This is a genomic window from Neorhizobium sp. JUb45 (genome assembly GCF_004343585.1).
Taxonomy (GTDB): domain Bacteria; phylum Pseudomonadota; class Alphaproteobacteria; order Rhizobiales; family Rhizobiaceae; genus Neorhizobium.
In genome coordinates, this window is sequence record NZ_SLYW01000003.1 from 403,700 (window position 1) to 519,042 (window position 115,343).

Consider the following 115,343-nt stretch of genomic DNA (forward strand, 5'->3'; position numbering starts at 1 on the left):
CTGGCTTCGGCGCTGTGCGGCAAGGATCAGGTGTTCCGCCGCACCTCCTGCGAGATCGGCTACAAGGACCTGCCGCTGACCGAAGCTGCCGCCACCGACAAGCTGGCCCGCGACCTGGTCGAAAACGTCCACATGTTCGTCTGGCACAATGACGAGGTGAAGGCGCAGCATCCGGACATGACGGTGCTGGCTTATTCCGACGACTGCCCGAACCAGATCTGGCGTTACAAGGACGAGGATATCTGGGGCATTCAGGGCCATCCAGAAGTCACCAAGGCGCAGGCCGTGATCTGGTTCGACGAAAACCGCGAGCGGATGGAAAAGGACGGCGCCAATATCGACGACCTGAAGGCGCAGGCGCATGAGGCGGCGGAAGCCAAGACCATGCTGACGCGCTTTGCCGAACTCGTCCAGAACGGCTGATCCTCAAGGAAAATGACAATGGTAAAAACTGCCTACTGGTTCGAACGCGAAGAATTTCTCGAGCGCCTTGCCCGTGTCCAAAAGACGCTGCGGGAAAAGCAGCTGGATGGCCTGATCGCCTTCCTGCCGGAAACCGTGACCTGGCTGACCGGTTATTTCACCCGCGCCTATGGCACGCTGCAATTCGCCATCATTCCGGCCGAGGGCGAACCGACCCTGTTCTGCCGCGATGTCGAGGAATATTATCTCGACAGCACCTGCGTGTTTTCAGACCGGGTGATGTGGAGCGACAGCGACGACCGCATGAAGGTGGCAGCCGACGCCATTGCCAGCCGCATCGGCAAAACCGCGAAGCTCGGTATCGAACTTTCCGCTTGGCCGCTGTCTGCGGGTCGTTACGAATATCTGAAATCGGCGCTTCCCGGCATCGAATGGCAGGATGAAAGCCTGATGACGCCGCGCATGCGGTTGATCAAGTCACCCGCGGAAATCGCCTATCAGCGCCGCGCCGCCAAGGCGGCCGAAGCCGGCATGCAGGCGGCGATCGACAGCGCCGCCGTCGGTGTCAGCGAACGCGAAATGGCCGCCGAAGTGTGTGCCGCGATGATCCGCGCCGGCAGCGACCTGCCCGGCCCCGGCGTGATGTCTTCCGGCGAGCGCGCCTTTCATCTGCATGGCGGTTATTCCGACCGGATTCTAGAAGCCGGCGATATCGTGCAGATCGAAACGACGCCGAATGTCCGGCATTATCACGCCCGTTTCATGCGGCCGATCCGCGTCGGCCCCGTCCAGGACGACGACCACAAGGTTGTCGAGCAGCTCATCGCCATTCAGGATGCCGCCATGCGCGAGGTGAAGCCGGGTGTTTCCGCCGGCATTCCCGACGCGATCTATCGCGACGGCGTGCTGTCTGCGGGCCTGCGCGAAACCTATACCAACAAGACCTTCTATTCCGTTGGCCTGCTGCTGCAGCCCAATGGTGGCGAACCACTGGAAGCGGCGGCCGGATGCGACTGGGTTTTCGAGCCGGGCCAGACATTCCACACCTACGTTCTGGCGCGCGGATTCGGCATGTCGGAAACCATCGCCATTACCGAAACAGGCTATGAAAAGCTCACCCACTTTCCGCGTCAGCTGTTCGTGAAATAGCAAACACTTCCCGAGAATTAGCGGCGCATTGGCAAGCAAAAAATGACCGATGCGCCGCTGATGGCATGAATGCCGAAAATGAGACTGCCGAACCGCTGCACGTGATCGCAACACACTTGCAAGGGCGGACGGCAGACCGCATGGTACGCGCTTTGAATTCTTGTTCTGGAACTGCCGTTTTCCGGCCGTGCCGGGAAGAACGGAGACGGAGCGGTGGAACTCAAATGGTTGGAAGATTTCCTCAGCCTCTCGCATTTCATGAATTTTACGCTGGCTGCCAATGACCGCAACATCACCCAATCGGCACTCAGCCGCCGAATCCGCCAGCTGGAAGAATGGGCCGGTCTGCCGCTGATCGACCGCTCCACCTATCCGGTCCGGCTGACCGAAGCGGGTCAGAGCTTTCTGCCACGGGCGAGACGGGCCGTGGATTCCATCGTCGCGCTGCGTGAGGAAACCCGCCAGCGGCATGAGGCTTCCGACGAAATACTGTCTTTCGCCACGATGAGCACGCTGGTTCTGACGTTCTTTCCGGTCTGGATGGAAAGGATAGAGGCGAATGGCGCACCATTCCGCACACGGTTTGCTGAGGCCTATTCGTCCTTTTCCGGCAATGTTTCGAAACTGTTTCGCAACGAATGCGATTTCCTGCTGACCTATGCGCATGACTGCGTGCCGGCGATCCGCGATCTGGCCGATTACCCCTGCCTGACGCTCGGTTCGGAACGGGTGATCGCCATCTCCGCACCTGACAACAACGGTGAACCGCTGCACCGGCTGACGCTCGACGGTGAGCCGGTGAATTATCTGAGTTATCGCGACAGCTCGTTTTTCGCGCAGGCATTGCCGAAGGCGATTTTCGAAAAGGCGCCCTTCCGGCTCAACACTGTTTATGAAAACGCCATGTCCGCCGCCCTGAAAGCCATGGCGATGGCCGGTCATGGCCTTGCCTGGATACCGGAAAGCCTTGCCGTCAACGAGATCCGGAGCGGCCAGCTGGTGCGGGCTGCGGAACCGGAGCACGACATTACGGTCGAAATCCGCCTCTACAGATCCTATCGCCTGCGTTGCAAGAGTGCCGGCCATTTCTGGAAACGGGCGGAAGAGGTCGGCATTCTGACCGACCGTGTTTCGCTTCCGTAATTCACGTCAAGCCGCAACCGACTGGTTGTCAAACAACGTGCCGAGGAAACGCAGATCCTTCTGGTTTTCGAGGGACTGCAGACGTGAATGTATCGTCTCGGCGCCGGCCACATCGTTCAGGCAATCGAAAAATTTCGTGCGCTGATCGGCTTGCGAAAACGGATTGGCGATGCCGCCGCGTGCTGCCGCGCGTTGGGTTTCGAGAATCGTGCCATCCATCAGCGTGATCTTCAGCGTGTGGGGAAGATAGCTCATCGCCTCGGCCTCTTCCGCAGCGCTGTAATGTGTCATGGAAATTTTCGGCAGCAACGCGTCCTTTGCAAAAATCTCCACGGCATCAGGTGTGAAATCCGACAATGAAAGCGTTTTTCTGCGCAGCGCCAGAGCAAGGCAATATTGCATGGAAAAACGTGCCTGCATTTCATCCTTCGGCTCGGAATAGGCAAGATTGCGGTAATTGGCGATGCCGACATGGCATTCGGCGGAAACGATCGCATCCGGATCGATATCCGTGTCCTTCATCAGGTCGAGCACCGCATCGACGATGAGATGCGTGGAGCCGCAGCAGGGATGCAGCTTTGGCATGACGCCGACCGTTTCCACCGTGTGATCGCGCGTCGCGGCAATCTCGGCGATATCATAGCCTTTAGGGTTTTCACCGCCGAACATCTCCAGAAACCCCTGTTCGCCTTCGAGAATATCGAGACGACCGCGCAGACCTTCCGCCGCCAGCAGCGCGGCTTCCACGGCATTGCGCGCCGCCATGCCGGCGTGGAACGGCTTCACCGGCGTGCCGAACTGGCCCTTGGTGCCGGAGGCCATGCTGGCGCCAAGCGAGAGTGCTCGGGCAATGCCGGCAGCATCGAGACCGATGAGTTTTGCGACACCGGCCGCCGTGCCGATGCTGCCGACCGTGGAAGTGCCGTGCCAGCCGGCCGTGTAATGCGAGCCGGCGACGCCGCTGCCGACAAAGGCCTGTGCCTGCAAGGCCACAAGATATGCATCGACCAGCGCCTTGCCGCTGGTATTGACGCGATCCGCCACCGCCAGCAGTGCCGGCACGATGACGGCGGAGGCGTGGCTCATGCCGGGACGAAAATTATCGTCGTAATCGAGCGCATGCGCCGCCGTGCCGTTGATCAGGGCCGCGACGGAGGGCGATTGCCGGCCACCGGTGACAAGCGCCGCCTCACCTGCCAGCTGCCAGCCGAACGCGCGGGAAACCGCCAGCGTGCTCATATCGTTGCGGCCGGCGTAAAGGCAGGCGATCGTATCGCTGATCGCTTCGCGGGCAAGGCGACGGGCCGTTTCGCTGGTGGCAGGTGGTGCGGCGCACCAGGCTGCGATGGTTTCGATGACGGTCATTGCGAAAACTCTTTCTGGAAAAATGGACATGCACCATCCCGGCCGCGCCGGGAGCACGGTTCATGGGAAACAAATGTTTGCAGGCAGCCGCACTCAGGACGTATCGTCGAGCGCTGCCAGAAGATGGCGCAACAGCTTTCCGACGCCGAAGCGTGTGACATACCGTCCTTCCTTTTCGGTATCGACGCGGTGGATGACGACCATGTCCAGCGCCGGCATCACGAGGCAATAATGCCCGCCGGCACCGTTGGCGGCATAACTGCCTTTCGGCGTGATGACGCCCGGCAGAAACACGCCCTCACGCTCCAGCCACCACATATAGCCATAACCACCAAGAGCGCCGGCATGCGAATAAGGCAGCACACATTCCTGGGCCCAGCCGGCAGGCAGAACGGCTGAGCCGTTCCAAACACCGTTTTGCAGGTAGAGCTGACCGAAACGGGCGAGATCGCGGCTCGACATGCGGAAGGGGTAGGCGCGATGTTCGCTGATCTGAAAACTCTCGTGCCAGCCATCCGGCTTTTCGCCGTCGATGGTGAAATCCTGCATGCCGATCGGCCCGGCGATGCGGCGGAGGAAGGATTGATGCACCGATTCGCCGGTCAGCTTTTCGAAGATCGTGCCAAGCGCGTTGAAATCCCAGTTGTTGTAACACCAGAAAGTGCCCGGCGCGTGCGAATGGCGCCTCTCCTTGATCATGCGCATCCATGGCGTTTCATAACCGGCCGGATGGTAGATGCCGGAACGGGCCGTCAGCAGATCATAGATGGTTGCCTGTCGCTCGACCGCGCTTAAACGCTGGCGATCGTCGATATCCAGACTTTCCAGCGTGGCCGATAGATCGATCCGCCCCTCCTCCACCTCGAAACCGATCAGAGCCGCCAGAAAGCTCTTGCGCATCGAATGGCAGAGAAACTTTTGTCCCGCATCACAGATCGACAGGACCACCTTGCCGTGGCGGATGACGAGCAGCATGTCGGTGGCCTGCGATGCCGCCACAGCGCGCACCGCTTCCAGTTTCTTCTCGCTGAACCCTGCGGCAGCGGGATTTTCGTAGGCTTGCCAGTCGGCACCCGGATTGGTTATCGACGTCTCGGCAGAGGATGGCACCCTGCTCATGCCGCCACCTCCGGGCTGCGCTCCACGGCCTCGACACTCGCCTGCAGAAACTCCCGCGTGTAATCCTCTTTTGCTTCGGACTTGCGGATCTGCTGCGACGTCAGTTCTTCGATGATACGCCCCTTGTACATCATGCCGGCGCGCTCGCAGATATGGGCGATGACCGCCAGATCATGGCTGACCATGAGATAGGTGAGGTTTCGCTCCACCCGCAGGCGTTTCAGGAGATTGAGGATTTCCGCCTGTACCGAGACGTCGAGCGCCGAGGTGGGCTCGTCGAGCAGCAGGATCTCTGGCTCGATGATCAGCGCACGGGCAATCGCCACACGCTGGCGCTGGCCGCCGGAGAGTTCGTGCGGATACCGATAGCGGAACGAGGCGCCAAGACCGACGGCATCCAGCGTTTCGGCGATACGTTCCGAATGGCGATCGAAGCCGTGAATGCGCAGCGGCTCGGAAAGGACCTTTTCGACGATCTTGCGGGGATGCAGGGAACCGTATGGATCCTGAAACACCATCTGGGCGCGGCGGAAGAAATCCTTTTCGCGCTTTTTCGGCAGTTCGCGATCATTGAGGGTGAGCGCACCGTCATAATCATCGTTGAGGCCGGACAAGGCCCGCAGGATCGTCGACTTTCCGCAGCCGGATTCGCCGATCAGGCCGTAGGCCTCGCCCTTGCCGATGCGGAAGGACACGTCATCCACGACGCGGTTGCGGGCATGTTGCGGACCAAAGCTGATGGAGAGGCCAATCGCCTCGATAAGCGGTCTTGTCTGTTTCATGGCCGGTGTCATGCCAAAACTCCATTGCGATAGACGGGACCATCAAGCCATGCCGGATCACGCACAGGCACTTTCAGTTCCTCGGTTTCGCTGTCGAGGCGCGGCAGGCTCTGCAACAGTGCCTGCGTATAGGGATGCTGCGCCTTGTGCAGGTCCTTGGCCGGCAGATCTTCCATGATGCGGCCGGCATACATGACGAGCACCCGGTCGCAGAAACCGGCGACGAGATTGAGGTCATGGCTGATGAACATCAGCCCGGTCCCGCGCCGCGTTACCAGTTCATCCAAAATGGTCAGAACCTGACGGCGTACCGTCACATCCAATGCCGAGGTGGGTTCGTCGGCGATGATCAGATCCGGCTCGGGGATCAGCATCATGGCGATCATGATGCGCTGGCCCATGCCGCCGGACACTTCGTGCGGAAAGAGGGTGAACACCCGCTCGGGATCGCGGATCTGCACCGATTCCAGCATGGCGAGCGCCTTTTCCCGCGCCTCTGCCTTCGGTGACTTGTGGTGCAGGCGATAGGCTTCGACAATCTGCTGGCCGATCCGCATCAGCGGATTGAGCGAATATTTCGGGTCCTGCAGGATCATCGAGATGTGATTGCCGCGGATCTTGCGCATGTCCTTTTCGCTTGCGGCGAGAAGGTCGGTATCCTTGAAGCGCATGTGGGCGGCGCTGATGGTCGCCACTTTTGGCGTCAGCTTCAGGAGCGCGCGGCCAGTCTGGGATTTGCCCGAGCCGCTTTCGCCGACAATGCCGACCTTTTCCCGGCCAATGGTGAAGGACACGCCGCGCACGGCATCAAACGTGCGCTGCGGTGTCTCGAAGCGGATCGTCAGATCCTTGACGTCGATAAGGGGTGCAACCTCGGGCTTATCCATGGCGGGGATCCAGTACGTCGCGCAGGCCATCGCCCAACAGATTGAAGGCAAGGCTGGTGATGAGGATGGCGGTTCCGGGAATGGCGGCGATCCACCAGCTGGTCATCACGAATTCACGGCCCGACGACAGCATCGTGCCCCATTCCGGGCTTGGCGGCTGGGCGCCGAGACCGAGAAAACCGAGGCCGGCGGCGGTGAGGATGATGGCCGCCATGTTGAGCGTGACGCGCACCACGACCGAGGGAATGCACATCGGCATGATATGGCCGAAGATGATGCGCAGGCTGGACGCCCCCTGCAAGCGCACGGCGGCAATGTAATCCGACTTGCGGATGGTCAGCGTTTCGGCGCGGGCAAGGCGGGCGATCGGCGGCCATGAGGCGAGCGAAATGGCGATGATGGCATTCTCGATGCCAGGCCCAAGCGCCGCGACGAAGGCAAGCGCGAGGATGAGGTTGGGGAAAGCCAGAAACACGTCGACGATGCGCATCAGCACCGTATCGACCCAGCCGCCGAGATAACCGGCCGTGGTGCCGACGATCAGGCCGATCGGCGCGACGATGACGGTGGTCAGAAGCGCGATGTAAAGCGTGATACGGGCGCCGAACAGGAGGCGGCTATAGACATCGCGCCCGAGTTCATCCGTGCCGAGCCAATGCTCCATCGATGGCGCCAGCAGGCGTGTGGCAAGGTTCTGCTCGAAAATGTCATGCGTGGCGAGCAGCGGCGCGAAGGTGGCCGCGATCAGCAGAATGACGATAACGCACAATCCGAACAGCGCGGAACCGTTGGCGCGCAACCGCCGCCATTGCAGCCAGAGTTGCTGCATGCGGGCATGCGAGGGCGAGGTCGGAACCGGCGCGCGCAGCCAGGCCGCAAGCCCGGTATGGGCAGCGGCGGCAACGGCCGGCGAAGTTATGGCTTTGTCAGTCATGGCGGCCTCAGCGGGTTCTGGGGTCGAAGACGCGATAAAGAAGATCGCAGATGAGATTGAGGGTGACAAAAATGACGCCGACGAGGAGCGAGCAGCCCACGACCGCATTCATGTCACCGACAAGAAGCGCATTGGTGAGGTAGCGGCCGAAACCGGGCCAGGCAAACACCGTCTCGGTCAGCACCGCGCCTTCGAGAAGGAAGGCATAGGAGAGCGCCACGACGGTCATCACCTGCACCGCCACATTGCGAAAGGCGTGGATCCAGACCGTGCGTGCCCAGGACAGGCCTTTGACACGGGCGGTGACGATATATTCCTGGCTCAACTGCTCGATCATGAAGGAGCGCGTCATGCGGCTGATATAGGCAAGCGCGCCAAAACCGAGGATCGAGGCCGGCAGGATGATGTGGCCGAAAACGTTGCGGAACACTTCCCAGTTGCCCACCAATGCGGTGTCGATCAGGTAGAAGCCGGTGATCGGTTCGATATCGAATTCATAGATGAAATCGATGCGCCCCGGCCCGCCGATCCAGCCGAGCGTGGCGTAAAACAGGACAAGCCCCATCAGGCCGAGCCAGAAGTTTGGCGCCGAATAACCGATCAGGCCGGTGAAACGGATGGCATTGTCCAGCCAGGAATTGCGGTACATGGCCGACAGCACGCCGGCCGGAATGCCGAAACCGGTGCCGATGATGATCGACAGCGTGGCAAGCTCGATGGTGGCTGGAAAGACACGGGCGATGTCGTCGATAACGGGCTTGCCCGTCGTCAGCGCATCACCGAAATCGAGCGACAGGATGCCCTTCACATAGACGCCGAACTGATACCAGAGCGGCTTGTCCATGCCGAGCGCCGCCGACATCTTTTCATAAGCCTCCTGGGTGGCGTTATCGCCGAGGATGGAGGCAACCGGATCGATCGGCAGCATTCTGCCGATGAAAAATGTCAGGGCCGCGAGGCCGAACAGGGTGACGAAGACCGGCAGCAGCGTCTTGCCGAGAATGCTCAGCACGACGAGAACCGGGTTTGGCTTCGTCCCGTTCCCCGCATTGCTGCGGGGAATCGAGTGAGTGAGGTCCGCCATGATCGGGCCGCTTACTTGGAGGCCAGGTCGTAATAAACGCGGAAGCCGTTCCAGGTCCAATTCTGAACCTTATCGCTCATGCCCAGGATGTTATACATCTGGAACATGATGGCCATAGGGCCCTTTTCCATGACGTCCTTCTGAAGCTGGTAATAGATCTGGTTGCGCTTTTCCGGATCGCCTTCGAGAAGTGCTGCCTTGACCTGTGTGTTAAACGCCTCATTCTGGAAGGCCGACCGCCACGAAGGCATCTGCGTCAGCTTTGCTTCCGGCCGGTTGTCCGGGTTGTAAACCAGACGAGAGGCGTTGCCGTGCGCATCCGGCACACTGGTCTGCCAGGCAAGCATGCCGGTCTGGAATTCGCGACCCCGGATGCGGGCAAACAGCTGGGCATTGGCCATGCGCTCGAGGTTGAGCTTGACGCCGACCTTGGAGGCATTCTGCTGAATGCTCTGGGCGATCGGGGCGGAATGCGGCAGCGTGCCGATCAGCACGTTTGCTTCAAAGCCGTTGGGATAACCGGCTTCGGTCAGCAGTGCCTTGGCCTTTTCGATATCGAGCTTGAAGGGCTGGCCCTGTTCGGCATCGAGAGCACCGGTGGCGCCGAGCTGGGCAAAGCTTGCGCGCGGCACGCCGAGATATTTCATCACCGACTTGCCGAGACCATCATAATCGATCAGGTAACGCATCGCGAGGCGCACCTTCTCGTCCTTGAAGACCGGATCGAGCGCGTTGAAGGTCCAGAAGAACAGCTGCGGCTTCAACACGCGCTCGACCTTCAGGCCGGGCTTGCCATCGAGATCGGCCAGATCGTCCGGCGACAGGTCACGGGCGATATCGACGTCACCCTGCTGGAGAAGCAGGCGCTGCGTGCCCGGCTCAGCAACGTGGCGGATGAGCACGCGCTTCAACTTGGGTGCCTTGCCATAATAATCGTCATTGGCCTGCAGAACGATGGACTCGCCGGCATTCCACTGCACCAGCTTGTAAGGGCCGACGCAGGCGGTGTTGGTGGCCAGATACTTGTTGCCAAGATCGCCGTTGATTTCATTCTTGGTCAGCGTCGCCTGGTCCAGCAGCGCCGAAACGCGGTTGGCGCCGACGGCCTGAAGAATGAGGTTGGTCGGATACGGATTGTCGAGTGTCAGGACCAGCGTGTTGTCATCCTTGGCAACGATGCGATCCTTCACATTGTCCTTGCTGAATCCGTATTCGGTCAGCGTCGCGGCATTGCCGTAACCCAGCGTGACGACGCGCTGCATCGACCATGCGAGTTCCTTGGCGGTTGCCGGTGCACCACCCGGAAATTTCAGGCCTTCATTGAGATGGAAGGTGATCTGCTTGCGATCTTCCGAGACATCCCAGCTCTTGGCGAGCAGAGGCACGACCTTGGATTCGTCCTTGGGATCGAAATCCACCAGTGAATCGCAGGTGTTCTGCAACAGTTCGTTGGTCACGACCTCGCCGACCTGGGCCGGATCGAACGTGCTGATGGCATCGATGTTCCACGCCATGACCAGCGCCGAAGCCGGCGTTGCGGCCTGCGCCGGCAGGGCGATGGAGGAGAGAAGCGCTGCGGCAGCAGCGGCGGCGATGGCCTTTTTGTGCTTGGAAAAATGTTTCGTCATCATGCTTTCAGTTCCCCTTGTTTTCGAATCTTGAACGCTGATTTTTGAGCCGGGGGCTTTTTCCCGCCCCCGGCACTGCGGATGTCAGGCGGCCTCCTTCGGGCGCGGCTGCAGCGGCGGCTGCACGTCGGCCGGGATCGGGCAGACGTAAGCGGTCTTACCGACACGCGCCTGATGATCCGCCTTGGCGGCGGCGAGCAGGTCTGCGTCTTCCAGAAGGTCGATTGCCGTGCCGGCCATCATCTTGGCGGCATGGGTCATGCCCTTGTGGGCGGCCGGCGTCTTGCCCTGTGCCGTCACCTGCCAGGAATGACCCGGCGTGCCGATGGCAATCGTTGCCGCATGCGCCTGCACGGTCGGCATCAGCCAGCTGACGTCACCAACATCCGTCGAGCCGATCATCGGTTCGCCATGCGTATCGAGCGACACGATGAAATCGCAAAGCGGCGTCTCTTCGCGACGCGGCACGCCGGTGCGAAGATAGGCGTTGTCGATATCCTCATCGCTCAGCGTCGCCTGGATTTTTGCGGCAAACGCCTTGTCCTCGGCATCGAAGGGCACAGGGCCGAGACGCTCGAGATTGCGCTGCATCGCTTCTTCCAGCGGGCGGTTGCCGAGAAGGTTGGAGACCGCGCTCATGATCGAGATATCGACCGTGGTGCCGGTCATCATCGCGGCGCCGAGTGCGACCTGCTTGACGCGATCATTGAGGTCCAGCATGCCCTTGAGGTCACGCGAACGGATGGCGTAACGCACGGCCGACTTGGCCTGCACGACGTTCGGCGCAATGCCGCCGGAATCGAGCATGGCGTAATGGATGCGGCTGGAATCCGGCACGTGTTCGCGCAGATAATTGACGCCGACATTCATCAGCTCGACGGCATCGAGCGCCGAGCGGCCGAGATGCGGGGCAGCGGCAGCGTGCGAGGAGCGGCCGGTGAACTTGAAGTCCATGCGGGTATTGGCGAGCGACTGCGCCTTGGCGACCTCGGTGAAGGCGCTCGGATGCCAGGTGATGGCGGCATCGACGCCGTCAAATGCGCCTTCGCGGGCCATGAAGGATTTGGCAGCGCCACCTTCTTCGGCCGGGCAGCCGTAATACCGCACACGGCCGGGCTTGCCGGTCTTTTCCAGCCAATCCTTGATGGCGGTTGCGGCCAGCATGGCGGCCGAACCGAGCAGATTGTGGCCGCAACCGTGACCGTGGCCTGTGCCGGGAATTGGCTTCGGTTCGGCAATGCCGGCTTCCTGGCTGAGACCCGGCAGCGCGTCATATTCGCCGAGGATGGCGATGATCGGGCCGCCCTCGCCTGCTTCACCCATGACGGCGGTCGGAATACCGGCGACGTTCTCGGTGACGGAAAAACCCTGCTCGCGCAGCATGGCGGCATGTTCGGCAACCGAGGCATATTCGGTATAGGCGATCTCGGGCATGCCCCAGACGCGGTCACTCAGGGCTTCGAATTCCGCCCTGTGTTCGTCGACCAGATCCCAGATCGGCTCACTGTTCTGCATTTCTCTCTCCAATAAGACTTGTGTTCAAAGGTGTTTTTCAAGGAAGCGGGCGAAGGTGGAAAACACGGTCAACCGGTTTTCCAGCCGGGCAAAACCGTGCCCCTCATGGTCGATCCGCAGGTATTCGCAGTCGTGCCCGAGGCCGCTCAGGCAGGAATAGACGTCTTCGCTCTGGCCCATCGGCACACGCGGATCACGGTTGGCATGGACGATCAGAAGCGGCGCCTTCATGCGGCCGATGCGGTTGATCGGCGAAAAGCGCTCGAGTTTTTCGCGCATAACTGCCGGATCACCATATTCGGCGACACGTTGCTGGCGGCCCCAGGGACCGGTGGCAAGAAGATGGGTGAGGAAATTGCCGACACCGTAAAAATCGATGCCGAGCGACCAGAGGTCGGGGTCTTCCGTCAGCGCCGAGAGGACCATGAAGCCGCCATAAGAACGGCCGAACACGCCGATACGGTTTGCGTTCACATTATCGCGGCTACCGATGGCGAGACGAATGGCGCGCAGGTCGGCGACGGAATCCATGCGGTTTTCGCGGTCGTCGAGTTGGTGGAACGTGCGGCCGTAACCGGTGCTGCCGCGGACATTGGGGGCGACCACCAGAACACCCTGGCTCAACAGGAACTGCACGTCAGCGCGAAAATCCGGCCGCCATTGCATTTCCGGTCCACCATGGACGATGAACAGAACGGGATAACCATCAACAGGTGCAGGCGATGACGGCGTGTAGACACAAGCCGGGATTTTTTGGCCGTCAAAACTCTCGAACCATTCGACGACCGGTTCGATGAAACCGGTCGTGTCGACACCATGCGTGTTTCCGGAGACAAGCTGCTCGAAACTGGCCGTGGAAAAATCAAGCTTCCAGATGCCGGACGGTTTTGAGGCGCTTTCCAGCGGAAACACCAGCGACTGGCCATCCGGCGCAAACGCAACCGAGGTGATGACACCGACCGGCTGGTTTTCGAATGTCGTCACATCGCTGCCATCACGGTTGGCGGTGGCGATACGGCTCCAGCCATCCTCATTGATCAGGAACGCAAAACGTGTCTGATCGGGCGACAGCGCCAGCGCCTCGGCATTGCGGTTGGGGAGCGTAACCACCGGCGCAGCACGGCCGCCTTCCGCACCAAACGGGCGGATTGCCATGAAATCATTGTCCTGATCGCAAACCGTCAGGCCACCGCTGCCATCCTTGAACAGGCGGGCGGCGAGATATCGCGCCTTGCCCTCATGCGGCATCAAAGGCGTCAACGACCCGGTTTCGATGTCGAGGCGATAGAGATCCTGATCATTGCCGGAGCGCAGGGACTCGCGCACCAGCAACGACTTGCCATCGGGGAAGAATGCCAGAACTTCGCGCATACCGCGGCCGATATGGACCGTCGCGACCTCGCGCGTGGCGATCTTCATGACATGCACATCCATGTCATAGGGCGAGCGGCCATTTGAAGCATAGGCGATACGCTGGCCATCCGGCGACCATGCGCCCCACATATGCACGACGGCCGGCGCCTGCGTCAGCGGCACGGGTGCTGCATTCACGTCCGGCAGCAACCACAACTGATGGCGCTCGTCCCCACCGCAATCCATGGTGAAAAAAATTTGCGAGCCTTTTGGATTGAAGGCGAAAGCCCCGACAGGTTCCGGCATATCGGTGACCTGCCTTGCCTCACCGCCGGCAAATGGCTGAACCCAGAGCTGGTGGAAACCGGTGGCATCCGACAGATAAGCCAGCCATTGGCCATCCGGCGACACCGCCGGCGATTTGACCGAGCGGATTTCGAGGAATGGTGTGATGGCAGCAGCGTCAAAAGCGTTTGTCATGCGCCGATACCTTTCATGCGAGCGACCGGCGCTGCGGCCAGCAATCTGTTGTGCAGCCGGCCGGTGGCGTTCTTCAACTCGTCGAACAACGGCCCCTTGGTCGACTGGTGATTGGCTTCCGTGACGATGACGAAGGCGGCTTCCGGCCATGCCTTGTGCAGACGCCATGCGGACGCCATCGGCGTCACCGTATCGTAACGGCCCTGTACGATCTCGCAGGGCAGATGACGAATGCGATCGATATCGCGCAGCAACTGGCCGGGCTCGAGAAAGGCGCCATGCATGCAGTAGTGGGTGAAGAGACGAGCCACGGCGAGCGCCGCCTTCGGCTCCAGAAGGGTCGCCACATGACCGGGATCGGGCAGAAATGTCTGTGTCTTGGCTGAAAATCCGCGCAGGCTCAGTGCGGCTGCGGCCTCTTCATGGGCATTGCCGCTCGTCAGTCTGCGATAATAGGCGCCCAGAAGATCGCCACGCTCGCCCTCGGGAATGAAACCGGCAAAATCCTCCCACTGATCCGGGAAGATTGCGCGCACGCCATTGAACCACCAGTCGATATCCTCGCGTCCGGCGAGAAAGATGCCGTGCAGGCGAAAACCCAGGCAATGCTGCGGATGCTTCTGGCCATAGGCAAGCGCCAGGCAGCTGCCCCAGGAACCACCGGCGACAATCCAGCGATCGATGCCGAGCTTTTCACGGATGGCCTCGATATCGGCAATCAGGGCATCCGTCGTGTTGTCGATGAGATCGGCCGAAGGCGTGGAGCGGCCGGCACCGCGCTGGTCGAAGATGACGATGCGGAAAATAGCGAGGTCAAAGGTTTCGATCTGCTTGCGCGACATGCCGGCGCCGGGACCACCATGCAGGATGACGACGGGAATGCCGTCGGGATGCCCGTGCTCCTCGACATGGAGCCGATGCCGCGCATCGACATCGAGGTAAAAACTGTCTCTTGCACCCTGCTCTTGCATTCCCGCAAACCGCCTCCGCCAAGACAAAAGGATATCGCAGTGCATATATTATGTGCACGCTGATATTTTGTGCATGATGGAACGATGTCGTCGCCGATGTCTAATGATAAAACGAAATGGGCCATTCCATTTTGGAATAGTTTTGGCTTTTGGCCTTTATGCAAAGGGCTTACCCATAGGCGCCCGCCTGACCTTATACACAGGCCAGGCTCGCCAACGCGATACCCTGTCCACTTGACAACGCCACACCTATGATCGAACCTAGATCAAAATAATGGCGTCTATTCCATTTTTATGGAAGCAGGAGGTAAGATGCCGGACATGCTGGTGAACCTGTATGGCTCGGAAGTTAGCGCGTTGGCAAAAAAGGCCAATGGCAATTTCGCCACCATTCGACCCGCCCTGCCGCCCGAGATGAATCTTGTCATCGAATGGGTGCGTGAAAACTTCAGCGACAATTGGGCAAGCGAGGTTTCCGTCGCCTTCTCCCGCCAGCCGATCGCCTGCCTGATTGCAGTGGAAAACGGCACATTGCTCGGTTTTGCCTGTTACGACACGACGGCGCGCGGCTTTTTCGGCCCGACCGGCGTGGCGGAAGAGGCGCGCGGTCGCGGCATCGGCCTGTCGCTGTTTTCCGATTGCCTGCAGACGATGAAGACGCTCGGGCACGCCTATGCCTTCATCGGCGATGCCGGGCCTGTCGATTTTTACAAAAGCGCCGTCGGCGCGATCGAAATTCCGGCCCGCGACAAGGGCATTTACGAGGGCATGCTGCGGCGCCCGAAAACACAATCCTGAATACGGAGACCATTTTCATGTCCTCGACACCGCTCGCACTGTTTGTCGGCCTGCCCAACCCGACCCTTTCCGACGATGAATTCAAGCTGTTTGCCGACACCAACCCGCTTGGCCTGTTTGTCGGCCGCCGCAATCTGCGCAATCCCGAACAGGCAAAAATCCTGATCGAGCGTTTTCGCGAGGCGGTCGGCCGTGCCGATGCCCCTGTTTTTACCGATCAGGAAGGCGGCCGTGTCCAGCATCTCGATGGCGGGCCATGGCCGCTGTTTCGCAGTTTTGGCGAGTTTGCCAAGCTTGCCCGCAAGGACTTCGAGGCTGGCCGCAAGGCGCTGCGGCTGTCTTCGCAGGCGATGGGTTCGATGATGTCGGAGCTTGGCCTTTCCAGCGGCTGTTCGCCGGTGCTCGATCTGGTTTTTGAGACGACCAGCGACGTCATCGGCGCGCGTTCCTTCGGTCCCGATCCGGAATTTATCGCCGCACTCGGTCGCGAAGTGGTGGATGGGCTGCTGGAAACCGGCAACCTGCCTGTCATGAAACACATTCCCGGCCATGGCCGCGCCACGCTGGATAGCCACAAGGAACGCCCGGTCGTGGACGCCTCCAAAGAAATCCTGACGATGACCGATTTTGCACCCTTCGTGGCATTGAAGGACACACCGTGGGCGATGGTCGCGCATGTGGTTTACTCCGAATACGACGCGGAACTGCCCGCCTCGATTTCGCCAACCATGCACGAGGTGATCCGAAACGATCTTGGTTATGACGGCGTGCTGATCTCCGACTGCATCTTTATGGAATCCCTGCAAGGCACGCTGCCCGAGCGCGTCAAACAGGTGCTCGATGCCGGCTCGGACATTGCGCTGCACAGCCATGGCGATCTGGCCGAGAGCGAAGCAGCCGCCAAGGCGGCACGCCCAGTGACGCAGAAAACGCTCGACCGCATCGCCGCCGGCAATGCCCGGCTCGGCACTCTCAAGATCGATTACCGCCGCGCTCAGGAGGAAATCGAAGCCATTTTTGCGGAAAAACTCGCTGCATAAAAACCTCGCCTGCCCATTATAAAAACCCATCATAAAAATCAAAAGGGGAACCGACATGAGGAATACCGTTTTCATTGCAACCGCGCTGGCCCTGCTTGCCGGCACGGCATCCGCCCAGACCGTGCTGACTGCCAATATCGAACCGGCCACGACCTGGGTGCGCAACTTCAACCCGTTCAACCAGACATCGGCGCGGCAATCGACGCTCGATTTCATGTATGAGCCGCTGATCGTCTTCAACCGTTTCGACAGCAACAAGCCGGTCTATCGTCTGGCCGAAAGCTACAAGCTTGCGGACGACCTGAAGAGCGTCGATTTCAAGCTGCGGGCGGGCCTCAAATGGTCGGACGGCAAGCCGCTGACGGCGGCGGACGTCAAATTCACTTATGACTATATCAAGAAATTCCCAGCGCTGGATTTCGTCAGCATCTGGACTTTCATCACCGGCGTCGAAGCTGTTGATGGCCAGACGGTGCGCTTCACGCTGAAGGAACCAAGCTCGATTGCCGCCGAGCAGCTGTCACAGCTGCCGATCGTGCCCGAGCACATCTGGAAGGACATTGCCGACCCGGTGACCTTTGCCAATGAAAAACCGGTGGCAAGCGGCGCCCTGACCGAAATTCCTCGCTTCACCGGCCAGACCTATGACCAGTGCCGCAACCCCAATTACTGGGATGCAGCGACGCTGAAGGTCGATTGCCTGCGCTTTCCGCAGCTGGCCGACAACAACCAGATCCTGACCGCCACCGCCGACGGCACGCTCGACTGGGGCGTTTCCTTCATTCCCGACATCGAGAATGTCTATGTCGCCAAGGACCCGGAACATTATCATTTCTGGTATTCGCCGAGCAGCATGGTGGCCTTCCTGTTCAATCTGGAAACCGCCAACGAGAACAACAAAAAGGCATTTACCGACCTGAAATTCCGTCAGGCGATGAGCATGGCGCTCGACCGTGCCACGATGATCGACATCGCCGGTTACGGTTATCCGACGCTCAACGAAGACCCCGGCCTGATGGGCGAGCTTTACAAGAGCTGGGCCGACGAGAAGGTCGCGGCCGACCTCGGAAAATTCGGCAAATTTGATGCCGAGGCCGCCAAGGCGCTGCTGGACGAAGCCGGTTATGCCGACAAGGATGGCGACGGTTTCCGCGAGAATCCGGATGGCACAAAACTGTCCTTCTCGATCGTCGTGCCAAGCTCGTGGACCGACTGGGTCGATACCGTCAACATCGCCATCGAGGGCATGCAGGCGGCCGGTGTCGATGCGAAGATCGAGACGCCGGAAGAAGCCGTGTGGACCTCCAGCCTGATCTCCGGCAAATTCGACGCGGCGATCAACAGCCTGCCGGCATCGGCTTCGCCTTATTACCCCTACAAGCGCGCCTTCAGCGCTGCCGACAAGGGCAAGACCCGCTTCACCGCGCAGCGCTGGTTCAACCCGGAACTGGAAGCCTTGGTGGTGGAATTCACCCACACGGCCGACCCGGCCAAGCAGAAGGAAGTGATGGCGAAGGCGCAGCGGATCGTGGCGGAAAACATGCCAATGATCCCGGTTTTCAACAATCCGAACTGGTACCAGTATAACACCAAGCGGTTTACCGGCTGGTCGACGGAGGAGAACCCGTTCGTGAACCCCTCGATCTCGCGCACCAACCCGGCGCGCATTCTGCACCTTCTGGCGCTGAAGCCAGCCGGCTGAGGTCATCAATCCGACGGCAGCAGTATCGACAGATGCTGCTGCCGGTTTGAGGGAGCCGAGCATGGCCTTTCTTCTACGCCGCCTGGGATTTTATCTCGCAGCCTTTCTGGCGGCCGCGACCATCAATTTTTTCCTGCCACGCCTGATGCCGGGAGATCCGATCCAGCTGATGTTTTCGAGCGCCGGTGCCGAACTGCCGCCGGAAAGCCTGGAATCGCTGAAGCTCACCTTCGGTTTCGTCGATGGGCCGCTGTGGAAGCAATATCTCACCTATATCGGCAGCATTTTCACCGGTGATCTCGGCCGTTCGATCAAATATTTCCCCCTGCCCGTCACCTCGGTTCTCGGCCACGCGCTGATCTGGACGCTGGTGCTGATGGGCACGGCGACGATCATCAGTTTCGTGCTCGGCACATGGCTCGGCGTCATGGCGGCGTGGAAGCGCGGCAGCCGATTTGATGTCATCGTGTCGGTGACATCGATTTTCGCGACCTCGGTGCCGGCAGTCGTCACCTCGCTGATCGTGCTCTTCGTGTTCGGCTTCACGCTGGACTGGTTCCCCAACGGTTATGCCGCCGATCCGTCGCTCGATCCGGCTTTCACGCTGCAATATATCTCAAGCGTCGCCTATCATGGCGTGCTGCCGATGCTGACGCTCTGCACCGTGCTGATCGGCGGATTTACCGTGACCATGCGCAACAACATGATCAATCTGCTGGGCGAGGATTATATCGTCATGGCGCGCGCCAAGGGGCTTTCCGACCGCCGCGTCATGCTGTGGTATGCGGCCCGCAACGCGCTGCTGCCGACCGTTTCGAGCCTCGCGATCGCCATCGGCACCATTCTCGGCGGCTCGCTGGTGACGGAAGTGGTGTTCAATTATCCCGGCCTCGGCAATGTGCTCTATCAGGCCATTCTGGCGCGCGATTACCCGGTCATTCAGGGCCAGTTGCTGATTATGACCGCTACCATGCTGGTCGCCAATTTTATCGTCGATGTCAGCTACGTCCTGCTCGACCCGCGACTGAAGGCGGCATGACATGAAGACATTGCTGAAAAACCGCAAGGCGCTTGTGGGACTGGCGATCATCGCCACCATCGCCATTCTGGCGATCGCCGCACCTTGGCTCACCGAATACAATCCCGCCACCCGCACCGGCCGCCCACATCAGGCGCCGTCCATGGATCACATCCTCGGCACGACGCGTATCGGTCAGGATGTTTTTGCCCGCGTTCTGTATGGCGCGCGCACCTCGCTGATGGTCGGGTTTGGCGCGGGTCTGCTGATCACCGTTGTCGGCACCGTGCTCGGTATTGTCTCAGGTTATCGCGGCGGCAAGACGGATGAAGTGATCAGCTTCTTCACCAACATGGTGCTTGTCGTGCCCAACCTGCCGCTGCTTCTGGTACTGGCCGCGTTCATCGGTCAGGCAAGCCCGGTGGTGATCGCGCTAATCCTCGGCGCCACCTCATGGGCATGGGGTGCGCGCGTGACGCGGGCGGAAACGCTCTCCGTCAAGCAGAAGGACTTTGTCAAATCCGCCGAGATGATGGGCGAGAAACAATGGCGCATCATGGCCTTCGAAATCTTTCCCAACGTCATCTCCATCGTCGGCATCAATTTCATCGGCAGCGTCATCTTTGCGATCATCACCCAGGCGACGCTGGAATTTCTCGGCCTTGGCGATCCGCGTGCAATCTCCTGGGGCAACATGCTGTTTGCCGCGCAGAAGGCTTCGGCGCTTTCGGTCGGTGCATGGTGGGAAATCCTGACGCCGTGTTTCGCGCTCGCCTTTCTCGGCATCGGCATGTCGCTCCTGAATTTCGCCGTCGATGAGATCGCCAATCCGCGCCTGCGCACCGGCAACCGGCTCGGGCGCTGGTCGCTTCTCGTGCGCAATGGGGAGGGTCGCCTGTGAGCCAGCCATTTTTATCCATCAAAAATCTGACGATCGACTATATCGGCGACGAAACCGATTTTCGCGCCGTTGATAACGTAAGCTTCGATGTCGCGCCCGGCGAGGTTTTCGGCCTCGCGGGAGAATCCGGCTGCGGCAAAAGCACGCTCGCCTTTGCCATCAGCCGCCTGCACCGCCCCCCGGCGCTGATCCGCAAGGGCAGCGAAATCCTGCTCGATGGTCGCGATGTGCTCGATCTCGACCCGAAGGCGCTGGCCGCCTTTCGCTGGCGCGAAGTGGCCATGGTGTTCCAAAGTGCCATGAACTCGCTCAACCCGGTTCTGCGCATCGAGGCGCAGTTTTACGACGTGCTGAAAGCCCATCTCGGCTTGACGAAGGCGCAGGCCCGCGAGCGGACCGCGGAGATGCTGAAGCTGGTCGATATCAACCCCGACCGCATGGGTGATTATCCGCACCAGTTCTCCGGCGGCATGCGTCAGCGCATCGTTATTGCCATCTGTTTGGCACTTGGCCCCAAGCTGGTGGTGATGGATGAGCCGACGACGGCGCTCGATGTCGTAGTTCAGCGGGAAATCCTGCAACGGATCAATGAGCTGCGTCGAAAGCTCGGATTTTCGGTCCTGTTCATCACTCACGATCTCGGCCTGATGGTGCAGTTCTGCGATCGTATTGGCATCATGCTTGGCGGCAAGCTGGTGGAGCAGAACACGGCCGAAGCGATCTATAAAACGCCGCAGCACGACTATACGAAAAAACTCTGGGCATCCTTCCCGTCGCTGCATGGAGGTGTGCTGGCATGAGCGAGATCATTCTGGCACTCGACGATGCCACCAAGACATTTGGCCATGGTGCGGCCACCGTGCACGCCGCCCGCAACATCTCGCTGACCCTCAAGTCCGGCCGGGCGCTGGCACTGGTGGGCGAATCCGGCAGTGGCAAGACCACATGCGCGCGCATGGCGATGCTGGAATATCTGCCCAATGCCGGCCGGGTTCTGTTCAAGGGCCAGCCGATGGAAAAGGCAGGCGCGAAGGACATCGCCGCCTATCGGCGTTCGGTGCAGATGATCTTTCAGGATCCGTTCGCCTCGCTCAACCCGGCCCAGACGATCGCCTATCACCTGAAACGTCCGCTGAAACTGCACAGGCCGGAACTTGGTAGCAGCGACATCGATGCCGCCATCCGTGAACTGCTGGAACGGGTAAAGCTGGACCCGGATCTCATTGCCCCCAAATACCCGCACGAGCTTTCCGGCGGCCAGCGCCAGCGTGTCAACATTGCGCGCGCGCTGGCGGTGAAGCCGGAAGTCATCGTCGCGGATGAACCGACCTCGATGCTCGACGTCTCCGTGCGGCTTGGCGTCTTGAACCTGCTGAACGATATGAAACGCGAGATGAACCTCGCCATGCTCTACATCACCCACGACATCGCCACCGCCCGTTTCGTGGCCGAGGATATTGCCGTGATGTATGCCGGGCAGATCGTCGAATGGGGCGCAACGGCCGAGGTGATCGACAATCCGCAGCATCCGTACACACGCTTGCTTTTGTCTGCCGTGCCGGACCCCGATATGCGCTTCGATAATACGGGCAGCCAGATGCAGCCCGAACACGTGGATGCTGTGCGCAATCTTTCCGCGAGGACGGATGGCGACCTGATTGAAGTGTCTCCCCGCCATTTCGCACGATTGACGGCAAAAGCCTGAACACGGCACAGCGTGACAAAAGTCAAACTTGATAAATCGGGTTGACTTTTGTTCTGTCTCGTAGAAAGCCACTCGCGAACGTGAGACGGGCCCTTGGCAAACCCGTTTCCTGTCGTTACGGGAGCGAGAATGGCAATGGCATCGAAGACCTCTTATCCATCAGCAACACCTGGCCGTCTCACCGCGTTCCTCGCCGGGTTGCTGACCGTGCTTACCATCACTGTGACGGCCTCTGCTGCCCGCGCGCAGGAGACAAAACCGCTGCGCATCGCGCTTGCCACCAGCATTTCAAACCAGGCGGCAGAGATTGCTGCCGAAGAGGCGGAAGTCGAGGGTCTGAAGGTCGAGCTGATCGAGTTCAACGACTGGAACACGCCGAACCGCGCCGTGGCGGATCGCGAGGCCGATGCCAATCTTTTCCAGCACGTGCCCTATCTGGAATTCACCAACGCCAATACCGGCAATGACCTCGTTGCCATCGCGCCCGCCTTCAGCACGCCTTTTGGCCTCTATTCAAAGAAGGTAAAAACGCTCGCCGAGCTGCCGGACAATGCGCAGATCGTTTTTTCTGGTGACGCCGTCAACACCGCCCGCTCGCTGCTTCTTCTGCAGCAGGCAAAGTTTGTGGAACTGAAGCCCGGCGTCGGCACCAAGGCGACGCTTGAAGACGTGGTGACATGGGTGAAGCCGCTGAAGATCACACAGCTCGACGGCCCGCAGATTGCCCGCGTTCTCGATGACGTGGATGCCGCCGCCACCTACCCGACTTTTGCCAAGCTCGCCGGTCTCGACGCCTCTTCCGGATTGATTTTCGAAAACGACCCGATCTATGCCTTCCAGTTCGTGACGCGGCCCGATATGCGTGACGACAAGAGGCTGCGACGTTTTGTGGAGATCTATCGGAACTCGCCAGCCGTTAAGGAAAAGCTGCGGTCGCTTTACGGATCGATGGTCTCGTTCCCCTGACGGAACGGTCGCAGGTGCATTTGAACAGGAAGAACGCCATGCATGGTGAATACAAGGTCCAGGGCGGCAAGCTCGTCGTGGTCGATTTCGACACGGCCGACGACCGGCTTTCCAACGTGCAGGTGTCCGGCGATTTCTTTCTCGAGCCGGCGGAAGCCCTGGGCGACATTTCCGGCGCGCTTGAAGGTCTGCCCGTCTCCGTCAAGGTCGAGGACATCACCGCCGCCATCCGTGCCAAGCTCCGCCTTGGCGCGGAAATGATCGGTTTCAGCCCGGAAGCGGTGGCGATTGCGGTGCGCCGTGCGCTCGGCGTCACCGGCACATGGCGTGATTACGAATGGCAGATCATCGAGGCGCCGCCGCAGCGTCCGGCCATGCATCTGGCGCTCGACGAAGTGCTGGCCCGCGAAGTGGCGGCCGGTCGTCGTGGCCCCTGCCTGCGTTTCTGGGAATGGGAACGCCCGGCCATCATCATCGGCGGCTTTCAGTCACTGCGCAACGAAGTGGATCTGGAAGCCGCCAACCAGTTCGGTGTCGAGACCGTGCGGCGTGTGACCGGCGGCGGAGCGATGTTCGTCGAACCGGGCAGCGCCGTGACCTATTCGCTCTATGCACCGGCCGAACTGGTGCGCGACATGAGCTTTGCCGATTCCTATGCCTTTCTCGACGACTGGGTTCTGAAGGCACTGAACGAACTCGGCATCGACGCCTTCTACAAGCCGCTCAACGACATTTCGAGTTCCAAGGGCAAGATCGGCGGCGCAGCGCAGAAGCGTTTTTCGTCAGGCGCGGTGCTGCACCATGTCACCATGTCCTATGACATGGATGCGCAAAAAATGGTGCAGGTTCTGCGCATCGGCCGTGAAAAGCTGTCCGACAAGGGCACGACCAGCGCCGTGAAGCGCGTCGACCCGCTGCGCAGCCAGACAGGCCTGCCGCGCGAGGAAATCATCCGCCGAATGAAGGAGACATTTGTCTCGCTGAACGGCGGCACCGCCGGCAGAATTTCGGACGAGGAATATGCAGCTGCGGAAAAGCTGGCCGCAGAAAAGTTTTCGACCGAGGAATGGTTGCGGCACATTCCGTGAGGGAAAAACGAGCGCAGAAGCTGTCGCCAAACTACCTGTGCGAAACAGGTGACGAAGGCTGCATACCTCTCCGTCGTCATCCTCGGCCTTGAGCCGAGGATCTGCTGCCGGTTAATTTCATTGACGTGATTAGATCCTCGGGACAGGCCCGAGGATGACGAAAACTTCCGTGGGAGCACGCATCAAACGAGCGAGGACACTACCCTCCCTCCACGCTTGCTCAATCAGGCTGGCTGCTTGGTCTTGCGCAGATACGGAAGCACCGTATCGAACGAACCAAACCGCTGGAGGGCATCTTCGTTCGACACTGCAGCGGTGATGATGACATCATCGCCCTGTTTCCAGTTGGCAGGCGTCGCCACCTGATGTTTTGCCGTCAGCTGGATCGAGTCGATCGCGCGCAAAATTTCATCGAAATTGCGCCCCGTCGTCATCGGGTAGGTGAGGACGAGCTTGATCTTCTTGTCCGGGCCGATGACGAAGACAGAGCGAACCGTGGCATTGTCGGCCGGCGTGCGGCCTTCCGAAGTCTCGCCGACACCCGCCGGCAGCATGTCGTAAAGCTTGGCGACCTTGAGATCCTTGTCGCCGATCAGCGGGTATTCGACATCGTAACCGGTGGCGGTGCGGATATCGCCCTTCCACTTGGCATGGCTTTCGACCGGATCGACGGAAATGCCGATGATCTTCACGCCACGTTTCTGAAACTCGCCTTCAAGGCCCGCCATCGTGCCAAGCTCTGTGGTGCAGACCGGCGTGAAATTTTTCGGATGCGAAAACAGCACAGCCCAGTTGTCGCCGATCCATTCATGGAACGAGATCGGACCCTGACTGGTCTCCGCCTGAAAATCCGGTGCGATATCGTTGATACGTAGGCTCATCTCGGTTCTCCTGTTTTGCGATCAAATAGATCGCAAAACCACTTTGAAAAGGAGTTCAGACGTTCTCAATTACATTGCCGCCGAGGAATAAAAGCGCGACAATCGGGACCGAACTGCGAGATATTTCTTTTTACCCGACAAGCGCCCAAACGGCCGAAAGCGCACCCGACAACACGGACGCGCCCTCACCGCAATACTGTAGGTTATCGTTGCCGTCAGCCCGTCGGAGCCAGCGTCGCATCGGCGAAATGCGCCTTGAAATTGTCGAGCAGCTTGTGACGCTCGAAATAATGCAGCAATTCGAGCTTGTGCGTGCGCGTGTTGTAATAGGCGGCGGCCATCGGGTTTTCCTCGCCCTTCTGCAGGAAGGTAACCGCTGGATTACCATGCAGCAGCCGCGTCGGTGCCGGATCCTCACCATACTGACGCAGGAACGGTATGGTCACCGAGCCCTTGTATTTCTGCGCCACACTGCCGGTAAAAATGTTCTTCTTGCCGACATAGCGGTTGAGAATGCCGATCTTGCCGTTCGGGCGGGTGGTGATCTGCTTGCCCGGCTCCAGAAACTCGGACAGCAACTCGCGTGCGCCCGGCATTCCCTGTATTTTATTGCCCTTGAAATAAACGTCCTCGCCGACAGTCAAAGTATAGACACGGCGGACGACCTGAAGATGGGCAGAGGTCAGAACCTTGACGCCCTTGATCTTCTGGGTTGGTGAAATCATCCCGAAGATGCTCTCGTCGGAGACTTCCTCGATGATCAGATTGTAGTCCGTCAATGCTACTTTATCGATATCTGGAATGCCCATGGGAAGCTTCCTTCAAAGTCTTAAGACCGGGATTGAGCGCGGGAAAGCGCCGGCGGAAAACCGCCGACGCCAGCTTCTGGCAAAAAGACTTAGGCAGCCTTGGTGGTCGCGAGATCGTAAGAAGCGATCATCGGCGACTGCGGGTTCTGCTGTTCGTCGAACGGGGTGTACTTCACTTCAAGCTTGGTGAAGTTGAGCTTGATGGTTTCGACCGGACGGTCACCGTTCGAGTCGATCGAATAGCTGGCGATCAGAGTATTGGTCAGCAGGTATTCGATATAGGTGTCGCCCGGGTTACCGGTCGTTACCAGGTGGATGGTGGCGCGCTTGCCGGTGCGACCCGAGCAGGCTTCCTGGAACAGCTTGGTCGACGACGAGTCGCTGACCTTGGTAAGGATGACTTCCGAAATGGTCGGCTCGGAAGCTTCGCGGTTTGCTGCCGAACCGGCAGAGGTGTTCAGGTTACGCGACACGTTCCAGTGAATGGCTTCAATGTCCATCCACTTGCGGTGCTGCTCGTGCGTTGCGTCACCCTGGATACCGTCGATCTGAAGATAAATCGGCATGCTTTCAGCTCCTGTTTAAAGGTCTTAGCCTTGTTGCGTCTAAGGCGTCGTCGCCTTTCGCGATCGTCCTGGGGCGCGTTTGCGTCCCCCGGCTTCTTCATCCGCCTGCCGACCCCGACCCCCGTCCGGCGCAGCGAATTCCTGTTGCGGCTTTGCGTCTTCGGCATCGATGCCAAAGTGCTGGCCGTCAAAATTGATTGTAATATGCTTGATCTTGCGAGCCTCGGTGATGACATCGAGGAAGAAGGTGGACAGAACCGGCAGAAGATCGCGGGCGATCATCACCTCGATGGCGCGTGCACCCATTTCGCTGCTTTTCGCACGCGAGATCAGCGCTTCGCGCGCCTCCTGCGAAAGCGTCAGCGCCGTGCCATATGTGCCGACGACACGCTGGCGGATGCGATCGATCTGGATATCGATGATGCCCGACAGCGTTTCCGCCGTCAGCGGCATGAACGGCAGAACCGTGGTGCGGCCGACAAAGGCCGGCTTGAAGTGTTTTTGCAGTTCCGGCAGCAGCAACTGCTCCAGCGCTTCGCCTTCCGGCATGGTATCGGGATCGGCGGCCAGCGAGGCCAGCAATTCCGAACCGGTATTGGCGGTCATGAAGATCGTGGTGTTCTTGAAATCGATGTCGCGGCCTTCGCCGTCGCGCAGCGTTCCCTTGTCGAACACCTGATAGAAGATTTCCTGCACACCCGGATGCGCCTTGTCGATCTCATCGAGCAGCAGCACGCCGTAAGGCCGGCGGCGAACGGCTTCGGTCAGCACGCCACCTTCGCCATAACCGACATAACCCGGAGGAGAGCCGAGAAGCATCGAAATCTTATGCTCCTCCTTGAACTCCGACATGTTGATCGTGGTCAGATGCTGGCTGCCGCCATAGAACATGTCGGCGAGCGTGAGTGCAGTCTCGGTCTTGCCGGTGCCGGACATGCCGACCAGCAGGAAAACGGCAGGCGGCCGGCGCGGATCGTTCAGGCCGGCGCGGGCAGCCCGCATGGCGGCGGCGATACGGTCAAGCGCGGCGTCCTGACCGAGCACGCGCTCTTTCAGGCGCGCATCCAGCGTTTTCACCGTCTCGACCTGATCGGTCAGCAGCTTGCCGACCGGGATACCGGTCCAGCGCGCGATGATGGTGGCAACCACATCACGATCGACGACGCGCGGAATGAGCGGCGCTTCGCCGGCAGCAGCTGCAAGGCTGCGCTCGGCCGAAACCAATGCGGCGCGCGCAGTTTCCGGCGTCATGGCCTGCGACGGGAACGGTGCGACATTGGCGGCGCCATCGGTCGCGGCATCATCTGCCGAGAGCGGAGCAACTGCATTGTCCTCGGAAAATGCTTCTTCGAGGCGGTCTGCCTCGCGAGCCAGCTGCATTTCCCGGTCATATTTTCCGGTCAGCGCCTCGATCTCGCGGGCGATATCCTCGCGCTCGGAACGGATTTCCGTCAGACGCGCTGAGGTTTCTTCCGTCTGCGGTTCAGCTTCCAGCCAGTTTGCTTCCGCCTCCAGCATGTCGCTTTCGCTTTTGAGATTTTTCAGCGCTTCCGGCACTGTCTGGCGTGCCAGGGCAACGGCAGCGGCAGCCGTGTCGAGAATGCTGATCGCCTTGTCAGGCAACTGCCGCGCCGGCAGGTAACGGGCAGAAAGCTGCACGGCGGCAACGATCGCCTCATCGCGAATGCGCACGCGGTGATGCAGTTTCAGATTGCCGGCAACACCACGCAGCATGCGTACCGCGGTCTTTTCATCCGGCTCGTTGACGAGAACCGTCTGGAAACGACGGGTAAGCGCCGCGTCTTTTTCGATATAACGCTTGTATTCGCTCCAGGTGGTGGCAGCGATCGTGCGCAGTTCACCACGAGCAAGGGCTGGTTTCAGGATATTGGCGGCATCGCCATTACCCGCCTGCCCGCCGGCACCGATCAGGCCATGCGCCTCATCGATGAACAGAATGATTGGCTTGTCGGACGCCTTGACGGCATCGACGACACCATGGAGGCGACGTTCGAACTCGCCCTTCACGCCGGCACCCGCTTGCAGAAGGCTGAGATCGAGCAGCAGAAGTTTAACTTCCTTCAGGCGCTCCGGCACGTTGCCGGCAACAATTTCCAACGCAAAGGCTTCCGCGACGGCGGTTTTACCCACACCGGCTTCACCCACTAGGATCGGATTGTTCTGGCGACGACGCATAAGGATGTCGACGACCTGGCGCAACTCGCCATCGCGGCCGATCACCGGGTCGATCTTGCCGGCGCGGGCATCCTCGGTCATGTCGCGGGTATAAAGCCGCAGGAATTCGTTGCCCTGAGACGCAGAAGCCGGCGCATTCAACGCCGGCTCCGACTGGCCGCCCGGTTCGCCTTGCGCCTTCTCCAGCAGGCTGTCGAGCTTCGCGCGGTTGAGCGAACGCAGCGACGGCGCAATGCCGCGAGCAACGACACGCAGCGACTGATCGGAATTCAGGGCAGAGAGAAGATCGCCCAGCACGACTGTCGAGCGGCCGGACTGCAACGATGCAGTAAGCCACGCTTCTCGCGCCAGAGCGAGCAGGTTCTGGGAAAGGGCAAGCGACGCGTCACCCTCACGCCGGATGTCGGCGATGGTGGCGTCCAGTTCAGTGCGCAATGCCTCCGACGGCACGTCAAGCTCTTCGAAAACGGCGGAAAGTGCCTGAATATCGAGGAGCGAGCGCAACCAGTGGGCAATATCTACGGCGGCATGCTGATGACGCGCGGCAAGTGATGCCGCTGTCTCAAGACCGACACGCAAGTTAGGCTCAAGCGTTCTGATCAGACGATTGAGATCGATATGCGACATCAGGCAAGTCCTGTTTGCTGTTGGCCGTACGGTGTTCTTCGAGATGTCCGGCGACAACTAGGGCGATCAAACCACCTTGTCCAGTCGTAAAAATCCCCTATTTTTCGAAAAAGTATCTCATACTACCGTCATAAAATTGACACCTCTTGTCTGAGGTTGACAAGACGTTATATGGGCCAACATTATAGGCTTAGTTACGAAATACCTTATATAAACGGAGATCATCCCCGCGTGAACGTGCGCCAGATCGTGGATCCACTTGATGAAACGCGCCCCTGCGGAGAAAACGTCAGGGAAAATACTTCTGCGCGCCCAATATACTATAGAATTAAGGACGCCCGTAACGCTGCAAGAGCTGCCGAACGAGGAATAACGCCGGGTGAGAATATTGGCTTGTCACCTATCTGGCAAGACGTAAGCAACCTTGGATTGCAGATTCTTACTTCAGAGAGTAAGGATATAGAAGTATTAGCCTGGGTTGCAGAAGCCCAGGTGCGACTGCGTGGCTTTGAAGGCCTGCGGGATGTCTACCTGTCCATCGTGTCGCTTTTAGAAAACTATTTTGACGATCTGCATTCCATTGGCGACGAGGATTTCGAGGAGCGCTTCAGTCCCTTCGCCGGGTTGAACGGTGTCGGCTCAGAAGGCACGATCATCCAGGCTATTCGTCTGAGTTCATTGATCCCGGGGGTAAAATTCGCACAGTTTTCGCTGTGGGATTTCCAGATCGGCCAGCGGCCCGGCGAAGACGCTCGTCGCGAAGACCTGCAGCATGCGGCGCTGGAAGCCGGTGTCGCGAATATGTCAGCGCATTTGCACGTTCTCATGGAGTGCATTGCCGCTTTTGACCGTATGGTAGAAATACTTGATGAACGCTGCGGCAGGCAGGCACCACCAAGTTCTAATACACGCAATGTGTTGCAAGAGGCCGCCTCCGCGATCCGCGTTCTGGCCGGCATCAGCGAGCCGGAACCGGCGCAAGCAGCTGAAAATGCGCAGGAATTCGAACCGTCGGAGACCGGTGTGACAGCGCCTGCGGAAGACCAGCCGCGCATCCGCGCCATAACGGCGGACAGCATCCGATCCCGCGAAGAGGCATTCGAGCTTCTGATGGCGGTGTCGCGCTATTTCCGCCGTACCGAGCCGCATTCCCCGGTTTCCATGTCGATCGAGACGCTGGTGCGTCGCGGACGCATGGATTTTTCCGAACTTCTTGCCGAGCTTTTGCCCGAACAGCACGCGCGACATGCGGTGCTGACGGCGGCCGGCATTCAACCCTCCACGGAAAACAGGGGAGGCTGAAGAGATTTTATTGCAATCGGGCCTTGTCCGATCGCGTTCCGCAACAATCTGAATTCGTATTTTGCCGATGGCATGAAGGAGAATCTTGATGGCAAGTGTACATGAAAAGCTGGAGCGGGTTCGCAAGCCTCGCGTCCACATCAAGTACGAAGTGGAAACCGAAGGCGCGATGGTGGTGAAGGAACTTCCCTTCGTCGTCGGCGTTCTCGGTGACTTTTCCGGTAACCCCACCCAGCCGCTGAAGCCGTTCGGCGAACGCAAGTTCGTGCAGATCGACCGCGACAATTTCGACGACGTGATGCGCCGCATGACGCCGGGTCTCACCATCTCGGTGGACAACACGCTGAAGGGTGACGGCACCCAGCTTCCGGTCGCGCTGAAGTTCGAAAGCATGGAAGATTTCGAGCCGGGTTCGGTGGTCAATCAGGTGCCTGCACTGAAGGCTCTGCTCGATGCCCGCAACGAATTGCGTGACCTGATGAGCAAGGCCGACCGTTCGGAAGAACTGGAACGCTTGCTCGAAGACATTTTGCAGAACAAGGCCGATCTCTCCCAGCTCGTCGCCCAGCTTGGCGGCGACAAGAAGGAAGAGAACAAGAGCCCCGCCAACTGAGTGCCGGCGGTGCGCGGCATCGGGCACAAGCCCGTCGCGCATCAGGAAATGCCCGTCTGTTTGTTTTGAGTATCGCCTGCCCCGGAACAGCTTTTCCGACGCGCTGCTCATAAAAAAGGATTTGAGACATGAGCGCTGACACGCAAGTGCAAAGGAAGGAAGAGGCCGGTTTCGCACAGGAACAGGATCTTCTCTCCCAGGTCGTCGCGGCGACCCGTCAGACCGAACCAAACCGTGCACAGGATCTTCTGCGCACCCTGACCGACCAGGCCCTCAAGGGCACGGTCACCTATGACCGCAACCTGACGATCACGCTGAACAACGCGATCGCCGAACTCGACAAGACGATTTCCACCCAGCTTGCCGCCATCATGCAGGCACCGGAATTCGTCAAGCTCGAGGGTACCTGGCGCGGTCTGAACTATCTGGTCAAGAATTCCGAAACCAGCGTCAACCTGAAGATCCGTGTGCTGAACGCTTCCAAGCGTGACATCAGCCGCGACCTTTCCAAGGCGGTGGAATTCGACCAGTCGCGCCTGTTCAAGTCGATCTACGAAGACGAATTCGGCACGCCGGGCGGCGAACCGATGGGCGCGATCATCGGCGATTACGAATTCGACAATTCGTTCGACGACGTGCAGACGCTTCAGGGCGTATCGATGATCGCGGCAGCAGCTTTCGCGCCGTTCATCTCGGCGGCCAGCCCGCGCATGTTCGGCTTCGACGATTACCGCGAGCTGTCCAAGCCGCGCGATCTCGAAAAGATTTTCGAAACCGTCGAATACGCCAAGTGGCGCGGCCTTCGCGACAGCGACGATTCCCGCTTCGTGACGCTGGCCATGCCGCGTGTTCTCTCGCGCATGCCCTACGGCCCGACGACCAACCCGGTCGACGAGTTCAACTATGACGAAACCGGCGGTTCGAAGACGGGTGAACTGCCGCACGAAAACTATTGCTGGATGAACGCGGCCTATGTGATGGGCACGCGCCTCACCGACGCATTCGCCAAGAGCGGCTGGTGCACGGCCATCCGTGGCGCGGAAAATGGCGGCAAGGTCGAAGGCCTGCCGATGCATGTCTTCGCCAGCGATGACGGCGATCTCGATCTGAAATGCCCGACCGAAGTCGGCATTACAGACCGTCGCGACGCCGAACTCGGCAAGCTCGGCTTTCTGCCGCTGTGCCACTACAAGAACACCGATTATGCCGTGTTCTTCGGTGCGCAGACGGCCCACAAGCCAAAGCTCTACGACCGTCCGGAAGCAACGGCCAACGCTGCCGTTTCGGCACGTCTGCCCTACATGATGGCCACTTCGCGTTTCGCCCACTACCTGAAGGTCATGGGTCGCGACAAGATCGGCTCCTTCATGGAAGCGGAAGATTGCCAGAACTGGCTGAACCGCTGGATCTCCAACTACGTCAACGCCAATGACGATGCCGGCGAAGAATCGCGCGCAAAATATCCGCTGCGCGATGCCAAGGTGACCGTGCAGGAAATTCCGGGCAAGCCGGGTTCCTACAATGCCGTCGCCTGGATGCGTCCGTGGTTGCAGATGGAAGAACTGACGACCTCGCTGCGCATGGTCGCCCGCATTCCGTCCAAGTCCTAAAATCTGACGATACGCGCGGCGACATTTCGCCGCGCGTACTTTCCTTTTTCAAGCGATATTTCGGCCAAATATAATGACCATGGGTTCCAGCACAGAATGGCGGCGCCGGGCAGACCAGTTGATCTCACTGATCGACGAGGCGCTGAACGGCCAAGTCAACGCTATCCTGCACCACCCTGATTTTCAGGCGATGGAGGCACGGTGGCGCGGCATTGCCATGCTCGTGCGTGAATCCACGCGTGGTGGCGACGTCAAGATCAAGCTGTTGAGCATGAGCTGGAAAGAACTGGCGCGCAGCATGGAGCGCGCCTCCGATTTCGACCAGAGCCACCTGTTCGAACTGATCTACAGCCGCGAATTCGGCATGCCCGGCGGCGAGCCTTACGGCTTGCTGGTCGGCGATTACCATTTTTCCCACGAGGAACCGGATGGCGGCGATCCCGTCAGCACGCTGACCCAGCTTGGCATGGTCGCTGCGGCGGCCTTTTGTCCCTTTGTGGCCGGCGCTTCCGCCGGTGCGGTCGGATTGGAAAGCTTTCAGGACCTCGGCCGCGTTCAGGATTTTTCCTGGCTGGCCAGCGATCCGGCCCGTATCCGCTGGAACAGCCTGCGTGCACGGGAAGATTCCCGCTTCCTCGGCCTTGTCGCGCCGCGCATTCTGATGCGCGCGCCGTTCGAGCCTTATGCCCGCCATCGCGACGATCGGTTTCCGTTTCGCGAGGAGATCGCCGAGGATGGCAGTTCGCTTCTGTGGGGCAATGCCGCCTTCGCCTTTGCCACCGTCGTCATCCGCAATTTCATCGACAGCGGCTGGTTTGCCGATATCCGTGGCGTCACGCAGGACGCCATCGATGGCGGCATGCTGAGCACGATGGAACTGGCGCCATACGATTTCGGCACCGAGAGCAACGGCCTGTCGGCGCAGGCACCGGTGGAGATCCGCCTGACCACGGGGCAGGAACAGCAGTTCTGCGATCTCGGCATCGTGCCTGTTGCCACCACCTATCTGTCGGCTTCGGCCATCTTCAATTCCAACCAGTCGATGCACGCGCCACAGCATTATTCCAACGAACATGCACGCCAGAACGCCCGCATCGCCGCCATGCTGCAATATGTGCTCTGCGCCTCGCGCTTCTCGCATTATCTCAAGGTGATCATGCGCGACGAGATCGGCCAGCTGTCCGACGCGCGCTCGATCGAACGCAAGCTGGAAGACTGGCTGACCGCCTATACGCTTGGCAATGACGATGCCGATCTGGCGCTGCGCACGCGTTTTCCGCTTCGTTCCGCCGGCATTACCGTCGCCGAGATCCCCGGCAAGCCCGGCACCTTCTCCTGTACCGTTCGTCTGCAGCCGCATTTCCAGCTCGACGACGTTTCCACCAGCTTCCACCTCATCGCCGAAACGATGACGGGAAGCCGCACCGCTTCCGCGAATGAAGGTTCGCTACCCAAAAGGATGTCCGCATGACGCTTTCCGAAAGCATCGCCCGCCTGCTCAGCGAAAACGCACTCGATGAGGCACTCGATGCAGCCAAGGCGCACCTGAAAGCCAAGCCGTCCGATCAGGAGGCCCGCAATCTCTATATCGACCTGCTGGTTCTGGCCGGCGATTACGAGCGCGCCGACAATCAGTGTGGCCTTGCCGTTACCTTTGCGCCGGATGCGACGATGGGCTTTGCGCTGTTGCGCAACGAGTTGCGCGGCATGGCCGCCCGCAATGCATGGTATGAGACCGGCGCCGTGCCGGAATTTCCGCAAGGCCCGAGCGAACTCGACAAGCTGGCCGTCAAGGTCGGCATCGCCCACCGTGAAGGCAATGGCGATGAAGCCACCGCCGAACTGCAGCGCCTTGAAGAACTGCGCGGCGAACGCGCCATCCTGCTGAACGGCAAGCGTATCGACGATTTCCGCGATCTCGACGACCGCACGCCGCATGCGCTGGAAGTGATCATGACCGGCGGCGCCTATCTGTGGATTGATTTTGCCAAGATCGCCGAATTGACCATCGAGCCGATCGCCCGTCCGCGCGATCTCGCCTTCCGCCGCGCCGAACTGTCGCTGATAGACGGTGCCGTTGCCCCGGTTCTGCTGCCGGCCATCTATCACGGCACCGGTACGGATGATCGCCTGCGGCTTGGCCGCGAAACGGAATGGGTGGAAGAGCCGACCGGCATCACCACCGGCCGCGGCCAGCGCTCGTTCCTGGCCGGAGATGATCTCGCGTCCTTCCATGATACGGAAAGCCTGGAAGCGGCAACGGCTGCCGCTGCCCGCGAGGTTGCGCATGGTTGACCCGCTGGAGCGTTATCGGCCGCGTGATCGCGTTCTCTCCCGGTCCATTCTGGACCGGTTGATCGACGACGCGCCCGATCGCGACTTCGACCCACCGGCAAGCGTGACCGATCAGACGCGCGAAATGCGCGAGTCGATCCGTCGTGACCTTGAGGCGCTGCTCAACACCCGTCGTTGCCCCTCGGCGCCGCCTTCGGAACTTTCCGAACTGAAGGATGCATTGGTGAGCTACGGCGTCGACGGCATGGTGTCGGCCAATCTGGTGACGGATGAGGCAAAACTTTCGCTCGCCCGCATGATCGAGCGCCGCATTACCATGTTCGAAACGCGGCTTTCGGAAGTGCGCGTGACGATCCTGAAAAGCCGGACGATGACCGAGCGGGCCTTACGAATGCGTATTCAGGCGACCTTCCGTCTGCATGAGGGCATGCCGCCGATCAGTTTCGAATCCACCATCGACCCGTCCACACAGCGTTTCCTCGTGGAGGCGGCGAATGGCTGACGGTTTTCTGCATCGTTACAACGAGGAACTGGGAGCGCTGCGCAAACGCGCCGCCCGGTTCGCCGACGCTTTTCCAAAGATCGCCGGCCGCCTGCGCATGACCGGCGATGTTGCCGATGATCCGCATGTCGAGCGCCTGATCCAGAGCTTTGCTTTCTCTGCCGCGCGCGTGCGCCAGAAACTGGATGATGAGTTTCCGGAACTGACCGACGGCCTGTTGGAGACGCTTTACCCGCATTATCTGGCACCCCTGCCATCGATGAGCATCGTGCGCTTCAACCCGAGCGACACGCTGGCATCGGTGCAGACCGTGCCGCGCCACACGGAAATCCTCGCTGAGCCGATCGGTGGCGAATCCTGCCGTTTCCGCACCACGCAGGACGTGGAAATGGCGCCGATCGAAATCACCGGCGCCACTCTTTCCGGCCAGCCGATCAACGCGCCGCTGTCGCCCTATCAAGGCGTCGCCGGTTGTCTGCGCCTGTCGGTTCGCACGCTGGATGCCCGCAAACCGTTCGGCGAACTCGGCATCGATCGTCTGCGCCTGCACATTCCCTCCGCCTGGAGCCAGGCCGTTTCGATCTACGAACTCCTGGCCAACCACACGCTCGGCATCGCACTTGCCCGCCATGGCGATGACCGCCAGCCGGTGTTTCTGCCGGCCCGCAATCTGAAACAGGTGGGTTTCGAAGAAAACGAGGCGATGCTGCCTTATCCGGCACCGAGTTTCATCGGTTACCGGCTGCTGACAGAGTTTTTCGCCCTGCCGCAAAAATACCTGTTCCTCGATATCGAGGGACTGAGCGCCTGGAAGGATCAGGCGCTGGAAATCTTCATCTATCTCAAGGAAACCGACGCCAAGCTTGAACGCACCGTGTCGGCCCGAGATTTTGCACTGAATGCGACCCCGGTCGTCAACCTGTTCCGGCAGACCTGCGAGCCGATTTCGGTCGATGGTACTCGTACCGAATATCGTCTTCTGCCGGACGCCCGTCGCCAGAAGACCCGCGAGATCTATGCGATCGAGCGGGTTCTTCTCACCGGCTCACGCGGGCAGGAAGAATATTGCCAGCCGTTTTTCGGCCGCAGCCAGCGTGCCGGCAACAGCACAGCCTATTGGCAGGCCTATCGTCGGTTCGACGAGGAAGACGGCACCAGCGACATGGAGATCGCCTTCGTCGATCGCGACCGCCGGTTTGCAGGGCCGATCGATGCGGTCGCCGGTGTGGATACCCTGTGCATCAACCGCGAACTGCCGGAGCAATTGCCCTTCGGCGGCGGCCACCCGTTCCTGCAGCTGGCGTCGGGCCATGAAGCGGTATCGGGCGTGGAAGCGTTGATGCCGCCGACGCCGTCCGTGCGCATGAACGATCAGGACGGCCGCAACTGGCGCCTCGTCTCGCATCTTCTGCTCAACCATCTGTCGCTGTTCGACAATGAGGGGGCGGCGCTGAAGGATGTGTTGTCGCTTTATGCCTTCCGCGACAGCCCGGAAACCAAGCAGCTTGTCGATGCGCTGATCCGCATCCGCGCCGAAAGCTCCACCGCGCGGCTGGGCAGCGGTGGCATGGTGCCGGGCACGGAAATCGCACTGGAATTCGATCCGGCAGCGATCGACCGCGCCTCGGCCTTCCTGTTCGGATCGGTGCTCGACCGTTTCTTCAGCCTCTACACATCCGTCAACAGTTTCACGCGGCTGACCATTTCGATGAAGGGCCAGTCCAAACCCATTGCCCACTGGCCGGCCCGCGCGGCCGAGCGCCCGTTGCTGTGAAGACAAGAAAGGACCGCGATCGCCCCATGGATCTCTCGACGCTTCGCCAGCCAGATGTCAAACGCGACACGCTCGTCGACCTGCTTGAACGCGACCCCGGCCGCTTCGAGCCGGTGACGGCGTTCCGCGTCGCGCAGACGGCTGCCGGCACGGGTGATGCCATCGGCGAGCTGGAGGTCGCATCGCATATGGGTGTTTCGCCGGCACCACTCGCCGTCAGCGGTTTCCGCCAGAAGGGAGCGCGCGCTTCGATCCGCAGCGCGCTGGCGGGGCTGACCGGCCCGCTCGGCTCGATGCCGGCCAACTATAATGAACTGATCATGCGCGAGGAGCGGAACAAGTCGAAGGGGCTGGCGGCCTTTTTCGACTTGTTCAGCGCGCGCGTTTCAGAGCTTTTTGCCGATGCCTCCGAAAAATACCGCATTGCGCGGCGCCTGCGCTGGGGTCAGCGCCGTGAGGATAACGGCTTTATCACCACGCTGTTTGCGCTGACCGGTTTCGGCACCCGCAAGCTGAAGGAAAACAGCGGCATCGATGAAGATGTCATTCTGCGTTTCTCCGGCTTTTTCGCATCACGCAACCGCAATGCCGCCAGCCTGCGCGCCATGCTGACCGAATTCAGCGGCCTGCCGGTGGAGATCGAGCTGTTTCGCCCCCGCTGGCTGACCATTCCCATGCAGGAGCGCAGCAAGATGGGAGCACCGCAGGGCGTGCAACTTGGCATAAACGCCACCGCCGGCACCGCCATTCACGATTTCAGTGGCGGCTTTCGCGTGATCGTCGGGCCACTCGCCTATCGCGATTACCTGTCGCTGACACCGGGCGGCCGCAACATCACCGAATTGCTTGCGCTGACACGGCTTTATGTCGGCTCGGCACTCGATTTCGACATTCAGGTCATTCTGAAAAAAGAAGACGTTCCGTTTTGCCAGCTTGGACAGGAAAGCGCTGATCAACCGAGGCTGGGCTGGAACAGCTGGGCACGGGTGGCACCAGCCGCGAAGGACAGCGACGATGCCGTCATCGTCGAACCCCGCCCCGCAGTGGCTTTAGGAGGCGAACATGCGGCTTGAACTCAAGGCAATCGCGGGCGCCAGCACCTTGCCGGCCAGCCGGACAAAATGGTTTTTCGAACAGGGCAAACGCACGCTTGGCCGCTCGCCCGATTGCGACTGGCAGGTTCCCGAAGACCAGCGCTCGGTTTCCAAGCTGCATTGCACGATCGAGCGCGATACGCGCGGTTTTATGCTGCGCGACCAGAGCGCCAACGGCTCGCGCGTCGATGGCATCGTCGTACACGAGGGTGAGACAGCAAGGCTTTCCGACCAGTCGCGGCTGGATGTCGGCAGCATGTCATTTTCCGTGGTCATCACCGGCGAGGCGCATCAGGATGTCGAGGACCCCGATGGCAGCTACGCCATGAGCGATGAGCCGCTGACCATTTCCTCCATCCTTGCCGATATCGCACCCGGCGGCCGCACCGCTACCGGCCTTCTCGGCAACAGGATGTCCGAAGACTGGCTGGAACCGATCGTCAAGAAGGATGGCCCCTCGCCGTCGCGCAATGTCGACATCGGCTGGAACGGCCCGCCGGAAATCCGCGCCGGGGGCAACCTCTTGCCGGACGACTGGAATATTGAGGACAAAAAAGCGGATCATTCCGACTACAGCAACTATCTCGAACATGGATCGGCGACGCATGTGACCATACCGGTTGCAAAGGCGCGCGTGGCAGAGGCACTGCCGACCGTCAACGACAATGCCCCGAAGCCGGATATCGAACCGGTCAAGGCGCCATTGCAGGCGGCAGCACCCGCTCGTTCCGCCGAGATGGAAACAAAACTCAACCCGCTCCTGCAGCGGATCGAAGACGCGCTGGAAGCGAGCTTTGCCGCCTTCGGGCTGGAGCTTCCAGCGCCGGAACATGAAGACGACTTTTTCAGCCGCGACCGGCAGGACACGCTGGTGACCCGGATCGAGGAACTGGCGACACGACAGGCCAAGCTGCAGGCCGCGCTGGAAAACCTCGTGCACCACGCCGGCCAGGAAATGGACCCGCGCATCATCGAATCCCGCATCGACGTGGCAGGATCGATGACATCCTTCGGTTTCCTGCGCGGCCGCGACTACTGGCAAGCTTACAAAAATCAATTCGAAAAGAACGACAGGACGCTGTCGGTTCAGGACGTTTTCCGCGACGCCATGATGCGAACGGAAGACGGGGACCGCATTGCGAACCTGGCGAAAGCAGAGAGAGAAGACCTCAACGATGAGAAATGAAAACCGGGTGGCCTGGAGCGAGGGCATGTTCCTTCGCGTTCAGCATTTCCAGCAGGCGGACCGATGGACGGAACGGCTGGTGCGCACCACGACGCGCGGCCTGACACCTTATCCATGGGGCGTTGCGGAAATCGGCATCGACCGCAGCGCGCTCGCCATCGGCCAGTTCGCGCTGTCCAACCTGCGCGGTATCCTGCCGGATGGCACGCCGTTCGAAGCGCCGCTCGATACCGATCTGCCGCCGGCCGTCGATCTCGATGAAAACGTCAAGAACGCCATCATCTACCTCGCTCTGCCGGCCCGCCAGCCGGGCAAGCCGGATGTGGCGCTGAATGGCGGCGCGCGCTTCAACAGCGTGCGCATGACCGCTTCCAACTACGAAGCCCCGGACGCCAATGTCGAAACCGATTTCATGGCGCCGATCGATGTCGGCCGGCTGAGCCTGCGTTACCTGAAGACCGGTGACGACCTTGCCGGTTACGAACTGATCGGCCTTGCCCGCGTCATCGAAGTTCGTTCCGACCGCGCCGTCATTCTCGATCCCGATTTCATCGCACCAAGCCTCAACTGCGCCGCCGAGCCAAGGCTTTCCGAACTGATGACGGAACTGCTCGGCATCGTGCGCCACCGCGCCGAGGCGATCGCCGAGCGCATCGGCGACCCGACCATTCGCGGCACGGCCGAGGTCGGCGACTATTTTCTCTTGCAGATCCTCAACCGCGCCGACCCGATGCTGAAGCATATTTCCGCAAACGCGACGCGCATCCATCCGATCGATTTCTACGAGACCTGCATCCAGCTGGCCGGCGAACTCGCCACCTTCACCACTGAGCGCAAGCGGGCGACGGATTTTCCGCCCTATCGCCATGACGACCTGAAGGCGACCTTTGCCGCCGTCTATGACGATCTGCGCGCCTCCCTGTCTTCGGTTCTCGAACAGGCTGCCGTTTCGATCGAGCTTGCGGAGCGCCGCCATGGCGTGCGCGTCGGCACGATCAACGACCGTTCGCTGCTCAAGGATGCCGGTTTCGTACTGGCCGTGCGCGCCGAAATGTCGGCGGAAGATGTTCGTCGCAAGCTGCCGGCACAGATCAAGGTCGGCCCGGTCGAGCGTATCGCCGAACTGGTCAACGTCGCGCTGCCGGGCATTCCGGTCAGACCGCTACCGGTTCTGCCGCGCCAGCTGCCGTACCGTTCCGGCACGATCTATTTCGAACTCGACACCAAAAATCCGCTCTGGAAGCAGCTTGAAACCTCGGGCGCCATCGCCCTGCATCTCGCAGGTGATTTCCCTGGTCTCGAAATGGAAATGTGGGCCCTGAGAGAATGACCAACGAACCCGCATCGAAATGGCAGAACCTGCCGACCGTCGTCGAACTGACCGAGGACGGCATCAAGAAAAAGCAATCGGCCGCCCGCATGGCCGAGATGCTGGACGACGTGCTCGACACGCCCGGCATTGACGACCTTGCGCCGAAACCGTTGCCGAAAGGCGGCTGGTCGGTGGAAACGCTGGTGCGCGACTTCCGCTTCGGCGGCGAGGAAGTGCCGACACTGGTGCGTTCCGCAGCCCCGTTGCTGAACCTCGCGCATACGCTTCGTTACACCGACGAGCAGCCGGATATCGAGCAGCTGCGCCGCGTGGCGGTGGAAGCCGTCGGCCGTTACGAGCGTGATCTCGCAGGCTCCCGTATCAGCCCGGAGCGCGCGCGTGCAGCCCATTACATCATCTGCGCCACCGTTGATGACGTGGTGCTGAGCAAGCCCTGGGGCGTACGCGCCGGCTGGGCGCGTTCGGGTCTGGTCTCGACCTTCCACATGGACGTCACCGGCGGCGACCGCGTTTTCGATCTGCTCGACCATTTCCATCAGAGCCCGGGTGCCAACAAGGACCTGCTGCTGCTGATCTACCTGTCGCTGTCGCTCGCCTTCGAGGGCCGCACGCGCGTCTCGCCACGCGGCAATCTCGAGCTCGGCCGTATCCGCGACAGTCTCTACAAGACGCTGCTCGGCCAATATGGCGTATTCGAACGCGAGCTTTCACCGCACTGGAAAGGTGTGGCCGCCAAGCACAAGCCGCTGCGCACAGCCGTGGCTTTGTGGACTCTGATGTCGCTGCTCGCGCTGGTTTTTGCGGTCGGTTACCTGTTCTTCACGCTGTCGCTCAACGGCGCATCGGACGGCACCTTCCAGCGGCTTGCACAATTGCCGCCGGGTGAAGCGCCAAGCCTTCTCGTCAATCCGCCACCGAAAGAGGCGCCGCCAGAAATCATCGCCAAGGCGCAGGAGCCTCCCGTCAAGCCGCAACTGATGCCGCGGCAGCCGACCAAGCTTGAGAACTTCATGAAGTTCCTCCAGCCGGAGGTCGAAAAGAAGCTGGTGTCGCTGTCGGAAAGCAACAACCGGGTTCTGGTGCGCATCAACAATGCCGGCCTGTTCGACGTCGGCAGCGCCGAGGTCAGCGAAGAATTCAAGCTGCTGATCGCCCGTATCGGTGGCGCACTGGCGCAGGAACAGTTCCGCGCCGTCGTTGTCGGTTACACCGACAATACGCCGATCAAGACGCTGCAGTTCCCCTCGAACTGGCATCTGTCGGAAGCACGCGCCAAGGCGGTTGGCGAGATCCTGATCTCCTTCACCGGGCCTGATGCCATTCTCACCGAAGGTCGCGCAGAAGCCGATCCGATCGCCGACAACGCGACACCGCAGGGGCGTGAAAAGAACCGGCGGACGGAAATTCTCGTGCTGGCCGATCCGGACGAAGCGTTGAGCGGCGCCGGGGTCAAATCTCCGCCTCTTGAAATGGATATTCGCAATATGCCGGCCAATCCGGCAGCAGGGGGCCTTTCGCCATGAACCCCATCGGCATGTTTTACACGCTCCGCTCCTATGTCGAGGCCTATGCGGGCCTGATCGGGAGGCGGTTCATCTCGGTCGTCTGGGTGGCGGCCATCTGCGTCGTCATCTGGTTCTACGGCTATCTTGCCGCCTATGGCGATTTCAAGCCACTGGCGAGCCCCACCAATCGTATCATCCTGATCGGCGTGATCATCGCCGCATGGCTTGGTTACCTGATCTATACGGTGGTTCGCGACCGCCGCCGCGACAAGCAGCTGGTTGAAGGCATCGAGCGCGATGCCGAGTCCGAAGCCGCTGCCAGCCAGCAGGCGGAAGTGACCGACATCCACAATCGCCTGAAGGAAGCGCTGCAGCTTCTGCGCCGCGTCAGCAAGAAGCGGTTCGGTTATATCTACGAGCTTCCCTGGTATGTGATTTTCGGCGCCCCCGGTTCCGGCAAGACGACGGCGCTCACCAATTCCGGCCTGAAATTTCCGCTCGGCGATGCCCTGGGTAGCAATTCCGTGCAGGGTATCGGCGGCACGCGTAACTGCAACTGGTGGTTCACCGATGAGGCGATCCTCATCGATACCGCCGGTCGTTACACCACGCAGGACGATCTCAACGGTTCGGCCAAGGCCGGCTGGGAAGGTTTTCTCGGTCTGCTGCGAAAGTATCGCCGCTCACAGCCGATCAACGGCGCGCTTGTCACGCTTTCGATCGGCGACCTTCTGACCCGAGATCCGGAAGCACAGCGCGAGGAAATCCGCGTCATCCGCCAGCGCCTGTCAGAACTGGACGAAAAGCTGCAGGCCCGCGTGCCGGTCTATCTGGTGCTGACCAAGGCCGATCTTCTGACCGGTTTCGTCGAGTTCTTCGATGGCTTCAACAAGTCCGACCGTGAGCAGGTCTGGGGCACGACATTCGGCCTCGATGAAAGCTACAAGACCATCGACCTTCCCGACCGGTTTACGGAAGAGTTCACGCTTTTGCAGGAACGCGTCGGCTCGATGCTGATCGAGCGTCTTCAGCAGGAGCCGAATGCCGAACTGCGCGGCCGCATCTTCCGCTTCCCCGCCGAACTGGCAGCGCTCAAGGAACGTCTGCACGACGTCATGACCGAGCTTTGCACCGGCTCGAGGCTTGTGGAGCCGCCGCTGCTGCGCGGCATCTATTTCGCCTCCGGCACGCAGGTAAACGAGACGGCGGTTTCGACATCCAGCCGCGCCCGCCGCAGCTATTTCCTGTCGCGGCTGTTCAAGGATGTCATCTTCGACGAGGCCTCGCTGGTTTCGCGGGATCGACGCCTGTCGGGCAGGCAGCTATTGCTGCGCCGTGCCGCCTATGGCGTCGCGTTTCTGGTTCTGGCCGTCGTGCTGACCAGTTGGACGGCCACCTACTTCCAGAACAAATCCGCTCTCGCCGCAGCCGAACAGCATATCGATGCCTATGAGAAACTGTCTCAAGGCATCAACGTGCGCGATGTCAGCGACGCCGACTTTTTGCGTGTCATGCCGGCACTCGACAATCTGGCCGCCGTCACCAACGATTTTTCCAAGGGTCGTGTCTGGCCGATCAGCTTTGGCCTCGATCAGGAAAACAAGGTTGCCGGCCGTCAGCGCGATGCCTATCAGCGCGCGCTGAATGCACTGCTTCTGCCGCGCATTCTCGTGCAGCTGCAAAAGGACATGGCCGACACATCCGACGTGGCGCGCACTTTCAATGCTTTGAAGCTGTACGGCATGCTGGGGGGGCTCGGTTCGATGGATCGGGAATTCGTCGAGCTTGAGACGCAGGACATGTTCAACGCGCTCTATCCCGGCGATGGCCGCGCCAACGCGCGCCTGTCGCTGACGGCGCATGCCGCAGCAATGGCAAAGGGCGTGCTTCCACCGATCGAACTCGATCCCTACCTGATCGCCAAGGCACGCGAAACCATCCGCTCGCAGAGCATTGCCAACCGTGCCTATGATATCCTTGCCGACTATCGCGCATCGCGCGCGCTGCCGGCATGGAATCCCGGCACGGCGCTTGGCCCGCTCGGCGACAAGGCATTCGAGCGCAGCTCCGGCGCGCCGCTTCGCGAAGGCATTCCCGGCCTGTTTTCCAGCAATGGTTACCGCAGCGTCGTGCTGCCGAAGGTTTCGGATGCCGCCCGCACGGCGATCGAAGAGACCTGGGTGCGTAACGAGGAAAACCCGGCCGGCAGCACGATCGATGCGATCACGCAGGCGACCATGCAGCTTTATTTCGACAATTTCGAAAAACGCTGGGCCACTGTTCTGACAGACATGCGGGTAAAACCCTCGCAGACCATCAATGATGCAGCCGAGACAACGAAGACGCTGGCTGCAAAACCGGTAACGCCGGTGGAAATGATCACCCGCTCGATTGTTGAAAACACCGATCTGCGCAATGCGGGCACCGAAATTGCGTCTGCTGCCGGTGACACCTCGGTTTCCTCCACGGCGCTGGCAGGTGTGGCCAATGCACCGGACCTCTATTCAGGTCTCCGTGAGGCGCTTGCCGCTCCAACGGATTCGGCGGTGACTGCGGTCACCGGCCAGTCCGCCGATGCGCCCAAGTCGCAGATCGGGCAGCTTCAGCCGGCCTTGCACAAGGTTGCAGAACAGCTGTTTCGCGCCACCACCTCGTCGGCGGAAATCGCCAAGGTGTTCGACGTGGACAGCCAGTTGACCGATGCCAACCAGGAACTGTTGCAGCAGGCGCGCCGCCTGCCCAATCCGGTCGATAGCTGGATGGCCGGCGTCGCTGCAGATGTCGGTTCGCTCGCGGTGAAATCGGCGCGTGGCCGTATCAACGATGCCTGGGCGGCTGAGGGGGCAAGCTATTGCTCCAGCGTCGTCACCGGCCGTTACCCGTTCGACCGGGAATCCTCGCGCGATGTGGCCATGAGCGATTTCGTGCGTCTGTTCGGTCCGAAGGGCCTGTTCAAAAGCTTCTTCGACGATCGGCTTTCCGCCTTCGTCGATACCAGCGCCTCGCCATGGGGCTGGAAAGGCACATTCGGTTCGGCCAGCATCCCGAGCGAGGCGATCGCCCAGTTCGAAAATGCCGACAAGATAAACCGCGCCTTCTTCCCAGCAGGCAGCGAAGGTCCGTCTATCGCCATCAACGTCAAGCCGGTGTCGCTGTCGGATGATGCCAACGCCGTCATGCTGGAAATCGAGGCGGAACGCCTCGTTTATTTCCATGGTCCGGTCCAGGCAAAATCGATTGCCTGGCCTTCGACGGATGCCAGCAATGTGTCACGCATCGCATTCCAGCCCGGCGGCTGGCAGCAGGCCATTACCGAAAATGGTGACTGGTCGCCGTTCCGCCTGTTCGATGGCGCCGACATCACCACCGAAGGCAACGACCTGTTCCGCGCCCGCTTCACCCAGGCCGGCAAAACGGCCGAGTTCGAGGTGCAGTTCGGCTCCGTGCTCAACCCGTTCCGGCTGGAAGCGCTCAATGCGTTCGCCTGCCCGACACAGTTTTGAGGACGCCGCTCATGCCCCCTCGCTCCGCTCTCGATCCGGTCTCCATGGAGGCCGACCGGATCGGCTTTTTCGGCAAGCTTCCAAGCCATGGTGATTTTGTCTCGACCGGCCTCAGCCGGACGGTACAGGACGCGCTCGATGCGTGGCTGCAATCCGGCATTGCAAAGGCCCATCATCATGCCGGCGAAAACTGGGAACAGATTTTTGCCAACATGCCGGCATGGCGTTTTGTTGCCGAACGCGGCATCTGGGGGCCGTTGACGGTGGCCGGCGTGATCGTGCCGAGCCGCGACCGTGTGGGCCGCAGCTTCCCTCTGGTGATCACCGCGCAACTGCACGAGTTTACCGGCGACACCAGAAAACTCTGCCTCGACGAAACCTGGTTCATCGCGCTGGAAGGCCTTGCCGAGACTGTGTCGCGCCGGGATTTCGATCTGGACACGTTTACCGCCAGCCTGAAACGGCTGCGGCACCTGCGGCCGTCCGACGAACATTTCGAACCGCGCGCAGGCAAAAGCCAGCGAGCTGATACATTGTGGTGGCGCTTCGACCCGATGGACCGCCAGAACAAGGGATTTCGCAGCGGCGGCGCACCGCAGCCGACGGATTTTCTGGAATTGCTGATGGCGGGCATGGAGGCTTCTGCACCGTCACCATCAGAACCCAAGCCGGCGCCTGAACCGGTGCCCGTGCCCGCGCCGGTGCAGCCACCACTTGCGGCAGCGAACCTCAATCAGTTCGAAGCCGAACCGGCCCCCTACCTCGCGCCTGCGCCGCTTGCAGAGGCCCGGAATTTTCGGCTACGGCATGACAAGGCCAGCCATGCCGGCACCCGCCTGAGCGTCAATGCCGACGCCTTTCTGGCGCAGCACACACCCTTCCTGTTTGCGGTTGCCGATGGTGTGGGCGATAGCGCCGATGCGGTCGAGGCGAGCCGTCAGACGATTGCCATGCTGGCGGATACGGCACCGCAGGACACGATCGAAAGTCTTGTTCAGGAGATGAAGGGAAAGCTTGGCCGCGCACATGGCCTGCTGCAATCGACACCCGGTTCCTGGGGGCGCAAGCCGCCTTTGGCGAGCCTCGTTTCGCTCGGCGTGGTGGAAGACCGGTTTGCGTTGGTCTGGGCAGGAGACGCGCGCGCCTATCTGCTGCGCGACGGCATGATGCGCTGCCTGACGAAAGACCATGTGTCGGTCGGCCTGCGCCGGTCGCTGTCACGGGCCATCGGCCTTGCGGGGCAGCTTTCACCCGAAGTGCTTTCGGACGAGTTGCAGGCGGGCGACCGTTTTCTGCTCTGCAGCCACCCGCTGTCCCGCGTGATACCGGAACGCAGCATCGCCGAAATATTGCTGTCCGGCGATATCGACGACATTGCCAATACGCTCATTCAGGAAGGCCTGATCGCCGATTGCCGCGAAAATCTCAGTGCCGTCGTGATCGACGTGAAGGATGGCAATGGCCGGTGAGCCGGGTTTCGCCGAGATAAAGAAGCGCTTTGCCGACCTCTGGCAAAGCCTTGTGCAGGATGGCAATGTCAGACGACCCGATGCTGAACGCCTGCTCCTGACCGACCGTGTACGCGCTGCGCTGGATCGCGGTGAGAGCCGGCTGCGCGATGCGCCTGTCGAGATCATCGCAAATTCGTTTGCCATCGAAGACAGGCTGCATGAAGCCGCGTTGACCGAGATTTTTCGCGTCCGTCATCGCGATCTCGGCACGCTTCACGCAATAAAGACGCTCCGTCCCGATCATGCCGACGATCCGGTGGCGCGGCGGATGATCCTGCAGGAGGCGGAAATCGGACTGCGTCTGCGCCATGGCAACATCATCGCGACACAGGCGCTGTTGCGGCTGGATGACGGCCGCCCGACCATCGTTCTCGAATGGTGCGACAGCAATCTTGGCGATCGGCTTGCCGAAACCCCCGCCTCGCCGGACGAGATCCGCACCATCATGACCCGCATGCTGGACGGTCTGTCGGCCATCCACGAACAGGGCATCGTGCATTGCGACCTTTCCCCCGCCAACATTCTGTTCGGCACCCAATCACTGGAAAGTCTGCGGATCGCCGATTTCGGGATTGCCTTGCAAGGCGCCGGCACGCACCGGCAACTAGACCTGCAGTTTGCAGGCCAGCCGGATTTTGCCGCGCCCGAGCAAAAGGCGGGCGGCATGATCGACCACCGCGCCGACCTGTTTTCCGCTGGCCGCATTCTGTCGTGGATGTTGCGCACCTGCGGTGATGCCGAAGCGATCGAGCTACACGCGCTTGCAGGCTACCTGTCGCAACCGCTGCCGCAGGATCGCCCGGAAACGGCAAAGGCCGCCTTGCTGATGCTTGGCGGCCTCTGAAAATCAATCGAAACTGACGTTGATCAGTTCGCGCCCGGCAGCGGTGCCGCGGCCGTTGCCACGCTCTTCTGGTAGATGGTGAAGAGTTTTGCGAAATCGACCATGCCGGCATTGGTGGCATAGAGCATGTCGCCATCAGCCATCTGGAAACGCTGCATCAGCGCCAGGTTGGAAATGTCCTTCATGTCGATGCGGTAAACGGCAGGCTTGTTCGAAACGCTGTAGGTGGTGGCCACCTTCTGGGCGACGGCGCCCGCCACCGGCTTGTAGACCGTTTCGTTGCGCAGCAGATAGACATTGCGGGCATTGGCACGGTCATCCAGCAGACCACCGGCGCGGCCAAAGGCCTGTGCCAGCGTCAGCTTGCCCGGTTCGAATTCGAACTCGCCGACGCTCTTGAAGGCCCCGAAGGCGGTGAAGGTCGGAGCGTCCTTGCCGACATAGATCTGGTCTTCCGGCAGAAGATAGACGTTCTGGGCAGTGTCGTTCATCAGGCGCTCGATCGGCGCTGTGGCACGCTGGCTGCCGCGGATGAGCGTGACCGAAGCGGCACCCGGCGCAGAGGCCGAGCCACCGGCAAGCGCGATGGCATCCAGCACACGTTCCTTGCGCGCCGTCAGCGGGAAACGGCCGGCTGTGCGGACATCGCCATTAACGGTGAAGCCGGTCGAGGGCTTGTCGACGACAGTGACGACGGCCTGCGGATTGACGGCAGACCCCTTCAAGCCGTTGACGATGCGCGACTGCAATGCTTCCGGCGAGGATTCCAGCACGCGCTGACGGCCGACGAAGGGCAACGTCACCGTACCGGCGGAATCGACCGTGAACTTGCCGAGATTGAGCGTCTTGCTCTGGGTGGAAGAGAACATGCCCTCCTCACCGGTATCAAGGATGGTCACCTCGATGACATCACCACGGCGCAGGCGCGTGTCGGCATAACCACCCGAGCGCATGCCGGCCAGACCGAGATCGGTCGGCGCGTAAGACATCGGCTGCGTGATCGGCGGCGCCATGGGTGCATCCGCCAGACGGGTCACAGGAACGCGCTCTTTCGTGTTCGGGTCGACGGTGTTGTAAAAAGCACCAGCGTCCGGGCCATCAGAAGGGCTGGCACATGCAGTCAAAAGGGCTAGAAGAACGAAGGGCGCAAGCTTCCGCATCACGTATCCTTGAATAAAAGAATCGGTTCAACGATAAGTATCAGCGAGACTTGACGCGGCAACACTTCAAGCGGGAAAAAACCAATTGTGACCGTTTCGCGGCTAGCGTTGTGACTTATCCGCAACGCGCGGCAGGATAAGCAGGGTAAAAGCCACAATAGTTTTACCCTGTTCCCGACGGACCATCCGTTTTCCGGAATGTTTTCAAGCAAGTACTGATGGAATGTCGATGCCTAGACGCGCGGCATCGCGACCCAGTTTTTCCCAGGCAACGTCACCCACCGGCACGCCTTTTTCCAGCGCGGCACGACGCTTGCGGGCAGCACTATCGCCCGGCATGCGCACCGGGCCATTGTTCCACGCTGCCGGCGGATTGCTGCGGCATGCCTCAGCCAGATGATCGGACTGCGTGGTGAAGGCATCGAGGCCCGCGAAAAAGGCGGGATCGATGACCTGAAGAAAGGCGCTTTGTGAAAACACACCGGCCGGCGCATTGGCGCGTCCCTTGCCGGACAGTCCCTGCCCCAGCAATTCGACGATCAGCGCAAGTCCAAACCCTTTGTGGCCCTTCAACTGTCCGCCAAGCGGCATCATCGTGCCGCCACGTTCCGTCACCTCGCGCGGATCATCGGTCGGTTCGCCTGAGGCGGTAAAGGCCCAGGCCTCGGGAAATTTCTGCCCGGCCTTGGCCAGTGTCTGCGTCATCGTGGTGGTGGTTATCGAGGCGGAAACGTCAATCAGGATCGGATCGGCGGATGTCGGGAAACCGGCCGCCATCGGGTTGGGCGTCAGAAGCGGTTTCGTGCCGCCATAGGGCGCGACACGACTGGCTGCCGGATGCGATACCGAGATCTGTACGATCAGCCCGCGTTCCGTCACCTGCCGCATGAAGGCCGAGAGCGCGCAGGTGTGATGACAGTTGCGGATCACGGCGGTGACGACGCCGTATTGACCGACACGCTCGCATGCCTGATCGAGCGCCTCCGACAGAAGCCACGCGCCCGGCAGCGATTTTCCGTCCCAGACGAAGGCGGCACCGCGATCGTTGACGACCTCATAACTGCCGGTTTTGGCGAGCGAGCCGTCTTCCAGCGCTTCGACATACCAGTGCAGAAGGCTGACACCATGCGTTTCATGGCCGATCATGTCGCCTTCGACAAGGATGGCGGCGGTGGCCTTTGCCTTATCCGTTTCCATCCCGGCGCGGGTCAGCATGTTTTGAGCAAAATCGGTCAGGGTTGCGCGTTCGATCAGCGGCATCGGTTTTTCCGTTCGTATTGATGGCTTTGACACAAGAAAGTCCCCCTCTGGCCTGCCGGCGTCCTTCGGACCCCACCACAAGGGGGGAGAAAATTCGCGGCAAACTTCTGCCTCGATTGGGCTTCGGCGGACCGGCTGGGTTAAGCCCCTCCCCCTTGTGGGGAGGGGTTGGGGCGGGGTCTTTTCCATATGCGACACCCCTCCCCTCGTGGGGAGGATATGCGGATTACTTGAAGCGGATCTGCGACAGCTGCAGTTCCGAGTTCGTGGCGATCGTCGGCTTGAAGTCGAGGCGCTTGGAAACGCGGGTAAAGCCGACCATGTGGAACATCGGGATATCGGCGATGATCTCGGTGTTGACCTTGGCGAACAGTTCCTTCCAGAGCTTTGCACGCTCATCGCCGGTGGCAGCCGTTGCCTTGGAGATCAGATCGTCGACGGCCGGATCGCGAACCATCGAATGCGAACCGCCGGAAGCGTATTTGACGAAGGCGGTGAAGACCGGGTCGCCGGTGGCATTGTCATGCTGCGACTGGGTGAGCGTCGGGCCGGAATCCTTGACGAACGGGGCGACGAAATAGCCGTTCCAGACGGACACGTCATACATGTCGAGCTTGACGTTGAGGCCGACCTCCTGAAGCATCGCCATGATGGCTTCCATCGTCTCGGTGGCATTCGGATATTGTCCGTTGCGGCCGATGATGCGGATTTCGCGATCGACCGGCACGCCGTCAGCTTTCGCCGCCTCGACCAGTTCCTTGGCCTTTTCCGGATCATAAGGCCAGGCGGGGATATCGGCGTTATAACCGATGGTGGTCGGCACCACGAGATGGGTGGCGATCTTGGCTTCTGCCGGGAACAGCGTCCCGAGCATGGCGGCACGGTCGATGGCAAGGTTCATCGCCTCGCGGATACGCCGGTCATTGGTCGGTGCCTCGCGTGTGTCGATACGCAGCGACGTCGTTTCCGAGTTCGGATAGGCGAAATCGGTTTCCTTGTTGGTGGCATCCTGCACGGCAACCGCCGGCACGATATCGGCCTCGCCCGCATCGACCATGGCGGCGGCAACGGCGCTGTCGGAGCGGAACAGATAGGTCGCCTGCTCCACCTGCGGCTGCTCGCCCCAATAATCTGGATTGCGCTTCAGCACGATATTCTGGCCGACCGTCCACTGGTCGAACGTGTAAGGCCCGGTGCCGACCGGCTTGCGGGTATATTCGTCCGCAGGGGTTGCTTCAGCGGATTCCATCGGGATGACGGTCATCAGCAGCGGCAGGATCGGCTGCGCCGGCTTGGTGGTGATGCGAATGGTGTTGGCATCCGGAGATTCAAACGAGAATTCGGTGCCGCCGAGATATTTGCCGCCGACTTCGCAAGTGATCTTCTTGTTCTTGTTGCGCTCCAGCGTGAACTGAACATCCTTGGCGGTGAACGGCTTGCCGTCATGCCATTTCACATTGGGCCGCAGCTTGAATTCCCAGGTATCGTCATCGACCTGTTTCCATTCGGTTGCCAGACGCGGTTTCAACGCGCTGTTGGCGTAATCGAACTCCACCAGCATCTCGTTGACGTTTTGCGAAATGACGCGGCCGACATCCTGACGGGCGGCCATGCAGGGCTCGACCACATCGACGGTCTCGGCCAGCACGACGGTGACATTCTTCTTGGCATCCTGTGCCATGGCCGGACTACAGGCCAGGGCGATGATTGCCGTGGACAGGCAGGCAGTTGCGATAGGCAGTTTCATGTCGGTCTCCTCCCATGCGCGTTAAGCGCGGTTTGCAGTGAATGCCATTTCCCTCTGTCAGCGGCCCGCCAGCGACTCCTCTTCGCCAGCGAACCCGATTGCCTCACATAAACACTAATGCATGAGTGACTGGTGAAAGGTGCCACTCAGGCAGTTTACTGGGCGGATAGATGAACCCGCCCGGCAACTCGAAAAACTCAGCTTGCGGAAGCAATCAGCTCGCGCATCATCTCGACCTCTTCCTCGGTCAGATCGACCAGCGGCGCACGCACCGGGCCGGCATCAAAACCGCGCAGACGCACGCCGGCCTTGATGGCGGAAACGGCATAACCGGCCTTGCGGTCACGAATGCGGGCAAATGGGTAATAGAAATCCCGCAGCAACTGCTCGCAGGTGGCATCGTCGCCGGCGGTGAAGGCGGCATGGAACTTCAGCGCGGTTTCCGGCACGAAATTGAAGACGGCAGACGAATAGGTGGGCATGCCGGCGCCACGATAGGCCTGTGCGAAAAGCTCATGCGTCGGCATGCCGCCGATGTAGGACAGGCGATCACCCAAAGCGACGGTGACGCGGCGCACGGTGTCGATATCGCCGGTGCCATCCTTGAAACCGATCAGGTTGGGACATTCGTCGGCCAATTGCGCCAGCTGTTCGGCGGAAACGCGCGCCTGGCCACGGTTATAAACGATGACGCCCATATTGGTGGATTTGCACACGGCGCGCACGCGAGCCGCAATGCCCTCTGCCGGCGCTTCGGTGAGATAATGCGGTAGAAGCAGAATGCCGTCGCCGCCGGCTTTTTCGATTTCCTTGGCCATATCGCAGGCGATGCGGGTGCCATAACCGCAGCCGGCGATGACAGGCGCATCACCGGAGACGGCGCGGGCGGTTTTCACCACATCCACGACTTCACCGGGGGTCAGCGAAAACAGTTCCCCGGTGCCGCCGGCCACGATCAGGCCGGCGACGGGGTAGGAGGAGAGCCATTCCAGATGCGCCGAGAACGGTTTTGCGGCAAACCTGTCTTCCGCGTCGAAAGGGGTGACGGGGAAGGACAACAGGCCGTTGCGGATAATTTCTCGCAGGTCGTTCGGTGCAATCATGAAGGGCTCCTCCTAAGCTTTATTTCAGTTGCGCAGATCTGCCGGCAGCAGGGCCTCCGGGAAGTTCTGGTAGGACACCGGACGCAGGAAACGGCGGATCGACATCGTACCGACGCTGGTGGCGCCAAAGTTGGTGGAGGCCGGATAAGGGCCGCCATGCACCATGGAATCCACCACTTCGACACCGGTCGGGAAACCGTTGACCAGCACGCGGCCAGCCTTGCGTTCCAGCACCGGCAGAAGTTCCTGCGCGAGACCGAGATCGCTGTCGTCCATATGCATGGTGGCCGTCAGCTGGCCGGCAAATTTTTCTGCCAGATCGACCATTTCGTCCGTGGAGCCGACGCGCACGACGAGGCCGAGCGGACCAAACACTTCCTCACCGAGCGAATGATCGGCAAGCCATGTCGCGCCCGTCGTTTCGAACAGATTCGGGCTTGCCTGACGGCCAGCGCTTTCGGAGTTCAGGACCGGCGACACGGCATTGCTGGAACGCATGCGCTCGACACCTTCGTGATAGGCGGAGGCTATGCCATCGGTGAGCATGGTCTGGGCTGCCACCTTTTCGAGACCGGCCTTGGCGGCGGCAACGAACTGGTCGGCTTCCGGGCCTGCAACGACAACGGCGATGCCGGGATTGGTGCAGAACTGGCCGGCACCCATGGTGAGCGAACCTGCCCAGCCGCTGCCGATGCTTTCTGCACGGGCAGCGGTTGCGGCCGGCAGAAGGAACATCGGGTTGACGCTACCGAGTTCGCCGAAGAACGGGATCGGTTCCGGGCGCTCGGCGCAAAGGTCAAACAGGGCGCGACCACCGGCAAGCGAGCCGGTGAACCCGACAGCCTTGATGGCCGGGTGCGTGACCAGCGCGGTGCCGACATCACGACGTCCGCCCTGAATGAGGCTGAACACGCCGGCCGGCATGCCGGTGCGCTCAACGGCGGCGGCAACGGCTTCGGCAATGATTTCGCCGGTGCCGGGATGGGCGGAATGGCCCTTGACGACGACCGGGCAACCGGCTGCGAGTGCGGCAGCCGTATCACCACCGGCTGTGGAGAAAGCGAGCGGGAAATTCGAGGCGCCGAACACGGCAACCGGGCCGATCGGACGCTGCACAAGACGGATTTCCGGACGGGCCGCCGGCTGGCGATCCGGCTGGGCGGCATCGAAACGGGCATCGAGATGGGCGCCCTTGCGGATATGGTCGGCGAACAGTTTCAGCTGGCCGGTGGTGCGGCCGCGCTCACCATTGAGGCGACCTTCCGGCAGACCGGTTTCCTGCGTGCCGATCAGCGTCACGGCTTCGCCGCGCTTGTCGATTTCTTCGGCAATGGTTTCGAGGAAGACGGCGCGTTCCTCACGCGATTTTGCCGAATAGGCGGCAAAAGCACTTTCTGCGGCGCGGCAGGCCTGATCGACGAGATCGACGGTGCCGACGGCAAAGTCGTGTGCCGGGCCGTGCGCCGGCTCCGATGTGAATGTCGAGGTGCCGGGCGTCCACTGGCCGGCGATCAAGTGTTTGCCCGAAGGGGTCCAGGTCATCAATGCTCTCCTTCCGGAGACTGCGCTCCGGTTTGCTGTGATATCTCTGCAGGAGAAGGCCTAACACGTGGACGTGTCCTCCTCCATGCCAGGAAACGCTGACAGCGTTCCCGTTTGTCTAAAAATCAGCCGCCAAAACTGCGGGTCTCGACCGTCCAGTCACGTGCCTGACCGGTGAGGCTGCAGCCGAGGCCGGGGCGACCCGGCACGATCATGCGGCCATCCTTGATTTCCAGCTCTTCATTGAAGAGCGGTGCCAGCCAGTCAAAGTGCTCGACCCATGGCTCGTGGGCGTAAGCCGCGGCCAGATGGACATGGATTTCCATGGCGAAATGCGGAGCAAGCCGCATACGCTTGGCTTCGGCCTGCGTGCAGATGCGCATGAACGGCGTGATGCCGCCGACACGCGGTGCATCCGGCTGGATGAAATCAACCGCATCGGCGCGGATCAACGCCATATGCTCTTCTGCGCTCGCCAGCATTTCGCCGGTGGCAATCGGTGTCGCCAGCTCACGCGCAAGTGCTGCGTGACCCTCGGCATCGTAAGCGTCGAGCGGTTCCTCGATCCATTCGAGATTAAGCGGCTCGACCAGACGACCGAAACGCAGCGCGGTGGTGCGATCCCATTGCTGGTTGGCATCGACCATCAGCGGCACGCGGCCATCGAGATGGGTGGTGATGGCATCGAGGCGGCGGATATCCACCATCGGATCAGGCTGGCCAACCTTGATCTTGATGCCGCCGATACCCGATGCCAGCGAATGATCGATGGCATCGCGGATTTCCTCGACGCTCGATGACAGAAAACCGCCCGACGTGTTGTAACAGGCAACGCTATCGCGATGCGCGCCAAGAAGTTTCGACAGCGGCAGACCGGCGCGCTTGGCCTTGAGATCCCACAGGCAGATATCAATGGCAGCGATCGCCTGCGTGGCAATGCCGGAGCGACCGACCGAAGCGCCGGCCCAGCAGAGCTTGTCCCAGATGCGCGCCGTGTCGTTCGGGTCCTCGCCGATCACATTGTCGGCGATCTCGCAGGCATGCGCATAAAGACCCGGGCCGCCGGCGCGCTTGGAATAGCTGAAACCGAGGCCGCTATGGCCGGCTTCCGTGGTGATCTCGCAGAACAGGAAAGCCACCTGTGTGAGCGGCTTCTGCCGGCCCGTCAGAACCTTTGCATCGCTGATAGGCCGCGCCAAGGGCAAATAGGCAAGCGAGAGTGTGACCGAGCGGATCGCATCCAGTTTGGACGGGCCGGCAGCAAAGCCAGCCTTGGGAGGCTGGGCAGGGATCAGACGTTTATCGGGATTGAACATGGCTTCCTCCTCCGCTGTTCGCCGGTTCGGACATCTGCCGCAAAGTTGCAACGACAGAAGACCGCCAGCACCCTTTTTTCAAACTAATATTTCAGTTAGACTCATATATCAATCGCAATTTTGCATTCTTGTGTATCAGCATCGCCGCCGGTAAGAATGCCGGAAAAGGATTTGCTCCATGAACTCGCAGCTTGCCGCGACCTTTGGCCTTCCAGCACCCGGTTTTCCCGTTGCCGTGGGCGGCACGGTGCAGCGCGTCTATGACGACCTGCGCAAGCGTATCATCACCATCCAGCTGCCGCCGGACACGACATTGTCACGCGGCGAACTGACCGAAACCTACGAAGTCAGCCAGACACCGATCCGTGAGGCGCTGCAACTCCTCAAGCAGGAGGGGCTGGTGCGCATCTATCCGCAATCGCGCACGGTCGTTACCCGCATCGACGTGCTGCAGATCTACGAAGCCCATTTTTTGCGCGTGGCGCTGGAAACCGAGGTCTGCCGCCGGCTTGCCGCCGATCCCGAGCTTGATCCCGCCATCATCACCCGCGCCCGCTCCATCATAAAAATGCAACGCGCTGTCGCCGACGATCCCGAACAGATCACCATCTTTCAGGAGCTGGACGAGCTTTTCCACCAGACCCTGTTTGCCGGCGTCAAGCGCAGCAACCTGCACCAGCTGGTGCGCGAACGTTCCGGCCATCTGGAGCGTATCCGCCGCCTGCATCTGCCGGAAACGGGCAAAATCGTCAGTATTCTGGATGGGCACCACGCGATCGTCGAGGCGATCGCCTCCCGCGATGAACGGGCGGCAGTCGATGCGATCCGCGAGCATCTGAGCCGTACGGTGGCCAAGGTGGAAGACATGCGGAAGGAATTTCCGCATTATTTTATCTGAGGTGAATTGGTCCTGCTTATGCCGCAGGCATTGGCATCTCATGTGAAGCAAGTCCCCCTCTGGCCTGCCGGCCATCTCCCCCACAAGGGGGGAGAAAATTTGTGGCCACCACTTGCCCCAATTCAGGCTTCGGCGGATCGGCCGGGTTAAGCCCTCCCCCTTGTGGGGAGGGTGGGGAGGGGTCTTTCTTTCCTACGCGATACCCCCCGATCAATTCACCGGCGTCAGCAGCGGCTTGCCTGCAAAAAACGCATCGAGATTGTCCACCGCAAGCTGCGCCATCCGTTCGCGTGTTTCTTCCGTACCGCTGGCATGGTGCGGATAAAGCACGACATTGTCGAGGCCAGCAAAACGTGGGTCGGGGTTCGGTTCGTTGAGATAGACATCAAGACCGGCAGAGGCGATGCGGCCCTCCTGTAGCGCCTTGATCAAGGCCGGCTCATCCACCACCGTACCACGCGCGATGTTGACGAAACTGCCGGAAGGTCCGAGCGCATCAAGAACCTCGGCCGAAATCAGACCCTCCGTCGAAGCACCGCCCGGCGTTGCCGCGATCAGAACATCCGCCCATTCGGCCAGTTTTACCGGATCGTCGAAATAGGCGTAGTCATTGCCGGTTTTTGGGCTGCGGGTGTGGTACCCAATTGTCAGCCCCACCGCCTCGCAACGTTTGGCGATGGCGAGACCGATCTGCCCCAGCCCGACAATGCCGGCCTTCTTGCCATATGTGGAGCTTGTGAGCGGCATCATGCCCTTTTTGCCCCACTCGCCCGAACGGACATAGGCATCCCCTTGCGGCAGACGCCGGCGGGCAGACAGCATCAAAAGCAGCGCCATGTCGGCGACATCGTCGAGCAGCACTTCCGATGTGTTGGTGAGCGTGATGCCGCGACGCGTCATCGCGTCGAGATCCATCTGGTCGTAACCGGCCGACGAGCAGGAGGCGAGCTTCAACGCCGGCAATTTCGCCAGAAAAGCTTCATCGACCGTGACATGGCCATTCACCACCATCGCCGTGCAGACAGGTCCGGCCTTTGCAAAAACCGCCTCACGCTCTTCTCCCTTGGCGAGGTCCAGACGGTGCAGCGTGTAACGCTCCGCCAGCATGTCCATCTGTTGGCTGCGGAGGGGGTAGGCGACAAGAACATCGGGTTTCATGCGGGAACTAATCCTTCATTGCGAATACGAGCACTGCGACGGGCGGCCTGAACCTCGGGGTCGGGATCGAGGCTCGCAGCCAGCAGCGCCTGTGTATAGGGATGGCGCGGCGCGTCGAAAATCTGCCGGACGGTGCCTTCCTCGACGATCTCGCCCGCCTTCATGACGATGACGCGATCGGCGAAGTCACGAACCACCGGCAGGTCGTGCGCGATGAAAAGATAGGACAGGCCGAACTCCCGGCGCAAGCCATCCAGCAGTGCAATCACCTGCGTCTGAATGGAAACATCGAGCGCCGAGACAGCTTCGTCGCAGACGATCAGTTTCGGTTCCATGGCAAGCGCGCGGGCAATGGCGATACGCTGGCGCTGGCCGCCGGAAAACTGATGCGGATAACGCTCCGCCATATCCGGTTTCAGCCCCACCTTGACCAGCAGGTCGGCCACCCGCTCCTTCCACTTTGCCTTGGGCAAAATGTCGGGGTGAATAACCCAGGCCTCGGAAATCAGCCGGAACACGCTCATGCGCGGATTGAGCGATTGCGTCGGGTCCTGAAACACCATCTGCAGATCACGGCGCAGCCCAAAGATCTCCCTGGGCGACATCGCCAGAAGATCGTTGCCGCGATAAAAAACCTGCCCCTCCTGCGGATCGTCAAGCCGTACGATGGCGCGTGCCAGCGTCGATTTTCCCGAGCCGCTTTCGCCGACCACGGCGACAGTTTCGCCGGGCATGATGGAAAAGTTGACGCCCTTCAGCGCGTGAAAAGCCCCATAAGTCTTTTTCAGCCCTACCGCCTTCAGAAGCGGTTCGCCCTGCCGTTCGCGCTCGGCCGGAATATCGCCCTTGCCGGGGGCGGCATCGATCAGCTTCTTCGTGTAGGGGTGCTGCGGATTGCGATAAACCTCGGCGGCATTGCCGGTCTCAACGATATGGCCGGAATTCATCACCACCACCCGGTCGGCGATTTCGGCAACGACGCCGAGATCGTGGGTGATGAGCAGAAGACCCATGCCTGTCTCGCGCTGCAGCTCTTCCAGCAGCGCCAGAACCTGTGCCTGCACGGTCACATCGAGTGCCGTCGTCGGTTCGTCGGCAATCAGAATGTCCGGCTTGCAGGCAATCGCCATGGCGATCATCAGGCGCTGCCGCTGGCCGCCGGAAAACTGAAACGGATATTTTTTCATCGCAGCTTCCGGCTCGGGAATGCCGACGCGTTTCAGAAGCTCCAGCGCCCGCGCGGCAGCATCGGCACCGGGTTTGCCATGCGCCGTCATCATCTCGGCAATCTGCCAGCCGACCGGATAGACCGGGTTGAGATGGGCGAGCGGATCCTGAAAGATCATGGCGATTTTTGCGCCATTGATCGCCCGCCTCTCCTCCGCTGTCATCTTCAGCATGTCGCGACCGTTGAAGAGAATGGTGCCGCTGGTGATCTTGCCGGGCGGCATGTCGATCAGGTTCATGATCGCCGAAGCCGACACGGATTTGCCGGATCCGCTTTCACCGAGAATGGCCAGTGTTTCGCCGCGATCCAGATACCAGCTGACATCCTGCACGGCCTTCACCGTGCCGGCCAGCGTGTGGAATTCGACCGAAAGGTCACGGACTTCCAACAGATGTTCAGTCGTGTGGTGTTCATGCATTTTTGCGACCTCCCATTTCAAGGCGCCAGCGTTGCGTCGGGTCGAGCGCGATGCGCAGCCAGTTGGACAGAAGATTGAGCGAGAGCGTGGTGAGAATGATCGCCAGACCCGGCCAGAAGGACAGCCACCAGGCATTGGCGAGATAAGGCCTGCCCTGCGCCACCATCAGACCCCAGGTGATTTCCGGCGCCTGAATGCCGATACCGAGGAAGGATAGCGAGGATTCCGCCAGCATGACGAAGGCGAAATCCAACGTGGCGATGGTGACCAAAGTCGGAAAGATCACCGGCAGGATATGACAGAAAACGATGCGCCAGTGTGACGCCCCCATCACCTTGGCGGCCTGCACGAACATGCGCTCGCGCACTTCCAGCACTTCCGCCCGCGCGGTGCGCAGATAGATCGGGATGCGGGTGATGGCCAGAACCAGCACGATATTGGCGACCGACGGTTCCAGCATGTAGAGCACGATCACCGCCAGAAGCAGCGACGGGAACGACATGATGACGTCGCCGAGACGCATGATCCACTGCGCGGCCGATGCCCGGCTGTAACCGGCGACAAGGCCAAGCGCCGTGCCGACCACCGAGGATGCCAGCACGGCTGCGGCCGCCACCAGCATGGTGTTTTGGGCGGCAACGACCACGCGGGCCAACAATGGCCGCCCGAGCGCGTCGGCACCGAGAACGTAAAGCCAGCCGCGGGTGATATCGAACGGTGGCGCGTTGCGACCGCGCAGGTTCTGTTTGGTCGCGATCGCATCCATCAGAAGCGGGCCGAACAGCGCACAGAGCAGGACGATCAGCAGGAACAGAGCGGCGAAAAAGGCGAACTTGTCGGCCCACAGCATGGCAAACCAGCGAGCAAACGGCCCGTTCGATTTTTTCGGCGCGGCGAGGATTTGGGTGTCTGTCATCGTCGTCATCGCTCAATACCGGATACGCGGATCGAGCAGTGCGTAAGCAAGGTCGATCAACAGGTTCATGATAAAAATCGCCAGTGCCGAGACCATGATGACCGCCAGCACGACGGCGAAATCGCGAAGAAGAATGGAATCGATCATCAGCTTGCCGATGCCGGGAAAACCGAAGACGGTTTCGACGACAACGGCACCGTTGAGGATGGCGGCGGCCTGATCACCGATGACGGTGATCACCGGCAGCATGGCATTGCGCAGGCCATGAACAAAAATGATCGAGCGGGACTGCACGCCCTTGGCGCGTGCAGTCTTCACATAGGCTGAGGAGAGCACGCTGATCATCGAACCGCGCACCACCTGCAAAATCAGGCCGAACGGGCGGATGAACAGCACGCCGACCGGTAGCACCCAGTGCCAGACACTGCCGGTGCCGGACGTCGGCAGCACATGCAGATTGACCGCAAAAATGACGATGGCGACGATCGCCACCCAGAAATCGGGGGCAGCCGCGCCGATCAGCGAAAAGAAGGTGGCGATGCGATCGAACACGCCGCCGACGCGGAATGCGGCGAGCGACCCGATGACTATGGCGGCGATGGTGACCAGCACCATGGTGATGACCGCCAGCCATAACGTCCACGTAAAGGCTTCCAGCACCACATCCATGGCGGGGCGGGCCTGCCGCAGCGAATTGCCGAACTTGCCCTGCACCAGATCCATCACGTAACGGCCGAACTGCACGATCAGGGGATCGTTGAACCCGTGCATCTGCCGGAACTGGTCACGCATCTCCTGCGTGGCGTCGATGGGCAGGTAAAGGTTGGTCGGGTCCCCCGTCAGTCGCGACAGGAAAAAAACGATAACGACGAGCACGACGAGGGATACACCACTGGCGATCGCTCGTTTGCCGATGAAACTCTTCATGCCACTCCTCCCGGGTGATTGCATGCGGGTTTTGACACCCCGTTTCTGTTTTCGCCGGCCAGCGGATCGGCCCGCCACCCTCCAGTGACAAACAGAACCGCGACAAGCCGGCGAAGGCTTAACTAAAATATTAGTGCATCTAGAATTTTTGTGAACTGTTTTTTCTGAAAATCGTCAGATGTCGTCGACAGGCGGCTTTTTGCGCCGCGCCGCACCGCCTGTGGCAATGACGGTTGCCCCGATGATCACGGCAGCACCGATCCATGTCTGGATCGCCGGAATTTCGGCAAAGACCAGAAATGCCATCAGCGCCACGATCGGCAGGCGCAGAAAATCGAGCGGTGCCAGAATGCTGGCATTTGCCATGGAGAATGCGCGGGTGATGATCGCCATATTGAAGGCGCCGAGCACGCCCTGCAAAGCCAGCAGGCCCAGTTGCGTCCATGTCGGCATGGACCAGACCGGCAACATGATGATCAGGCCGAGCGGCACCATGGTGATCAGGTTCCAGGCGACCAGACGGTCGGTCGTGTCACGTACCGCCATGCGGCGCAGCAGCAACTGGCTGGACGCCGTCAGCACTGCACCGGCGAGCGCAAACAGTAGCCACGGATCAAACCCCTGATCACCACTTGGACGGATGATGATCATGACGCCGATGAAGCCGGCGACAACGCCGGCAATGCTGCCGCCGCCAACCTTCTCGCCAAGGATGAGCCATGCGCCAAGCACCAGAAAGATGGGCATGGTAAAATTGATGGCTGTGGCATCCGCCAGCGGAGCATGCGCAAAGGCCACGAACAGACAGACCAGTGCCAGCAATTTCAGCCCGGCGCGTACGGCATGCAGGCTGCGGAAGGGAGAAGCCGACAGATTGACGCCCTTGATGATCCACGGCGTGACGGCAATCAGGCCGAAAAACGAACGGAAAAAACCGATCATCAACGGATGCACTTCGCCCGCGAGAAAACGGACGATGACGGCGTCCAGACTGTTCAGAAAAGCCGCTACAACCATGATGGCGACGGCAAGACCCGTGCGGTTGGCAATCATGCGCCAAAAACCCGGCAGGCATCATTCGCATCGACAAGGCATCGGGACCGGATGGTAAATGCAGACTGGGCAGGCATGTTCGTCTCCGAATCGCTTTGCAGAGGGCACGCGAGGAAGAAACGAAAAAGAAGACGCACACAAGCGCCGGCTCGGACTCCCCGTAGCGCGACTGCCGCCTGACTATGGCAAATGCCAAAACCAGCGTCCAGACTGAAATACAAGAATATCAGCTGAGAGGTCAGCGTGAGTTGCCCGGACGCCAGGGTGCGCGTCCGGGCCACAGTCTCGATCAGAGAAGATCGAAACGGTCGGCGTTCATCACCTTGTTCCAGGCGGACACGAAGTCGCGGACGAACTTTTCCTTCACATCGGACTGGCCGTAGACTTCGGCGATGGCGCGCAACTGCGAGTGCGAACCGAAGATCAGGTCGACGCGGGTGCCGGTCCATTTCAGCTCGTGGCTCGTCCGGTCGCGACCTTCATAGATGCCGCGGGCACCCGCCAGCGGGCTCCAGACCGTGCCCATGTCGAGCAGGTTGACGAAGAAGTCGTTCGTCAACGCCTCAGGCCGGTTGGTGAACACGCCATGTTTCGGCTGACCGACGGTGAGCACGCGCAGGCCACCGACGAGGACGGACATTTCCGGCGCCGTCAGGGTCAGCAGTTGTGCGCGATCGACCAGCGCTTCCTCGGCCTTCATGAACTGGATGCGGCTGTCGTTCACATAGTTGCGGAAACCGTCGACGCGCGGTTCGAGCGCTGCGAAGGATTCGACATCCGTCTGGGTGTCGGAAGCATCGGTGCGACCCGGCGTGAACGGCACGGCGACATCATGGCCGCCGGCCTTGGCCGCCTTTTCAACACCGGCCGCACCGGCCAGCACGATCAGGTCGGCCAGCGAGACCTTCTTGCCGCCGCTCTGGGCCGCATTGAACGCCTGCTGGATGCCTTCGAGCACGCCCAGAACCTTTGCGAGCTGGGCCGGCTGGTTGGCCTCCCAATCCTTCTGCGGGGCAAGACGGATGCGTGCACCATTGGCGCCGCCGCGCTTGTCGGAACCACGGAAGCTGGAGGCCGACGCCCATGCGGTGGACACCAGTTCCTGCACGGACAGGCCGGTGGCCAGCACCTTCTCCTTGAGCGATGCGATATCCACTTCATCAACCAGCGGATGATCGACGGCGGGCACGACATCCTGCCAGATCAGATCTTCAGCCGGCACTTCCGGGCCGAGATAACGCGCTTTCGGGCCCATGTCGCGATGGGTCAGCTTGAACCATGCACGGGCAAAGGCGTCTGCAAATTCCGCCGGGTTTTCGAGGAAACGACGCGAGATCTTTTCATAGATCGGGTCGAAACGCAGGGCCAGATCCGATGTCAGCATGGTCGGGAGTTGCTTCTTGGCCGGGTCGAATGCATCCGGGATCGAAGCATCGGCGTTCTTGGCAACCCACTGATGCGCGCCGGCCGGGCTTTTGGTCAGTTCCCATTCGAAACCGAAGAGGTTTTCGAAGAAATAATTGCTCCACTGCGTCGGCGTCTGGGTCCAGGTGACTTCGAGACCACTGCCGATCGCATCGCGACCGACACCGCTGTTGAACTTGCTCGACCAGCCAAGGCCCTGCGCTTCCAGTTCGCCACCTTCCGGGTCGATACCGACACAGGATGCGTCGCCGGCACCGTGGGTCTTGCCGAATGTGTGGCCACCGGCGACCAGCGCGACGGTTTCCTCGTCATTCATCGCCATGCGGGCAAAGGTGCTGCGGATGTCGCGGGCAGACGCGAGCGGATCAGGGGTGCCGTTCGGGCCTTCCGGATTGACGTAGATGAGGCCCAGTTGCACGGCACCGAGCGGTTCGGCCAGTTCGCGTTCGCCGCTATACCGTTCGTCACCCAGCCATGTGCCTTCCGGGCCCCAGTAAAGCTCTTCCGGCTCCCACACATCGGCGCGGCCACCGGCGAAACCAAAGGTCTTGAAACCCATGGATTCCAGCGCGACATTGCCGGTGAGGATCATCAGGTCGGCCCAGGAAATGCTGTTGCCGTATTTCTGCTTGATCGGCCAGAGAAGACGGCGGGCCTTATCGAGATTGACATTGTCCGGCCAGCTGTTGAGCGGCGCAAAACGCTGCTGGCCCATGCCGGCGCCGCCGCGGCCATCGGTGATGCGATAGGTGCCCGCAGAGTGCCATGCCATGCGGATGAACAGGCCACCGTAATGGCCAAAATCGGCCGGCCACCAGTCCTGGCTGTCGGTCATCAGCGCGTGAAGATCCTGCTTCAGCGCATCGAGATCGAGCTTATTGAATGCTTCCGCGTAATCAAAGGTCTCGCCCAGCGGATCAGCCAGTGAGGAATGGGTGTGGAGGATCTGCACGTTCAGCTGGTTCGGCCACCAGTCGCGGTTCGTCCTTCCACGCTGCGTAGCGCCATGGGCGCCATGTGCGACGGGACACTGGCCTGTGGTCTCTGTTTTCGTATCCATGACGTTCTCCTTGGTTGCTCGAACATGCACTTTTGGGGAAATGTCGACCTGCCTGCTGTTTCCTCCTCGCCGCACTCGGCAGAATGAAAGACCGGGCTAATGCAGCTATGTATGGCCGACTTCGCAGGTGGCAATCTCTTCCCGACAACGTTCTTAGCGCACGCTGTCGATAGACTTAATTCGTTTTTACAGATCACTTCGATAGGATTTTATGATCGTCAAGGACTGACGTCAGCGGACCCCTGACTTGCCGGCACCTTGAGGGCGGGCCCGCGTCCATGCACTCACGATTGATGGCCCCAACGCCGCGCTACATTCGGTCACTGACTGCAGTTCGCAATGAGAAGCCGGCCATGTGGCAGTCCCGCTCCGATCTGGCGAGCCACGTCACTGCAGCGCGCAGAGTGAGCGTGGTTACCGGTTTCGATGATCGGTTCGCCAAGTCTCAGCCTATCCCAAAAAGCCGCACTGAGAGAGCGAAAGCCAAGGCATAAAGAGAATTGACATCAATCAAACATGAATCAGATTCACGTCTGGATGCAATTTTACCATTTTTCATTCAGCTTTATTGGCACTACCGCTAGAGGCGAGGAGTTCTGGAGGACGTCAAATTGATAACATTCGTTCGCGAGATTAAATCGATTACATTGCGCAAAATTGCGACGTGTTCATCGTTTTTGAACGTCGAAAAGAATGCATCAACGGCTCCCTTCCTGATTTCGACGCAATATGTCGACGGCGAACTCCTTGCAGCAGACTTCAGTAATGCAGGAGGTTACATCCATGAACGCCCCAATTCTCGGGCATAACAGGCCGCTGATAAAGAAGGCCTACGAAATCCGGCGTACAGCCCTTCAGATGGGCAAGGTTCAGGGCCAGGGCTACATTGCTCAGGCGCTTGATATCGCGGACGTTCTTTCCGTCGCCTATTTCCATGCCATGCAATACCGTCCGGCCGAGCCGGAATGGGAGGAGCGCGATCGCTTCTACCTGTCGATCGGTCATTACGCGATCGGCCTCTATGCCGCGCTGATCGAGGCAGGCATTATTCCCCGCGAGGAACTTGAAAGCTACGGCACCGACGACAGCCGACTGCCGATGTCCGGCATGGCCGCCTATACGCCCGGCATGGAAATCACCGGCGGCTCCCTTGGGCATGGCCTTCCGATCGCAATCGGCGGCTGCCTTGGCCTGAAAGTCAAAAAATCGAAGTCCTTCATCTATAATCTGCTGTCGGACGGCGAACTCGGTGAAGGTTCCACCTGGGAAGCGGCGATGTCTGCGGCTCACTGGAAACTCGACAACCTGATCGCCATCGTCGACATCAACAATCAGCAGGCCGACGGCCCGTCTTCACAGGTCCTGGCAAGCGAACCGGTGGACAAGAAGTTCGAAGCGTTCGGCTGGTTTGCGCAGCGCGTGGACGGCAACGATATCGATGCCCTTGTGAAGGCCTTCGATGCGGCACGCAATCACGAGCATGCCGTTCCTCGCGTCATCATCTGCGACACGCTGATGGGCAAGGGCGTTCCCTTCCTCGAAGCCCGCGACAAGAACCATTTCATCCGGGTTGATGCCAATGAATGGGACCAGGCAATTGCGGTCCTCGATGCGGAGTTTGCATCATGACACACAAGAAAAAATTCGCAGCTTTCGATCCTTCCAAACCGCGCCTGACCACATCCGCGATGATCGCCTCGATCGCCGGCGAGAACCAGCCGACGAAGCCGGCACCGTTCGGTAACGCATTGGTCGAACTTGCAAAGGATCGTCCTGAAATCGTCGGCATGACGGCCGATCTCGCCAAGTACACGGATCTTCACATCTTCGCCAAGGCTTATCCCGAGCGGTTTTACCAGATGGGCATGGCTGAACAGCTGCTGATGGCTTCGGCTGCCGGCATGGCGCGCGAAGGCTTCATTCCGATCGCAACCACCTATGCCGTCTTTGCGGCACGACGCGCCTATGATTTCATCTGCATGGCAATCGCCGAGGAAAACCTGCCGGTCAAGATCGTCTGCGCCCTTCCCGGCCTGACCACCGGTTATGGTCCAAGCCATCAGGCGACCGAAGACCTTGCAATCTTCCGCGGCATGCCGAACCTGACGATCATCGATCCGTGCGATGCTTTGGAAATAGAGCAGGCGGTACCCGCGATGATCGATCATCCGGGTCCGGTCTATATGCGCCTGCTGCGCGGAAACGTGCCGCTGGTACTGGACGAGTATGGATACAAGTTCGAGCTGGGCAAGGCGAAGATGCTGCGCGACGGAAACGACGTGCTGTTCATCTCCACAGGCCTGATGACCATGCGCACGCTTGAAGCGGCAAAGGAACTGGCGAAGGACAAGGTCGATGTCGCCGTGCTGCACGTTCCGACGATCAAACCGCTCGACGTCGATGCGATCGTCAAGGCATCATCAAAGAGCGGCCGCCTGGTGGTCGTGGCGGAGAACCACTCCGTCAATGGCGGCCTTGGTGAAGCCGTCGCCGCATCGCTGATGCGCTCGGGTGTTTTCCCCACCTTCCGCCATATCGGCCTGCCCGACGAATTCCTCGACGCCGGCGCCCTGCCGACACTTCACGATCGTTACGGAATTTCAACCAGTGCGATCTGCGAAAGCGTTAAAGGCTGGCTGCAGAAGTAAATCATTCTCCGGCCTTTTTGCATTCCTGTGGCCGGCTGACACTCGCGCGACGTTGAGCGCGCGAGTGCCGAATAAAAAAGACCAGGCGGTGCGGCCTCCGGGAGGAATGGCCGATCAAAATCGCGCGTGAAAAACTGAATCTTTCACATATGAGAGTACTTGGGATGGAAACACAAAGACAACGCCCGACCCACTATCGGTGGTTCGTGATGGCGCTTATTTTTCTCCTTTTTATGGTCGCTCAGGCGGACAGGGCAAACATCGGTTTTGCCATTCCGTTCATGCAAAAGGAGTTTGAACTCAGCAACACCGAGACAGGGGTCATTATCAGCCTGTTTTTTGCCGGTTACGGCCTTTTCCAGATTCCAGCGGGCTTCATCGTCAAGAAGACCGGCATCCGCACCGCATACATGCTGGGCATGATCTTCACCTCCGCATTTACCTTTCTGATGGGACGTGTGGATAGCGCGCTTCACCTCAAGATGCTGCGTGTCCTTGTCGGCGTCAGCGAAGCTCCGGTCGTCATCAGCTCGACAGCGACCATCAACAACTGGTTCCCCAGCAAGGAAAAGGGCACTGCCACCGGGATTTTCCTGGCAGGCTCGAAATTCGGCCCCTTCCTGGTTCCGCCGATCTGCGCCTGGATCCTGCTCAACTACGACTGGCGCCATATCTTCCTGTTCTTCTCGATTCCCGGCGTCATTCTCGGTATTCTGTGGTTCATCCTCGTCCGCAATACACCGGCGGAAAGCCGTTTCGTAAACGAAGCCGAGCTTCGCCACATCAATGAAGAAAAGACGGATGCGGCCCAGACCGATGCCGGCTCGCCTGACGAAAAGGAAGCGAAAGCCTTCAAATTCGGCCTTATCGACAAGATCATCCGTACGTCGCATCTTGCTCCGCTGAAGACGTCGCGAGACATTTTTACCAGTTGGGACATTTACGGCGCGGCAATCGGCTACATGTGCATGGTTGGTATCGTCGATGGCGTATTGATGTCGTGGCTGCCGAAATATCTGCTTGAAGCGCACCAGTTCAATATCGTCAATTCGGCCATTCTCGCGTCTGCCCCGTTTGCCGGAAACGTGCTGGGCAATCTCGTCGGCGGCTGGATCTCCGACAATATCTTCGCTAGGCGGCGCAAACCGTTGATGCTGGTCAGCGCGTTCTGCACCATCTTCATGATGGCGATCATGATGAATGCCCCCCATGACAAGGTCATGCTCACCCTTGTTCTGTTCATGGTCGGTTTCCTGCTGTCGCTGGGTTATTCCGCCTACTCGGTTTATGCCATGGGGCGTGTGGAAAAAGCCTCCTATCCGGTTGCCTACTCGGTCATCAACATGGGTGGCCAGATCGGAGCCGTGATCATGCCTCTGGTGGTCGGCATCCTTCTGGACAGCTACGATTGGTCAGCCGTTTTCATGGCACTGAGCATAGCCGCCGTGGTTTGCCTACTCGTCGTGCTGACGATCCGCGAGCCCGTGCCGCAAACCACATGACGCAGCGAAAGCGAATGGGTTCACTGGCGGCCGGACAGCGACTCTCAGCGATACCGCCGGGCTAAGGAAGCCTATACAATGAGTGCCAGGGGTCGCGCCAACGGCCCCTGGTTATTTGACGGGTGCGACAACATACGTTTTCACACGTACCGTAATTTCACGACATTACTCCATAACATCAATTACTTAGATTACCTCTCCACACTGTCGATACGTGAATTGTCAGGTGGCAACTTTGGCCGACCTGATCGGCGGTCATCGCAAACGCATGAGGTCGACAGGACGGCCGTTGATGATTGCTTCCATGGAAAAAAAGCCGGTGACAGTCGCAAGATCGAAATCGGTGATGAGTTTCTGATAGAAGGCATCATAACCGGACATGCCCTTGGTCACGACCTTGATGAGATAGTCCCAGTCACCGCCGATACGATAGAAATCGATCACTTCCGGCAGACGCTCCACATGGGCGCGAAAACCTTCGCTCCAGTCCTTGGAATGGTGGCGCGTGCGGATCATCACAAAGACGGTCAGGTCGAAACCCAGCGCCTTGAGATCGATCGTGTTATGCGCTTCGCGGATCAGCCCGAGCGACTGCAGGCGCTGAAGCCGCCGCCAGCAGGCATTCTGGGAAAGTCCGATCTTGTCGGCCAGTTCGCGCTGGGAGAGACTCGCGTCCTTCTGAATGAAGTTGAGGATCTTCATATCAAAGTCATCGATCTTGACGTTACTATCGTTCATTTGACACAAGATTCCAAAAAAATAACTAGAAATAAGCGCGTTTTCTCACCCTGAACCGAGATAGGATTGCTGTCAAATACCGCAAGCGGGGAAAACGACCTTGGACGCCACCGGCAAAGTGACAGCATCGATCGAAACGCCACTGGCAAAGTTCCGGAAAAGCCTCGGCCATGGCGATGTCATCGCGTCCCTGAATGACGGACTTGTCGGCTCCACCGCCACAATAAACGGTCCTTATGGTGAGAAGGCGCTTGTCTATGCGGACTATGTCGCCTCCGGCCGCGCCCTGCATCAGGTTGAGCGTTTCGTTCTGGAAGAGGTCCTTCCCTACTACGCCAACAGCCACACGGAAGCGTCCTATTGCGGTGGGTTCATGACCCGGCTGCGCCGCGAAGCCCGTGCGACAATCGCAAAATCTTGCGGAGCAACCGAGCAGCATGCCGTGATTTTCACCGGCTCCGGCGCGACCTCCGGCATCAACCGTCTCGTGGCGCTGTTCGGTGTTACTGAAGCGGTTGCGGCAGGCCAGTCGGTGCGCATCATCCTCGGGCCTTACGAACATCACTCCAACATTCTGCCCTGGCGGGAAAGCGGCGCCGAAATCATCGAAATTCCCGAGCAGTCCGATGGCGGCCCTGATCTTGCCCTGCTCGAAGCGGCACTTCACGATGGAGCGCCGAAGCTGACCATCTGCGCCATGTCGGCGGCCTCCAATATCACCGGCATCATCAGCGATGTCGCTGCAATCACCACCATGGTGAAGGCGGCCGGCGCGAGGATGATCTGGGATTATGCGGGCGGCGGCCCCTACCTGCCGATTGCCATGTGTCCGGCAGCCGGCGCGCAGATCGACGCTATCGTCGTCTCGCCACACAAGTTCATCGGCGGCCCCGGTGCGTCCGGCGTGCTGATCCTGCGCCGAGACGCGCTGGCAACCCGGAAACCGTCCTGGCCTGGTGGAGGCACCGTCAAGTTCGTGTCTCCGACGGCGCATGATTACAGCGACAATGTCGAATCCCGCGAAGAGGCCGGCACCCCCAATGTTGTCGGCGATATCCGGGCAGCACTCGCCTTCATCGTCAAGGATGCCATCGGCGCGGAAAAGATGGAGGCCCGCAATCGCGAACTGACCGAACGCGCATTCAGCCGCTGGAAGCAAATTCCGCAACTGGAGCTTCTCGGGCTTCAGGACGCCGACCGCCTGCCGATCTTTTCGTTCCGTGTCCGTGATGGCAAAGGCGGATATGTCCATCAGCAATTGATCACACGCATGCTGAGCGACCGTTTTGGCATACAGGCACGCGGCGGCTGCGCCTGTGCCGGCCCTTATGTGCACCGCCTGCTGTCAATCACCCCTGAGCAATCGGAGGCGATAAGACAGGCGATCCTTTCCGGCGACGAGATCAGCAAACCGGGTTTTGTCCGCCTGAATTTCAGCGTGTTGCTGCCCGACGAAAAAGTTCGGTTCATTCTCGATTGCGTGGCGCAGATCGCAAGCGACGCGACGACATTCGAGGCCGATTATGATGTCGACGCAAGCCGGGCAATCTTCGCGCCCCGCCCGAAGGCGCCGGCAACCAGAATTCTCGCAGACGCGTGAGCCTACGGAGGCTGGATGCCTATGCCTCCAGCCTTTTTGCCAGAAAATCGATAAACGCCCTTATGCGCACCGCGAGGTGCTCGTGGCCGGCATAAACGGCGTGGATCTCCTCGATATCCTCGGGATTGTAGTCTTCCAGAAGAACGGTCAACCGGCCGGCTTCGATATCCGGCTCGACATGAAATCGGCCGACACGGCCGATGCCAAGCCCATCCAGACAAAGTTGCCGGATGATGGAACCGCTGGAGCCTTTGAGGTTGCCGGAGACGGGAAGGACATCAACCTTGCCGCTGTGCGGATCACGAAAAGGCCAGCCCTCGACTGCGCGGCGAAAATTGAAGTTGATGCAGTTGTGACGCGCAAGATCGGCAGGCGTGTCCGGCTGCCCGTGGTCGCGGACATATTGCGGCGAAGCGATCACCACTTGCCGGCTCTGGCCGAGTTTTCGCGCCATCAGCGACGAATCCCGCAATGCCCCATGCCGGATGGCGATGTCGACGCGTTCGCGGATGAGATCGACCGTGTCGTCGGTGAGCGTGAGATCGAGCTGCACCTCCGGAAACAGCCTCTGGAAGTCGCGTATCATCGGCAGAATGTAACTTTCACCAAAGCCGACCGATGCATTGACCGATAGTGGCCCGCGCGGCCGCATGCGGCCACCGCCCGCCACCACTGCTTCCGTATCAGCAATCTCGGCAAGGATACGCGACGCGCGGGCAAGATAGGTCTCGCCCTCCGGCGTCAGTTGCAGCATGCGGGTGGAGCGCACCACGAGCCGTGTGCCGAGCCTGTCCTCCAGCCGCGTCACAAGCTTGCTGACCGCAGACGGCGACAGTTTCAGTCTTCGCCCGGCCGCCGAAAAGCTTTTCAGCTCGGCCGCCAGCACAAAAACTTCCATTTCTCCGGCGCGGTTATCCAAATGATCACCTGTGATTTCAATTCACAAATGATTATCCGCCTATCCAGCTACACAGGCAAGTGTTCGGCAACGATATTGCGATGCATCAAAAGCACTCCTCCCAAGGAACTGAACAATGCCTCTCGCTCTCTATGCCCTGACCGCCGGTGCCTTCGGCATCGGCGTCACGGAATTCGTCATCATGGGATTGCTGATCGATGTCAGCAAGGATCTCGGCGTCACCATCTCTGCCGCCGGCCTGCTGATCTCCGGTTATGCGCTCGGCGTCGTCATCGGTGCGCCGATCCTTGGCGCCATTTCCGGAAAATGGTCACGCAAGACCCTGCTGATGGCCCTGATGGTGGTCTTCACCATCGGCAATCTCGCCTGTGCGCTTGCCCCCGATTACTGGACGCTGATGGCTGCCCGCGTGCTGACAGCCTTTGCCCACGCCTCCTTCTTCGGTGTCGGCTCGGTTGTCGCAACCGGTCTCGTCGCGCCGAACAAGAAGGCATCGGCCATCGCCATCATGTTTACCGGCCTCACCGTCGCCAACATTCTCGGCGTGCCGTTCGGCACATGGCTGGGTCAGGCCTATGGCTGGCGCTCGACCTTCTGGGCCGTCACTCTGATCGGAATTCTCGCCCTTGCCGTCATCGCCCTGCTGGTGCCAAAGGACAAGACATCCGATGGACAGGAAGAAACCTCGCAAGGTCTGCTGGCCGTGCTCGGTCGTCGTGGCGTCATCCTTGGCCTGCTGACCACCGTTCTCTCCTGGGTGGGCGTTTTCGCCGGCTTCACCTATATCGCGCCGATCCTAACGCAGATCACCGGGTTTTCCGAAAGTGCCGTTTCTCCGATCCTGCTGGTCTTCGGTGGCGGTCTGGTTGTCGGCAATCTGTTCGGCGGCTGGCTGGCAGACAGGCACCTCGTCCCGACCATCGTCGGCAGCCTCGTCGCCTTGGCAGCAATTCTGCTAGCGATGACCGCCGCCATCCATCAGCCCATTCTCGCGGTGATCGGCATCGGCCTGTTCGGCGCCGCAGCCTTTGCCACCGTCGCACCGCTGCAGATGTGGGTTCTGAAACAGGCTGAAGGTGCGGGTCAGGGTCTGGCATCGTCCTTTAACATCGCGGCCTTTAACCTCGGCAACGCCATCGGTGCATGGCTCGGCGGTGCCGTCATCGACCATGGGCCGGGCCTTGGAGCCGTGACCTTCGTGGCCGGCCTCGTGCCAATCGGCGCACTGGCCGTCGCTTTCATCGCCATCCGTTTGGACCGGCAGCAGGCTCCCCAAACCGCACTTGCCCACCCGGCCGAATAAACCGCTTTCGTCACGCAGAAGGATCATCATCATGGAATATCGCAGCCTTGGAAAATCCGGCCTGAAAGTGCCGGTCCTCTCCTTCGGTGCCGGCACGTTCGGCGGCTCCGGCCCGCTGTTCAGCGCCTGGGGTACGACCGATGTCGCGGAGGCGCGCCGCCTTGTCGACATCTGCCTGGAGGCCGGTGTCAATCTGTTCGACACCGCCGACGTATATTCCAACGGCGCTTCGGAAGAGGTGCTGGGACAGGCGATCAAGGGCCGCCGCGACGAAGTGCTGATCTCCACCAAGGCCAGCCTGCCCTCAGGTGATGGTCCGAACGACTGGGGTTCGTCACGCACCCGGCTGATCACCGCCGTCGACAAGGCGCTGAAACGTCTGGGCACCGACCATATCGATATCTTCCAACTGCACGCCTTCGATGCCTCGACACCGGTGGAGGAAGTGGTGTCCACGCTCGACAGGCTCGTGGACGCAGGCAAGCTGCGCTATATCGGCGTTTCCAATTTCTCCGGCTGGCAGATCATGAAATCGCTGGCGGCGGCGGAAAAACATGGATGGACGCGGTATGTCGCCAATCAGGTCTATTATTCGCTGATCGGTCGCGATTACGAATGGGACCTGATGCCGCTTGCACAGGATCAGGGGCTTGGTGCACTGGTATGGAGCCCGCTGGGCTGGGGCCGACTGACCGGCAAGATCAGCCGTTCGAAACCGATCCCGGCCGGCAGCCGCCTGCACGAGACGGCAAGTTTTGGCCCGCCGGTGGATGACGAACATCTTTACCGGGTTGTCGATGCGCTCGAAGACATCGCGGCCGAGACGGAAAAATCCGTTCCGCAGGTGGCACTCAACTGGCTGATTTCCCGACCTACGGTCTCCTCCGTCATCATCGGCGCCCGTAACGAGGAACAGTTGAGGCAAAACCTTGGCGCAGTCGGCTGGGCACTGACGGCGGAACAGATCGCAAAACTCGACGCGGCCAGCGCCGTCACACCGCCCTACCCGCATTTCCCCTATCACCGGCAGGAAGGTTTTGCCCGGCTCGATCCGCCGATTGCCGGCTGAGCCAGGTTCCCCCGTTCCGACGGTTGATCCGACTTTCAGAAACCCCATGTAACGGGGGTCACATTCCCGCCCGGCTTTCCGCCGGGCTTCCTTTCCAAAGGAGTTATCCATGCACAGTGTCAGCGCAAATGGCGCCAACATCCCCGCTCTCGGTTTCGGCACGTTCCGCATGCCCGACGCCGATGTCCACCGCATCCTGCCGCAGGCGTTGAAACTCGGCTTCCGCCATGTCGATACCGCGCAGATCTACAAGAATGAGCAGGCTGTCGGCGACGTTCTGGCAAAGTCCGGCATTCCGCGCGCCGATATCTTTCTCACCACAAAAGTCTGGGTCGACCGCGTCGGCCACGATGCTTTCATCACCTCGGTGGATGAAAGCCTGCAGAAACTGAAGACCGATCACGTCGACCTTCTCTTGCTGCACTGGCCGCAGAGCGAAATGCCGCTCGCCGACCGCATCGGCGCGTTGAACGAGCTTCGCAAGGCCGGCAAGGTCAAGAATATCGGCGTATCGAATTTTTCGACCACGCTGATGGCCGAGGCCGTCAAACTGTCGGATGCGCCGATCGTCAACAACCAGGTCGAATATCACCCCTATCTCGACCAGACAAAAGTTCTCGCAGAAGCGGCCAGGACGGGCATGTCAGTCACCGCCTATTACCTGATGGCCGATGGCGCCGTGCCGAAGGATGAGGTGCTGAAGGATATCGGCGCCAAACACGGCAAGAGCGCCGCACAGGTGGTTCTGCGCTGGGCCGTGCAGCAGAAGGATGTGATCGCGCTTTCCAAGACCGCCACCGAAAGCCGTCTGCCGGAAAATTTCGAGATTTTCGATTTCGTCCTGTCGGAAGAGGAGATGGCGGCGGTGCACAAGCTGGCGCGTGCCGATGGCCGTATCGTCAGCCCCGGCCATCTGGCGCCCGACTGGGACAAGTGACGCTTCGATCTTGATGTCTGATACGAACGGGATGGGTGAAGAATCACCCGTCCCGTTTTGCATTTGGGAAGGGAATGACCCATTTTCCGGCCAAACTTGCCCGCTCGCTTTCTTTCATCTCTCAGCCCTCCGTTGCCTCGTCCAACCATCGCCATAGTTTTATCCTCGGCTGGGACAGGAGGAGTTTTCATGCGTTTGACCAAATTGCTTTTACCCGCGCTTACAGTAGCCGTTGCATCTGCTCTGCCGGCCCATGCGCAGCAGCGGCAACGTGCCGAGCCGCAGCTTAAGGATTGCCCGAAAGCGATGCCCGCAGGTACCGAGTGTTTTGCCGGACAGGACATGCGCGGCGCCTATTACTGGATTGCAAAACCCAAAAACTGGAACGGCACGCTGGTTGTGCACGCGCATGGCGGCCCACGCACCGCCAAGCCGAAACCCGACGATCCGGTGGAGGATCTCGAGCGTTTTGCCGTCACCGTTCAGGAAGGGTATGCCTGGGCCGGCTCCAATTACCGGCGCCAGGGCTATGGCGTGCGCATGGCGGCAGCCGATACGGACAATGTCAGGCGTATCGCCATAAAGCTTCTCGGCAAGCCAAAAAATGTCCTGCTGCACGGGCAGTCATGGGGTGGCAACGTGGCGGCGAAGACCGCCGAGCTTTACGCCCTCGACTGGCGCGGCCGCAAAAACTACGACGGTATCGTGCTGACCAGCGGACTTTTGGCCGGCGGCAGTCGCGGATATGATTTCCGCGCCGACCTGCGTGCCGTCTACCAGTATTATTGCAAGAACCATCCGCGCGCCGATGAAACACAATATCCGGTCTGGCAGGGTCTGCCGAAGGGTGTTTCGATGAAGCGCGACGAGCTGGAAAAACGGGTCGACGAATGCACCGGCGTTTCGCTGGCTGCGGACAAGCGCACGCCGGAACAGGCGAAAAACCTGAAGAACATCCTCGCCGTCACGCATGTGCCGGAAAAATCGCTGGTGGCGCATCTTGCCTGGGCGACCGGTCTGTTTTCGGACATCGTCTGGCGGCGGCTGGACGGCAGGAACCCGTTCGACAATTCCAGGGTCGAATACAAGGGATCGGATGACGACGCGGCGCTGAACAAGGGCGTCGAGCGTTTTACCGCCGACCCTGAAGCCCGCCGGGCGATGGCCTATGACGCCGACCTCACCGGCCAGATCGTTGCGCCAACCATCACACTGCATGCCAAGGACGACCCGACCGTGTTCGTGAACCACGAGGCGATCTACCGCCAGACGGTGGAACGGGCCGGCAATGGCGACCTTCTGCAGCAGAATTTCTCCGACGAGGCGGAGCATTCAAAACTGTCGACACCGCAATATGCGGCGCTGTTTTCCGCCATGCTGACATGGATCGATGACGGCAAGAAACCGACAAAACAGTCGATTGCAGCGCTCTGCGAGGGAAAGCGCAAGACCTATGACGAGCCCTGCCGGCTGTTGCCGGATTTCGAGCCGACGGTGGAATGACAGGAAAGAACACTCTTCCGCTCTCCGGTTAGCCGGCAGAGCGGAAGGGTTTTGATCGGGATCCTTACAGCCAGCCCTTGCGCTTGAAGTAGAGGAACGGCAGCGCCATCGACACGATCATCAGCACCAGTGCCATGTGATATCCATAGTGCCACTGCAGCTCGGGCTGAAACGCGAAGTTCATGCCATAGACGGATGCCACCAGCGTCGGCGGCAGAAAGACCACGGAGGCGACCGAGAAGATCTTGATGATCTGGTTCTGCTCGAGATTGATCAGCCCCAGCGTTGCATCGAGCAGGAAATTGATCTTTCCCGACAGGAAGGCGGAGTGGTCACCCAGCGACGTGGCATCCCGCTGCAAGAGCTTGAGGCGCTGGCGCAGTTCCTTTGACAGCTTTCTGTCCACACCATCGAGCGCCGCATAATAGGCGACGGCACGCGAGACGCTGACAAGGCTTTCCCGCACGACGGTGATGAACTCGCCCTTCAGGCCGATCTCGCGCATCAGTTCCTGCAGGTCGCGGGTCTTCTTGTCGGCCTTGCCGGTCTTGGTCTCGAACACGTCGCGGGAAATCTGGTCGATATCGTTGCCGAGCCGTTCCAGCGTATCGGCCATACGGTCGATGATGGCCTCCACCAGACCGGTCATCACCAGTTCGCCATAACCACAATGAACACCACCACCGCCACCGCGGCGGGCACGCGCCATGAAGGCATCGAACGGACGCGGCTCGGCATGGCGCACGGTGACGAGAGCCTGCCCCTTGATGATGAAGGTGGCCGGAACCTTTCGCGGTGCGCCGGCATCGGGCCGCGTCAGCACGGTCATGGTCATGAACTCGGCGCCGTTCTCCTGATAAAGGCGGGCGGAAAGCTCGATATCTTCCATCTCGTCGGCAGTCGGCACGGCGATGCCGAGCAGATCGCCGACGAGGCGCTCTTCCTCGGCAGTCGGCGAGACCAGATCGTACCAGACGGCATTGGCAAGGAGGTCGGCAGCCGGCAGTTCCACCGGATCGGTGGCAACGGTGACGAGACGATCAAGGTCGTGGGCATGGATGCGCAGCATGGCAGCTCCTATCGGGGACCATCGGTTCCCCGGGAGCCATGATCCGGACAGGATCAGGGAACCAGAGAAACGGGTCGGTATGGTGACGTCGAACTTCGACTGTCGGGGTTCATCTCGGTTGTCCTTTGAAAGAACGGCGTCCGGTCGGGCGCCGTCATGCCGCTGCCATGCGCCCGATTGGCCGCGAAGTCAACGGCTTTTGTGCGTTTGCGCTAATGTTGCGAGGCGATTGAAACCGGCATGGATTTGCGCCATTCAAGGCCTGGGCAGGGAGACGCAGTTTGAACGTTCGCAAGGGCACGCCGCCCGTCATTTCCGAAGCGCAGATCATGACCAAAGCCGCCGTCATTGCAGCGGATCGGCTCGGTCTGGACACTGCCACATTCGCAACCACGATCGGCGTCAGCGAAACACGCATCGTTGAAATGACGCGGCTGGAGGACCTGTTGCGCAAGGGCACACCGCCCTTCGAGCGTGCACTTCTGCTGATCCGGCTTTTCCGTACACTGAAACATGCCGGAGACGAGATCACGGCACGCAAATGGCTTCATGAGCAGAACGACGCGATGGGATGTCGACCGATCGAGATGGTCACCGAGCCTGACAATCTCGGGAAGCTGATCCGGCATCTCGAGGATGAAGCGATGGCAAGGGAACCCGGTTGCATGGACGGCGTTCAATAACAAGTGAAGCCTTTTGCCGCCTGCCGATGACAACCGTGTCGTCAGCAAGCCGCATATGGAGGAGAAACGCCATGAGCAAGGACGACCGCGCCCGCGAGGCCATCGAAGAGACCGAACGTAAGCCGGCCAAGGCACCGGAAAGCGACACTCCGCCGGCAGGTCCGCATGCCAAGGCCCACCTGACCGACAAGAGCAAGACACCCGGCACCGGCTCTCTGCCCGACAACGATGACGACAGCACCACTCCGGGTTCCGGCTGAGCGCCGCAAATAGAAGCCTTCCGGCAAACAGTTTTGAAGAGGACAGGATGAAGAAACCACAGGAAACCAGAGAGGCTACCCAGCCGCTCAAAGCCAAAACCGCAGCGCCCCGCAAACGAAGCCCAGTTCTGAAAAAGGCGCCTGCATCCAACCCTCTGGATGAAATCCGCGCTCTGCGTCAGGAGGTTGCCGAACTCAAGCGGCGGCTGGAGGCGCAGCATGCGCCGACAACCACGCCGGCAGTGTCTTCACGAGACAATCTTCAACCATGGCTGCAGATCGCCGCAACCGTTGGTGTGACATTCGCACTCGGCAAGATCATGCAGGCCCTGAGACTTCCGGCCGCAGCAGCCGTCGCTGTGCCGATGATCACTGCCGAACTGAACCGAAAATTCTTCTGACGATCGGGATAGCCGTTCGACAAAGTCCTGATCAGGCGAGCGCCGTCGCCTGCCTTGTACCTGCCGGAAATGTTATGGCCTGCCCCGTAAGCGAAGATTGCTGGGCGGCCAGCCCCATCATCACCGCCCACCGACCATCATCCAGAGACACGTCCACCGGCCCCGCCCCCTGCGCCGCCCGCATGAAACGCTGGTGCTGGTAAAAGGTGGAGCCGTTATGATCGCCGGCATCGAGAAGCGCCGGATCGACCACAATGTCGATCGCGCGTGGCCCCTGCGGCTCGCGCGGTGACACGATCACCTTGGCGACCGGCGGGTTACCGAGATGCTCCGGCCAGAAACGGCCCGGCCCCGGCACCTTGCATTCGATCTTGCCGAGCGGGCCGACGGCGGAAATCTCCTCCTGATAGCGCGATCCTTCGGCGAACATGCACAGTTCCAGCATGGCGCGGGCACCTGAGGCAAAATCGACGATCGCGTAGCCATGGTCCCAGATATCCGGCTGCAAACCGTCATATCGCTCATCGGCATGGTTCACCGCCTGCCCGCCGGACGCCATGATGCGCACCGGATCGGATTTCAGGATCAGCCGCATCAGATCGAAAAAATGGCAGCATTTTTCGACCATCGTGCCGCCGGTCCGGTCATTGAAACGGTTCCAGTCGCCCACCTTCTTCAGGAAGGGAAAACGGTGCTCGCGGATGGTCAGCATGCGGATGCCGCCGGTCGCGGCTTCAGCCTCGGCAATCAGTCTCGCCACCGGCGGCATGTAGCGATATTCCATCGCCACCCAGATCGGCGCCGGATATTTTTCACGCAAGGTCTCGATACGGGCAATGTCGCTGGCGCCTGTAAACAGCGGTTTTTCGACAAGAACCGGCAGCGGCCGGATCGCCGCGATTTCCTCCAGTTGACCGAGATGAAAATGGTTGGGGCTGGCGATCAGCAGGCAATCCATCGCCTCGACAGCCAGAAGCTCCGCCACCGACCCGACCAAACGCGCATTCGGAGAAAGCTCGGCCGCGCGCGCCCTCATCGCCGCATCCGGCTCGAAAATCGCCACCACTTCGGCATCCGGCAGCAGCGCCAGATTGCGCAAATGTTCCTGCCCCATCATGCCGCAGCCGATCACGCCGTAATGCACTGCCATATCTCCTCCGTCCCTATTTCAGCCGCGACACGTACCGGGCGACCGAATGGTCGATCCATGTGCGCGAAACCTCCGCCCGTTTTCCATCCTGCGCTTCGCTGATGCGAAACACCTGCACCGCCGGCTCTCCCGTCCGGCGGCCAAAATTTTCCGGTGCCCAATCCGGCACCGTATCAAGACCGATCCTATCCTCTGCCCGCGCGATCCACAGACCGAGCCGCGTGCGGTAATAGAGGTAAAGCGATTCAGACAGGTCCGCCGGCGCGATCACGTCGACATAACTGCCATCGAGCCAGATTTCCTCCAGCGCCGCCACCTTGCCGGACAGTTTGCGGATGCGACGGATGCGGTGCGCCTCTTTCGACGCACCGAAATCCGGAAGGTCGGCCGGTTTGGGCAGACGTTGCACATCCAAAATGTCCGCCGTCGGCAGACCTCCGCCTTCCAGCAGTTCCAGCCGGAACATCGCGTAGACACTTTGCGGATCACTAATGGCGCGCACGTAATTGCCCGACCCCTGCATCCGCTCCAGCATGCCGCGCGACTGCAGTTCCGAAAGCGCCTTGCGCAAGGTGCCGGTGGCAATGCCGAGCTTTTCCGACATTTCCCGTTCCGGCGGCAGCTTTTCGCCGTCGATAAGCCGGCCGCTGGCGATGTCGCGGATCAGAAGCTCGGTAATCTGCAGATAGATCGGCAGGCTGCCGGATGTCTGCTGCATGCCCCCTCCGATGCGTGCACAGTCAAATTGATACACTATTGATTTACATCAATCGCAATGTTACGCAACAGGCAATCGTCTCGGGGAGGAGAATTCCGATGACCGTAGTGCCCGTTCGATCCGCCGATCTCGATGCTTCGGAAATCTCGTGGTTTTCCGCGCTGTGTTCGGACGATTACGCCTTTCTCGGCGTGCCGGACGGCGCTTTGCGCTCCAGCTTCGAACATTGCTCGCAAATCGTGAAAAAGGCCGAGACGCTGGGTTTTCGCAACATCCTCTGCCCCTCCTCCTATCAGGTCGGGCAGGACACGCTGAGTTTCGTGGCCGCCTGCGCGCCGATCACCGAGCGCATCAATATGTTGGCCGCCATCCGTTGCGGCGAGATGCAGCCGATCATGCTGGCCCGCACCGTGGCGACACTCGACCACATGCTGAAGGGCCGCCTGACGCTCAACGTCATCAGTTCGGATTTTCCGGGCGAAGTGGCTGACAGCGCCTATCGTTATCGCCGCAGCCATGAAGTTGTTGAGATCCTGCGACAGGCCTGGACGCGCGAGACGATCGACCACGATGGTGAAATCTACCAGTTCAAGGGCATTTCCACCGAACCCGCCCGCCCCTACCAGCAGAATGGCGGGCCGCTTCTCTATTTCGGCGGATACTCGCCGGATGCACAGGAGCTCTGCGGAGCGCAATGCGACGTCTACCTGATGTGGCCGGAGCCGAAGGAACAACTGGCAGAACGCATGCGCGCCGTGCATGCCCGCGCGCAGGCGCATGGCCGCGTGCTGGATTACGGCCTGCGAGTGCACATGATCGTGCGCGATACCGAACAGGAAGCACGCGAATATGCCGAACACCTCGTTTCCAAACTCGATGACGAATACGGCAAACTGATCCGCGAACGGGCGCATGACAGCATCTCGCTCGGCGTATCGCATCAGGCGCGCGCCCGCGAACTGGCCGACCAGTTCGGTTATGTCGAACGCCACCTTTGGACGGGCATCGGCCGTGCCCGTTCAGGCTGCGGCGCCGCCATCGTCGGCTCCACGGATCAGGTGCTTTCCGAAATCGAGACCTACCGAAAGATGGGCATCCGCGCCTTCATCTTTTCCGGTTACCCGCATCTGGACGAGGCCGAGCATTTTGGCAGAAAAGTTCTGCCGCAGCTGAAAACCTGCTCGCTTCCACACGAATATGGTCGTGTGCCGAAAGAGACGCCCGCCACACCGCTAGGCACGGGCGAACGCCGATAGGATTTACGCACCGCTTCCCGGATGGGTGAACAGGCGCAGGCCGTTGTCATCGAAAACGTGCAGGACCGGTTTCGACAGATCGAAATGTACCGTATCGCCCGCATTCAACTTCTGCTGGCCCGGCAGCACCGCCAGCACTTTTTCGCCACCGAGATCGCCATGCACGACGGTTTCCGAGCCGAGCGCCTCCACCAGATAGATTTTCACGGCCGGATGCTGCGGGTCATCGCTGACCACCAGATGCTGCGGCCGCACGCCCACCGTCACCTTTTCGCCGACATGAAGTTTTGCCTTCCCGATCTGCAAGTCGGCGCGATACCCGCGGGAAAATGAGAGCGTGGCTGCACCGGCAGAGACCGCAAGCACATCGGCTCCAAGGAAATTCATATGCGGCGCGCCGATGAAACCGGCGACAAACCGGTTGGCCGGCTCGTTATAAAGCTCCAGCGGCGTACCGACCTGCTCGATCTTGCCGGCTCGCATGACGACGATACGATGCGCAAGCGTCATCGCCTCGACCTGATCGTGGGTCACATAGATCATGGTCGAGCCCAGCCGCGCATGCAGTGCCGCCAGTTCCGCACGGGTCGAAACACGCAATTCGGCATCGAGGTTGGACAACGGCTCGTCCAGCAAAAATGCCGTCGGACGCCGAACGATGGCGCGGCCGATGGCGACACGTTGCCTCTGGCCGCCGGAAAGCTGGCCGGGACGTCGGTCCATATAGGCCTCGATCTCCAGCATGCGCGCCGCTTCGTTGATGCGCTCAGTAATCTCGGCCTTCGGCATGTTGGAGTTTTCCAGCCCGAAAGCGAGGTTTTGACGCACGCTCATATGCGGGTAGAGCGCATAGGACTGGAACACCATGGCAAGCCCGCGATCGGCAGCCGTTACCTCGTTGACGCGCTTGCCGTCGATGGCGATTTCGCCACCGGAGACCTTTTCCAGCCCGGCAATGGTGCGCAGAAGCGTCGACTTTCCGCAGCCGGACGGGCCAACGAAAACGACGAACTCGCCATCCTTGATATGCAGGTCGATATCTTTCAGGACCGCGAGTGCGCCAAAGGATTTCTTGACGTCGGTGAGTTTGATTTCGCCCATCGGATAAGTCCTATTTCAAGCCGGTGCCGGCAATGCCGGTGGTGATGAAACGCTGCAGGAAGATGAAGACCAGCACGACCGGGATCATGGTGACGACGGTCATCGCCAGAATGAAGTGCCACTGCACATTGAGTTCGCCGGAATAGATGCTCAGCCCCACCTGCAACGTGTAAAGCTCACGCCGCGACAGCACGATCAGCGGCCACAGAAAATCGTTCCAGCGCCAGACGACCGAAAAGATCGCCAGCACCGCCAGCGCCGGGGCCGTCAAAGGCAGCACGATACGCCAGTAGATCTGCCATTCCGACGCCTTGTCCATGCGCGCCGCGTCGATAAGCTCGTCGGGAATGGTCAGCATGTATTGCCGCAGGATGAAGACACCGGTCGGCGTCGCCACCGTCGGCAGGATCACACCCCAGAGACTGTTGAACAGGCCGAGCGTCGAGATGATCGAATAAAGCGGTACCATGATCACCGAGAGCGGCACCATCAGTGTTGCGAGGATGACGAGCATGGCAAGCGAACGCCCCTTGAACTCGTATTTCGACAGCGCGAATGCCGCCATGGAATTGACCACCAACGTGATCACCGTTGCCACCACCGTCACGAAAACCGAGTTCCAGAGATAGCGCAGGAAATCGAAATGCACGAAGGGTTCGGTATAGTTCTCCGTGGCAAACGACATGGTGCGCACTGGGGTGCGGTCGTTGATATTGACCTTGACGATCTCGGCCGGCGCCTTGGGATCGACCATCTGCGCCACCAGCCCGATACGGCGGACTTCGGCGAGAACCCGCGTCGAACCGTCCGGCATTTTGGCGTCGTACAGCATCAGCGGCTTGTCATAGCCTTCGACGGTCGCCTGACTGGTGACATAGGGCAGGATCGATGGCGGGAATTCCGCCAGCGCCGCCGGGGTCTTCAGCGAGGAAAACACCAGCCAGACGGCCGGGCCGAACATGATGATCAACCCGCCGACCAGCCAGACCCAGGTAAAGATATCGGTCCAGTGCCAGCCCTTGCCGCCTTTTCGGCGCAGGATGAAACGCGCAACCTTACCCATCAGCGTTTCCCCTTGTTTTCACCGCGTTTGCCGATGCCGAGCTGGATCAGCGTCAGCACGACCAGTACGCCACCCATCAGGATCGAGGCGGCAGCCGCCAGACCCGGATTGCGCAATGCGGAAGCAAAGCCGGTTTCATAGATATATTGCGTCAGGAACAGCGTGCTGGTGCCCGGCCCGCCGCCGGTCAGCACGTAGATCTCGTCGAACACCTGCACGGACTTGATCAGCGCCAGCACCACGACGACCAGAAGGTTCGGTGCCAGAAGCGGCAGGGTGATGCGCCAGAAGACGCGCGCCGGCTTGGTGCCATCCATCTCGGCCGCCTCGTAAAGATCTTTCGGGATCGCCTGAAGCCCGGCCAGAATGATCAGCGCGTAAAAGCCCATATGCGCCCAGAGCGACACCCCGATCGTGGCGGCAAAGGTCCAGTTGCGGTCGGTCAGCCACGTATAGGGGTCCATGCCGAACTGGTAGAGGCCGAAATTCAAGAGGCCCTGCCGTTGCAGGATCCATTTCCAGATCAGGCCGACAACGACCGGTGACAGCAGCACAGGAAAGAAGAACACGGCACGCCAGAAGGAACGCGCAGCCAGTTCACGATTGAGGATCAGCGCCGTGATCAGCGCCGTCAGGATCATCAGCGAGACCTGCAGCACCACGAACCAGAACGTGTTGCCGACGGCGGTCCAGAAGGCATCTTCCTGGCAGGACATCGGATCGAGATAGTTCTGGCATTGAAACAGCCGGGAATATTGTTCGCCGCCGATGAAATCGCGCTCGGACAGGAAAAAGGCGGTGCCGCCGGTCATCGAGTAGACGAAGTTGATGACGAGCGGCAGCAGCACGAAGATGCCGAAGATCAGCATGTTCGGCGCGAGGAAGAAGGTCGCCATGCCGCCGATGCCGGTGGCCTTTTGCAGGCGGCGCAGCGGCACGTCGATGATGCGCATGACAGCGTTGACGGGCGCCATCAGGAGGCTGGAGAGAGATGGTGTGGTCATGGTCTCGTGTCTTCTCCTCCATTGCCGTCGAATTTTATCGTTTCGCCATCTCCAAGACGGGAGGGCATATGAAGCCGGAACAGTGCGCCCAGCCGATCTCCCCCCTTGAGGGGGAGATGTCCGGCAGGACAGAGGGGGGTGTTTCCGGCACAAATGCCGCTTTCAATCCATCTGCCGCACCGTTGTTTACCCCCCTCTGTCACTCTCGTGACATCTCCCCCTCAAGGGGGGAGATCGAAGGGAGCAAGAGGCACCGCCTCACCTCCATCTGCAAAGGCCCTCAGCCCGCGGAAAGATCGGCTGGGCGCAGCGCCTCAACTTCAACACAAATTACTTGCCCGCGTCCTTCACCTTCTGGGCAATATCCGCATCGATCCGCGCAAACGCATCATCGATCTTCAATTCACCGGCCAGCGTCTGGCCGATACGCGTCACGATCGCCGCATAAACGGTGTCCGACCAGCGCCAGCCCGGCAGTTTCAGCGCGGCTTCGGATGTCGTCTTGGTGGCATCCACGAACACATTGAGCGCAGTCTTGGCCTGTGCATTGTCCGACTTGAAATCGAGGCCGCCCTTGTCGACCACGCCCTTGTGGCCGGGCAGGAACAGCGTGCGTTCGGAAAATTCCTTGACGATCTTTTCCTGCGCGAACCAGTCCATGACGGTGGCAACGTCCTTCGGGTTCTTGGTGTATTTCACCGCGACAAGCGCCGCGCCACCCGGCATGCCGGTGCAGGCGGCCGGGCCGCAGGGGCTGCCAACCGCGACCCAGTCAAAATTGTTGCCAATCTTGGTGGCAAGGTTCGCCACCTGCCAGGAACCGGAATAATAGAAGGCGAGCTGGCCGTTGATGAAATCATCGGCCGCGGCACGATAGGTGCTGCCGGCCGCCGACACCCAGACATCCTTGCTGACGGTGCCGTCTTCGGCCCAGCCGACAAATTTGGTGAGATAATCCTTGGCACCCTTGTCGAGCGGCGCCGGCTTGCCGTCGGCGCCGATATAATTGGCGCCATAAGAGAGAAGCGGCGCGGTGATGCGGTGGCCGGAACGGTCGATCGCCATGGCGAACGGCACCAGCTGGCTTTCCTGCACCTTCTTCGAGGCGGCTGCCCAGTCTTCCCATGTCGCCTTCGGACCGGGGATCGGCACGCCGGCCTGATCGAACAGGGTCTTGTTGGCATAACCGCCGGTCAGGGTGATCTGCGTCATGAAGCCGGAAATCTGCTTGGAACCGTCAGGCCGCATCCAGTCTGCCTGCAGACCAAAATTGTCGTCCCAGTATTTGGCGTCCTTCACCAGCGGGCGCAGGTCCAGCCAGTGCTTCGACAGTTCCTTGATGGCGGTGACGCGGGCGATATCGGGGCCGTTGCCGGCTTCCAGCTGCACCGGCAGCTGTTCCTTGATGACGCTATAGGCGACATTGTCGAGAATGACGTTGATGCCGGGGGTTTCCTTCATGAAACGCCCGACAAGGTCTTTCATCACCTCGCCTTCGACGCCATCGGAATACCACATGATCCGCACATCGCCGGCATGGGCCGCCGTCGAGGTGAGAAGCGCGAGCGCAAGGCCCGCCACAAGCGATTTGGTCTTCATGCGCATTTTCCTCCCTTTGTGGACAAGGCCTCCCAACCCGTCCGGTGACGACTAGACGCCAAGCAAGATTGCTTCGCCCCTCACGCTGTAATCCGTCCGCGTTATCACGCGGCCTTCAGCCTCCACGGACCCATCGGCCCGGAAGCGAACGCTACCATATTCCGGGTCCTCGACAATGATGATGCCATCCGGCCCGTGTTCGGCGGCCAGATCACCAAAGCGGCTTTCCAACGAAGTCAGATCACCGGCCTCGCAGACACGCACGATCCAGCGGGTCTTCTGGCCGTATTGCCGCAATTCGGCCCCGGCCGAAGGGCCATCTTCTGTTGCGTGAAGATCGGAACCTGCGCGCAAAAGCACAGCCCCCTCACCCGAACGGGCAAGTGCCAGACTTCCCGAAACCCGGCTTTCATCGAACTCGGCCTTCGGGAACCAGGCATGGGTAAAGTCCGGCTGTTCCTCATAGGTGGTGAACTCAAGGACCGCGAGGCCGCGATATTGCTGCACGCGCGGAATGGTGCCGCAACCGCCCCAATAGGATGGACGCCCGTAACCGAACTGGATCGTCTCGCCCGGATGGTTGATCCAGATCGCCGCCTCCGGCTTTTGCCCGATGCGCAGGTGAAGAACGGTTTCCTGATAACCCCATTCGTCCCAGCGGTAATGCACCGTCGAGCCCATGGCGAAGTTTTTGCCCTTGTAGTGATAGAGCGCAGCGAACGCGTTTTCGCCCTGCGCAAACCGCCATTCCTGATGCTGATCGCCCTGATGATCGGCGATTGCAGCAAACTCTTGCGGGATGACCAGGCCATGGTCGCGCAGGCAGACAGCCATCTGCGGCAGGCAATGCACGCGACGACCGTAAAAGCCCTTGCCCCACAGCAGGCGGGAAACCGCCGAAAGCTCCAGCGAACGACCGGCGCACAGCGTATGTTCGTAAGAACGCCCCTGCGCCGCCGTCACCATGCCGTGATGCGCCGAACGGGCGATGATTTCCGCAAGCCGCACGATCCCGGTTTTGGCGCGCTCGGCGATATCCTTGTCCGGAGACAGTGCCGCCAGCGCCGTCAGGCCCTTCAGATCGATCGGGAAATAGGGTGCCGAATTGAACTCCGCCATTTCCCAGTGTTCGAAATGGTCGAGCCATGCCCGCACCCGGTCCGCACCGACCTTCGCCTGTTCCGAACCCTTGCGGCCGGAACGCACGAACGTGGCTTCGGGGAGAAGATGGCCGGCGAGATAAGCCGAGGTGTGGAACAGCAGCGCGTGGTTTTCCGAAAAATACCACTGCACATCATTGCCCGGCTCATCCATCCAGTACCGATAGTTGAGGATGGCGGCATCGATGCGAGCCCGCGTCTTCTCGTTGATGTCCCCGCCCCAAGTCGTGCGTGACCAGATCAGCGGAACGAGCGAGAAATCGGCGCAGTCGTGGCAATCCTCGATCGACGGCAGGATTTCCTCGATCATCGCATCGGTGTCAGCGCCACCACGGCCGCTGGCCAGCCGGGCAAAGGCGCGCACCGTATCGCGTTCGGAATAATCGGACACTTCGGTCAGCGTGTCGGTGATGCGCTCAGCCAGCGAAGAAGAGGCGTCACCCTGACGCGCCGCATGGCAGATTTCCACGCCGACCGACCGCGAGGCGACAAAACCACCGGCATTCAGCGTCACGCGCAGATGGCGGAAATCCGCGGGCGCCTTTTCCGATGGCCCGACATTAAGGCTGGCCACACCGGCCGGAAGCTCGAAATCATAATCGAAGCGTTCGCGCGACATGAAATCGCCTTCGATGGCGACATTAACCTTCGCCTCAACCGGCAAGGCCTTGGCAAACAGCACGGTGATATCGCCGCCGAAATAATGCTGGCGGTCGAGGTGCATGCCGTCCAGCGCCTCTTCCAGACTGTCCGCCACGGCACCCGCCACCGGAACCGGCAGCGCGACATTGGCGGCGGGGCCGGAGAGATAATCGAACTGGTAGAAATAACGGGCATCACGCTCGGCAAGATCATCGAAGAACAGCACGATCTCGTTCAGGCCGGCGGTCAGCTCCAGTTCGAACTCCTGTTTGGCTTCGAGATTGCGGCTATAGGGCGCCATCCAGCCCACTTCCGCACCGTTCAGCCACAGAACCGCGCCGCCGCAGGTGCCGAGCCGGATCTTTGCCGTACCCGCCGTCTCCGCCTCGACATAGGTGCGCGTCCATGTGGCCAGCCGCGTCGGGCGGAACCAGAAACCGGAAAGATCGAGCCGGGGCGAACCGAAAGGCAGCCACCAGCGCGAGGCTTCGAATTCGCCGCGCACATCCGGCCTTTTGCCGCGACAGGTCTCGGCAAAAATGGTGCGGCAGGGATATTCGTGCGGAATGAAGTTCTTGACCTTGGTAAGGAAGAAGAACGGATCCATCTCGCCCTTCATCGGCGCGTCGGGCACATCGAAACGTTCCTCGGCGATGCGGCCAAGCTGCCAGTAGCGCACGGCATCGCCCGGCTTCAATGTCTTGCGCATCCAGTTCTGCTCCGGGTTCATCTTCGCCTGCCGCCTTATCTGAGTTCGCTTAAGGCCACCGGGGCCACGTCGTTATATTCCTGGTTTTCGCCGGTCATGCCCCAGACAAAGGCGTAGCCATCCGTGCCCGCGCCCATGTGGATGGACCAGGCCGGCGACAGAACCGCATCGAGATCCTTGACCAGCAGATGCCGGGTTTCTTCCGGCCGCCCCATCAGGTGGATGACACGCTCTTCCGGCGCGAGATCGAAATAGCAGTAGGCCTCCATGCGCCGCTCATGCAGATGCGGCGGCATGGTGTTCCAGACGCTGCCTTCGGCCAGATCGGTAATGCCCATCAGAAGCAGGCAGGAGGGTGCCACCTGCGGGTGGATGTACATCCGCAAATTCCGCTTGTTGGAGCGTTTTGCTTCGCCAAGATCGAGCGGTTTCGATTCCGCTTTGCTGATCAGCCGATGCGGGATATCGGCCCCGGCCGGAACCGAATTCATGTAGAAACGCGCCGGCTTTTCCGCCGAATGGCTGGCGAGCGAAATCTCCTGCGCACCCCGGCCGATATACAGAATGTCGCGGTTTTCCAGCTCGAATTTTTGGCGATCCACGGTGATCGTGCCGCTGCCGCCCAGATTGGCGACACCCATTTCGCGCGCGGACAGAAGATAGGGCGTGCCGATATCCTTGCCCGAGCCGAATGTCAGCGTCGCATCGAGCGGCACCGCGCCGCCGAGGATCAGACGGTCGACATGGGTATAGGTAAAACCCACCGCACCCGGCTGAAAAAGGTCCTCGACCAGAAATTCCTTGCGCAGCCGCGCCGTATCGAACGTTCTGATGTCATCCGGGCCGGCGCCATACAGAACCTTCATCGTCATGAAACCTCTCCTTCGACATGGCGTAGCGCCTCGGACAGGCACAGGATCGCCAGCGCCTGACCGTAACCGGTCGGCTGGATCGGAATGTCGCGGTAGAACTGCAGATCGTGGCCCATGCGGGTGCCGTAGGACACGTTCAGCACGGTGCCGGTATCATCGATATTGGCAAGCAGCGCCTCGACGGCCCTCAGACCGGATGCCCGCCATTCCGGCGTACCAAGCCCCAGTCGATGGCCTTTGAGCAGGCCATACCCGAAACCAGCCGTGGCGGAAATTTCCTCGTAGGCGGTTGGATCGTCCAGCAGCGTGCGCCATGCGCCGGATGCGGTTTGCGATGTCAGAAGCGTATCCACCTGCGCCACCAGAACACCGGTCAAAAACTCCTTCACCGCTGCCGGGATGTCGGCCAGATCGAAAAGGTCGAGCAGGCCGGCAGTGATCCAGGCATTGCCGCGCGCCCAGCGCGCCTCTGCAAAATTGTGGTGCCCCTGAAAGGTCCAGCCGTGAAACCAAAGGCCGGTCTTCCTGTCGGCTAGATAACGGGTATGGACGAGAAACTGTTTGACCGCTTCATCGACCAGTTCGGTGCGGCCGCTGGCCTGACCGTAAGACGCCAGGAACAGGGCCACCATATAAAGCGTGTCGTCCCAGAGCTCGTCGTCATTGACCTTGTCGGAGACGTGATGCGCAAAGGCCCCTTCCCGCGTGCGGCCCATTTCGGTGATGGCCCGGTTCGCCCATTCATCCAGCACCGGCTGCCAGCGCGGATCGCGGGTTTCGCGCCACAGAACCGAAAGGCCCAGCATCGGAGCGGTGGTATTGACGTTGAGCTTTGGAAGGCCCGCCTCGATGCGCGCGGAATACCAGTTCTCGATCAACGTCTTCAGATCATCGCGACCGGTAAACAGCCACAGGCGGATCAGGCCATAAAGGCCGACACCCTGCGGCCATTCCCAGCTGTCGAAGGAAATGTAATCGCCGGCCGAGCCGTCGAGATTGGGTTCGTGAAACCGACCGTCATCACGCAGACCGGTCATGCCGACTACGAGAAGATCGAGTTTTTCACGGATATGCCGGCCCGAAAGGCCCATGCTCCATCCTCCTTCCACATTCTTTCGAAAGTGGTCCTCCAATCCGCTTCTCCCAAGCGGCGGATGGATGTAAACACCGGATTTATAATTGCGCAATCTGAAAATTTTTTGCAGTCTGGTGACGATTACCGGAGATGGTCGATGGCGGACGCAGCAATTCCCAATAAGCGCGGCAGGAAAAGCCGGCGTGTCCGGCTCGAGGATATTGCCGAAAAAGTCGGGGTGTCCCTGAGCACGGTATCGCGCGCATTGACCGGCGAAAAGGGCGTACGCGACGATATCCGCCAGCGCATTCTGGAGGCGGCAAAAGACGCCAGTTACCCGATGCCGGCGCCCGTTCCCGGAAAGAAGATTGTCATCGCCGCCTCGAGTGCCGCAATGATCGATTACGTGCGCAACCAGTTCACCCTGCATGTCCTGGAAGGCGCGCGAGACCGGGCGCAGATCCTTGGCCTCGACATCATCACCCGGCCGATTGCCGATGCCAGCGACGAACGTTCGGTTCTGGACGAGGCGGGCAGCGATCCCGACGTGACGGGCCTGCTGTTCCTGACGGTGGATGACGAACGCATGCTGGCCGCCACCCGCGCCTTCGACAAGCCGGTTGTGCTGATCAATGGCGACGATCCGCATATGCGGCTCTCGAGCGTCACCCCCTGCAACCGCTCGGCGGCGCAACTGGCAACCGACCGCCTGCTCGATCTCGGCCACCGCCGCATCCTTTTCCTCATGCGCCCCGGCCGCCGCACGATCGAACGCCGTCAGGAAGGTTTTTGGGATGCACTGCGCCATCGCGGCATTGCCGTCACACAGGATATGACCGTCACCGTCGACGACTGGCTGCCGGAACTGGCGACACAGGCAATTGCGGAGCGCATCGCCAAAAAAGGCCTCGATTTCACCGCCATCCTGGCCGCGGGCGACAGCCTTGCGGCCGGCGCGATGCTGGCCGTGCAACAGGCCGGTTACAGCGTGCCGGAGGATGTTTCGGTCATGGGCATGGACGACCTGCCGCAGGCCGCCTTCCTCAATCCGCCGCTGACGACGGTGCATATCCCGATGCGCGAAATCGGCATGACGGCGGTCGACCTGCTGCGCGATCTCTGTTCCGGTGTGCCGGCTCTGTCACGCCGCATCGAGCTTGCCTGCCATGTGGTGCACCGGCGCTCGGTCTCGGCACCGGCAGTGATGGAATAGGTGCTCAGCCTGCAAATCTCCCGCAATTGGTATAGCAACGCGGAGGTTTGAAACCCTCGGATCGCCAAGGGCGGAGACTCTGCCGATCATTCCCGAGCGGCTGCCAGCGGCAAAAATCGCTATCGCTCGCCCCGCGCCACCAGCCAGATGAGATAGGGCGCTCCGACCATGGCCGCGAAAAGGCCAAGCGGAAGTTCGTAAGGGAAAGTGGCGGTGCGCGCGCCGAAATCGGCAAAGGCCATCACCACCGCACCGAGCAGGAACGAGGCGGCCATATGATCGCCTGACCGCACGAAACCGGCGCGCAGCGCGATATGCGGCGCGATCAGGCCGACGAAGCTCAACGGGCCGACGAGAAGCGAAGCAGCTCCGGTGGCAATGCCGCAGATCAGCAGCAGCACAACGCGGCTGACCGGCACCGACATGCCCAGCGAACGGGCAACCGGCGCGCCAAGCGGCAGCACCGAAAGCCAACGCGTGAAGAACAGCGAGACGGCAAGCCCGACCGCCGCGATGGCGGCCAGAAGAATGGCGGTCGTGCTGGTGGCGGTCGAGGCCGAGCCGCCGAGCCAGGCAAGGATTTGCCAGGAGCGCTGGTCACCGATCGCCATCAGGGCGGCAAGCACGGACGAGGACAGCGAACCAATGGCGATGCCGGCGAGCAGCAGCTTGTCGGCCGGAAGATGACGACGGCTGGCGAAACCAAGCACCAGCGCCATGACGATGAGAGCGCCAGCCCCCGCACCACCCAATTGCGTCAGCGCGCCGCCCATCGGCCAGAAGGTCAGCGCTGCGGCAAAACCCAGCCCCGCTCCGCCGCTGACACCGATCACTTCCGGGCTTGCCATGGCATTGCCGGTCATGCGTTGCAGGACGGCGCCGGTGAGCGCCAGAAGCCCGCCGGCAGCCGCCGAGGCGAGCAGGCGCGGCCAGCGCAGGGGCGCCAGATCGGCGATCTGGTGCACATCCAGCATGACCCAGTGGACGCCGTTGCGGGCAACCGCCAGCGCCAGAACGATGACGACAATGGCGGCAAGTGCAAAAACCGGCAGGCCGCGCCGCAATGCGGTCGGCTTGACGATCAGCGCCGACCGTTCGTGCAGTTCCATGGTTCGCACGCGTGGCAGCAGCCACAGCAGAAGCGGGCCACCAATCAGCGCCGTTACGGCCCCGGTCGGAAAGGTTTCGCCGGCACTGCTGGCAACATATTGAACAATCCCGTCGCACAGGAAAAGGAGAAGCCCGCCGGCAAAAGGTGAAAGCGTCACGACCATGGCCGGCCGCCGGACACCGATACCACGCACCAAAGCCGGGGCGGCAAGGCCGACAAAACTGATCAGCCCGACGCCTGCGGCAACGAAACCCGCCAGAGCGGTTGCGAGTGCGGCCACCGCAAACCGGATGCCGGCGAGATTGACGCCCAGCGCACGCGCACCGGCATCGCCCAGACCGAGCAAAAGCAACGGGCGCAGCAGCAGGGCCGACAGAATGGCGGCCATGACCAGCTCGATCGACAGCGACTGGAACACCGACCAGTCCTGCTGGCTGAGCGAGCCGCCATTCCAGGTGACGAGCGACATCAGGTACTCGCCCTGCGCCAGTGTCAGTGCGGCTGAAAAGGCGGCAGCGGTGACGCCGACCAGAAGGCCGGAGACGACCATGGTTACCGGCTCGAAAGCACGGCGCCATGCGAGAGCGAACACGATGGCCGCAGCCGCACCGGCGCCGAACAACGCGACGAATGTGCGGTTACCATCGAGAAATTCCGGAAAGAACAGCGTGGCGACAACGATGGCAAGCTGGGCACCGGCAGAAATGCCGAGCGTTGACGGATCGGCAATCGGGTTGCGCAGCAATTGCTGCAAAAGCGCGCCGGACAGGCCGAGTGCGGCACCGGCAGCCAGCGCCACACCCGCGCGTGGAAAGGTGCCGTAAAGCAGAATGACCTGATCCATGGAGGGAGACGCGGTCGAGAAGATGGCATCGCCCCAGGCACCGGTTTCGACCACCAGCGAGGCTTCATGCACAAAAAGGGCAATGGCAACCAGGAGGGCGGCCAGTGGAACCAGCCAGATACAATGCTTCATCGGCCGTCATCCTGCGCCAGCAGGGCCTGCGTAAACAGCCGGGCAAACCGCATCCCGGCCGTCACACCACCATAAGGACCGATATTGGCCAGTTGCAGGACACGGCCTTCGCGCACCGGCTCCAGCGTGTTCCAGATCATGCTGTTGCGCAGATCCCGGCGTGACTGCACGGGGATATCGGAGATGATGACGATGCGGGCATCCTTTTCCTCCGCAAGCTTTTCGATCGGCACCGGCGCTGCAAAGGTGAAGCGGGAACGGTCGTTCCAAGCATTGCGCAGACCGAGCCGCGACAGGACATCACCGAACATGCTGTCGGTGCCAAAAATGCGGACATGACGCGCATCGCCCATATTGACGAGATAGGTGGGACGCTCGGCAAAACGGTAAACGGATTGCCGCATGGCATCCAGCGTGCCGAGAATATCGCTTGTTACGCGGGTAGCCTGTTCCGTTCTTCCGAGTTTTTCACCCAGTGCCTTTACTGCGGCCAGCGCCTTTCCGAAGGGTGGTTCGCCCTTGATATAAAACGGCAACGACAGCGTCGGCGCGATGGCAGCGAGTGTCGCTTCTTGCCGTGCGTAGAAAGGCGAGATCAGGATGAGGTCCGGCTTGACCAGATGCAGAAGCTCAAAATTGACGGCACCGCGCAGGCCAAGATCGATCACGTCATCCGGAATGAAAGGCTCGACGGCATCCTCTCGAAACTGGATCAGTTCGGTGGCGGCCACCGGCATGACGCCCAAAGCGACCGAGGTTTCCAGCATCGCCCAATCGACGGCAGCAATGCGCTGAGGCGGCGGGTTGCTTTCTGCAGCGCTCACCCGACCGGCAGACAGAAACGTCAGAGCGGCGCCGAGAACGAGTTCCCGGCGCCGGATCGAAATCGATCGGGACTGCTGCAAAATGGGCTTACCAGCTATAGGAAACTTTCCCCATGAATGTGCGGCCATCACCATAATAGCAACCGAACGAGCTGCAGCTGGCCACATAGTTTTCGTCGGCAATATTCTGCACGTTGAACGAAGCCTTGTAACCGTTATTGCTGTAGCTGATGGCGGCATCCACCAGCGTCACCGGATCGAGATTATAGGTGTTGGCACTATTGCCGTAACGTTGCCCGACATACCGCACGCCGCCGCCGATTCCCAGACCGTCAAGCGCACTGTCTTCCTGGAAAGTGTAATTGACCCACAGGCTGGCCGCATGCTCCGGCACGTTTTCGACACGCTTGCCATTGTCGGCACCGGAACCGATTTCCGTGTCGGTATAGGTGTAGGCCGCACGCAGATCGAGACCTGCCGCCAGACCGACGACACCTTCGAGCTCGATGCCGCGAACCTTGACCTCGCCGATCTGCGAAATCACGCCATTGATGGTGCGCGAAACATTCTGCTGCGTCAGGTCATAGACGGACGCCGCGAAAAAACCATTCCAGTTGGTCGGCTGGTATTTGATCCCGGCCTCGACCTGTTCACCGGATGTCGGTTTCAGGGGGTCGCCGAGGCTGTTTGCACCGGCAACCGGTTCGAACGAGGTGGCATAACTGATGTAAGGCGCAATGCCGTTGTCGAAGAGATAGCTGAGGCCGGCGCGGCCGGTCAGTTTCTGGTCGGTCTGGTCGAGCGAGCGCGCAATGCCGGTAATGCCGCTGGTTGACGTGCCGGATGTGCCCGACCAGTCATGACGCAGACCAAGCGTGGCGCGCCAGTTTTCATAAGCCAGCTCATCCTGCAGATAGAGCCCCGCCTGCCAGAGCTGACTGTCCACCGTCGTGTCGATCGTGCGCGAGATCAGATTGATCGGCCCTCCGTAAACCGGTGAAACCATATCGAGCGTCGTTGCCTGCCAGAACTGCGTGCGGACATTGTTGTCGAAATAGCGGTAGTCGAGACCGACAAGCAGCTTGTGATCGACAGCACCGGTGGCAAAGTCCGCCTCGAAATTGTTGTCGACGTTGAACGTGCTCAGGGCTTCGTTCTGGAAGGTGGCGTTGCGGCGCAGTGTGCGGCCGTCTGCAGCCAGACCAGCGGTCGACATGCCGAGCGACGTGTAATCCCAGTCGAAATCCATGTAGCGAAGGTTCTGGCGGAAGGTCCAGGTCTCGTTGAGGCGCTTTTCCAGCTCGTATCCGAGATTGATCATGGTGCGCTTCGAATCGTCGAAACTCGGATCGCCGACATAGAAATCGCGCGGCAGCTTGTAGCTGGTGGCATTCAATGTCAGCTGCGGCGGCAGGCCGGACGGCGTGCTGGGGTTATCGCGCTGGACGCTGGTCAGGATGGTGAGCTTGGTATCTTCATCAGGCTGCCATGTGAGCGCCGGCGCTATGAAAAAGCGATCATTATTGAGATTGTCGGTCTGGGCGCCGGCATTTTTTGCAAGTCCGGTCAGGCGATAGGCGAAATCCGATCCTTCCGTCACTGCGCCGCCGAAATCGAAAAAACCACCGTAATAGTCGTAACTGCCAGCCTGGGCGCCAACTTCTCCAAAACTCTCGAAAGTCGGGCGCTTGCTGATCTGGTTGATCATGCCGCCGGGGTTGCCCTGACCATACATGACAGAGGCCGGGCCGCGCAGCACCTCGACGCGTTCCAGCCCATAAACTTCGAAGGCCGGCGCGCCGGCCGTGCGCATCATCCGCAGACCATTGAGGAACTGCGCCTGACGCCCATCGAAACCACGGATGATCGGAGAATCGAAACGCGGATCGGCACCAAAGGGCTGAGCGACAACACCGGGCGTATACCCCAGCACTTCGCCCAGCGTCTGGGCGTTCTGGGCCTTGATCTGGTCGCTGGTGACCACCGAAACAGACTGCTGCGTCTCGATCAGCGGCGTGCCGGTCTTGGATGCCGTGGAACTGGACTTGGCGACATAACCTTTGACCGGGCCTTTCGGATCTTCCGCAGCATTTCCGGTGACCACGATCGGGGCAAGCGTTGTGCTTTCGGCAGCATCCTGCGCAAGCGCATGACCGGCACCGATACAGCCGGTGAATGCGACGGACGCTGCGAGCATCAGATGGGTTTTCGACAAGATCATTATGCGCCCCCGCAAATTCGTCCGCATGCGCCATCGCGCCCGGATCATCAATCTGGACTTATTTGCTCATCTTTTATAGCGCGGATATCGATCGATCCAATAATCGGGAGGTGGATTTTTCAGAACTATCAATTATGAAATTCACCTATCGGCATAAGCGCCGATTATTACAACCGAGATTTCCGATGGCTGCTCCCAAGACACCCCGCGCATCGCAATTCGAATTGCGGCATCTGCGTTATTTCATTGCGCTGGTGGAGGAGAAGAATTTCGAGCGGGCAGCGGCTCGGCTGGGGATCGCCCAGCCCGGCCTCAGCCAGCAGATCCGCAATCTCGAAACGCTGGTAGGCCTGCCGCTGCTGGATCGTTCGAAACGCTCGGTGCAGCTGACGCTTTCCGGCCAGATCCTGTTCGACGAGGCACGCAAGATCGTGGCGCAGACGGATCTGGCGCTGGCGCAGCTGCGGCGGGTCGGCCGTGGCCAGACGGGAAAGATCTCGATCGGTTATGTCGCCTCGGTTGCCTATGCCGGCGTGCTGACCGAATCGCTGTCCTCCTTCCGCAGCACCTTTCCCGATATCGAGTTGCAGCTGGTGGAAATGGAAATGCGCATGCAGTTGACCAAGATTGCCGAGGGAGAGCTGGATTTCGGCTACATCCGCCCGCCTGTCGCGGTGCCGGCCGGTGTGGCGACGATGACGGTGCTGCGCGAACCTCTGGTGATCGCGCTGCCGCAAAACCATCCGCTCGCTTCGGTGGAGGAGGTCGATCTGGCGGCGCTTTCGGCGGAAACCTTCATCACGCCACGCCAGCCCGCCGATGTGGGCTTCCATTCCAACACGCTGGATGCCTGCCGGGCCGCCGGTTTCGAGCCAAACATCAGCGCCACCGGCCGTGACTTCACCACCATTGCCAGCATGGTGGCAGTGGGGCTGGGGGCGGCTGTCGGGCCGCAATCGCTGTCCTGCCTGCAATTGCCGGGCGTGCGCTATCTGCAGCTGTTGCGCAACCGGGTGACGTCCGATCTGGCAGTCGCCTATCGCAAGTCGGAAAGTTCGGCTGCCGTGCGCGCCTTCGTCGCCCACCAGCGGGCGAAATATGCTGAGGTCAAGCCCGAGGCGTGACAGCCTCAGCCACGCCATTCGCTGGCGAGCGGCATATCTTCAAGGCGTAGCATGTCGATGGCGCGGCAGGCGATATGCTCGACGATATCGGCAACGGATTGCGGACGATGATAAAAGGCCGGCACCGGCGGCATGACAGTTGCCCCCATTTCGGTGACCGCCACCATGTTGCGCAGATGACCGAGATGCAGCGGTGTTTCCCGCGCCAGCAGGATGAGTGGCCGACGCTCCTTCAGATGCACATCGGCGGCGCGGATGAGGAGATTATCGGCCAGCCCCGTAGCAATGCCGGCAAGCGTGCGCATCGAACACGGGGCGACGATCATGCCGGCTGTGCGGAACGAGCCACTGGCGATCGAAGCGCCGATATTGTCGATGGCGTGGTGGTGATGGCAAAGGCTGATCAGGCGGAAAAGCGCATCCGCACCGATCTCCGCTTCGAATGTGCGGGTTGCGGCCTGCGAGACGACGAGATGCAATTCGACTGCGGCCAAACCCGCCAGCAATTCACTGATCCGCAGAGCGATGGCGGCACCCGATGCGCCGGAGACGCCGAGAACCACGCGCTTTCTTGCTTCGTTCATTGCGGCAAATCCAGCCCGAGCTCGTGCCACATGGCCGAGACACGCGCCTCGACCTCCGGCCTCATGGCCAGCACCCTGCCCCATTCACGATCCGTTTCCGGGCCGATCTTGTTGGTGGCATCCAGCCCCAGCTTGCCGCCAAGGCCGGGTTTCGGTGAGGCGAAATCGAGGTAATCGATCGGCGTATCGGTCAAGACCACCATGTCGCGCGAGGCATCGAAACGGGTGGCGAGCGCCCACATCACATCCGGCCAGCTGCGGACATCGACATCGGGATCAACGGCGATGATGAGTTTTGTATAGGAAAACTGCGGCAGCATGGACCACAGGCCAAGCATGATGCGCCGCGCCTGACCGGCGTACCGTTTGTCGATCGACACCACGATGGCGCGGTAGGAACAGGCTTCCGGCGGCAGAAACAGATCGACGATTTCGGGAAACTGCTTTTTGACCAACGGCACAAAAAGCTCGTTCATCGCCTCGCCGAGCACCGACGGTTCGTCTGGCGGGCGACCGGTATAGGTGGAAAGGTAGACGGGTTTCTGCCGCATGGTGATGGCCGTCACCGTCATCACCGGGAAACGATCGACGGAATTGTAATAACCGGTGTGATCGCCATAGGGGCCTTCATCGGCCATTTCCGTTGCCGATACCGTGCCTTCGATGACGATTTCGGCATTGGCCGGCACCATCAAGGGCTGGCTGACGGCCTTGACGACCCGCGTGCGACGACGGCGCAAAACGCCGGCAAAGGCCAGTTCGCTCATGCCTTCCGGCAGCGGCATGACGGCCGAAAGAATGGTCTGCGGGTCCGCGCCGATGACCACGGCAACCGGCGTATCCTTGCCCTGACGCTGCCATTCGCGATGGTGTTTTGCACCGCCGCGATGGGCAAGCCAGCGCATGATCAGCCGGTTTCGCCCAAGCTTCTGCATGCGATAGACGCCGAGATTGACGTCTGCCGGATCATCATGACTGCGGGTAACGATCAGCGGCCATGTGACGAGCGGTGCCGGCTCCCCCGGCCAGCACCACTGGATCGGCAGTTTGGCGAGGTCGATATCCTCTCCCCGCAGCACCACATCCTGACACGGCGCCGAACCGACATTGCGCACGCCCAGCGACAGCGCCGCTTGCAGCATCTGCAGTTTTCCCAGCGCATCCTTCAGCGATGCCGGCGGGCGGGGTTCGCGCAGGTCACCCAGCAGTTTTGCCAGATCGCCGATCTTTCCCGGCTCCAGGCCAAACCCCAATTCAATGCGTTCGCGTGTGCCAAAAAGGTTTACGAGCAGCGGGATGGGACAGACATTCCCTTCGGCATCCACCGGCTTTTCGAACCACAGCGCTGGACCGGCCTGATGCAGCGCGCGGCGATGGATTTCCGTCACCTCATGCACAAGGCTGACCGGTCTGGAGATACGTTTCAGCAGGCCACGGCTTTCGAGGTCAGAGGCAAAATGCTGGAGATCACGGTAGCGGCGCGGCGCGGCATTTGGGGTCATCCCCTTCTTTGGCCGGGGATTTTACCGCCGTCTTTGTTCTAGCTCAAAAACATGTTGCGCCGCGATCGTTAGCCTTTGCGCGAAATGATCCGGAGACGTCCGACGCCTATGCAATTGATCCCCCCTCTTCTGACCCGTCCGCTCAATGCCGTTCCGCTTGTCGTCATCGAACGTGTCTGCCGCCTGATGTTCAGGCGTATCGGCCTTGCACATCCGGGTCTTTTCGAGCGGCTGGGCGAGCACAAGGCAAAACGGTTTGCCTTCCTGCCGACCGACGTGCCGCTTGCCTTCATCGTCGAACCGGCCAGCGACACCATTTTCGTTTGGCGCAAGACCACCGATGTCATCGCCGATGCCGTGACCGAAGCGCCGCTGTTCATGCTGTTGGCACTGATGGAAGGCCGCTGCGATGCCGATGCGCTGTTCTTTTCGCGCGACCTTTCGGTGACCGGCGACATGGAGGCGATGCTGGCCATGCGCAACGCGCTCGATGCCAGCAGTATCGACCTTTCGAAGGACCTCGCCCGCCTTGCCGGCCCGTTTGCGCCGATGGCGGGACGGGTAATCGGCGAAATCCGCAACCGCGCCCTTGATCGCGCTCTGGCCGGAGAAACCGCATCATGGAACTGATCTGTCCCGCCGGTACACCGGCTGCCTTCCACGAAGCCGTGGATGCCGGCGCCGATGCCGTTTATTGCGGCTTTCGCGACGAAACCAATGCTCGCAATTTTCCCGGTCTCAACTTTTCCCGGGAGGAACTGAAGGAGGCGATCGCCTACGCCAAAAAGAAGGGGTGCGAGACCTTTGTGGCGCTCAACACCTTTATGCGGGCCGGCGCTGAGGAGATCTGGTATCAGGGCGCGGCCGATGCCGTGGCCTGCGGTGCCGATGCCCTGATCCTTGCCGATTTCGGGCTGATGGCGCATGTGGCCGAAAAATACCCCGATCAGCGGCTGCATGTGTCGGTTCAGGCCTCGGCCTCCAACCCGGATGCCATCAATTTTCTCGTCGACACTTTTAATGCCAAGCGCGTGGTTCTGCCGCGCACGCTGACGATCGCCGACATTGCCCGCATCGGCAAATCGATCCGCTGCGAGATGGAAGTCTTTGTGTTCGGCGGGCTGTGCGTCATGGCCGAGGGGCGCTGTTCGCTCTCCTCCTATGCCACCGGCAAATCTCCGAACATGAACGGCGTCTGTTCGCCGGCAAGTCATGTGCGCTACCGCAAGGATGGCCGCGATCTGGTGTCGGAGCTTGGCGCATTCACCATCAACCGCTTTCCCGAAGGCGAAGCCGCCGGTTATCCGACCCTCTGCAAAGGCCGGTTCGATATCGCCGACAGCAATGGTTATGCCTTCGAGGATCCGGTCTCGCTCGACGTGATGGGCGAGTTGGAAGCACTGAAGGCTGCGGGCGTGAGCGCGCTAAAAATCGAGGGACGGCAGCGCGGTAAGGCCTATGTCGCCGAGGTGGTGAAGGTGATGAAGGCGGCGGTCAACAGCCCGCCGGACAGACGCGGCGCCCTTCTTTCGCGGCTGCGCAGCATGAGCGAAGGACAGAAAACCACGTCCGGCGCCTACGAAAAACGCTGGAGATAATGCGATGACACAGACGAAACGTCCGGGCCTGACGCTTGGCCCGGTCTATTACCTGTGGGACGCCGCCAAGTGGCGCGATTTCCACTTTCGCATCGCAGACGAAGCCCCGGTCGAGCGCGTGCTGATCGGCGAAACCGTTTGTTCCAAACGCCAGCATTTCATCGAGCCGCATCTGGCAGAGGTGGTGGAACGGCTAGATAGTGCCGGCAAGGAAGTGGTGTTTTCCACCCTCTCGCTGGTCACACTGGCGCGTGAAAGCAAGCAGATCCGCGAGATGGCCGAAACGAGCGACCACATGCTGGAGGCCAACGACCTTTCGGCGCTGGCCGTGCTGAAGGACAAGCCGCACACGATCAGCCCGCTGATCAATGTGTACAACGCACCGACCGCACGGCTGCTGGCCAGCCGCGGTGCCAAAACCATCTGCCTGCCGCCGGAACTGCCCTTCTCCTCCCTGCGGGAGATTGTCCAAAACTGTCCCGAGATCGATTTCGAGGTGTTTGCCTTCGGCCGCATGCCGCTGGCGATTTCAGCGCGTTGCGCGCATGCCCGCTCCAAGGGCCGCATCAAGGACAATTGCCAGTTCGTCTGCGGCGAGGAGCCGGATGGACTGCCGGTGAAAACGCTGGACCGGCAATCGTTCCTGACGCTGAACGGCGTGCAGACGGTGTCGCATGCCTGCCAGTCGCTGTTGGGCGAGATCGATGATCTGCTGGCAGCCGGCATCCGCTCGTTCCGGCTGTCGCCGCAGGATTGCGACATGGTGGAGGTGGCGAGGCTTTACCGCGCCGTCATCGATGGGGGGATGGCGGCGGACGAGGCGATTGCCAGGCTGCAACAGGTCTATCCGGCAGCGCCGCTTGCCAATGGTTTTCACCACGCACAGGAAGGTGCGGCCTGGGTGGCGCGGGCGAGAAATTTGCAGGCGTCCTGAATGGTGGAACGGGCCTGCATTAAACAGACCTTTCAAGCACCTATTTCGTCATCCTAGGGCTTGTCCCTAGGATCTAACCACGTCAATGATATCAGGCAGTTGCAGATCCTCGGGACAGGCCCGAGGATGACGGCGGCAAGGTTTCCGACCTTTGTCAGCAGTCTACGAGCCTGCATGCAGGCTCTCTTAAAGTTGCCATCTCAAAAACTCAGCGCGCCAACCATCCGCCATCGACCGGGATCACCGTGCCATGCACATAATCCGAGGCCTTCGAGGCGAGGAACACAGCCGCACCGCCGAGTTCCGAAGGCGTGCCCCAGCGACCAGCCGGGATACGCGCCAGGATGGCCTCGTTGCGATCCGGATCTTCGCGCAGCGCCGTCGTGTTGTTGGTGGAGAAATACCCCGGCGCGATGGCGTTTACGTTGACGCCCTTGCCCGCCCATTCGCAGGCCAGCAGTTTTGTCAGCCCTGCCAGACCCGCCTTGGAAGCGGTATAGGACGGGATGCGAATGCCGCCCTGGAAGGACAGCAGCGAGGCAATGTTGATGATCTTGCCGCTGCCGCGCTCCAGCATGTGGCGACCGGCCGCTTGCGACAGGAAGAACGCCGTCTTCAGATTGACGTCGATGACGGCGTCCCAGTCTTCCTCGGTGAAATCCACGGCATCGGCCCTGCGGATGATGCCGGCATTGTTGACCAGAATGTCGAGCTTTCCGAAGGTGGAGATCGTTTCCGACACGATGCCTTTGACAGGCTCGATCGTGCCGAGATCCGCCTTGATGACATGAAAGCCGGTGCCGGCGTTTTTTACCGCCGCCTCGGTTTCATTCATCGACGAGCGGCCGACCGCAACGATGGAAGCGCCGGCTTCAGCGAGCGCAATCGCGATCGCCTGACCGATGCCGGTGTTGGCGCCGGTAACAACGGCCACCTGGCCGGAAAGATCAAACAAGGTCATGAAAGCCTCACTTCAGAAATTCAGCACGATGCGGCGTAAACACGTCGATCAGCCGGCCGGCTTCGAGCGCTTTCACACCGTGAACAAGATCCGGCGGCACGATGAAGCTGCCGCCCTTGAGGAGCGTTTCGGTGCGCCCGTCGATGGTCACCTCAAAACTGCCCTCGGCAACATAACTCGCCTGGATATGGGGGTGGTTATGTTTTGCGCCGATTGCGCCGGCTTCAAACACCACTTCCACCATCATCATTTCCGGCAAATAGGCCATGATACGACGGGTGACGCCCGGTTCCGGGTTCACCCATTCGGCACCTTCTGCCGAAACGAACAGATCACTCGATGACATGGGTGATCCTCACTTCAGGTCTTCGATGGCGACCGGATCGACATCGGTGTAATCGACATTGTCACCGGCCATGGCCCAGATGAACGTGTAGCTGGACGTGCCTGCACCCGAATGGATCGACCAGCCCGGAGACAGGATCGCCTCTTCGTTCTGGACGATCAGGTGGCGGGTTTCATCCGGTTCGCCCATCAGGTGGATGACGCGCGCCTTTTCCGGCAGGTCGAAATAGAGATAGGCTTCCATGCGGCGGTCATGGATATGGCAGGGCATGGTGTTCCAGACGGAACCCTCGGCAAGCGTGGTCATGCCCACGACCAGCTGGCAGGTTTTTGCGCTTTCCGGGTGGATGAACTGGAAAATGGAGCGCTCGTTGCTGGTGGCCTGCGAACCGAGATCGATGCGCTTGGCATCGGAAATACCGATATGCTGGGCCGGATGCTTGAAATGCGCCGGTGCACTGAGCAGGTAGAATTTCGCAGGGTTGGACGCATCGTCGGACGCGAAGGTGACCGATGAACCGAGGCCGGCATAGACCATATCACGCGTGCCGGCAGCGAACTTTTCGCCATCGACGGTGACCGAGCCTGCACCACCGATATTGACGGCAATCAGTTCGCGACGGGCGAGCAGCTTGTCGGTGCCGGCCGGCTTGATGGTTTCCAGTTCGAGCGGCGACGAGGTGGGCGTCGCGCCACCGACGATCATGCGATCGTAATTGGTGTAATGTAGCTGGATGCGGCCTTCCACGAACAGCGGCGGCAGCAGAAAATGGTCACGCAACTGCGCGGTGTTGAAGCCGGCGGCCGTCATCGGATCGATGGCGAAGCGATTGGTGTAATCGGTGTGACTCATGTTATCTCCCAAAACTTTGAGTTTGAAGTCATCATACATATTGACGAAACGCATACAACATGCGGCGTTGAAAATTTGCCGCATGCCCTTTTGGATTTCGTATAAAATCCTTGCATTTCAGAACTAATGGTGTGCAGAAAAAATATCCAAGCGATATGAGCCTTCGCAAACAAATCGTGTTAATACTGTCATGAATTTGTCTATTTTCGCATGAAGCAGGCGCGATGAAGAACCCGGACACCGCAACCAGCCCTACAGAGACAGGGATAGCGCGTCGGCAAAAACTGTCCGACCGGATCGTCACGTCGCTGCGACAGGACTTTTTGTCCGGCCAGGTGGAGATCGGCCACAAACTGCCGACGGAAACCCAACTGGCGGATAATTTCGATGTCAGCCGCACGGTCGTTCGTGAAGCGATTGCCACCCTGGTGGCCGATGGACTGGTGGAGACGCGTCAGGGCGCCGGCATTTTTGTGCTGGGGCACCAGCGCTCTTCGACACCGCTGCCGATCACGACCAAGGACCCGTCCAACAACATTTCACATGCGCTCAACGTGCTGGAAGTGCGCATTGCGCTGGAAATGGAAAGTGCCGCCTTGGCCGCCACCCGCCGCAGCGCCTCGCAGGAGGCGCAGATTCAGGAGCGGTTTTTCGAATTCGAACATCTGTTGAAACGCGGAGAGCCGACCGGGGCTGCGGATTTTGCCTTTCACCGCGCGATTGCCGAAGCCACCAACAACGCGTTTTACGTTGAAGTGCTGGATTCACTGGGAAGCCGCACCATTCCCTGCGACGTGACCTCGCCTTATGCCACCGAAGATGTGCTGTCCTTCACCTATCAGGCAGGCCTGCAGCGGGAACATCTTGAAATTCTCAACGCCATTTCGGCAGGCGATGCGGCCGCAGCCCGCGATGCGATGCGCGCCCATCTTGCCGCCAGCCAGGCGCGGTATCGCCAGCGCCTGTTTGAACGACGCAGCCGTTACCAGACCGATCACGAGGTCTGAACCGTGACAGACATGGCCCATGCCTTTCGACATGGGCCATTGGTTTGTTACAGGCGACGCAGCGCCTTGGTCAGGCCATTGACGATCTCCTCTCCGGCCTCTTCCGCCGTCAACTGGCCATAGGCGAACTGTTCGATGACATCCTTGAACACTTCCTGCACGGACGGGTGCTCGATCAGCGGAGACATGACCGGGCCGGTGGCATCGGCAACGATTTTTGCACCATCGAGACGTTCGGGCGTCAACTTGCCCGCCTGCTCCAGCGTCGCCTTGGCGATGGCGGAGGCCGGCAGACCGCGGCTGTCGCCGAGGATCAGGATGGCGTCCTTGTCGTTGAGCAGGCAGTTGACCACCTGAGCCGCCGCCTTCGGGTCCTTCGAATGCTTCGAGACGGCAAACACCATGGACGGCTTCTTGTAGACGCCATCGGATTTGGCACCCGCGATCTTCAGAGGTGCTGCCGGGATGAGTTTTCCGACCTTGAGCGGATCGTTGTATTTCGAATAGGTCGAATCCCAGAAATAGGTGCCGCCGATCTTGCCCGATCCCCAGGCCGGATCGTCAAAAATCTCGACATTGCCGACGCCCGCCGCAGCCTTGGCCGAGCGCACGATGCCGTTGTCGACCATCCACTGATAATGTTTGAGCGCGCCGGCAATATCATCCGCCGTCCAGTCCAGTTCATTGGTGCCGGGCTTGACGAATTCCTTGCCGGAAATCTGCGCGGCAAAGGCTTCCACCATCAGCATCAGGATGACGCGGGTGCTATCGAACGGATAGATGCCCTCCGGGTTGAGTTTCTTGGCGGCGGCCGCGAGATCATCCCAGCTTTTTGGCGCAGCCAGGCCCGCCTTCTTGTAGATCTCCTCGTTGAAATAATAGGTGGCTCCGGTGACGGACACCGGCACGCCATTGAGCTTGCCGCTCATGATGGCAGGCGCCAGCTGGCTGTCGTTCCACTGTGTGAGATCGAGTTCGCCGGCAAACTCCTTCAGGTCGGCAAAACCGGATCCATCCTTGGAGAACTGGTAAAGCCACGGCCAGTCCACCTGGATGATATCCGCCTCGGTGCTGCCGGCCATCTGCGTCGTCAGCTTTTCCAGATAACCTTCAAAGCCCATGAACTCGGCCTTGACCTTGTGGCCGGTCTTGGTGGTGCAATAGTCCAGCGCCTTCTGGGTGGCGACATGGCGACCATCACCACCCCACCACGACATGCGCAAATCCGCAGCAGACGCGGCGCTGGTGGCAACCGCGGAAGCGGCCAGCGAAAGGGATAAGGCGGCGTAGATCGATTTCCTGCTCATGATGCGTTCCTCCTCCTGAAACACGGCATCGGTGAAACCCTCTCCTCGCCCTAGGCGAGGCTGATATTCTGACCGCTCACGCGGTCGAAAATGAAAACCCGTTCCTCGTCCGGCCGGATGCGCAGCGCGCCATCGACCGAGGCTTTTCGATACTCCTCGACCGGCAGCACAACGGTGAACCGTTCACCGCCGATGGTGACATGCACATCGACCTCATGGCCGAGGAAATCCGCCTTGATGACCTTTGCAATCAGTGCATCCTCACCCGGCGCAGCCAGACGAAAATGCTGCGGGCGCACGCCGAATGTGACGTCGCCATCCGTGCCGGCGGCAAGGCGGCCGGCGAGATCGGCGCCGAAGCGCACCGACTGATCGCCGAACGTGACCACCGGCCCGCCCTCGCCCCGGCTCACGGTGGCGTTGACGAGGTTCATTTCCGGCATGCCGATGAAACCGGCGACGAAGGCGTTTTCCGGCCGCGCATAAAGCGTTTCAGGATCGGCCACCTGCATGATGCGGCCATCCTTCATGACGCAGATGCGGTCGCCCATCGTCATCGCCTCGACCTGATCATGGGTGACATAAACGACGGTGGAGGACTGGCCCTGCTCTTTCAGCCGACGATGCAGATCGGTGATGCGCACACGCATCGAGGCGCGAAGTTTCGCATCGAGATTGGAAAGCGGCTCGTCGAACAGAAACACTTCCGGCTTCTTGATCAGCGCGCGGCCGAGCGCGACGCGTTGCGCCTGACCACCGGACAGCTGTTTCGGCAAGCGGTCGAGCAACGGCCCGATTTCCAGCACATCGGCCACTTCCGCGACACGCCGTGCGATCTCGTCCTTCTTTTCGCCGGCCAGTTTCAGGCCGAAGGAGAGGTTCTTGCGCACTTTCATATGCGGATAAAGCGCATAGTTCTGGAACACCATGGCGATGCCACGTTCGCCCGGCGGCAGATTATTGACCACCTTGTCGCCGATCGAGATATGGCCGCCCGACACTGTCTCCAGCCCGGCGATCATCCGCAGGGTCGTTGACTTGGCGCAGCCGGACGGGCCGACCAGCACCATGAACTCGCCGTCCTTGACGTCGAGATTGATGCCGTGCAGCGCTTTCAGCGCGCCGCCATAGACCTTTTCCAGGTTGCGGATGGAGAGTTGAGCCATTCGATTACCCTTTCACACCGCCGGCTGAAATGCCTTCGACGAAGTATTTTTGCGCAAGGAAGAACACCACCAGCGAGGGCAGCAGCGTCAGCACCGACATGGCGAGGATGCGGTTCCATTCGAACGCTTCGGCGGTATCGATCGACAGTTTCAGTGCCAGCGAGACGGGAAACTTGTCGACCGAGGACACGTAGATCAGCGGCCCGAGAAAATCGTTCATCGTCCACATGAACTGGAACAGCGCCACCGAGATCATCGCCGGCACCAGCATCGGCACCACGACATAGATCAGCGTCTGAAAGCTGTTGGCGCCATCGACACGCGCCGCCTCCTCCATATCGCGCGGGATGGCGCGCAGGAACTGCAACAGCATGAAGACAAAGAAGGCATCCCCCGCGAAGGCGGAGGGCACCCAGAGCGGCAGATAGGTATCGAGCCAGCCGAGATCGCGAAACAGCAGATATTGCGGGATGCGAGTGACCACATTGGGCAGAAGCAGGGTTGCGATCAGCGAGGCGAACAGGATCTTCTTGCCGGGAAACTCGAAACGGGCAAACCCATAGGCAACGGCCGTGCAGGAGATCACCGTGAAGATCGTTTTTGGCGCGATGATCAGAAACGTGTTCCAGAAGAACCGGCCAAACGTGTAGGGCGTCGAGGTTTCCCAGCCCTTGGCGTAACCATCCATGGTCGGACTTTGCGGCATGAAGCCGGCGCCGGCAAAGATTTCCGAATTGGTCTTGAAGCTGGCGCCGATCAGCCAGATCAGCGGATAAAGCATGATCAGACCGACAATGGTGAGGATCGTGTAACGAATGGCCAGCGACACCGTTTCGCGGCGTTTTTGTACGGCCAGCAGCCGTTCGGCATTTTCGATCGCTTCGGCGTGGAGAATTCCGTCGCTCATGGTCAACTCCTCTTGTCGCCGGCGTAATAGACCCAGTGTTTCGATGACCAGAAGGCGATCAGCGTCAGCACCATGATGACCGCGAACAGCACCCAGGCGATGGCCGAGGCATAGCCCATTTCGAATTTCTTGAAGGCCACCTCGTAGATATAGAGCGGCAGCAGATAGGTGGATTTCAGCGGCCCGCCCTGGGTGATGACGTAAGGCCCGTTGAACTCCTGAAACGCCTGGACCATCTGCATGATCAGGTTGAAGAAGATCACCGGCGTCAAGAGCGGCAGGGTAATGGCGAAAAAGGCGCGCCAGGGCTTCGCCCCATCGATGGCGGCGGCTTCATAGAGCGATTTGTCGATCGATTGCAGCGCCGCCAGAAAGATCACCATGGCCGAACCGAACTGCCACAGGCGCAGAAGCGTGATGGTGAACAGCGCCGTGCCGGGATTGCCAAACCAGTTTACGCTCTCAAAGCCAATGCCGGTGAGCATCATGTTGATGAGGCCGGTATCGGCGAACATATAGCGCCACAGGACAGCGACCGCGATGGAGCCGCCAAGAATGGAGGGCACATAATAAGCGGTGCGGAAAAAGCCGATACCCTTGAGCTTGGAATTGAGGATACCGGCAATGAACAGCGCAAAGGCCAGTTTCAGCGGCACGGTGATCAACACATAGATCATCGTCACGCTGAACGAGCGATTGAATGTGCGATCGCTGGTAAGAATGTCGGTGTAATTTTCCAGCCCGATGTAATTTGCGCCCTGCATCAGCCGGTAATCGGTAAACGACAGGTAGAGCGAGCCGAGAAACGGGATCGCCGTAAAGATCAGCAGGCCCAACAGGTAGGGCAGCACATACCAGAAGCCGAGAAGGCGGCCATCGCCACTCATGCAAAATCCCCTTTCAAGCTGTCCGGCACAGAGGCCGAGCAGCCACCCGAAAAGGCAAGGATGAAGTTCGTTCGAGATTGCGCGGACATGCTTTCCTCCTCCCGGAAAGGACGGCATTTTCGCTCCGGCATCGCGCCGGATCGTTGTGCTGGATCATCAGGAGCCCGGCCGCGCCGGGCCGGTCATCAAATGTAGGAACGCAGGTATTCCGACAGGCAGAGGATCGCCATCGCTTGTCCGTATGGCATCGCCGTCAGCTTGACCTGACGGTAATAATCGAGGTCTGCCCCCATGGCCGTGCCGAAGGAGGTGTTCTGCAGCTCGCCGGCCGCATCAATATGGCCGATGACGCCCTGCACGGCACGATGCGCGACGGGCAGATATTCCGGCCCGAGATAGCGTTTGCGCACGGCCTTCATCAGTCCATAGCCGAAGCCGGCGGCGGCAGAGGATTCCACATAACTTTGCGGATCGTCGATCAGCGTGTGCCACAGGCCCGATGGCGACTGATGTTCGGCCAGCGTTTCCGCCTGACGTTTCAGCGTCGAGATCAGGTGACGGCGAAAGGCATCGCCTTCGGGCAGGTCAAGCAGATCGAGAAATTCCGGGATGGCGATGGTGATCCACGAATTGCCCCGCGCCCAGAGCGCATTGGCAAAATTGTGGTTGCCGTCAAAGGTCCAGCCGTGGAACCACAGGCCGCTCTTACGATCCGCCAGATACTGGGTGTGGATGAGGAACTGGTATTTCGCCTCCTCCACATAATCCGGGCGGTTCAACAGCAGGCCGATCTTGGCGAGCGGCATGACGCTCATCATCAACGTGTCATCCCACATCTGCTGATGATTGACGTTGTTATACACGATGTGCTGGATGCCGCCTTCGCTTGTGCGCGGCATCTCGTGCATCACCCATTCCGCCCAGGTTTCCAGATAGGGCTTCCAGGCCGGATTGGGATTGAGCTCATACAGGCAGGCAAGCGTCAGGAACGGGCAGACGGTATTGACGTTCTTGGTCGGCGTGCCTTCGGAAAGCCGCGCATCGAACCATGAGGTGATGATGTCCAGCACCTGTCTGTCGCCGGTCTGTTGCCAGTAATTGAACAGGCCGTAGAGCCCGATGCCGTGGGTCCATTCCCAACCGGCCCAGCCCTTGGTGTCGATCACGCGCCCGTCTTCCAGCCGCAGCAGGAATTCGCCCGTCCGGTCCTCGATGGAGACCAGATTGTCGGCAAGCCGCCGGATCAGCCCCACCACATCCGCGCGGGGCGCCACATAATCCTTCTGCCGCAACAGCGCATGCATCGTCAAAACTATAACCCTCCCAGGCAGCCGGACCTCCTCGTCCAGCCAAAAAAATCGGAATGCGATTTCATTTTTGAAAAAAACCATACTCAAAAATGAAATGCAATAGGGGTTCGGAATTTATCATACTAAACGCCGTAACGCCCATTTCACCGCTATTTTTCGAATTTCTCCGATGCCTTGACAGCGGGCAAGAAGCTTTTCAGAATAGCATTCCATATTTTTTGGAACGGATGATGTCTGACGCTTCTCGCAACAAACCCGACAATGTCGCTGCCGTGCTGAAGGTTTTTTCGGTGCTGGAAACGCTGGCGGAAGATGGCCGCTCCAGCCTTGCCGACATCGCCCAACATGCGATGACATCGAAAGCCACCACCCACCGGCTGCTGCAGACCATGGTCGATCTCGGTTACGTGGAGCAGGAAGAGGAAACCGACAAATACCGGCTGACGCTGAAACTGTTCGGGCTGGGCGCACGCACGCTGCGCGGCCAGACGCATCTGCTGCAGGTGGCCGACCGGGCCATGGGAACTCTGTCGCGCGAGACAGGCGAAGCCATCAATCTCGGCGTGATGGACGAGCGCGAACAGCGTGTCGCCTATATCCACAAATATGACAGCGCCTATAACCTGTCGATGAATTCGCCGCTGGGCAAACGCAACCCGCTGCACAGCACCTCGCTCGGCAAGGCGCTTCTGGCCTTCCGCGACGAGACGGAAATCGCCGACCGGCTGTCGAAGATGACCTTCGAAAAGATGGCGCCGAAGACGATTACCGACGTTGCGGCGCTGCGCGACCAGTTGAGCCGTATCCGCGAGGATGGTTATTCGGAAGAGGTGGAGGAAAGCGAGGCTGGCGTGCGCTGCATGGCGGTGCCGATCCGCGACCATCTGGGCAAATCGATCGCTGCGATCAGCATCTCGTTTCCGCTGTTCCGTTTCGACCCGGCCCGCAAATCCACCTATGTGCGGATCCTGCTGGAGGCCGGGCAAACGGCTTCAAGAAGCCTCGGCTTCGACGGCTGATCCTCAGACCGCGTGATAACCGCGGTTAAGATAGATCAGCGACTGACCGCCATCGCTCACCTGCGTTTCGAGAACCCGGCAGATGAGAATGTCGTGGCTGTGACCATCGGCCACCGAGGTGATTTCACAATCGAACGATGCCAGTGCGCCATCGAGCGCCAGCCCGCCGCTTGGCAGTTCCGTCCATGAGGCACCGGCAAAACGCTCCTCGACCGGCGTCTTGCCACCGAACAGGCGGCTGAGATCCTGATGGTCGGATGAGAGCACGTTGACGCAGATCGTGCCATTGCCCTTGACCGGCCAATAGGCGCTCGACGTCTTGTTGAGGCAGACGAGAAGTGTCGGCGGATTGTCGGACACACTGCAGACAGCGGTTGCGGCAAAACCGGCTCGACCGGCCGCACCCGATGTGGTGACGATATGCACCGCCGCGCCAAGCTTTGCCATGGCGTTGCGATAATCCTCGCGGCGGGTTTCTTCCGTATTGTCCGGCTCTTTCGACACGGCCTGTCCCTGCATGCTCATTCCCCCAGAATCTGGCAGGCGTCGTCAAAATCGAGACGCGGCAGGCGCGCAAACACTTTTGCGGGATCGCCATGGCCGAGATTGATCAGGAAATTCGACTTCCAAGTCGTGCCGGCAAAGAACTCGTCATCCACCTTCTTCTTGTCGAAACCGGACATCGGACCGGCATCGAGACCAAGAGCGCGGGCAGCGAGGATGAGATAGCCGGCCTGAAGCGTGCCGTTGCGGAAGGCGGTTTCTTCGGCAGCGGCCGGGCTGGAGGTGAACCAGCTGCGTGCATCCGCATGCGGGAAAAGCTGCGGCAGCTTTTCGTAGAATTCGGCATCATAGGCGGCGATCACCGTGACAGGCGCGGCCAGCGTCTTTTCCAGATTGCCGGAGGACAGGGAGGGCTTCAGACGCTCCTTTGCCTGCGGCCCCTTCACGAAGACAAAACGTGCCGGCGAACAATTGGCCGAGGTGGGGCCGAACTTCACCAGATCGTAGAGTTGTTTCAGCGTCTCGTCGGAGACGTCACCCGGCAACCAGCCATTCTGGGAACGCGCGGAGAAAAACAACGCATCAAGCGCCTGCTG

General features: G+C 60.4%; 99 protein-coding genes (2 of these 99 running past the window's edge). 46 read left to right on the forward strand and 53 right to left on the reverse strand.

What is annotated here, in order from left to right; all coding sequences use genetic code 11:
* From EDF70_RS14480 to EDF70_RS14490, 3 genes are all read left to right on the forward strand, one after another.
* Window positions 1-423 carry the 3' portion of a type 1 glutamine amidotransferase gene (locus EDF70_RS14480; protein ID WP_132274608.1) on the forward strand. 279 nt of this gene lie to the left of the window's left edge, so only the last 423 of its 702 coding nucleotides appear in the window; the start codon falls outside the window, past its left edge; its stop codon occupies window positions 421-423.
* 18 nt (window positions 424-441) lie between these two features.
* Complete coding sequence (locus EDF70_RS14485) at window positions 442-1,572, forward strand: Xaa-Pro peptidase family protein (RefSeq protein WP_132274611.1); 1,131 nt, start codon at window positions 442-444, stop codon at window positions 1,570-1,572.
* 213 nt (window positions 1,573-1,785) lie between these two features.
* Entirely contained in the window at window positions 1,786-2,715 is a 930-nt protein-coding gene (locus tag EDF70_RS14490) for a LysR family transcriptional regulator (protein ID WP_132274614.1), read from the forward strand.
* Between the two features lie 6 nt (window positions 2,716-2,721).
* On the opposite strand, the gene EDF70_RS14495 is transcribed toward EDF70_RS14490, so the two are convergent.
* The 10 genes from EDF70_RS14495 to pip all read right to left on the reverse strand — a co-directional run bounded on the left by EDF70_RS14495 (window position 2,722) and on the right by pip (window position 14,833).
* Window positions 2,722-4,080 carry an MmgE/PrpD family protein gene (locus tag EDF70_RS14495; protein WP_132274617.1) on the reverse strand — a complete coding sequence of 453 codons (1,359 nt, stop codon included), beginning with the start codon at window positions 4,078-4,080 and terminating at the stop codon, window positions 2,722-2,724.
* A gap of 93 nt (window positions 4,081-4,173) precedes the next feature.
* The gene (locus EDF70_RS14500) at window positions 4,174-5,199 is read right to left on the reverse strand and encodes a serine hydrolase (protein WP_132274620.1); all 1,026 of its coding nucleotides are present in this window, start codon (window positions 5,197-5,199) and stop codon (window positions 4,174-4,176) included.
* Window positions 5,196-5,981 carry an ABC transporter ATP-binding protein gene (locus tag EDF70_RS14505; protein ID WP_207908256.1) on the reverse strand — a complete coding sequence of 262 codons (786 nt, stop codon included), beginning with the start codon at window positions 5,979-5,981 and terminating at the stop codon, window positions 5,196-5,198. The genes EDF70_RS14500 and EDF70_RS14505 overlap by 4 nt, the downstream gene beginning before the upstream one ends.
* Before the next feature lie 8 nt (window positions 5,982-5,989).
* Entirely contained in the window at window positions 5,990-6,868 is an 879-nt protein-coding gene (locus EDF70_RS14510; RefSeq protein ID WP_132274625.1) for an ABC transporter ATP-binding protein, read from the reverse strand.
* Window positions 6,861-7,802, reverse strand: a complete 942-nt coding sequence (nikC, locus tag EDF70_RS14515; RefSeq protein WP_132274628.1) for a nickel transporter permease — start codon at window positions 7,800-7,802, stop codon at window positions 6,861-6,863. Before nikC ends, EDF70_RS14510 begins: the two co-directional genes overlap by 8 nt.
* A 7-nt stretch (window positions 7,803-7,809) precedes the next feature.
* Window positions 7,810-8,886 (reverse strand): ABC transporter permease, encoded by a 1,077-nt coding sequence (locus EDF70_RS14520; RefSeq protein WP_132274629.1) that lies wholly within the window; start codon window positions 8,884-8,886, stop codon window positions 7,810-7,812.
* Window positions 8,887-8,897: 11 nt separating this feature from the next.
* Window positions 8,898-10,517 (reverse strand): ABC transporter substrate-binding protein, encoded by a 1,620-nt coding sequence (locus EDF70_RS14525; protein WP_245519171.1) that lies wholly within the window; start codon window positions 10,515-10,517, stop codon window positions 8,898-8,900.
* A gap of 81 nt (window positions 10,518-10,598) precedes the next feature.
* Window positions 10,599-12,029 (reverse strand): M20 family metallopeptidase, encoded by a 1,431-nt coding sequence (locus EDF70_RS14530; protein ID WP_132274632.1) that lies wholly within the window; start codon window positions 12,027-12,029, stop codon window positions 10,599-10,601.
* Between the two features lie 24 nt (window positions 12,030-12,053).
* Window positions 12,054-13,862 (reverse strand): S9 family peptidase, encoded by a 1,809-nt coding sequence (locus EDF70_RS14535; protein ID WP_132274634.1) that lies wholly within the window; start codon window positions 13,860-13,862, stop codon window positions 12,054-12,056.
* Window positions 13,859-14,833, reverse strand: a complete 975-nt coding sequence (gene pip / locus EDF70_RS14540) for a prolyl aminopeptidase (protein ID WP_245519172.1) — start codon at window positions 14,831-14,833, stop codon at window positions 13,859-13,861. Before pip ends, EDF70_RS14535 begins: the two co-directional genes overlap by 4 nt.
* 312 nt (window positions 14,834-15,145) lie before the next feature.
* On the opposite strand from pip, the gene EDF70_RS14545 reads away from it, so the two are divergent.
* From EDF70_RS14545 to EDF70_RS14585, 9 genes are all read left to right on the forward strand, one after another.
* Entirely contained in the window at window positions 15,146-15,631 is a 486-nt protein-coding gene (locus EDF70_RS14545) for a GNAT family N-acetyltransferase (protein WP_132274640.1), read from the forward strand.
* A 17-nt stretch (window positions 15,632-15,648) separates the two neighbouring features.
* On the forward strand, window positions 15,649-16,671 hold the full coding sequence (locus EDF70_RS14550; RefSeq protein WP_132274642.1) for a glycoside hydrolase family 3 N-terminal domain-containing protein: 1,023 nt from the start codon (window positions 15,649-15,651) through the stop codon (window positions 16,669-16,671).
* Window positions 16,672-16,726: 55 nt separating this feature from the next.
* A complete protein-coding gene (locus tag EDF70_RS14555) occupies window positions 16,727-18,373 on the forward strand; it encodes an ABC transporter substrate-binding protein (RefSeq protein WP_132274645.1) in 1,647 nt (548 codons plus the stop codon).
* Window positions 18,374-18,434: 61 nt separating this feature from the next.
* Window positions 18,435-19,412 (forward strand): ABC transporter permease, encoded by a 978-nt coding sequence (locus EDF70_RS14560; protein WP_132274648.1) that lies wholly within the window; start codon window positions 18,435-18,437, stop codon window positions 19,410-19,412.
* Window position 19,413: 1 nt separating this feature from the next.
* On the forward strand, window positions 19,414-20,292 hold the full coding sequence (locus EDF70_RS14565; RefSeq protein WP_132274651.1) for an ABC transporter permease: 879 nt from the start codon (window positions 19,414-19,416) through the stop codon (window positions 20,290-20,292).
* Window positions 20,289-21,092 (forward strand): ABC transporter ATP-binding protein, encoded by an 804-nt coding sequence (locus EDF70_RS14570; protein ID WP_132274654.1) that lies wholly within the window; start codon window positions 20,289-20,291, stop codon window positions 21,090-21,092. The genes EDF70_RS14565 and EDF70_RS14570 overlap by 4 nt, the downstream gene beginning before the upstream one ends.
* Entirely contained in the window at window positions 21,089-21,997 is a 909-nt protein-coding gene (locus EDF70_RS14575; protein WP_132274656.1) for an ATP-binding cassette domain-containing protein, read from the forward strand. The genes EDF70_RS14570 and EDF70_RS14575 overlap by 4 nt, the downstream gene beginning before the upstream one ends.
* A 129-nt stretch (window positions 21,998-22,126) precedes the next feature.
* Window positions 22,127-22,963: a MetQ/NlpA family ABC transporter substrate-binding protein gene (locus tag EDF70_RS14580; RefSeq protein WP_132274659.1), complete on the forward strand. Its 837-nt coding sequence runs from the start codon at window positions 22,127-22,129 to the stop codon at window positions 22,961-22,963.
* A 20-nt stretch (window positions 22,964-22,983) separates the two neighbouring features.
* Window positions 22,984-24,051: a biotin/lipoate A/B protein ligase family protein gene (locus tag EDF70_RS14585; RefSeq protein ID WP_245519173.1), complete on the forward strand. Its 1,068-nt coding sequence runs from the start codon at window positions 22,984-22,986 to the stop codon at window positions 24,049-24,051.
* 224 nt (window positions 24,052-24,275) lie between these two features.
* Here the strand turns inward: EDF70_RS14585 and EDF70_RS14590 are convergent, their stop codons facing one another.
* The 4 genes from EDF70_RS14590 to tssH all read right to left on the reverse strand — a co-directional run bounded on the left by EDF70_RS14590 (window position 24,276) and on the right by tssH (window position 29,130).
* Window positions 24,276-24,932, reverse strand: coding sequence for a peroxiredoxin (locus EDF70_RS14590; protein WP_132274662.1), 657 nt, complete (start codon window positions 24,930-24,932; stop codon window positions 24,276-24,278).
* A 215-nt stretch (window positions 24,933-25,147) separates the two neighbouring features.
* The gene (locus EDF70_RS14595) at window positions 25,148-25,741 is read right to left on the reverse strand and encodes a hypothetical protein (RefSeq protein ID WP_132274665.1); all 594 of its coding nucleotides are present in this window, start codon (window positions 25,739-25,741) and stop codon (window positions 25,148-25,150) included.
* Between the two features lie 89 nt (window positions 25,742-25,830).
* Entirely contained in the window at window positions 25,831-26,307 is a 477-nt protein-coding gene (locus EDF70_RS14600) for a type VI secretion system tube protein Hcp (protein ID WP_132274667.1), read from the reverse strand.
* Between the two features lie 39 nt (window positions 26,308-26,346).
* On the reverse strand, window positions 26,347-29,130 hold the full coding sequence (tssH, locus tag EDF70_RS14605; RefSeq protein ID WP_132274670.1) for a type VI secretion system ATPase TssH: 2,784 nt from the start codon (window positions 29,128-29,130) through the stop codon (window positions 26,347-26,349).
* Window positions 29,131-29,361: 231 nt separating this feature from the next.
* On the opposite strand from tssH, the gene tssA reads away from it, so the two are divergent.
* From tssA to EDF70_RS14675, 14 genes are all read left to right on the forward strand, one after another.
* Complete coding sequence (tssA, locus tag EDF70_RS14610) at window positions 29,362-30,432, forward strand: type VI secretion system protein TssA (RefSeq protein ID WP_245519174.1); 1,071 nt, start codon at window positions 29,362-29,364, stop codon at window positions 30,430-30,432.
* An 88-nt stretch (window positions 30,433-30,520) separates the two neighbouring features.
* Complete coding sequence (tssB, locus tag EDF70_RS14615; protein ID WP_132274676.1) at window positions 30,521-31,045, forward strand: type VI secretion system contractile sheath small subunit; 525 nt, start codon at window positions 30,521-30,523, stop codon at window positions 31,043-31,045.
* A 128-nt stretch (window positions 31,046-31,173) separates the two neighbouring features.
* Entirely contained in the window at window positions 31,174-32,655 is a 1,482-nt protein-coding gene (gene tssC, locus EDF70_RS14620; protein WP_132274679.1) for a type VI secretion system contractile sheath large subunit, read from the forward strand.
* 79 nt (window positions 32,656-32,734) lie between these two features.
* Window positions 32,735-34,126, forward strand: a complete 1,392-nt coding sequence (gene tssC / locus EDF70_RS14625; protein ID WP_132274681.1) for a type VI secretion system contractile sheath large subunit — start codon at window positions 32,735-32,737, stop codon at window positions 34,124-34,126.
* On the forward strand, window positions 34,123-34,950 hold the full coding sequence (locus EDF70_RS14630) for a type VI secretion system accessory protein TagJ (RefSeq protein WP_132274684.1): 828 nt from the start codon (window positions 34,123-34,125) through the stop codon (window positions 34,948-34,950). The genes tssC (EDF70_RS14625) and EDF70_RS14630 overlap by 4 nt, the downstream gene beginning before the upstream one ends.
* Window positions 34,943-35,452, forward strand: a complete 510-nt coding sequence (gene tssE, locus EDF70_RS14635; protein WP_132274687.1) for a type VI secretion system baseplate subunit TssE — start codon at window positions 34,943-34,945, stop codon at window positions 35,450-35,452. Before EDF70_RS14630 ends, tssE begins: the two co-directional genes overlap by 8 nt.
* On the forward strand, window positions 35,445-37,226 hold the full coding sequence (gene tssF / locus EDF70_RS14640) for a type VI secretion system baseplate subunit TssF (protein WP_132274690.1): 1,782 nt from the start codon (window positions 35,445-35,447) through the stop codon (window positions 37,224-37,226). Before tssE ends, tssF begins: the two co-directional genes overlap by 8 nt.
* Window positions 37,227-37,252: 26 nt before the next feature.
* On the forward strand, window positions 37,253-38,299 hold the full coding sequence (gene tssG / locus EDF70_RS14645; protein WP_132274693.1) for a type VI secretion system baseplate subunit TssG: 1,047 nt from the start codon (window positions 37,253-37,255) through the stop codon (window positions 38,297-38,299).
* A complete protein-coding gene (locus EDF70_RS14650) occupies window positions 38,289-39,506 on the forward strand; it encodes an FHA domain-containing protein (RefSeq protein WP_132274696.1) in 1,218 nt (405 codons plus the stop codon). The genes tssG and EDF70_RS14650 overlap by 11 nt, the downstream gene beginning before the upstream one ends.
* Window positions 39,496-40,836 (forward strand): type VI secretion system baseplate subunit TssK, encoded by a 1,341-nt coding sequence (gene tssK, locus EDF70_RS14655; protein WP_132274699.1) that lies wholly within the window; start codon window positions 39,496-39,498, stop codon window positions 40,834-40,836. Before EDF70_RS14650 ends, tssK begins: the two co-directional genes overlap by 11 nt.
* Window positions 40,833-42,362, forward strand: coding sequence for a type VI secretion system protein TssL, long form (tssL, locus tag EDF70_RS14660; protein ID WP_132274701.1), 1,530 nt, complete (start codon window positions 40,833-40,835; stop codon window positions 42,360-42,362). The genes tssK and tssL overlap by 4 nt, the downstream gene beginning before the upstream one ends.
* The gene (gene tssM, locus EDF70_RS14665) at window positions 42,359-45,847 is read left to right on the forward strand and encodes a type VI secretion system membrane subunit TssM (RefSeq protein ID WP_132274704.1); all 3,489 of its coding nucleotides are present in this window, start codon (window positions 42,359-42,361) and stop codon (window positions 45,845-45,847) included. The genes tssL and tssM overlap by 4 nt, the downstream gene beginning before the upstream one ends.
* A gap of 11 nt (window positions 45,848-45,858) precedes the next feature.
* Window positions 45,859-47,316: a type VI secretion system-associated protein TagF gene (gene tagF / locus EDF70_RS14670; RefSeq protein WP_132274707.1), complete on the forward strand. Its 1,458-nt coding sequence runs from the start codon at window positions 45,859-45,861 to the stop codon at window positions 47,314-47,316.
* The gene (locus EDF70_RS14675) at window positions 47,306-48,202 is read left to right on the forward strand and encodes a serine/threonine-protein kinase (protein ID WP_132274710.1); all 897 of its coding nucleotides are present in this window, start codon (window positions 47,306-47,308) and stop codon (window positions 48,200-48,202) included. Before tagF ends, EDF70_RS14675 begins: the two co-directional genes overlap by 11 nt.
* A gap of 23 nt (window positions 48,203-48,225) precedes the next feature.
* On the opposite strand, the gene EDF70_RS14680 is transcribed toward EDF70_RS14675, so the two are convergent.
* The 6 genes from EDF70_RS14680 to EDF70_RS14705 all read right to left on the reverse strand — a co-directional run bounded on the left by EDF70_RS14680 (window position 48,226) and on the right by EDF70_RS14705 (window position 56,330).
* The gene (locus tag EDF70_RS14680) at window positions 48,226-49,362 is read right to left on the reverse strand and encodes a polysaccharide biosynthesis/export family protein (RefSeq protein WP_132274713.1); all 1,137 of its coding nucleotides are present in this window, start codon (window positions 49,360-49,362) and stop codon (window positions 48,226-48,228) included.
* A gap of 204 nt (window positions 49,363-49,566) precedes the next feature.
* A complete protein-coding gene (locus EDF70_RS14685) occupies window positions 49,567-50,622 on the reverse strand; it encodes an Ldh family oxidoreductase (protein ID WP_132274716.1) in 1,056 nt (351 codons plus the stop codon).
* Window positions 50,623-50,848: 226 nt separating this feature from the next.
* A complete protein-coding gene (locus tag EDF70_RS14690) occupies window positions 50,849-52,369 on the reverse strand; it encodes an ABC transporter substrate-binding protein (protein ID WP_132274719.1) in 1,521 nt (506 codons plus the stop codon).
* 197 nt (window positions 52,370-52,566) lie between these two features.
* Window positions 52,567-53,472 (reverse strand): 5-dehydro-4-deoxyglucarate dehydratase, encoded by a 906-nt coding sequence (locus EDF70_RS14695; RefSeq protein WP_132274722.1) that lies wholly within the window; start codon window positions 53,470-53,472, stop codon window positions 52,567-52,569.
* 24 nt (window positions 53,473-53,496) lie between these two features.
* Entirely contained in the window at window positions 53,497-55,014 is a 1,518-nt protein-coding gene (locus EDF70_RS14700) for an aldehyde dehydrogenase (NADP(+)) (RefSeq protein ID WP_132274725.1), read from the reverse strand.
* 125 nt (window positions 55,015-55,139) lie between these two features.
* Window positions 55,140-56,330 carry a mandelate racemase/muconate lactonizing enzyme family protein gene (locus tag EDF70_RS14705; protein WP_132274728.1) on the reverse strand — a complete coding sequence of 397 codons (1,191 nt, stop codon included), beginning with the start codon at window positions 56,328-56,330 and terminating at the stop codon, window positions 55,140-55,142.
* 178 nt (window positions 56,331-56,508) lie between these two features.
* On the opposite strand from EDF70_RS14705, the gene EDF70_RS14710 reads away from it, so the two are divergent.
* Complete coding sequence (locus tag EDF70_RS14710; protein ID WP_132274730.1) at window positions 56,509-57,228, forward strand: GntR family transcriptional regulator; 720 nt, start codon at window positions 56,509-56,511, stop codon at window positions 57,226-57,228.
* A 210-nt stretch (window positions 57,229-57,438) separates the two neighbouring features.
* Here EDF70_RS14710 and EDF70_RS14715 read toward each other — a convergent pair whose 3' ends face one another.
* The 6 genes from EDF70_RS14715 to katG all read right to left on the reverse strand — a co-directional run bounded on the left by EDF70_RS14715 (window position 57,439) and on the right by katG (window position 65,413).
* Window positions 57,439-58,386 (reverse strand): 2-hydroxyacid dehydrogenase, encoded by a 948-nt coding sequence (locus tag EDF70_RS14715; protein WP_132274733.1) that lies wholly within the window; start codon window positions 58,384-58,386, stop codon window positions 57,439-57,441.
* Window positions 58,383-60,032: an ABC transporter ATP-binding protein gene (locus tag EDF70_RS14720; protein WP_132274735.1), complete on the reverse strand. Its 1,650-nt coding sequence runs from the start codon at window positions 60,030-60,032 to the stop codon at window positions 58,383-58,385. The genes EDF70_RS14715 and EDF70_RS14720 overlap by 4 nt, the downstream gene beginning before the upstream one ends.
* Window positions 60,025-60,948, reverse strand: coding sequence for an ABC transporter permease (locus EDF70_RS14725; RefSeq protein ID WP_132274738.1), 924 nt, complete (start codon window positions 60,946-60,948; stop codon window positions 60,025-60,027). Before EDF70_RS14725 ends, EDF70_RS14720 begins: the two co-directional genes overlap by 8 nt.
* A 12-nt stretch (window positions 60,949-60,960) precedes the next feature.
* Window positions 60,961-61,875, reverse strand: a complete 915-nt coding sequence (locus EDF70_RS14730; protein WP_132274740.1) for an ABC transporter permease — start codon at window positions 61,873-61,875, stop codon at window positions 60,961-60,963.
* Between the two features lie 174 nt (window positions 61,876-62,049).
* The gene (locus tag EDF70_RS14735; protein ID WP_132274743.1) at window positions 62,050-62,928 is read right to left on the reverse strand and encodes a DMT family transporter; all 879 of its coding nucleotides are present in this window, start codon (window positions 62,926-62,928) and stop codon (window positions 62,050-62,052) included.
* 289 nt (window positions 62,929-63,217) lie between these two features.
* A complete protein-coding gene (gene katG / locus EDF70_RS14740) occupies window positions 63,218-65,413 on the reverse strand; it encodes a catalase/peroxidase HPI (RefSeq protein ID WP_132274746.1) in 2,196 nt (731 codons plus the stop codon).
* A gap of 783 nt (window positions 65,414-66,196) precedes the next feature.
* Here katG and EDF70_RS14745 point away from each other — a divergent pair.
* The 3 genes from EDF70_RS14745 to EDF70_RS14755 all read left to right on the forward strand — a co-directional run bounded on the left by EDF70_RS14745 (window position 66,197) and on the right by EDF70_RS14755 (window position 69,563).
* Window positions 66,197-67,042, forward strand: a complete 846-nt coding sequence (locus EDF70_RS14745; protein WP_132274748.1) for a transketolase — start codon at window positions 66,197-66,199, stop codon at window positions 67,040-67,042.
* Window positions 67,039-68,061 (forward strand): transketolase family protein, encoded by a 1,023-nt coding sequence (locus EDF70_RS14750; RefSeq protein WP_132274751.1) that lies wholly within the window; start codon window positions 67,039-67,041, stop codon window positions 68,059-68,061. Before EDF70_RS14745 ends, EDF70_RS14750 begins: the two co-directional genes overlap by 4 nt.
* A 209-nt stretch (window positions 68,062-68,270) precedes the next feature.
* Window positions 68,271-69,563 carry an MFS transporter gene (locus EDF70_RS14755; protein ID WP_132274753.1) on the forward strand — a complete coding sequence of 431 codons (1,293 nt, stop codon included), beginning with the start codon at window positions 68,271-68,273 and terminating at the stop codon, window positions 69,561-69,563.
* Between the two features lie 255 nt (window positions 69,564-69,818).
* Here the strand turns inward: EDF70_RS14755 and EDF70_RS14760 are convergent, their stop codons facing one another.
* Window positions 69,819-70,301 carry an Lrp/AsnC family transcriptional regulator gene (locus EDF70_RS14760; protein ID WP_132274756.1) on the reverse strand — a complete coding sequence of 161 codons (483 nt, stop codon included), beginning with the start codon at window positions 70,299-70,301 and terminating at the stop codon, window positions 69,819-69,821.
* Window positions 70,302-70,401: 100 nt separating this feature from the next.
* On the opposite strand from EDF70_RS14760, the gene EDF70_RS14765 reads away from it, so the two are divergent.
* A complete protein-coding gene (locus EDF70_RS14765) occupies window positions 70,402-71,901 on the forward strand; it encodes an aminotransferase class V-fold PLP-dependent enzyme (RefSeq protein WP_132274759.1) in 1,500 nt (499 codons plus the stop codon).
* Window positions 71,902-71,920: 19 nt separating this feature from the next.
* Here EDF70_RS14765 and EDF70_RS14770 read toward each other — a convergent pair whose 3' ends face one another.
* Window positions 71,921-72,820: a LysR family transcriptional regulator gene (locus tag EDF70_RS14770; RefSeq protein WP_132274763.1), complete on the reverse strand. Its 900-nt coding sequence runs from the start codon at window positions 72,818-72,820 to the stop codon at window positions 71,921-71,923.
* 115 nt (window positions 72,821-72,935) lie between these two features.
* Here EDF70_RS14770 and EDF70_RS14775 point away from each other — a divergent pair, with 115 nt between their 5' ends.
* The 4 genes from EDF70_RS14775 to EDF70_RS14790 all read left to right on the forward strand — a co-directional run bounded on the left by EDF70_RS14775 (window position 72,936) and on the right by EDF70_RS14790 (window position 77,632).
* Window positions 72,936-74,123: an MFS transporter gene (locus EDF70_RS14775; RefSeq protein WP_132274766.1), complete on the forward strand. Its 1,188-nt coding sequence runs from the start codon at window positions 72,936-72,938 to the stop codon at window positions 74,121-74,123.
* Window positions 74,124-74,154: 31 nt separating this feature from the next.
* On the forward strand, window positions 74,155-75,192 hold the full coding sequence (locus tag EDF70_RS14780) for an aldo/keto reductase (protein WP_132274768.1): 1,038 nt from the start codon (window positions 74,155-74,157) through the stop codon (window positions 75,190-75,192).
* A 109-nt stretch (window positions 75,193-75,301) separates the two neighbouring features.
* Window positions 75,302-76,129, forward strand: coding sequence for an aldo/keto reductase (locus tag EDF70_RS14785; RefSeq protein WP_132274771.1), 828 nt, complete (start codon window positions 75,302-75,304; stop codon window positions 76,127-76,129).
* 189 nt (window positions 76,130-76,318) lie between these two features.
* Window positions 76,319-77,632 (forward strand): hypothetical protein, encoded by a 1,314-nt coding sequence (locus EDF70_RS14790; RefSeq protein WP_132274773.1) that lies wholly within the window; start codon window positions 76,319-76,321, stop codon window positions 77,630-77,632.
* A gap of 64 nt (window positions 77,633-77,696) precedes the next feature.
* Here the strand turns inward: EDF70_RS14790 and EDF70_RS14795 are convergent, their stop codons facing one another.
* Window positions 77,697-78,701 (reverse strand): magnesium transporter CorA family protein, encoded by a 1,005-nt coding sequence (locus tag EDF70_RS14795; protein ID WP_132274776.1) that lies wholly within the window; start codon window positions 78,699-78,701, stop codon window positions 77,697-77,699.
* Window positions 78,702-78,982: 281 nt separating this feature from the next.
* Between EDF70_RS14795 and EDF70_RS14800 the strand changes: the two genes are divergently transcribed.
* The 3 genes from EDF70_RS14800 to EDF70_RS14810 all read left to right on the forward strand — a co-directional run bounded on the left by EDF70_RS14800 (window position 78,983) and on the right by EDF70_RS14810 (window position 80,045).
* The gene (locus EDF70_RS14800) at window positions 78,983-79,384 is read left to right on the forward strand and encodes a transcriptional regulator, XRE family protein (protein ID WP_207908257.1); all 402 of its coding nucleotides are present in this window, start codon (window positions 78,983-78,985) and stop codon (window positions 79,382-79,384) included.
* 71 nt (window positions 79,385-79,455) lie between these two features.
* Complete coding sequence (locus EDF70_RS14805; RefSeq protein WP_132274779.1) at window positions 79,456-79,644, forward strand: hypothetical protein; 189 nt, start codon at window positions 79,456-79,458, stop codon at window positions 79,642-79,644.
* 47 nt (window positions 79,645-79,691) lie between these two features.
* Entirely contained in the window at window positions 79,692-80,045 is a 354-nt protein-coding gene (locus tag EDF70_RS14810) for a hypothetical protein (protein ID WP_132274782.1), read from the forward strand.
* Between the two features lie 31 nt (window positions 80,046-80,076).
* On the opposite strand, the gene EDF70_RS14815 is transcribed toward EDF70_RS14810, so the two are convergent.
* Together EDF70_RS14815 and EDF70_RS14820 are read right to left on the reverse strand one after the other, a co-directional pair.
* The gene (locus tag EDF70_RS14815; protein WP_132274784.1) at window positions 80,077-81,195 is read right to left on the reverse strand and encodes a Gfo/Idh/MocA family oxidoreductase; all 1,119 of its coding nucleotides are present in this window, start codon (window positions 81,193-81,195) and stop codon (window positions 80,077-80,079) included.
* A gap of 13 nt (window positions 81,196-81,208) precedes the next feature.
* A complete protein-coding gene (locus EDF70_RS14820) occupies window positions 81,209-81,913 on the reverse strand; it encodes a GntR family transcriptional regulator (RefSeq protein ID WP_132274787.1) in 705 nt (234 codons plus the stop codon).
* Window positions 81,914-82,011: 98 nt separating this feature from the next.
* Between EDF70_RS14820 and EDF70_RS14825 the strand changes: the two genes are divergently transcribed.
* On the forward strand, window positions 82,012-83,169 hold the full coding sequence (locus tag EDF70_RS14825) for an LLM class flavin-dependent oxidoreductase (protein ID WP_132274789.1): 1,158 nt from the start codon (window positions 82,012-82,014) through the stop codon (window positions 83,167-83,169).
* A gap of 3 nt (window positions 83,170-83,172) precedes the next feature.
* On the opposite strand, the gene ugpC (EDF70_RS14830) is transcribed toward EDF70_RS14825, so the two are convergent.
* The 7 genes from ugpC (EDF70_RS14830) to EDF70_RS14865 form a co-directional block, all read right to left on the reverse strand.
* Window positions 83,173-84,270 carry a sn-glycerol-3-phosphate ABC transporter ATP-binding protein UgpC gene (gene ugpC, locus EDF70_RS14830; RefSeq protein WP_132274792.1) on the reverse strand — a complete coding sequence of 366 codons (1,098 nt, stop codon included), beginning with the start codon at window positions 84,268-84,270 and terminating at the stop codon, window positions 83,173-83,175.
* A 10-nt stretch (window positions 84,271-84,280) separates the two neighbouring features.
* The gene (locus EDF70_RS14835) at window positions 84,281-85,333 is read right to left on the reverse strand and encodes a carbohydrate ABC transporter permease (RefSeq protein ID WP_132274795.1); all 1,053 of its coding nucleotides are present in this window, start codon (window positions 85,331-85,333) and stop codon (window positions 84,281-84,283) included.
* Entirely contained in the window at window positions 85,333-86,337 is a 1,005-nt protein-coding gene (locus EDF70_RS14840) for a sugar ABC transporter permease (protein WP_132274797.1), read from the reverse strand. Before EDF70_RS14840 ends, EDF70_RS14835 begins: the two co-directional genes overlap by 1 nt.
* Before the next feature lie 330 nt (window positions 86,338-86,667).
* Window positions 86,668-87,936: an ABC transporter substrate-binding protein gene (locus tag EDF70_RS14850; protein WP_132274803.1), complete on the reverse strand. Its 1,269-nt coding sequence runs from the start codon at window positions 87,934-87,936 to the stop codon at window positions 86,668-86,670.
* Between the two features lie 51 nt (window positions 87,937-87,987).
* Window positions 87,988-90,468 carry a hypothetical protein gene (locus EDF70_RS14855; protein WP_132274805.1) on the reverse strand — a complete coding sequence of 827 codons (2,481 nt, stop codon included), beginning with the start codon at window positions 90,466-90,468 and terminating at the stop codon, window positions 87,988-87,990.
* Window positions 90,469-90,482: 14 nt separating this feature from the next.
* Window positions 90,483-91,319 (reverse strand): 5-dehydro-4-deoxy-D-glucuronate isomerase, encoded by an 837-nt coding sequence (kduI, locus tag EDF70_RS14860; RefSeq protein WP_132274808.1) that lies wholly within the window; start codon window positions 91,317-91,319, stop codon window positions 90,483-90,485.
* The gene (locus EDF70_RS14865) at window positions 91,316-92,410 is read right to left on the reverse strand and encodes a glycoside hydrolase family 88 protein (RefSeq protein ID WP_132274810.1); all 1,095 of its coding nucleotides are present in this window, start codon (window positions 92,408-92,410) and stop codon (window positions 91,316-91,318) included. The genes kduI (EDF70_RS14860) and EDF70_RS14865 overlap by 4 nt, the downstream gene beginning before the upstream one ends.
* Before the next feature lie 141 nt (window positions 92,411-92,551).
* Here EDF70_RS14865 and EDF70_RS14870 point away from each other — a divergent pair, with 141 nt between their 5' ends.
* Entirely contained in the window at window positions 92,552-93,607 is a 1,056-nt protein-coding gene (locus EDF70_RS14870; protein WP_132274812.1) for a LacI family DNA-binding transcriptional regulator, read from the forward strand.
* Window positions 93,608-93,726: 119 nt separating this feature from the next.
* Here the strand turns inward: EDF70_RS14870 and fhuB are convergent, their stop codons facing one another.
* The 3 genes from fhuB to EDF70_RS14885 all read right to left on the reverse strand — a co-directional run bounded on the left by fhuB (window position 93,727) and on the right by EDF70_RS14885 (window position 98,715).
* On the reverse strand, window positions 93,727-95,694 hold the full coding sequence (gene fhuB / locus EDF70_RS14875) for a Fe(3+)-hydroxamate ABC transporter permease FhuB (protein ID WP_132274815.1): 1,968 nt from the start codon (window positions 95,692-95,694) through the stop codon (window positions 93,727-93,729).
* Window positions 95,691-96,542 (reverse strand): iron-siderophore ABC transporter substrate-binding protein, encoded by an 852-nt coding sequence (locus EDF70_RS14880; RefSeq protein WP_245519209.1) that lies wholly within the window; start codon window positions 96,540-96,542, stop codon window positions 95,691-95,693. The genes fhuB and EDF70_RS14880 overlap by 4 nt, the downstream gene beginning before the upstream one ends.
* 64 nt (window positions 96,543-96,606) lie before the next feature.
* Window positions 96,607-98,715, reverse strand: a complete 2,109-nt coding sequence (locus EDF70_RS14885; RefSeq protein ID WP_132275857.1) for a TonB-dependent siderophore receptor — start codon at window positions 98,713-98,715, stop codon at window positions 96,607-96,609.
* A gap of 209 nt (window positions 98,716-98,924) precedes the next feature.
* On the opposite strand from EDF70_RS14885, the gene EDF70_RS14890 reads away from it, so the two are divergent.
* Complete coding sequence (locus tag EDF70_RS14890; protein ID WP_132274820.1) at window positions 98,925-99,863, forward strand: LysR substrate-binding domain-containing protein; 939 nt, start codon at window positions 98,925-98,927, stop codon at window positions 99,861-99,863.
* A 5-nt stretch (window positions 99,864-99,868) separates the two neighbouring features.
* Here EDF70_RS14890 and EDF70_RS14895 read toward each other — a convergent pair whose 3' ends face one another.
* Together EDF70_RS14895 and EDF70_RS14900 are read right to left on the reverse strand one after the other, a co-directional pair.
* Window positions 99,869-100,447, reverse strand: a complete 579-nt coding sequence (locus EDF70_RS14895; protein ID WP_132274823.1) for a UbiX family flavin prenyltransferase — start codon at window positions 100,445-100,447, stop codon at window positions 99,869-99,871.
* Window positions 100,444-101,949 carry a UbiD family decarboxylase gene (locus tag EDF70_RS14900; RefSeq protein WP_132274825.1) on the reverse strand — a complete coding sequence of 502 codons (1,506 nt, stop codon included), beginning with the start codon at window positions 101,947-101,949 and terminating at the stop codon, window positions 100,444-100,446. Before EDF70_RS14900 ends, EDF70_RS14895 begins: the two co-directional genes overlap by 4 nt.
* A 108-nt stretch (window positions 101,950-102,057) precedes the next feature.
* Here EDF70_RS14900 and EDF70_RS14905 point away from each other — a divergent pair, with 108 nt between their 5' ends.
* Genes EDF70_RS14905 through EDF70_RS14915 form a run of 3 tightly spaced genes read left to right on the forward strand, consistent with a single transcriptional unit; the run spans window position 102,058 to window position 104,481 of the window.
* On the forward strand, window positions 102,058-102,579 hold the full coding sequence (locus EDF70_RS14905; protein WP_132274828.1) for an SCP2 sterol-binding domain-containing protein: 522 nt from the start codon (window positions 102,058-102,060) through the stop codon (window positions 102,577-102,579).
* The gene (locus EDF70_RS14910) at window positions 102,570-103,547 is read left to right on the forward strand and encodes a peptidase U32 family protein (RefSeq protein ID WP_132274830.1); all 978 of its coding nucleotides are present in this window, start codon (window positions 102,570-102,572) and stop codon (window positions 103,545-103,547) included. The genes EDF70_RS14905 and EDF70_RS14910 overlap by 10 nt, the downstream gene beginning before the upstream one ends.
* Window positions 103,548-103,551: 4 nt before the next feature.
* Window positions 103,552-104,481, forward strand: a complete 930-nt coding sequence (locus tag EDF70_RS14915) for a U32 family peptidase (RefSeq protein WP_132274833.1) — start codon at window positions 103,552-103,554, stop codon at window positions 104,479-104,481.
* A gap of 208 nt (window positions 104,482-104,689) precedes the next feature.
* Here the strand turns inward: EDF70_RS14915 and kduD are convergent, their stop codons facing one another.
* From kduD to kduI (EDF70_RS14930), 3 genes are read right to left on the reverse strand one after another with little or no spacing between them, the layout of a single operon-like run.
* Window positions 104,690-105,442, reverse strand: coding sequence for a 2-dehydro-3-deoxy-D-gluconate 5-dehydrogenase KduD (gene kduD, locus EDF70_RS14920; protein WP_132274835.1), 753 nt, complete (start codon window positions 105,440-105,442; stop codon window positions 104,690-104,692).
* Window positions 105,443-105,449: 7 nt separating this feature from the next.
* Window positions 105,450-105,788, reverse strand: coding sequence for a cupin domain-containing protein (locus EDF70_RS14925; protein WP_132274838.1), 339 nt, complete (start codon window positions 105,786-105,788; stop codon window positions 105,450-105,452).
* A 9-nt stretch (window positions 105,789-105,797) separates the two neighbouring features.
* Entirely contained in the window at window positions 105,798-106,640 is an 843-nt protein-coding gene (kduI, locus tag EDF70_RS14930) for a 5-dehydro-4-deoxy-D-glucuronate isomerase (RefSeq protein WP_132274840.1), read from the reverse strand.
* 224 nt (window positions 106,641-106,864) lie between these two features.
* Between kduI (EDF70_RS14930) and EDF70_RS14935 the strand changes: the two genes are divergently transcribed.
* Window positions 106,865-107,647, forward strand: a complete 783-nt coding sequence (locus EDF70_RS14935; protein ID WP_132274843.1) for a FadR/GntR family transcriptional regulator — start codon at window positions 106,865-106,867, stop codon at window positions 107,645-107,647.
* Between the two features lie 47 nt (window positions 107,648-107,694).
* On the opposite strand, the gene EDF70_RS14940 is transcribed toward EDF70_RS14935, so the two are convergent.
* The 5 genes from EDF70_RS14940 to EDF70_RS14960 all read right to left on the reverse strand — a co-directional run bounded on the left by EDF70_RS14940 (window position 107,695) and on the right by EDF70_RS14960 (window position 113,218).
* Entirely contained in the window at window positions 107,695-108,954 is a 1,260-nt protein-coding gene (locus EDF70_RS14940) for an ABC transporter substrate-binding protein (RefSeq protein WP_132274845.1), read from the reverse strand.
* A 50-nt stretch (window positions 108,955-109,004) separates the two neighbouring features.
* Complete coding sequence (ugpC, locus tag EDF70_RS14945; protein ID WP_132274848.1) at window positions 109,005-110,120, reverse strand: sn-glycerol-3-phosphate ABC transporter ATP-binding protein UgpC; 1,116 nt, start codon at window positions 110,118-110,120, stop codon at window positions 109,005-109,007.
* A 4-nt stretch (window positions 110,121-110,124) separates the two neighbouring features.
* Entirely contained in the window at window positions 110,125-111,027 is a 903-nt protein-coding gene (locus EDF70_RS14950; protein WP_132274851.1) for a carbohydrate ABC transporter permease, read from the reverse strand.
* A gap of 2 nt (window positions 111,028-111,029) precedes the next feature.
* On the reverse strand, window positions 111,030-111,914 hold the full coding sequence (locus EDF70_RS14955) for a sugar ABC transporter permease (RefSeq protein WP_132274854.1): 885 nt from the start codon (window positions 111,912-111,914) through the stop codon (window positions 111,030-111,032).
* A 185-nt stretch (window positions 111,915-112,099) separates the two neighbouring features.
* Window positions 112,100-113,218, reverse strand: a complete 1,119-nt coding sequence (locus EDF70_RS14960) for a glycoside hydrolase family 88 protein (protein WP_132275859.1) — start codon at window positions 113,216-113,218, stop codon at window positions 112,100-112,102.
* A 236-nt stretch (window positions 113,219-113,454) separates the two neighbouring features.
* Here EDF70_RS14960 and kdgR point away from each other — a divergent pair, with 236 nt between their 5' ends.
* Window positions 113,455-114,243: a DNA-binding transcriptional regulator KdgR gene (kdgR, locus tag EDF70_RS14965; RefSeq protein ID WP_132274856.1), complete on the forward strand. Its 789-nt coding sequence runs from the start codon at window positions 113,455-113,457 to the stop codon at window positions 114,241-114,243.
* A gap of 3 nt (window positions 114,244-114,246) precedes the next feature.
* On the opposite strand, the gene EDF70_RS14970 is transcribed toward kdgR, so the two are convergent.
* Entirely contained in the window at window positions 114,247-114,762 is a 516-nt protein-coding gene (locus EDF70_RS14970; protein ID WP_132274859.1) for a flavin reductase, read from the reverse strand.
* Between the two features lie 2 nt (window positions 114,763-114,764).
* Window positions 114,765-115,343 carry the 3' portion of a malonic semialdehyde reductase gene (locus tag EDF70_RS14975; protein WP_132274862.1) on the reverse strand. The gene runs 18 nt beyond the window's last position, so 579 of the gene's 597 nt are visible here — the last part of the coding sequence; its start codon lies beyond the right edge, outside the window; the stop codon is at window positions 114,765-114,767.

Excerpts from the sequence above, each read along its gene's own strand:
- EDF70_RS14485 (WP_132274611.1), top strand. The coding sequence starts at position 442 with ATGGTAAAAACTGCCTACTGGTTCGAACGCGAAGAATTTCTCGAGCGC.
- EDF70_RS14495 (WP_132274617.1), bottom strand. The coding sequence starts at position 4,080 with ATGACCGTCATCGAAACCATCGCAGCCTGGTGCGCCGCACCACCTGCC.
- EDF70_RS14500 (WP_132274620.1), bottom strand. The coding sequence starts at position 5,199 with ATGAGCAGGGTGCCATCCTCTGCCGAGACGTCGATAACCAATCCGGGT.
- EDF70_RS14505 (WP_207908256.1), bottom strand. The coding sequence starts at position 5,981 with ATGAAACAGACAAGACCGCTTATCGAGGCGATTGGCCTCTCCATCAGC.
- EDF70_RS14510 (WP_132274625.1), bottom strand. The coding sequence starts at position 6,868 with ATGGATAAGCCCGAGGTTGCACCCCTTATCGACGTCAAGGATCTGACG.
- nikC (WP_132274628.1), bottom strand. The coding sequence starts at position 7,802 with ATGACTGACAAAGCCATAACTTCGCCGGCCGTTGCCGCCGCTGCCCAT.
- EDF70_RS14520 (WP_132274629.1), bottom strand. The coding sequence starts at position 8,886 with ATGGCGGACCTCACTCACTCGATTCCCCGCAGCAATGCGGGGAACGGG.
- EDF70_RS14525 (WP_245519171.1), bottom strand. The coding sequence starts at position 10,517 with ATGATGACGAAACATTTTTCCAAGCACAAAAAGGCCATCGCCGCCGCT.
- EDF70_RS14530 (WP_132274632.1), bottom strand. The coding sequence starts at position 12,029 with ATGCAGAACAGTGAGCCGATCTGGGATCTGGTCGACGAACACAGGGCG.
- EDF70_RS14535 (WP_132274634.1), bottom strand. The coding sequence starts at position 13,862 with ATGACAAACGCTTTTGACGCTGCTGCCATCACACCATTCCTCGAAATC.
- pip (WP_245519172.1), bottom strand. The coding sequence starts at position 14,833 with ATGCAAGAGCAGGGTGCAAGAGACAGTTTTTACCTCGATGTCGATGCG.
- EDF70_RS14545 (WP_132274640.1), top strand. The coding sequence starts at position 15,146 with ATGCCGGACATGCTGGTGAACCTGTATGGCTCGGAAGTTAGCGCGTTG.
- EDF70_RS14550 (WP_132274642.1), top strand. The coding sequence starts at position 15,649 with ATGTCCTCGACACCGCTCGCACTGTTTGTCGGCCTGCCCAACCCGACC.
- EDF70_RS14555 (WP_132274645.1), top strand. The coding sequence starts at position 16,727 with ATGAGGAATACCGTTTTCATTGCAACCGCGCTGGCCCTGCTTGCCGGC.
- EDF70_RS14560 (WP_132274648.1), top strand. The coding sequence starts at position 18,435 with ATGGCCTTTCTTCTACGCCGCCTGGGATTTTATCTCGCAGCCTTTCTG.
- EDF70_RS14565 (WP_132274651.1), top strand. The coding sequence starts at position 19,414 with ATGAAGACATTGCTGAAAAACCGCAAGGCGCTTGTGGGACTGGCGATC.
- EDF70_RS14575 (WP_132274656.1), top strand. The coding sequence starts at position 21,089 with ATGAGCGAGATCATTCTGGCACTCGACGATGCCACCAAGACATTTGGC.
- EDF70_RS14580 (WP_132274659.1), top strand. The coding sequence starts at position 22,127 with ATGGCAATGGCATCGAAGACCTCTTATCCATCAGCAACACCTGGCCGT.
- EDF70_RS14590 (WP_132274662.1), bottom strand. The coding sequence starts at position 24,932 with ATGAGCCTACGTATCAACGATATCGCACCGGATTTTCAGGCGGAGACC.
- EDF70_RS14595 (WP_132274665.1), bottom strand. The coding sequence starts at position 25,741 with ATGGGCATTCCAGATATCGATAAAGTAGCATTGACGGACTACAATCTG.
- EDF70_RS14600 (WP_132274667.1), bottom strand. The coding sequence starts at position 26,307 with ATGCCGATTTATCTTCAGATCGACGGTATCCAGGGTGACGCAACGCAC.
- tssH (WP_132274670.1), bottom strand. The coding sequence starts at position 29,130 with ATGTCGCATATCGATCTCAATCGTCTGATCAGAACGCTTGAGCCTAAC.
- tssB (WP_132274676.1), top strand. The coding sequence starts at position 30,521 with ATGGCAAGTGTACATGAAAAGCTGGAGCGGGTTCGCAAGCCTCGCGTC.
- tssC (WP_132274679.1), top strand. The coding sequence starts at position 31,174 with ATGAGCGCTGACACGCAAGTGCAAAGGAAGGAAGAGGCCGGTTTCGCA.
- tssC (WP_132274681.1), top strand. The coding sequence starts at position 32,735 with ATGGGTTCCAGCACAGAATGGCGGCGCCGGGCAGACCAGTTGATCTCA.
- EDF70_RS14630 (WP_132274684.1), top strand. The coding sequence starts at position 34,123 with ATGACGCTTTCCGAAAGCATCGCCCGCCTGCTCAGCGAAAACGCACTC.
- tssE (WP_132274687.1), top strand. The coding sequence starts at position 34,943 with ATGGTTGACCCGCTGGAGCGTTATCGGCCGCGTGATCGCGTTCTCTCC.
- tssF (WP_132274690.1), top strand. The coding sequence starts at position 35,445 with ATGGCTGACGGTTTTCTGCATCGTTACAACGAGGAACTGGGAGCGCTG.
- tssG (WP_132274693.1), top strand. The coding sequence starts at position 37,253 with ATGGATCTCTCGACGCTTCGCCAGCCAGATGTCAAACGCGACACGCTC.
- EDF70_RS14650 (WP_132274696.1), top strand. The coding sequence starts at position 38,289 with ATGCGGCTTGAACTCAAGGCAATCGCGGGCGCCAGCACCTTGCCGGCC.
- tssK (WP_132274699.1), top strand. The coding sequence starts at position 39,496 with ATGAGAAATGAAAACCGGGTGGCCTGGAGCGAGGGCATGTTCCTTCGC.
- tssL (WP_132274701.1), top strand. The coding sequence starts at position 40,833 with ATGACCAACGAACCCGCATCGAAATGGCAGAACCTGCCGACCGTCGTC.
- tssM (WP_132274704.1), top strand. The coding sequence starts at position 42,359 with ATGAACCCCATCGGCATGTTTTACACGCTCCGCTCCTATGTCGAGGCC.
- tagF (WP_132274707.1), top strand. The coding sequence starts at position 45,859 with ATGCCCCCTCGCTCCGCTCTCGATCCGGTCTCCATGGAGGCCGACCGG.
- EDF70_RS14675 (WP_132274710.1), top strand. The coding sequence starts at position 47,306 with ATGGCCGGTGAGCCGGGTTTCGCCGAGATAAAGAAGCGCTTTGCCGAC.
- EDF70_RS14680 (WP_132274713.1), bottom strand. The coding sequence starts at position 49,362 with ATGCGGAAGCTTGCGCCCTTCGTTCTTCTAGCCCTTTTGACTGCATGT.
- EDF70_RS14685 (WP_132274716.1), bottom strand. The coding sequence starts at position 50,622 with ATGCCGCTGATCGAACGCGCAACCCTGACCGATTTTGCTCAAAACATG.
- EDF70_RS14690 (WP_132274719.1), bottom strand. The coding sequence starts at position 52,369 with ATGAAACTGCCTATCGCAACTGCCTGCCTGTCCACGGCAATCATCGCC.
- EDF70_RS14695 (WP_132274722.1), bottom strand. The coding sequence starts at position 53,472 with ATGATTGCACCGAACGACCTGCGAGAAATTATCCGCAACGGCCTGTTG.
- EDF70_RS14700 (WP_132274725.1), bottom strand. The coding sequence starts at position 55,014 with ATGACCTGGACCCCTTCGGGCAAACACTTGATCGCCGGCCAGTGGACG.
- EDF70_RS14705 (WP_132274728.1), bottom strand. The coding sequence starts at position 56,330 with ATGTTCAATCCCGATAAACGTCTGATCCCTGCCCAGCCTCCCAAGGCT.
- EDF70_RS14710 (WP_132274730.1), top strand. The coding sequence starts at position 56,509 with ATGAACTCGCAGCTTGCCGCGACCTTTGGCCTTCCAGCACCCGGTTTT.
- EDF70_RS14715 (WP_132274733.1), bottom strand. The coding sequence starts at position 58,386 with ATGAAACCCGATGTTCTTGTCGCCTACCCCCTCCGCAGCCAACAGATG.
- EDF70_RS14720 (WP_132274735.1), bottom strand. The coding sequence starts at position 60,032 with ATGCATGAACACCACACGACTGAACATCTGTTGGAAGTCCGTGACCTT.
- EDF70_RS14725 (WP_132274738.1), bottom strand. The coding sequence starts at position 60,948 with ATGACAGACACCCAAATCCTCGCCGCGCCGAAAAAATCGAACGGGCCG.
- EDF70_RS14730 (WP_132274740.1), bottom strand. The coding sequence starts at position 61,875 with ATGAAGAGTTTCATCGGCAAACGAGCGATCGCCAGTGGTGTATCCCTC.
- EDF70_RS14735 (WP_132274743.1), bottom strand. The coding sequence starts at position 62,928 with ATGATTGCCAACCGCACGGGTCTTGCCGTCGCCATCATGGTTGTAGCG.
- katG (WP_132274746.1), bottom strand. The coding sequence starts at position 65,413 with ATGGATACGAAAACAGAGACCACAGGCCAGTGTCCCGTCGCACATGGC.
- EDF70_RS14745 (WP_132274748.1), top strand. The coding sequence starts at position 66,197 with ATGAACGCCCCAATTCTCGGGCATAACAGGCCGCTGATAAAGAAGGCC.
- EDF70_RS14750 (WP_132274751.1), top strand. The coding sequence starts at position 67,039 with ATGACACACAAGAAAAAATTCGCAGCTTTCGATCCTTCCAAACCGCGC.
- EDF70_RS14755 (WP_132274753.1), top strand. The coding sequence starts at position 68,271 with ATGGCGCTTATTTTTCTCCTTTTTATGGTCGCTCAGGCGGACAGGGCA.
- EDF70_RS14760 (WP_132274756.1), bottom strand. The coding sequence starts at position 70,301 with ATGAACGATAGTAACGTCAAGATCGATGACTTTGATATGAAGATCCTC.
- EDF70_RS14775 (WP_132274766.1), top strand. The coding sequence starts at position 72,936 with ATGCCTCTCGCTCTCTATGCCCTGACCGCCGGTGCCTTCGGCATCGGC.
- EDF70_RS14780 (WP_132274768.1), top strand. The coding sequence starts at position 74,155 with ATGGAATATCGCAGCCTTGGAAAATCCGGCCTGAAAGTGCCGGTCCTC.
- EDF70_RS14785 (WP_132274771.1), top strand. The coding sequence starts at position 75,302 with ATGCACAGTGTCAGCGCAAATGGCGCCAACATCCCCGCTCTCGGTTTC.
- EDF70_RS14790 (WP_132274773.1), top strand. The coding sequence starts at position 76,319 with ATGCGTTTGACCAAATTGCTTTTACCCGCGCTTACAGTAGCCGTTGCA.
- EDF70_RS14795 (WP_132274776.1), bottom strand. The coding sequence starts at position 78,701 with ATGCTGCGCATCCATGCCCACGACCTTGATCGTCTCGTCACCGTTGCC.
- EDF70_RS14805 (WP_132274779.1), top strand. The coding sequence starts at position 79,456 with ATGAGCAAGGACGACCGCGCCCGCGAGGCCATCGAAGAGACCGAACGT.
- EDF70_RS14810 (WP_132274782.1), top strand. The coding sequence starts at position 79,692 with ATGAAGAAACCACAGGAAACCAGAGAGGCTACCCAGCCGCTCAAAGCC.
- EDF70_RS14815 (WP_132274784.1), bottom strand. The coding sequence starts at position 81,195 with ATGGCAGTGCATTACGGCGTGATCGGCTGCGGCATGATGGGGCAGGAA.
- EDF70_RS14820 (WP_132274787.1), bottom strand. The coding sequence starts at position 81,913 with ATGCAGCAGACATCCGGCAGCCTGCCGATCTATCTGCAGATTACCGAG.
- EDF70_RS14825 (WP_132274789.1), top strand. The coding sequence starts at position 82,012 with ATGACCGTAGTGCCCGTTCGATCCGCCGATCTCGATGCTTCGGAAATC.
- ugpC (WP_132274792.1), bottom strand. The coding sequence starts at position 84,270 with ATGGGCGAAATCAAACTCACCGACGTCAAGAAATCCTTTGGCGCACTC.
- EDF70_RS14835 (WP_132274795.1), bottom strand. The coding sequence starts at position 85,333 with ATGGGTAAGGTTGCGCGTTTCATCCTGCGCCGAAAAGGCGGCAAGGGC.
- EDF70_RS14840 (WP_132274797.1), bottom strand. The coding sequence starts at position 86,337 with ATGACCACACCATCTCTCTCCAGCCTCCTGATGGCGCCCGTCAACGCT.
- EDF70_RS14850 (WP_132274803.1), bottom strand. The coding sequence starts at position 87,936 with ATGAAGACCAAATCGCTTGTGGCGGGCCTTGCGCTCGCGCTTCTCACC.
- EDF70_RS14855 (WP_132274805.1), bottom strand. The coding sequence starts at position 90,468 with ATGAACCCGGAGCAGAACTGGATGCGCAAGACATTGAAGCCGGGCGAT.
- kduI (WP_132274808.1), bottom strand. The coding sequence starts at position 91,319 with ATGACGATGAAGGTTCTGTATGGCGCCGGCCCGGATGACATCAGAACG.
- EDF70_RS14865 (WP_132274810.1), bottom strand. The coding sequence starts at position 92,410 with ATGGGCCTTTCGGGCCGGCATATCCGTGAAAAACTCGATCTTCTCGTA.
- EDF70_RS14870 (WP_132274812.1), top strand. The coding sequence starts at position 92,552 with ATGGCGGACGCAGCAATTCCCAATAAGCGCGGCAGGAAAAGCCGGCGT.
- fhuB (WP_132274815.1), bottom strand. The coding sequence starts at position 95,694 with ATGAAGCATTGTATCTGGCTGGTTCCACTGGCCGCCCTCCTGGTTGCC.
- EDF70_RS14885 (WP_132275857.1), bottom strand. The coding sequence starts at position 98,715 with ATGCTCGCAGCGTCCGTCGCATTCACCGGCTGTATCGGTGCCGGTCAT.
- EDF70_RS14890 (WP_132274820.1), top strand. The coding sequence starts at position 98,925 with ATGGCTGCTCCCAAGACACCCCGCGCATCGCAATTCGAATTGCGGCAT.
- EDF70_RS14895 (WP_132274823.1), bottom strand. The coding sequence starts at position 100,447 with ATGAACGAAGCAAGAAAGCGCGTGGTTCTCGGCGTCTCCGGCGCATCG.
- EDF70_RS14900 (WP_132274825.1), bottom strand. The coding sequence starts at position 101,949 with ATGACCCCAAATGCCGCGCCGCGCCGCTACCGTGATCTCCAGCATTTT.
- EDF70_RS14905 (WP_132274828.1), top strand. The coding sequence starts at position 102,058 with ATGCAATTGATCCCCCCTCTTCTGACCCGTCCGCTCAATGCCGTTCCG.
- EDF70_RS14910 (WP_132274830.1), top strand. The coding sequence starts at position 102,570 with ATGGAACTGATCTGTCCCGCCGGTACACCGGCTGCCTTCCACGAAGCC.
- EDF70_RS14915 (WP_132274833.1), top strand. The coding sequence starts at position 103,552 with ATGACACAGACGAAACGTCCGGGCCTGACGCTTGGCCCGGTCTATTAC.
- kduD (WP_132274835.1), bottom strand. The coding sequence starts at position 105,442 with ATGACCTTGTTTGATCTTTCCGGCCAGGTGGCCGTTGTTACCGGCGCC.
- EDF70_RS14925 (WP_132274838.1), bottom strand. The coding sequence starts at position 105,788 with ATGTCATCGAGTGATCTGTTCGTTTCGGCAGAAGGTGCCGAATGGGTG.
- kduI (WP_132274840.1), bottom strand. The coding sequence starts at position 106,640 with ATGAGTCACACCGATTACACCAATCGCTTCGCCATCGATCCGATGACG.
- EDF70_RS14935 (WP_132274843.1), top strand. The coding sequence starts at position 106,865 with ATGAAGAACCCGGACACCGCAACCAGCCCTACAGAGACAGGGATAGCG.
- EDF70_RS14940 (WP_132274845.1), bottom strand. The coding sequence starts at position 108,954 with ATGAGCAGGAAATCGATCTACGCCGCCTTATCCCTTTCGCTGGCCGCT.
- ugpC (WP_132274848.1), bottom strand. The coding sequence starts at position 110,120 with ATGGCTCAACTCTCCATCCGCAACCTGGAAAAGGTCTATGGCGGCGCG.
- EDF70_RS14950 (WP_132274851.1), bottom strand. The coding sequence starts at position 111,027 with ATGAGCGACGGAATTCTCCACGCCGAAGCGATCGAAAATGCCGAACGG.
- EDF70_RS14955 (WP_132274854.1), bottom strand. The coding sequence starts at position 111,914 with ATGAGTGGCGATGGCCGCCTTCTCGGCTTCTGGTATGTGCTGCCCTAC.
- EDF70_RS14960 (WP_132275859.1), bottom strand. The coding sequence starts at position 113,218 with ATGCATGCGCTGTTGCGGCAGAAGGATTATGTGGCGCCCCGCGCGGAT.
- kdgR (WP_132274856.1), top strand. The coding sequence starts at position 113,455 with ATGTCTGACGCTTCTCGCAACAAACCCGACAATGTCGCTGCCGTGCTG.
- EDF70_RS14970 (WP_132274859.1), bottom strand. The coding sequence starts at position 114,762 with ATGCAGGGACAGGCCGTGTCGAAAGAGCCGGACAATACGGAAGAAACC.